At 71.2% G+C, this 115,343-nt stretch carries 84 protein-coding genes and 4 pseudogenes (1 of these 88 running past the window's edge); 47 read left to right on the top strand and 41 right to left on the bottom strand.

The window, feature by feature from the left end; translation table 11 throughout:
* The first annotated feature begins 651 nt into the window (after positions 1–651).
* On the top strand, positions 652–1,386 hold the full coding sequence (locus PUR53_RS17545; RefSeq protein WP_329908822.1) for an SDR family NAD(P)-dependent oxidoreductase: 735 nt from the start codon (positions 652–654) through the stop codon (positions 1,384–1,386).
* A gap of 214 nt (positions 1,387–1,600) precedes the next feature.
* Here the strand turns inward: PUR53_RS17545 and PUR53_RS17550 are convergent, their stop codons facing one another.
* Together PUR53_RS17550 and PUR53_RS17555 are read right to left on the bottom strand one after the other, a co-directional pair.
* Positions 1,601–1,747: a hypothetical protein gene (locus tag PUR53_RS17550; protein ID WP_329908823.1), complete on the bottom strand. Its 147-nt coding sequence runs from the start codon at positions 1,745–1,747 to the stop codon at positions 1,601–1,603.
* Positions 1,748–1,951: 204 nt separating this feature from the next.
* Positions 1,952–3,256, bottom strand: coding sequence for an MFS transporter (locus PUR53_RS17555; protein ID WP_329908824.1), 1,305 nt, complete (start codon positions 3,254–3,256; stop codon positions 1,952–1,954).
* 222 nt (positions 3,257–3,478) lie between these two features.
* Here PUR53_RS17555 and PUR53_RS17560 point away from each other — a divergent pair, with 222 nt between their 5' ends.
* On the top strand, positions 3,479–4,477 hold the full coding sequence (locus PUR53_RS17560) for a LacI family DNA-binding transcriptional regulator (protein ID WP_329908825.1): 999 nt from the start codon (positions 3,479–3,481) through the stop codon (positions 4,475–4,477).
* Positions 4,478–4,508: 31 nt separating this feature from the next.
* On the opposite strand, the gene PUR53_RS17565 is transcribed toward PUR53_RS17560, so the two are convergent.
* From PUR53_RS17565 to PUR53_RS17600, 8 genes are all read right to left on the bottom strand, one after another.
* Complete coding sequence (locus PUR53_RS17565; RefSeq protein WP_329908826.1) at positions 4,509–5,177, bottom strand: hypothetical protein; 669 nt, start codon at positions 5,175–5,177, stop codon at positions 4,509–4,511.
* A gap of 626 nt (positions 5,178–5,803) precedes the next feature.
* Positions 5,804–6,643: an ABC transporter ATP-binding protein gene (locus PUR53_RS17570; protein WP_329908827.1), complete on the bottom strand. Its 840-nt coding sequence runs from the start codon at positions 6,641–6,643 to the stop codon at positions 5,804–5,806.
* Positions 6,640–8,406 carry a dipeptide/oligopeptide/nickel ABC transporter permease/ATP-binding protein gene (locus PUR53_RS17575; RefSeq protein WP_329908828.1) on the bottom strand — a complete coding sequence of 589 codons (1,767 nt, stop codon included), beginning with the start codon at positions 8,404–8,406 and terminating at the stop codon, positions 6,640–6,642. The genes PUR53_RS17570 and PUR53_RS17575 overlap by 4 nt, the downstream gene beginning before the upstream one ends.
* The gene (locus PUR53_RS17580; protein WP_329908829.1) at positions 8,403–9,344 is read right to left on the bottom strand and encodes an ABC transporter permease; all 942 of its coding nucleotides are present in this window, start codon (positions 9,342–9,344) and stop codon (positions 8,403–8,405) included. The genes PUR53_RS17575 and PUR53_RS17580 overlap by 4 nt, the downstream gene beginning before the upstream one ends.
* 9 nt (positions 9,345–9,353) lie before the next feature.
* The gene (locus tag PUR53_RS17585; protein ID WP_329908830.1) at positions 9,354–10,913 is read right to left on the bottom strand and encodes an ABC transporter substrate-binding protein; all 1,560 of its coding nucleotides are present in this window, start codon (positions 10,911–10,913) and stop codon (positions 9,354–9,356) included.
* Between the two features lie 867 nt (positions 10,914–11,780).
* Positions 11,781–12,905 carry an AraC family transcriptional regulator gene (locus PUR53_RS17590; protein WP_329908831.1) on the bottom strand — a complete coding sequence of 375 codons (1,125 nt, stop codon included), beginning with the start codon at positions 12,903–12,905 and terminating at the stop codon, positions 11,781–11,783.
* Between the two features lie 574 nt (positions 12,906–13,479).
* Positions 13,480–14,361 carry a hypothetical protein gene (locus tag PUR53_RS17595; protein WP_329908833.1) on the bottom strand — a complete coding sequence of 294 codons (882 nt, stop codon included), beginning with the start codon at positions 14,359–14,361 and terminating at the stop codon, positions 13,480–13,482.
* 685 nt (positions 14,362–15,046) lie between these two features.
* A complete protein-coding gene (locus PUR53_RS17600) occupies positions 15,047–16,054 on the bottom strand; it encodes a LacI family DNA-binding transcriptional regulator (RefSeq protein ID WP_329908834.1) in 1,008 nt (335 codons plus the stop codon).
* A gap of 275 nt (positions 16,055–16,329) precedes the next feature.
* Between PUR53_RS17600 and PUR53_RS17605 the strand changes: the two genes are divergently transcribed.
* The 6 genes and pseudogenes from PUR53_RS17605 to PUR53_RS48200 all read left to right on the top strand — a co-directional run.
* Entirely contained in the window at positions 16,330–17,103 is a 774-nt protein-coding gene (locus PUR53_RS17605) for an alpha/beta hydrolase (protein WP_329908835.1), read from the top strand.
* Positions 17,100–19,769 carry an alpha-L-rhamnosidase gene (locus tag PUR53_RS17610; protein ID WP_329908836.1) on the top strand — a complete coding sequence of 890 codons (2,670 nt, stop codon included), beginning with the start codon at positions 17,100–17,102 and terminating at the stop codon, positions 19,767–19,769. The genes PUR53_RS17605 and PUR53_RS17610 overlap by 4 nt, the downstream gene beginning before the upstream one ends.
* A 77-nt stretch (positions 19,770–19,846) precedes the next feature.
* Positions 19,847–22,117, top strand: a complete 2,271-nt coding sequence (locus tag PUR53_RS17615) for a glycoside hydrolase family 3 C-terminal domain-containing protein (protein WP_329908838.1) — start codon at positions 19,847–19,849, stop codon at positions 22,115–22,117.
* 853 nt (positions 22,118–22,970) lie between these two features.
* Complete coding sequence (locus PUR53_RS17620) at positions 22,971–23,891, top strand: alpha/beta hydrolase (protein WP_329908839.1); 921 nt, start codon at positions 22,971–22,973, stop codon at positions 23,889–23,891.
* A gap of 446 nt (positions 23,892–24,337) precedes the next feature.
* Positions 24,338–24,926 (top strand): annotated as a pseudogene (locus tag PUR53_RS17625) (DUF6192 family protein).
* Positions 24,878–25,094: pseudogene (locus PUR53_RS48200) on the top strand (hypothetical protein); the annotation flags it as partial. The pseudogenes PUR53_RS17625 and PUR53_RS48200, both read left to right, overlap by 49 nt.
* Positions 25,095–25,182: 88 nt before the next feature.
* On the opposite strand, the gene PUR53_RS17640 reads toward PUR53_RS48200, so the two are convergent.
* The gene (locus PUR53_RS17640) at positions 25,183–25,743 is read right to left on the bottom strand and encodes a cysteine hydrolase family protein (protein WP_329908840.1); all 561 of its coding nucleotides are present in this window, start codon (positions 25,741–25,743) and stop codon (positions 25,183–25,185) included.
* A 299-nt stretch (positions 25,744–26,042) separates the two neighbouring features.
* Between PUR53_RS17640 and PUR53_RS17645 the strand changes: the two genes are divergently transcribed.
* Positions 26,043–27,563 carry an ISL3 family transposase gene (locus PUR53_RS17645; RefSeq protein ID WP_329908841.1) on the top strand — a complete coding sequence of 507 codons (1,521 nt, stop codon included), beginning with the start codon at positions 26,043–26,045 and terminating at the stop codon, positions 27,561–27,563.
* Positions 27,564–27,720: 157 nt separating this feature from the next.
* Here PUR53_RS17645 and PUR53_RS17650 read toward each other — a convergent pair.
* From PUR53_RS17650 to PUR53_RS17665, 4 genes and pseudogenes are all read right to left on the bottom strand, one after another.
* Positions 27,721–28,059 (bottom strand): annotated as a pseudogene (locus tag PUR53_RS17650) (LD-carboxypeptidase); the annotation flags it as partial.
* Positions 28,060–28,154: 95 nt separating this feature from the next.
* Positions 28,155–30,827, bottom strand: coding sequence for an alpha-L-rhamnosidase (locus PUR53_RS17655; protein ID WP_329908842.1), 2,673 nt, complete (start codon positions 30,825–30,827; stop codon positions 28,155–28,157).
* On the bottom strand, positions 30,824–31,600 hold the full coding sequence (locus tag PUR53_RS17660; protein WP_329908843.1) for an alpha/beta hydrolase: 777 nt from the start codon (positions 31,598–31,600) through the stop codon (positions 30,824–30,826). Before PUR53_RS17660 ends, PUR53_RS17655 begins: the two co-directional genes overlap by 4 nt.
* Entirely contained in the window at positions 31,597–32,931 is a 1,335-nt protein-coding gene (locus PUR53_RS17665) for an MFS transporter (protein ID WP_329908844.1), read from the bottom strand. Before PUR53_RS17665 ends, PUR53_RS17660 begins: the two co-directional genes overlap by 4 nt.
* 175 nt (positions 32,932–33,106) lie before the next feature.
* On the opposite strand from PUR53_RS17665, the gene PUR53_RS17670 reads away from it, so the two are divergent.
* Both PUR53_RS17670 and PUR53_RS17675 read left to right on the top strand, forming a co-directional pair.
* On the top strand, positions 33,107–34,126 hold the full coding sequence (locus PUR53_RS17670; protein WP_329908845.1) for a LacI family DNA-binding transcriptional regulator: 1,020 nt from the start codon (positions 33,107–33,109) through the stop codon (positions 34,124–34,126).
* 707 nt (positions 34,127–34,833) lie between these two features.
* A complete protein-coding gene (locus tag PUR53_RS17675; RefSeq protein ID WP_329900821.1) occupies positions 34,834–35,802 on the top strand; it encodes an alpha/beta hydrolase in 969 nt (322 codons plus the stop codon).
* 4 nt (positions 35,803–35,806) lie between these two features.
* On the opposite strand, the gene PUR53_RS17680 is transcribed toward PUR53_RS17675, so the two are convergent.
* Positions 35,807–36,265, bottom strand: a complete 459-nt coding sequence (locus PUR53_RS17680) for a hypothetical protein (RefSeq protein WP_329900820.1) — start codon at positions 36,263–36,265, stop codon at positions 35,807–35,809.
* Between the two features lie 121 nt (positions 36,266–36,386).
* Between PUR53_RS17680 and PUR53_RS17685 the strand changes: the two genes are divergently transcribed.
* A complete protein-coding gene (locus PUR53_RS17685) occupies positions 36,387–37,598 on the top strand; it encodes a serine hydrolase domain-containing protein (RefSeq protein ID WP_329908846.1) in 1,212 nt (403 codons plus the stop codon).
* Positions 37,599–37,651: 53 nt separating this feature from the next.
* Here the strand turns inward: PUR53_RS17685 and PUR53_RS17690 are convergent, their stop codons facing one another.
* Together PUR53_RS17690 and PUR53_RS17695 are read right to left on the bottom strand one after the other, a co-directional pair.
* Entirely contained in the window at positions 37,652–38,146 is a 495-nt protein-coding gene (locus tag PUR53_RS17690) for a MarR family winged helix-turn-helix transcriptional regulator (protein ID WP_329908847.1), read from the bottom strand.
* 305 nt (positions 38,147–38,451) lie between these two features.
* Positions 38,452–39,495, bottom strand: a complete 1,044-nt coding sequence (locus tag PUR53_RS17695) for a LacI family DNA-binding transcriptional regulator (protein WP_329900817.1) — start codon at positions 39,493–39,495, stop codon at positions 38,452–38,454.
* Between the two features lie 355 nt (positions 39,496–39,850).
* Here PUR53_RS17695 and PUR53_RS17700 point away from each other — a divergent pair, with 355 nt between their 5' ends.
* The 5 genes from PUR53_RS17700 to PUR53_RS17720 all read left to right on the top strand — a co-directional run bounded on the left by PUR53_RS17700 (position 39,851) and on the right by PUR53_RS17720 (position 49,287).
* Positions 39,851–40,798: a carbohydrate ABC transporter permease gene (locus PUR53_RS17700; protein WP_329900816.1), complete on the top strand. Its 948-nt coding sequence runs from the start codon at positions 39,851–39,853 to the stop codon at positions 40,796–40,798.
* Positions 40,795–41,616 carry a carbohydrate ABC transporter permease gene (locus PUR53_RS17705; RefSeq protein ID WP_329908848.1) on the top strand — a complete coding sequence of 274 codons (822 nt, stop codon included), beginning with the start codon at positions 40,795–40,797 and terminating at the stop codon, positions 41,614–41,616. The genes PUR53_RS17700 and PUR53_RS17705 overlap by 4 nt, the downstream gene beginning before the upstream one ends.
* A 55-nt stretch (positions 41,617–41,671) precedes the next feature.
* Positions 41,672–42,943, top strand: a complete 1,272-nt coding sequence (locus PUR53_RS17710; RefSeq protein WP_329908849.1) for an ABC transporter substrate-binding protein — start codon at positions 41,672–41,674, stop codon at positions 42,941–42,943.
* 97 nt (positions 42,944–43,040) lie between these two features.
* A complete protein-coding gene (locus tag PUR53_RS17715; RefSeq protein ID WP_329908850.1) occupies positions 43,041–46,187 on the top strand; it encodes a family 78 glycoside hydrolase catalytic domain in 3,147 nt (1,048 codons plus the stop codon).
* A 52-nt stretch (positions 46,188–46,239) separates the two neighbouring features.
* Complete coding sequence (locus PUR53_RS17720) at positions 46,240–49,287, top strand: alpha-L-rhamnosidase (RefSeq protein WP_329908851.1); 3,048 nt, start codon at positions 46,240–46,242, stop codon at positions 49,285–49,287.
* Between the two features lie 205 nt (positions 49,288–49,492).
* On the opposite strand, the gene PUR53_RS17725 is transcribed toward PUR53_RS17720, so the two are convergent.
* The 3 genes and pseudogenes from PUR53_RS17725 to PUR53_RS17735 all read right to left on the bottom strand — a co-directional run bounded on the left by PUR53_RS17725 (position 49,493) and on the right by PUR53_RS17735 (position 52,180).
* Positions 49,493–50,329 (bottom strand): hypothetical protein, encoded by an 837-nt coding sequence (locus PUR53_RS17725; protein WP_329908852.1) that lies wholly within the window; start codon positions 50,327–50,329, stop codon positions 49,493–49,495.
* Between the two features lie 157 nt (positions 50,330–50,486).
* Positions 50,487–50,926 (bottom strand): annotated as a pseudogene (locus PUR53_RS17730) (class I SAM-dependent methyltransferase); the annotation flags it as partial.
* 111 nt (positions 50,927–51,037) lie between these two features.
* Positions 51,038–52,180: a hypothetical protein gene (locus PUR53_RS17735; RefSeq protein ID WP_329908853.1), complete on the bottom strand. Its 1,143-nt coding sequence runs from the start codon at positions 52,178–52,180 to the stop codon at positions 51,038–51,040.
* 234 nt (positions 52,181–52,414) lie between these two features.
* Between PUR53_RS17735 and PUR53_RS17740 the strand changes: the two genes are divergently transcribed.
* Positions 52,415–53,956, top strand: a complete 1,542-nt coding sequence (locus tag PUR53_RS17740) for an AMP-binding protein (RefSeq protein ID WP_329908854.1) — start codon at positions 52,415–52,417, stop codon at positions 53,954–53,956.
* A gap of 114 nt (positions 53,957–54,070) precedes the next feature.
* On the opposite strand, the gene PUR53_RS17745 is transcribed toward PUR53_RS17740, so the two are convergent.
* The 7 genes from PUR53_RS17745 to PUR53_RS17775 are packed head-to-tail and all read right to left on the bottom strand — an operon-like array spanning position 54,071 to position 64,067.
* A complete protein-coding gene (locus PUR53_RS17745; RefSeq protein ID WP_329908855.1) occupies positions 54,071–54,925 on the bottom strand; it encodes a family 3 encapsulin nanocompartment shell protein in 855 nt (284 codons plus the stop codon).
* Positions 54,926–54,984: 59 nt separating this feature from the next.
* Positions 54,985–55,761, bottom strand: coding sequence for a sulfotransferase family protein (locus PUR53_RS17750; RefSeq protein WP_329900806.1), 777 nt, complete (start codon positions 55,759–55,761; stop codon positions 54,985–54,987).
* Positions 55,749–56,750, bottom strand: a complete 1,002-nt coding sequence (locus PUR53_RS17755; RefSeq protein WP_329900805.1) for an aldo/keto reductase — start codon at positions 56,748–56,750, stop codon at positions 55,749–55,751. The genes PUR53_RS17750 and PUR53_RS17755 overlap by 13 nt, the downstream gene beginning before the upstream one ends.
* Positions 56,747–59,860, bottom strand: coding sequence for a non-ribosomal peptide synthetase (locus PUR53_RS17760; RefSeq protein WP_329900804.1), 3,114 nt, complete (start codon positions 59,858–59,860; stop codon positions 56,747–56,749). Before PUR53_RS17760 ends, PUR53_RS17755 begins: the two co-directional genes overlap by 4 nt.
* Positions 59,861–59,917: 57 nt before the next feature.
* A complete protein-coding gene (locus PUR53_RS17765; RefSeq protein WP_329908856.1) occupies positions 59,918–61,078 on the bottom strand; it encodes an NAD(P)/FAD-dependent oxidoreductase in 1,161 nt (386 codons plus the stop codon).
* Positions 61,075–62,514: an MFS transporter gene (locus PUR53_RS17770; RefSeq protein ID WP_329900802.1), complete on the bottom strand. Its 1,440-nt coding sequence runs from the start codon at positions 62,512–62,514 to the stop codon at positions 61,075–61,077. Before PUR53_RS17770 ends, PUR53_RS17765 begins: the two co-directional genes overlap by 4 nt.
* Complete coding sequence (locus PUR53_RS17775; protein ID WP_329908857.1) at positions 62,511–64,067, bottom strand: AMP-binding protein; 1,557 nt, start codon at positions 64,065–64,067, stop codon at positions 62,511–62,513. Before PUR53_RS17775 ends, PUR53_RS17770 begins: the two co-directional genes overlap by 4 nt.
* A gap of 386 nt (positions 64,068–64,453) precedes the next feature.
* Here PUR53_RS17775 and PUR53_RS17780 point away from each other — a divergent pair, with 386 nt between their 5' ends.
* Complete coding sequence (locus PUR53_RS17780) at positions 64,454–65,341, top strand: ATP-grasp domain-containing protein (protein WP_329908858.1); 888 nt, start codon at positions 64,454–64,456, stop codon at positions 65,339–65,341.
* Between the two features lie 72 nt (positions 65,342–65,413).
* Entirely contained in the window at positions 65,414–66,511 is a 1,098-nt protein-coding gene (locus PUR53_RS17785) for an aldo/keto reductase (RefSeq protein WP_329900799.1), read from the top strand.
* Positions 66,512–66,570: 59 nt separating this feature from the next.
* Here the strand turns inward: PUR53_RS17785 and PUR53_RS17790 are convergent, their stop codons facing one another.
* The 6 genes from PUR53_RS17790 to PUR53_RS17815 all read right to left on the bottom strand — a co-directional run bounded on the left by PUR53_RS17790 (position 66,571) and on the right by PUR53_RS17815 (position 75,688).
* A complete protein-coding gene (locus tag PUR53_RS17790; RefSeq protein ID WP_329900798.1) occupies positions 66,571–67,497 on the bottom strand; it encodes a GNAT family N-acetyltransferase in 927 nt (308 codons plus the stop codon).
* 12 nt (positions 67,498–67,509) lie between these two features.
* A complete protein-coding gene (locus PUR53_RS17795) occupies positions 67,510–68,379 on the bottom strand; it encodes a DUF6202 family protein (RefSeq protein WP_329900797.1) in 870 nt (289 codons plus the stop codon).
* 59 nt (positions 68,380–68,438) lie between these two features.
* A complete protein-coding gene (locus PUR53_RS17800; RefSeq protein ID WP_329900796.1) occupies positions 68,439–69,557 on the bottom strand; it encodes a DUF6421 family protein in 1,119 nt (372 codons plus the stop codon).
* 93 nt (positions 69,558–69,650) lie between these two features.
* The gene (locus tag PUR53_RS17805; RefSeq protein ID WP_329908859.1) at positions 69,651–70,388 is read right to left on the bottom strand and encodes a thioesterase II family protein; all 738 of its coding nucleotides are present in this window, start codon (positions 70,386–70,388) and stop codon (positions 69,651–69,653) included.
* On the bottom strand, positions 70,385–72,307 hold the full coding sequence (locus PUR53_RS17810; RefSeq protein ID WP_329900794.1) for a non-ribosomal peptide synthetase: 1,923 nt from the start codon (positions 72,305–72,307) through the stop codon (positions 70,385–70,387). Before PUR53_RS17810 ends, PUR53_RS17805 begins: the two co-directional genes overlap by 4 nt.
* Before the next feature lie 111 nt (positions 72,308–72,418).
* A complete protein-coding gene (locus PUR53_RS17815) occupies positions 72,419–75,688 on the bottom strand; it encodes a beta-ketoacyl synthase N-terminal-like domain-containing protein (protein ID WP_443080318.1) in 3,270 nt (1,089 codons plus the stop codon).
* A 275-nt stretch (positions 75,689–75,963) separates the two neighbouring features.
* Between PUR53_RS17815 and PUR53_RS17820 the strand changes: the two genes are divergently transcribed.
* Positions 75,964–79,086: an amino acid adenylation domain-containing protein gene (locus PUR53_RS17820; RefSeq protein ID WP_329908861.1), complete on the top strand. Its 3,123-nt coding sequence runs from the start codon at positions 75,964–75,966 to the stop codon at positions 79,084–79,086.
* Positions 79,083–80,306: a cytochrome P450 gene (locus PUR53_RS17825; RefSeq protein ID WP_329900793.1), complete on the top strand. Its 1,224-nt coding sequence runs from the start codon at positions 79,083–79,085 to the stop codon at positions 80,304–80,306. Before PUR53_RS17820 ends, PUR53_RS17825 begins: the two co-directional genes overlap by 4 nt.
* A gap of 41 nt (positions 80,307–80,347) precedes the next feature.
* Here the strand turns inward: PUR53_RS17825 and PUR53_RS17830 are convergent, their stop codons facing one another.
* From PUR53_RS17830 to PUR53_RS17840, 3 genes are all read right to left on the bottom strand, one after another.
* Positions 80,348–81,598: an MFS transporter gene (locus PUR53_RS17830; protein ID WP_329908862.1), complete on the bottom strand. Its 1,251-nt coding sequence runs from the start codon at positions 81,596–81,598 to the stop codon at positions 80,348–80,350.
* A 308-nt stretch (positions 81,599–81,906) separates the two neighbouring features.
* A complete protein-coding gene (locus PUR53_RS17835) occupies positions 81,907–82,368 on the bottom strand; it encodes a pyridoxamine 5'-phosphate oxidase family protein (protein WP_329908863.1) in 462 nt (153 codons plus the stop codon).
* An 84-nt stretch (positions 82,369–82,452) separates the two neighbouring features.
* Positions 82,453–83,655, bottom strand: a complete 1,203-nt coding sequence (locus tag PUR53_RS17840) for an MFS transporter (RefSeq protein ID WP_329908864.1) — start codon at positions 83,653–83,655, stop codon at positions 82,453–82,455.
* A 156-nt stretch (positions 83,656–83,811) separates the two neighbouring features.
* Between PUR53_RS17840 and PUR53_RS17845 the strand changes: the two genes are divergently transcribed.
* Positions 83,812–84,786, top strand: a complete 975-nt coding sequence (locus PUR53_RS17845) for a D-2-hydroxyacid dehydrogenase family protein (protein ID WP_329900789.1) — start codon at positions 83,812–83,814, stop codon at positions 84,784–84,786.
* Between the two features lie 35 nt (positions 84,787–84,821).
* Here the strand turns inward: PUR53_RS17845 and PUR53_RS17850 are convergent, their stop codons facing one another.
* Entirely contained in the window at positions 84,822–86,672 is a 1,851-nt protein-coding gene (locus PUR53_RS17850) for a rhamnogalacturonan lyase family protein (RefSeq protein ID WP_329908865.1), read from the bottom strand.
* Positions 86,673–86,926: 254 nt separating this feature from the next.
* Between PUR53_RS17850 and PUR53_RS17855 the strand changes: the two genes are divergently transcribed.
* Both PUR53_RS17855 and PUR53_RS17860 read left to right on the top strand, forming a co-directional pair.
* Positions 86,927–87,616 (top strand): M24 family metallopeptidase, encoded by a 690-nt coding sequence (locus PUR53_RS17855; protein WP_329908866.1) that lies wholly within the window; start codon positions 86,927–86,929, stop codon positions 87,614–87,616.
* Between the two features lie 115 nt (positions 87,617–87,731).
* Positions 87,732–88,181 carry a spore-associated protein gene (locus PUR53_RS17860; protein ID WP_329900786.1) on the top strand — a complete coding sequence of 150 codons (450 nt, stop codon included), beginning with the start codon at positions 87,732–87,734 and terminating at the stop codon, positions 88,179–88,181.
* Between the two features lie 92 nt (positions 88,182–88,273).
* Here PUR53_RS17860 and PUR53_RS17865 read toward each other — a convergent pair whose 3' ends face one another.
* Entirely contained in the window at positions 88,274–88,708 is a 435-nt protein-coding gene (locus tag PUR53_RS17865; protein WP_329908930.1) for a hypothetical protein, read from the bottom strand.
* A 269-nt stretch (positions 88,709–88,977) separates the two neighbouring features.
* On the opposite strand from PUR53_RS17865, the gene PUR53_RS17870 reads away from it, so the two are divergent.
* From PUR53_RS17870 to hypE, 18 genes are all read left to right on the top strand, one after another.
* The gene (locus tag PUR53_RS17870) at positions 88,978–89,595 is read left to right on the top strand and encodes a TOPRIM nucleotidyl transferase/hydrolase domain-containing protein (protein ID WP_329900785.1); all 618 of its coding nucleotides are present in this window, start codon (positions 88,978–88,980) and stop codon (positions 89,593–89,595) included.
* 116 nt (positions 89,596–89,711) lie between these two features.
* Positions 89,712–90,026: a DUF6400 family protein gene (locus PUR53_RS17875; RefSeq protein ID WP_329908867.1), complete on the top strand. Its 315-nt coding sequence runs from the start codon at positions 89,712–89,714 to the stop codon at positions 90,024–90,026.
* On the top strand, positions 90,013–90,270 hold the full coding sequence (locus tag PUR53_RS17880) for a hypothetical protein (RefSeq protein ID WP_329908868.1): 258 nt from the start codon (positions 90,013–90,015) through the stop codon (positions 90,268–90,270). Before PUR53_RS17875 ends, PUR53_RS17880 begins: the two co-directional genes overlap by 14 nt.
* A gap of 204 nt (positions 90,271–90,474) precedes the next feature.
* On the top strand, positions 90,475–92,328 hold the full coding sequence (locus PUR53_RS17885) for an enoyl-CoA hydratase-related protein (protein ID WP_329908869.1): 1,854 nt from the start codon (positions 90,475–90,477) through the stop codon (positions 92,326–92,328).
* A 63-nt stretch (positions 92,329–92,391) separates the two neighbouring features.
* Positions 92,392–93,480: a hydrogenase expression protein HypE gene (locus PUR53_RS17890; protein ID WP_329900782.1), complete on the top strand. Its 1,089-nt coding sequence runs from the start codon at positions 92,392–92,394 to the stop codon at positions 93,478–93,480.
* A gap of 90 nt (positions 93,481–93,570) precedes the next feature.
* Positions 93,571–95,355, top strand: coding sequence for a nickel-dependent hydrogenase large subunit (locus PUR53_RS17895; protein WP_329900781.1), 1,785 nt, complete (start codon positions 93,571–93,573; stop codon positions 95,353–95,355).
* Complete coding sequence (locus PUR53_RS17900; RefSeq protein ID WP_329908870.1) at positions 95,352–95,885, top strand: hypothetical protein; 534 nt, start codon at positions 95,352–95,354, stop codon at positions 95,883–95,885. Before PUR53_RS17895 ends, PUR53_RS17900 begins: the two co-directional genes overlap by 4 nt.
* Complete coding sequence (locus tag PUR53_RS17905; protein ID WP_329908871.1) at positions 95,882–96,538, top strand: DUF5947 family protein; 657 nt, start codon at positions 95,882–95,884, stop codon at positions 96,536–96,538. The genes PUR53_RS17900 and PUR53_RS17905 overlap by 4 nt, the downstream gene beginning before the upstream one ends.
* Positions 96,535–97,227 (top strand): DUF6084 family protein, encoded by a 693-nt coding sequence (locus tag PUR53_RS17910; RefSeq protein WP_329900778.1) that lies wholly within the window; start codon positions 96,535–96,537, stop codon positions 97,225–97,227. Before PUR53_RS17905 ends, PUR53_RS17910 begins: the two co-directional genes overlap by 4 nt.
* Entirely contained in the window at positions 97,224–98,717 is a 1,494-nt protein-coding gene (locus tag PUR53_RS17915; RefSeq protein WP_329900777.1) for a hypothetical protein, read from the top strand. Before PUR53_RS17910 ends, PUR53_RS17915 begins: the two co-directional genes overlap by 4 nt.
* Positions 98,714–99,259: a hydrogenase maturation protease gene (locus PUR53_RS17920; protein WP_329900776.1), complete on the top strand. Its 546-nt coding sequence runs from the start codon at positions 98,714–98,716 to the stop codon at positions 99,257–99,259. The genes PUR53_RS17915 and PUR53_RS17920 overlap by 4 nt, the downstream gene beginning before the upstream one ends.
* A gap of 11 nt (positions 99,260–99,270) precedes the next feature.
* Positions 99,271–99,375 (top strand): DUF6893 family small protein, encoded by a 105-nt coding sequence (locus PUR53_RS48205; RefSeq protein WP_443078284.1) that lies wholly within the window; start codon positions 99,271–99,273, stop codon positions 99,373–99,375.
* Between the two features lie 149 nt (positions 99,376–99,524).
* Positions 99,525–99,923 carry a hydrogenase maturation nickel metallochaperone HypA gene (gene hypA, locus PUR53_RS17925; RefSeq protein WP_329908872.1) on the top strand — a complete coding sequence of 133 codons (399 nt, stop codon included), beginning with the start codon at positions 99,525–99,527 and terminating at the stop codon, positions 99,921–99,923.
* Between the two features lie 3 nt (positions 99,924–99,926).
* Entirely contained in the window at positions 99,927–100,748 is an 822-nt protein-coding gene (gene hypB / locus PUR53_RS17930; protein ID WP_329908873.1) for a hydrogenase nickel incorporation protein HypB, read from the top strand.
* Complete coding sequence (hypF, locus tag PUR53_RS17935; RefSeq protein ID WP_329908874.1) at positions 100,745–103,135, top strand: carbamoyltransferase HypF; 2,391 nt, start codon at positions 100,745–100,747, stop codon at positions 103,133–103,135. Before hypB ends, hypF begins: the two co-directional genes overlap by 4 nt.
* A gap of 31 nt (positions 103,136–103,166) precedes the next feature.
* Positions 103,167–103,472 carry a HypC/HybG/HupF family hydrogenase formation chaperone gene (locus PUR53_RS17940; protein WP_329900772.1) on the top strand — a complete coding sequence of 102 codons (306 nt, stop codon included), beginning with the start codon at positions 103,167–103,169 and terminating at the stop codon, positions 103,470–103,472.
* Complete coding sequence (gene hypD, locus PUR53_RS17945; protein WP_329908875.1) at positions 103,469–104,596, top strand: hydrogenase formation protein HypD; 1,128 nt, start codon at positions 103,469–103,471, stop codon at positions 104,594–104,596. Before PUR53_RS17940 ends, hypD begins: the two co-directional genes overlap by 4 nt.
* Positions 104,589–105,671, top strand: coding sequence for a hydrogenase expression/formation protein HypE (gene hypE / locus PUR53_RS17950; protein ID WP_329908876.1), 1,083 nt, complete (start codon positions 104,589–104,591; stop codon positions 105,669–105,671). Before hypD ends, hypE begins: the two co-directional genes overlap by 8 nt.
* A 151-nt stretch (positions 105,672–105,822) precedes the next feature.
* On the opposite strand, the gene PUR53_RS17955 is transcribed toward hypE, so the two are convergent.
* Both PUR53_RS17955 and PUR53_RS17960 read right to left on the bottom strand, forming a co-directional pair.
* Positions 105,823–106,188 carry a hypothetical protein gene (locus PUR53_RS17955; protein ID WP_329908877.1) on the bottom strand — a complete coding sequence of 122 codons (366 nt, stop codon included), beginning with the start codon at positions 106,186–106,188 and terminating at the stop codon, positions 105,823–105,825.
* A gap of 105 nt (positions 106,189–106,293) precedes the next feature.
* Positions 106,294–106,989 (bottom strand): hypothetical protein, encoded by a 696-nt coding sequence (locus PUR53_RS17960; RefSeq protein WP_329908878.1) that lies wholly within the window; start codon positions 106,987–106,989, stop codon positions 106,294–106,296.
* Positions 106,990–107,626: 637 nt separating this feature from the next.
* On the opposite strand from PUR53_RS17960, the gene PUR53_RS17965 reads away from it, so the two are divergent.
* From PUR53_RS17965 to PUR53_RS17980, 4 genes are all read left to right on the top strand, one after another.
* A complete protein-coding gene (locus PUR53_RS17965) occupies positions 107,627–111,895 on the top strand; it encodes a HAMP domain-containing protein (protein WP_329900767.1) in 4,269 nt (1,422 codons plus the stop codon).
* A gap of 76 nt (positions 111,896–111,971) precedes the next feature.
* Positions 111,972–114,530, top strand: coding sequence for a SpoIIE family protein phosphatase (locus PUR53_RS17970; protein WP_329908879.1), 2,559 nt, complete (start codon positions 111,972–111,974; stop codon positions 114,528–114,530).
* 141 nt (positions 114,531–114,671) lie between these two features.
* Complete coding sequence (locus PUR53_RS17975) at positions 114,672–115,097, top strand: ATP-binding protein (RefSeq protein ID WP_329908922.1); 426 nt, start codon at positions 114,672–114,674, stop codon at positions 115,095–115,097.
* A gap of 117 nt (positions 115,098–115,214) precedes the next feature.
* Positions 115,215–115,343: the 5' portion of a hypothetical protein gene (locus tag PUR53_RS17980; RefSeq protein WP_329900764.1), read on the top strand. 231 nt of this gene lie beyond the right edge of the window; the window shows 129 of its 360 coding nt (coding positions 1–129); its start codon is at positions 115,215–115,217; the stop codon falls past the right edge of the window.

Below are 115,343 nucleotides of genomic sequence, written 5' to 3' on the forward strand. Positions count from 1 at the left end.
AAGGCGTTCTTCATCGTCAAGGGACCGCTGATCTGGCTGGACGAGAACGGCGAGCCCGACGGGTACTTCGACGTCCACGACTACATCGAGCTGTGCCGCACGCACTACGAGAAGGTCGGCATCGGCGCCGACTACGTCAACACGCTCTTCCGGTGACGTCACGCCTTGCGCTCAGCCTGGGGCTCGACGTCGCGAGGCGGGGTTTCACCGTCGCCGGTGGCGCCCACTACGGCACGCCGGGCACACCTGGGACCGGTCGGCCCGCTGACCGTCCTGCTCGCCGCGGAACGCGGGGTGCGGCGGATCGTCGCTGTCGATGTGTCCCAGGCCGGGCCCGGGACACGCGGCCGGCCTCAACGCCACCGACCTGATCGTGGTATCCCTGGACGCCTTCGCACTGGTCAGCAACGAGCAGTCGATCGCCGCCGCGTCGGCTACCGCGACACCTACCCGGAACTCACCCGGCTCTTTGCGGAGCGCCACCTGGACCTGACACCGGTCCTCACCTCGATCATTGTCTTCGACGACCCGGTCCCCCACGGATTGGGCCGTGCCGAAAGACCTGTGAACCAGGTGAGGTCCTGGCAGCGCAGCCGCAACACGCCCGGACACCAGCCCCCACCCACCCACCCACCGAACGGAACCTCGAAGATGACCACCGGACTAGCCTCTGACACGTTCGCCGGCCAGTGCATCCTGGTGACCGGGGGCACCTCCGGTATCGGCGCTGCCACCGCCGACCTGCTCGCGGAACTGGGAGCCCAGGTGCACGCCCTCGGACTGCCGCCGGCCGATGCCGACGAGCTGCCCGGCCACGAGCGCGTCGACATCGTGGAGCAGGACGTCACGGACCGGGACGGCCTCGTCGGTCGGATCGAGGCGTACGACCGCATCGACCACCTCGTCGCCTGCGCCGGCGTCAGCCGGGACCGCGACGAATACGACCTCAGATGGTGGGACCAGGTGCTGGAGGTCAACCTCACCTCGGCCATGGTCTCGTGTCAGGCGGCACGCCCGCTGCTCGCCCGCCGGGGCGGCTGCATCGTCACCGTCTCGTCGATGTTCGGTTTCTTCGGCAGCCGCGACAGGCCGGCCTACAGCGCCAGTAAGGGCGCCATCTCGCAGCTGACCCGGTCCCTGGCGGCCGAGTACGCCGCGGACGGCATCCGAGTGAACGCGGTGGCACCTGGCTTCGTCGCTACTCCGCTGGCCCGCGGCGTACTCGACGACCGCGACGCCGCGCAGGCGGTGCTCGCGCGCGTACCGCTCGGACGGTTCGGCCGGCCGCAGGAGATCGCGTCGGTGATCGCCTTCCTGTGCTCGCCCGCCGCCTCCTACGTCAGCGGCGCGGTCCTCCCGGTCGACGGCGGCTACCTGACCGTCTGATCCGACCGGAGCCACCGGGCTACGGCGCACCCGCCCCCGGACTCCCCACCGGTGGGTACCCGTCGCCATGCTCCCGCCGTGAACGCCGTAGACGATGGGACGTGGATCGGTCACGCCGGTGGGCCGACAGATCAGCAGCGCGACATCCGGCGCGCCGGGCAGCCTTGGCACCGCCCGCTCCTCGACCTCGAAGAGACCGTCACAGGCCGGCTGCTCATTCGTCGGAAGGGCGAAGAAGCCGCCGTTTCGTCAGCCGTCCGGCCGGAATCATCTCCGGAGTGATCGTCGGTGGCAGCACCTCATGGATCGCGTCGAGACGCGCGGCGAGTTCCGGGTCGAAGGGCGGGGGAGCCATGGTCATCGGGTGTGAACGGTCACCGGGCATGGGTCGATGCGTGAGGGGCCCCGGTCCGCGGTCCCGCCTCGGGCGGCAGCCGCGGGTCTTGCCGACTGCCGCCCGAGGCGGTCTCCTCCGGGGGACGGCCGAAGACGTCGCCGCCACTGTCGCCGTGCCCGAGAGGTCCAACCGGACCGCCGCGATGTCGTTGGCCTCACCAGCGGCGTATCACTCGGTTGCCTTTCCGGTGGTCTGGAGTACGGGGTTGTTCGCCGTGGTGGGTTGTCCGGACTGGGGGGCTTCGGACAGGCGGGGCACCCAGGCCAGGCCGATGACGGCTGCGGTCAGCATCAACGCGAGCAGCAGGCCGAACATCAGGCGGGCATGGCCGAGAGCCAGGGCGGGCGTGGCCAGGGCGGCCAGGCCGGCGATGGCGCGGGTGAAGGCCATGGTCACGCCTTGGGCGGTGGCCCGCAGCAGGGTGGGAAACAGTTCCTGGGACCACACCTTGTAGATGGACTCGCCGGCGAAGGAATTACCCAGGCCGGAGATGAGCATGACGGCGACCAGAGTGAACTTGGTCGGGCCGAGCAGGGCGGGCAGGGCCCAGGCGGTGACGAGGAGGGCGGAGCCGGCGGCGAACCAGGCGTGCCGGGCGGGCGTGTCCACCACCCGCATGAACAACAGGCCGGCCAGGAAACCGATGGGCAGTCCGAGGAGGCTGAGCTGGGAGAAGTGCTCGACTTCCCCCTTGGCCAGGTTGGTCCACAGGAAGGTGCCGAACTGGCCGAGCGTGTTCGCGCCGAGGTTCCAGGTGGCGTAGTACAGCCCCGTCGCGAGCAGGGCGTAGAGGGCCGGGGCCCTGAACAGCTGCCTGATGCGGGTGAACTCGATGCTCTGGTGACCGTCGGCGGTGTGCGCGTCGGCCGCGCGTCGAGCCGCGGCCCACTCGGCCGACTCACTGAGGGTCAGGCGCAACAGCAGCACCACGATGGCCACGATCAGCAGGTGAGCGAAGAGGATCCGGCCTCCTGCCATACCCCGCACGCCCATGAAGGAGCTCAGAGCGAGGACTGCCACAATGCCGGCGAGCCAGAGCATGCCCGAGAACACCACCATGGTGCCCTTCTTGCCCTCCGGTGCCTCCTCGTTGGCGAGGGCGAGCGAGACGGGCAGGTCCGCGCCGATGGCCACACCGGTCGCGACCACACCCGCGTACAGCAGAGCGGGACCGGCCGCTGCAAGGAGCAGCAGGATGCCGACGGAATAGAGCATCAGGGAGAGAGTGAAGATCTTCCGACGGCCGTACCGGTCGCCCAGCCGACCGCCGAACAGCGCGCCGGCCGCGAACGCCAGGGTCTGCAGCCCCAGCAGAGATCCGATCGTCCCGGCGCCGAGCTGCAGTGGGCCGGCGTAGTATCCACCGATCGCGATTCCCGACGTCACGAGGGCTCCGGCATCCAGGTAGGAGGCCATCCCCGCCAGCACCGCCGTCTTCCACGAGCGTCTCGCGGTGTCCTGCAGCTCGGACATGGGTCCTCCTCATCGAGCACCGGGAAGGGTGGGAAGGAAGATGCGAAGAGTGCTGGCCTGGCCACGATCCGTCCGGCCGAGTGCACGCAGGGCACGGGCATGCAGTGACAGACCCGCGTACTCGTTTCACTTACGCGTGCCAGTGGCGTGGTCCGGCAGGTAAGCTAACCGCGGCCGTGGGCTTTGACAAGAGGTGCGACCGAGGGCGGGCGGGTGACCGGGGTGTCCAGCGGCAGGCGGGTGACCAGCGCGGATGTGGCGCGGGAGGCCGGAGTCTCCCGCGCGACGGTGAGCTACGTCCTCAACGACGTCCCCCATCAGAAGATCCCCGAGGCCACGCGGCAGCGGGTGTGGGAAGCGGCGGCCCGGCTCGGCTACGCGCCCTCGGCCGCGGCACGCTCACTGCGGATGGGACGCTCGGAGATCGTCCTCGGCCTGCTGCCGGACTGGCCGATCGAACAGGTCCTCGGACGACTCATCCAGCAGCTGACCAACGCCTTCGCCGAGCACGGACTGACCTTCGTCGTGCACTCGTCGGCTCGTCCCGCGCGCCCCCTGCGGGAGATCTGGAAAGCCATGACGCCCGCAGCGGTGCTGTCCCTGCACGAGTTCGCCGACCTGGAAGCCGAGGCGATGCAAGCCGCAGGTGTCGAGGTGGTCATGGCGATGAACGGGTCGATACACGGTGAGCCCCGGCCTCCTCTGGTGTCCGAGCAACCGATCGGCGCACTGCAAGCACGACACCTCGCCGGACCCCACCGCCGGCTCGGCTATGCCTACCCCGATCTGGCGGGCCTTGACGTCCTTGCCCAGCCGCGCCTGGACGGCGTCCGCAAGGTATGCGCCGAACTCGGCCTCCCGGAGCCGGATGTCCGAACGGTGCCCCTCGATGCCCGTGGTGCCGCCGAAGCGGTGAAGGCATGGCTTGCCGCCGACCCGTCGGTGACCGGTGTCTGCGCCTTCAACGACGACGTCGCCCTGGCTGTGCTGGCCGGGCTGAGCCACCTCGGACTGCGTGCTCCGCATGACCTGGCCGTGATCGGCGTCGACGACATCTCCACCGCGGCGCTGGCAGTCCCGCCCCTCACCACGGTCGTCCGCGACACCGACGCCCTCGCGCGGGGCGTAGCCCGCCGCGTCGTTGACACGCTCAACGGAAGGGAGATCCCTGCCGAGCCCCTCCAGGACGAGTTCCTGATCCGTGTCCGGGAATCCGCCTGACCGGTGCACGGAGGCCTTGGGAAGCCGGTGATCATGCCTCTGATGCGAAGGGGCTCTTGTGCTTTCCCGCCGGGGCCATGTCGCAGAAGGCTGCTGTCACTTCCGGCCGCAGCACGTCAGTCACCGCTCTCGAAAGGAAAAGGCCGAGCACGGTGCCGTAGATGAGGTGTCCGAGGAGGCTGAGGCAGAAACTCTCCGGTGTCAGGGCAAAGAGCAGGTCGGAGCCATGGGGTGGGAGGACGACCGTGGCCAGGAGGCCGCACCAGATGAAGACACCGTAGCCGACGGACAGCAGTGCGGGCCGAGCGGTGATCAGTGAGGGGCGGAACGACGCCACCGCCCGGCAGAAGACGAAGAAGGCCATCCCGATGCCGCCGCCGTCACCGAGGTAGCGCCACAGGTAGCCGACGAACGGCTGGTCTTCGTCGCTGCCGACCACCCACGCGCCGAGGCGCGGAATGAAGTCCGGCCAGATGCCCGCCACGACCATGGGTATCCTCACCGTGTCATAGACGGCCACCCCTGCCACTCCGGCGATCAGCCCCTTGAGCGCCCACATCGCTTCCGTCGAACCGTGCAGCACGAGAGCCACGGTCAGCAGCGCCAGGGGGATCACCAGGTAGAGCGCCTCTGCCGTCAGAGGCATCACACCCATGACGAACAGAGGTATGGCCAGGACCGGCATGGCTCCGGCAGCCATGAGAACCGCGCTCCGGAGCAGTTGTGCCTTCGACACGATGATCCTTTCCGTGCTGAGGTGTGAGCGCCGTATGTGCTCGTGCGTCCAGACCTGAGCGGGGTTGCGTGGCGTGCCGGTAGGGCACCAGGACGCGGGACGTAGCGGTACGCGCATGGCGCACCGCTACGAGAGCGAGAGCTGACTTCCTGACGTGTGAGTGCGGCGGCTGCACCCTTGTCCGCTGCGAAGGAAGTGCCCTCGGAACACCTGCTGAGGAGAGTGAAAGCTCACGTCAACGGTCGCCCGGCCAGGCTGTTGGCCAGGGGCGGGCGCTTGCAGGTTCGTGGAGGGTGGACGGCGAGCAGGTCGCCGGATGGCTCGCCGTCCTTCTGGCCGACGCACCGTGACTGCGCGGCGGACGACCGGGACCGGTACCGTCCTGCTGCTGAGCCTGAGTGGCGAGGACTCCGCCGCCACGGAATCACGCCGATGCGGGGCCGTCGGCCGTCATGCCGCGGGCTCCGAGCTGTCCCGGCGGATCGCTGGAGGGACTCTCCGGCTCTGTGCAGCACAGAGGTGCGGCTGGGGAGCCGGGGGGAGGCGGAGGCCGTCCCTCTGAACGGCCTCGTCGGTCTGGGCCGGCCGGCTCATCGAGCGGTTGCTTCCACCTCCATCCGCTGCTGACGGCGGCTGCGTTGCAGGACCGGGTCGGGGACGGGCGCGGCCGCCACAAGTCGCCGGGTGTACTCGTGCTGCGGCCGGTCGCACACGTCGACGCTGGGCCCCTCTTCGACGATGCGTCCGTGCTGCAACACCAAGGTGCGCGCCGCGAACTCCTTGACGACCGCGAGGTCGTGGGTGATGAACAGGAACGCACACCCGAGCGTGTTCTGGAGCTCGGAGAGGAGATCCAGGGCGGCGGCCTGGGTGGTGACGTCCAGGGCGCTGGTCGGTTCGTCGCAGATGATGATCCTGGGTTGCCGGGCCACCGCCCTGGCGATGGCGATGCGCTGGCGCTGACCTCCGCTGAACTGGGCCGGGTACCGGTCGGCAGCGTCCTCGGGCAGGCCGACGCGGCGGAGCAGGTCGGCGATGTGAGCGCGGACTTCGTGGCGTGAGCGGGTGGAATCGGCGAGCAGGGGCTCGGCCAGCGTCCGGCCGACGGGCAGCGCCGGGTTGAGAGACCCGTACGGATTCTGGAAGATCGCCTGCATGTCGGTGGACAGTGCGCGGCGGGCACGGCCGGTGAGACGGGTGATGTCCCGCCCGTCGAGCAGTACGCGCCCGCCGCTGACCGGGGTCAGGCCCAGGACGGCCCTGCCGATGGTGGTCTTGCCCGAACCGGACTCGCCCACGAGCGCGACCGTCTCGCCGGGACCGACGTCGAACGACACGTCCTCGATGACCGTGGTCGGAGGCTTGCGGAAGCCACGGGACGGGTAGCGGACCGCAAGGCCGTCCAGCTGAAGTACGGGTGTGCCGGTCACGCGACCCTCCCCTCGATAGGTGCGATGCTGGGTGTGCTCTGGATGAGTTTCTTCGTGTACGAGTGCTGGGGCCTGTAGAAGAGGTCCTCGACCGAGCCGTCTTCCACGATCCGGCCCCTCTCCATCACGATCGCGCGGTCGCAGATGTCGGCCACGACTCCCAGGTCGTGGGTGATCAGGATGATGGCCATGCCGCGCTCGTCGCGCAGTGACCGGAGGAGATCCAGGATGCCGGCCTGCACCGTGACGTCCAGTGCCGTGGTGGGTTCGTCGGCGATCAGTACCGTCGGTGCCCCGGCCAGCGCCATGGCGATGGCGATCCGCTGGAGCATGCCGCCGGACAGCTCGTGCGGGTGCCGGCGTGCGACATCGTCCGGATCGCGGAGCTGGACGCTGGTCAGCAGCTCGCGAATCCGTTGCCGCACGGCTTCCTTCCCGCCCGACACGGTGCCGGTGCGGCGGATGACCTCGCCCAACTGGGAGCCGATGGTGAAATAGGGGTCGAGTGCCACCATGGGTTCCTGCGACACCAGGGCTATCTCGCGGCCCCGGATGCGCCGCAGCTCCCGCTCCGGCATACCGCTGATCCGGTTCCCGGCCAGCCAGGCCGAGCCGCCCGTCACTCTGCCGGCTGGGGCGAGCAGCCCCAGCAGTGACAGGCCGGTCACTGTCTTGCCACTGCCGGACTCACCGACCAGGCCGAAGATCTCACCGGCGTTCACCGTGAAGCTGACGGAGTCGACGACGGTACGCGGCCCCTGCGCGGTGTCGAAGGCGATGGAGTAGTCGCGCACGGCGAGCACGCCCGTGTCCGGAGCTGTGTCCGACGGCGGTTCGGTGGTGTCCTTGGTGACCGCCACGGGAACCGGTCGCCGCGGCCGACCGCCGCTGTTCCCTCGCCTCCGGTCCTGGTCGAGGTCGCGCAGCCCGTCGCCGAGCAGCCCGAAGGAGATGGACATGAGGCCGATCAGTCCGCCGGTGACGAGCAGCAGGTAAGGGTTCTGCTCCATGACCTGCGCGGCCTCTCCGACCATGCCGCCCCAGCTGGGAGCCGGCGGCGGGGTGGCCAGACCGAGGAACCCGAGGCCGGTCTGCACCATGAGGGCGATGCCCGAGAAGAGGCACACCTGGACCAGCAGCAATCCCACCAGGCCGGGGAAGATGTGCCGTCCCATGATCCGTACGGAGCTGAGCCCGGACACTTTGGCTGCGTCCACGAACAGTTCCTCCCGCAGCGCGATGCACGAGCCGCGGATGATCCGTGCGAGGCTCGCCGAGGAGAGGACGCCGAGTGTGAACATGGCGGCGACGTTGCTCTGGCTGAAGATCGCCAGGACGGCGAGCATGAGGATGACTGCGGGAACGGAGAGCAGGACGTCCAGCACGGGCACGATGACCCGGTCGGTCCAGCCGCGCAGGTAGCCGGCGAGGATGCCGAGTGACATGCCGAGGACGATGTAGACGCTCACGGCGACACCCACCCCCAACAGGGCCGGCCGCCCGCCGTAGAGCAGTCGGCTCAGCACGTCGCGCCCCAAGTCGTCGGTGCCCAGCGGGTGGCTTGCCGACGGACCGCCGCGTGCCTGGAGCAGGTCCTGCGCCAGCGGCGGGTGCGGTGCCAGAAGGGGAGCGAGGATCACGGCGGCGCTGACCGCCAGGACCACGGCGAGGGCTGCCGCGGTGAGCGGCCGGCGCGAGATCCCGGCGAAGGGGTTGGTCCACTTGCGTGATGGCGCGCTCATGCGCGGATCTGCAGTGGTCATGCCACACGCACCTTCGGGTTCAGGAGGCTGTAGAGAACATCGACGAGAAGGTTGATCAGGATCACCATGACCGTGAAGGTGATGGTGAGGCCCTGCACTACCGGCAGGTCGTGCTGGTTGGTCGCATCCACGACCGTGGTGCCCAGCCCGGGCAGGGTGAAGATGTTCTCGACGAGAATCGTGCCGGGGATGTACGAGATCATCGTGATGCCGATCGCGGTCGCCACCGGTATCCCGCAACTGCGCAAGGCGTGCTTCCAGACGATGGATGCGGGACCGACGCCGGACGCTCGCAGTGTTCTGATGTAGTCGAGGCCCAGGGTGGAGAGCATCGCGTCGCGGGTCATCTTGGAGATCAGGGCGACACCCCCGATCGAGAGAGCGACCACAGGCAGCACGAGGCCGGCCGCCCACTGTCCCGGTGACTGGGCGAACGGGGTGTACCCGGTGGCCGGGAAGATCGGGAACTTGACGGCGAAAAGGGAGACGAGCATCAGCGCGACCCAGAAGTTGGGCAGGGCGCTGCCCATCAGGGACATCACGTCGGTCACTCGACGGGTGACCGGGCCACGCGTCGCGCTGTACACGCCGAGCAGAACGCCGACCAGGGTCGACAGCACGGTGGCCCCGATCACCAGGGTCAGCGTGACCGGCAGGCGTTGCCCGATCACCGTCAGCACGGACTCGCCGCTGAAGAGCGAGATGCCGAAGTCGCCGTGCAGGACGTCGCGCAGGTACAGCCAGTACTGCTCGGCGAACGGTTTGTCGAGATGGAGCGCGGCCCTCAGCGCGTCGTACTGCTCCTCGCTCGCGTTGATTCCCAGGATCGTTCGTGCCGGGTCCCCCGGCACGAACGACTCCAGGAGCGAGGTGATCGCCGAGACGGCCACCAGGAGCGGGATGGACAGCGCCAGCCTGCGGAGAATGAGGGGAAACATCGGTCCTCGTCAGCCAGTGGTCCACAGAGTGTTCGAGATCAGCTGACCGGTGCCCTTGGGGAACTGCACACCCCGCAGCTTGCTGTTGTACAGGACGATCGTGTCGGTACCGGACACCGGCAGCGCGAGCGCCTTCCGCACGATCACATCGGTCAGGTCCTTCGACGCCGTGACCCTGGACTGCGGGCCCGACTCGGCGAGCTGCTCGTACGCGGCGTTGAAGTCCGGGTCGTCCACACCGAAGACGTTCATGATGCCCGTCTTGGTGAACGCCGGCTGCTGTGCGTAGAAGTTGGAGTCACCGCCCGTGCCGGGTGAGAGGACGGTTGCCGCGTTCTTCCTCGACACCAGGTCGTTGATCCAGCCACCGAAGTTCGCGGCGGCCTTCAGCTTCAGCGTCACGCCCACCTTGGCGAGCTGGTCCTGCACGGCCTGCAGCATCTTGGTCGTCACGGGGTCGAACGACCCGTAGTTCACCGGGATGGTCAGCTTCTTGTATCCCGCCGCCTTCAGCAGTTGCTTGGCCTTGGCCGGGTCGTAGGGGTACATCTTCTCGGCCTCGGTGCTGTAGCCCTCGTAACCGGGCATCGTCGGCTGGGAGACCGGTGTCCCGTAGTCGCCGTAGACCGCCTTCGTGATCGCGGAGCGGTCGATGGCGTGGTTCAGCGCCTGCCGTACACGCACATCGGCCAGTCCCTTGACGACGGTGCCGTCGCGGTCCAGGAGGAACAGGCCCGCCCAGGTGGTGGGCTTCTGGAGCGTGGTGATCGCCTTGTTGCCCTTGACGGTCGGCGCCACGTCAGGCGTGCCGAACATGAGGTCGATCTGCCCGGACTTCAGGGCCTGCACCTGCGAGTTGACGTTCGGCATCACCTTGACGGTGATCTTCTTGAAGTGGATGGCGGACTTGTCGTAGAAGTTCTTGTTCGGAACGTAGACGTAGTGATCGCCGGAGACCGACTGCTTGGCGCTGTACACGTACGGCCCGGCGCCGAAGGTCGCGGAGGCGAGCTTCTTCGGGTCCTTCAGCCCCGCCGGGCTGATGATGGCGCCGCCCAGGTATGCGGGCGTGAACAGCGTCCCCATGTCGGGGTTGGGCGTCGGGCTGGTGATCACCACGGTCGAGCTGTCCGGCGTGGAGAACTTCAGGGGTCGAAACCAGGCGCCGCCGGGTCCGCTGCCCTTCTGGAAGTACTTGATCGAGTTGACGACATCGGTTGCGGTGACCGGTGTGCCGTCGGCGAACTTCACGCCCTTGCGGAGGCGGAGCTTGAACTTGGTGTTCCCCTTGCCGACGTAGCCCCACTTGTCGGCCAGTCCGGCCCCCAGGTTGCCGTCGGCCTTCCGGGTCAGCAGGGACGCATAGGCCGGATCCACGTAGTTGAGGAAGGGGCCGACAGCAATCTGGGCGGGGTCCAGGCTGTTGGGCGCCGAGGACAGGGCAATGGTCACCGTGGCCGGACCGGCGTTGCCGGTGCTCTCGCCGTCGCTGTTTTCACCGCCGCACGCGGCGAGTGCGAGGGCCGTGACCACGCCGATCGAGGCCTGGAGTGCGGTTCTTCTCTTCATTGAGGGTCTCCGTCGTGTCGGGAGGGGGATGGGGAGGGCTGGAACGGTGATGTGGGTGGATAGGGGCGCCATCGAGGTGGATGGTCCGGAAGGCGGGCCGCTGGTCAGCCGGGTTTCGGGAGAGCTCGCCGGTGTCCAGAGGTGGGATCGCGGTCTGGAAGGCCGCTGAGCCGGCATCCGTGCCGATCCGCCCGTGAGGCTGGTACGAGGCGGCGGAATTTCGTGGTCGTGGGGGACTCGCCCGGATGATGCCGCCAGTCATCGTGATCGACCGACCGTCGCCGGGGCAGACGCCCCACAGTCGCACAATGAACCGGCGGCCGGAGCGTCGGTGGACGCGTGCGGTGTGAGGTCAGGTGGCCCACGGTCAGTGGCTCGTCGAGCGGATCACTGACGAGCGACAGTACGTCCGCACGGTTGTGCGGTACGCGACGGTTCGGCTCGTCGGTGCGTGAGCGGCGGACGTTCGCCCGGAGGACTGCCCCGCCCCACATGTGGTGTGCGGCGCCCATCTCGATGTCGATGACCGGATGACCGGACCGGTCGGCATGATGTCCAACTTCGTCGCCTCCATCCGGGCTGGCCACGCTGACTTACACGAATCGCTTATACGTTTAAGTGCGGTGCGCGTAAACTAACTGTGTCGTCTCCGCAGCGCAAGGGGTTGGCAGCGGATGGTCTTGGACCGCGGGTTGCGCAGAAGGGCGACCAGAGCGGATGTGGCCTCTGTGGCGACATGAGCCCACGGTCGCGCATGGGCAGTGCGTCGGCCCTTAGCACCCGCGACAGGGGCACGGTGCTCGCCGACCCGTCCGAACGGTTAGGGCCCTGTGCCGGCCTTCTGGGGGGTATGGGGAGGGGGACGCTTCATGTTCCGGCCCGTTCGCCGGGGGCGCTGCGGGACCTGGTGCGCATGCGGTACTGCCGCGGAGTCTCGGCTGTGTGTCTGCGGAACACCTTGCTGAAGTGGCTTTGGTCGTAGAAGTTGAGCTGCGCACAGATCTCCGGGACGGGCAGCGTGGTGTGGGTGAGCATGGTTCGGGCCTGCTCGACCTTCCGGCGTTGGACGTATGTGTCGATGGACATCCCTGTCTCCCGTCGGAACTGCGCGGCGAGGTAGTCGGTACTGACGTCGAGTGCGAGGGCGATGGCGGAGGGCCGCAGGTTCTCGTCGAGGTGGACGAAGATCCATTCTTCAGCCGCGCGTACGAGTGTGGACCGCCCGAGCTGACGGGACATGGCGACGGATTCGGCGAGCGCGGTGATCGCACGCAGCAGGAGCGGCACCAACTCGCCCGACTCCTTGACCTGTTCTATCTCCTGGATGAAGTGATCGCTGATACCGAAGGCCATCGGCACGCTGGTCCCCGCATCGACGGCGCTGCGCGTAGCGACGGTGAGGAGGCTGATGACCAGGTTCTGGAGCCCGCGCAGTGCGTTCCCTTTGGCCAGGCGCCCCGCGCTTCGACCGAGTGGCTCGGTGGCGAGCTGCCGTGAGAGGGCGTCCATGTCGTTTTCCCGGATGCAGCGGTCGATCGCGCGCTCGAGGGCGAGGGAGTACCGGTGTGCGGACTGGTAGCGCGTGACAGCTTGTTCTGTGAGGAGATCCGACCAGTCGGGAGCTTGTGCGGCAGCCAGCGGAGCGAGGCGGATGGTCGCCCATACGATGCGGACGCGGTCGAGCCAATGGCCATCGATGGTGATCGTCCCGGCATTCCTGGAGATCTCCTCTTCGGGCACGAGAATGTCGATGCCCTGACCGCCCGCTGGGATGACGACGTGCACGACGTCGGCGATCAGTTCGATCCGCGCACGGGTGGGCCCGGGGTCGACCGGGGTGGCGAGCGGGATGGTGAGCGCCCCACGTCGGCCGAGAGGCGCCAGCGCCTGTCCGCCGGATACGCCGCCGGCCCTGATGGCGACGACGGTGCCGAGCAGCGCCGCCAGGGCCTCGACCGCCGAGCTGCCGTGCGGGGGCATATCCTCGTCCAATGGTTCTCCCTGTTCGCCGGCGGTCGTGATGGCTGTCGGAGACGACGGGGAAAGGTCATGTCTCCGGCACATTCGACTGAGCCGCGGACCCGGCGGTGTCTCCTGCCTCGAAGCGGCATGGATGACGCCATCGCGCTTCGTATAGACAGACTACGAACCCGACCGCAGGTCGTGGCCACTCCGCCGCTCAGCACGTCCTTGAGTAACCGTGTGTGGTCGGACGCACGAGTGCCGTGGAGCCTGTCGCACCGGGGAGGCCCAAGGCTGGGCCGCTTGTGTGACCGTCGAGCGGGTGGCCCCCGTCGTCGACCGCCAGGCCCGAAGGCACCTCGACCCGTTCGGCCTGCGCCTTGCGGCCGAGGCGGTGCCCGCCCCGCGCGGCAGCACGGGTCCCAGCTGGCGGCGGCCCCGTCCCCGCCGGGAAGCCGGTGGCGGGAAGGGGCGCGTTCAGGCTGGGGCGATCGGTTCGGTGCGGTGCTTGCCAGGCATGCGGGCCGTGAGCCTGCACGCACCGGCTGCCGGTGCGCTGGATGTCCTTCGTCTCCGGATGGGGGGAGGGCGGGCAGTTCCTCGATCACCATCCCTCGTCATAGATGCGCGCGGCGCCCAGCAAACCGTCGTCGCCCAGCTCGTACGCCGCGACGCCCGCCTGCTCGGGGGCGTTCGGATCATTCGGACGGAGGATGCAGAACTCCATGATGGTGGTCATGCCGTCGTGGAAGACGTTGCGGCGATCGATGATCTCGCCGACGCTGACGTGGTCCTGGGCCTCCTCGTCGCCGTGGCCTTCGATGTCGAACATCTGCTTGAAGCAGTAGAGGACGTCGTCGCGGCCTTCGTACAGCCCCATGCCGACCTTGTCGTAGAGGACCCGACTTTGGCCATGGCCGTCCAGATAGGCGTCCGGGCTGAACACGGCGGCCATCTCGGCCAGATCACCGCTGTGCAGGGCGTTCTGGTAACGCTGGATCACCGGATTGCTGAAAGTGATCTCGCCGATGGTGTTCTCCTTGATCGACAGGCGCACGTGCTGGCGTCCGTCGATCCAGGCCCGGCGGTAGTAGAGACGGCTGCGGAGGAGGCGCCCGGCTTTCTCGTCCAGCTCACTGACGACCACCATCTTGGAGGTCACCCGGGAACCGTCCGGCTTCGTCAGGTCGACGGCGAGCTCGGCGGCGCCGAGGCCGTCCGCCTGCGTGTAGTGCTCTAGACGGATCTCGCCGACCTCCGCGAGCCGCGCCGGCTGCCAGCTCCGGACGATCTCCAGTCCGCTGTCCCCGACCCCGCGCCCGTCGTAGGGGTCGTCGATGTCGACGTGGCCGGAGTAGAGCGAGGCAACCTTCGCCGTGTCTCCTGCCGCCAGTCCCGCGATGAGCTCCACCGCATGGTCGGCCTGTGCCTTCACCTCGGGCTTCTCGAACATCTCGGCGAGCCGCGCCGACGAATCGATCGCCATGTTTCTCCTTCGAAAGATGGGGTTGGTTGAGTGCCGCTACCCCGGCAGCCGGTGTAGCGGGGGCACTGTAAGCGGTGGCGACGGCACCGTAATTGGACGAATCCGAAGGTGCTGTGTACGAATTCCCGCCACAGTGCGAGTGCGCGTTTGCGCCGGCCGTCCGGGCTCGGGCTGATGCGTGCTGAGCTGAGCCGACGCCTTCGGCTGGCGGGCGAAGGCACGCGCCGGCCCTCGGGAGGGCAACTGACCTCGACGCGACCATGGTGCTCGTGGAGCGGGCGGTAGCCACGCGGAGGTCAGGACGGCGGGAGAGCGGCGGGGCAGGGGCGGACGGTAAGCCGCCCTGTCGGCGAGTGTGTCCCTGGGCGGCAGCCGGTCGGCCCGTCAGTGGTGCGTAGGTGCGCCGGGGACGAGGTAGTGGGCGGCGGGGAGTCGTTCATGGTCGGCCCGCGTGCCACGGTGCCGCCGGCGGCCTCGACGAGCGCCCCGGACAATCGGGGTTGACGCGCTCGGCCTCGGTGGCGCTGACCTGCCGCTTCGCAACGCAGCGTCTGCCCCGTCGCCACGGCAGCGACATGCCGTGGCTGGCGTCATACGCGGGACGGTGCGGCTGACCGCCGTCGCGCGGGTCCGTGCCCTCTGCGGGGCGGGTGCCGCCGGTGGACTGCTGTGACAGCGAAGCCGGTCAGGTGGATGCCCGGTCGTGCACCCGGAGCGGAACCCGGATGGGTTCGACGCGTGTCTCCATCCCGCTGAGTGTGTCGACGATGCGGCGGGCCAGGCCGCGTGCGATGGCGTCGGTGTCACGGACGATCGTGGTGAGCGGTGGCTGCGCCAGCGCCGCGCCGGGGATGTCGTCGACACCGATGACGGCGAGGTCCTGTGGGGCCCGCAGCCCCAGGGACCGCAGGGCGACGAGCACAGACATGGCGACATCGTCGTTGAACGCGCAGATCCCCGTCACCGGCGGGTCGGCGGCGAGCCATGCCTTCACCGCTTTCGCGGCAGCGTTCGCGCCGATGGGGACGGTTCGTACATCCGGCTCCGGAAGGCCGAGTTCGGCGCAGACCTTGCGCACGCCGTCCAGTCGCGGCTCTGCCAGGACGCCGAGTTTCGGCAGGTCCGGGTAGGCGTAGCCGATCCGGCGGTGCGAGCCGACGAGGTGGCGGGCCTGCGCTTCTCCCACCGGTTCCTCCGACACGAGAGGAGGCCGGTACCGACCCTGCACCGAGCCGTGCAGCGCCACGGCGACCTCGATTCCCGCGGCACGCATGGCGACGGCCTCAGGCTCGGGTATGTCGTCCAGGGCCAGCACCGCCGCGGGGGTCATGGCTTTCCAGGTATCCCGGAGGGGCCGGGCGGGCCGAGCCGGTGCGTGCACGACAAAGGTCAGCCCGTGTTCGGCGAAGGCGTTGGTCAACTGCTGGACGAACCGCCCGAGGATGTGTTCGACCGGCCAGTCCGGGAGCAGGCCGAGGACGATCTCCGAGCGTCCCATCCGCAGTGAGCGTGCCGCGGCCGAGGGCGCGTAGCCGAGCCGGGCCGCCGCTTCCCACACCCGCTGCCGTGTGGCTTCGGGGATCTTCTGATGGGGGGCGTCGTTGAGGACGTAGCTCACCGTAGCGCGGGAGACGCCGGCCTCCCGCGCGACATCCGCGCCGGTCACACGTCTACGGCCGGATGTACCGGTCATGCGTCCCACCCCACTGACGGTCTTCTTGCCAAAGCTCTCGGCTGCGGCTAGCTTGTCCCGCCTAGTTTACCTAAACGTGTAAGTGGCGCGACTGGGTAAGTCTTCTCGGGTCTTGGCGTTGGCCACCATCGCCTGATGTCCGGCCTGCTCGCCGCCCTGACGGTGGACGCAAGCCGTCATCGGCCCTGCCCCGGTACCTCGCCGGTCAAGCCCCCGGCCACCCGACCCGACGCGCCGAACCCATCCGCCCCCCAGACCACCGGAAAGGCAGCCACGTGATCCGTCATCACGACTTCCGTCACAACGGCCTGACACTGCGTTCCACGGTGCACATCCCCGAAGGTGCGACGGGCACCCGCTGGCCGACCGCGGTCTTCGTCCACGGTTTCACCTCCAACCGGATCGAACTGCCCAACTTCGTCGCCATGTCCCGGCTGTTGCAGGCCAACGGTGTCGCCTCGATCCGGTTCGACCTGTCGGGGCACGGCGAGAGCGACGGCGACTTCTTCGGCGTGACCATGAGCGGCGAAATCGCCGAAACCCGCGCGATACTGCGGTCGGCCCGGACCCTCGACTTCGTCGATCCGGACCGCATCGGCCTGGTGGGTATGAGCATGGGCGGCGTCGTCGCCGGCGTCGTCGCCGCCGAGGAGGCCGGGATCGGCGCGCTGTGCCTGTGGTCCCCGGCGGCGGTCGCCCCCTTCGAGATCGGCAGCGGCTACCTCAAGGGCCGCAGCCTCGCGGCGGAGGTCGAGGTGAAGGGCTACTTCGACGCCGACGGGCACCGGATGAGCCCCGCACTCATCGAGGGCATCGCCGGTCTCGACGTATACGGGCGGTCGAGCGGGTACTCGGGCCCGGTCCACATCCTGCACGGCGACAAGGACGACATCGTCCCCCTGGAGTACGTGCGCCGTTACCTGGACCACTACGGCGGCAACGCCGAACTCGAGATCGTCGAGGGCGCTGACCACGCCTGGGGCAGTGTCCCGCACCGCACCACTCTGCACCAGTCGACCCTGCGCTTCCTGCGGAGGCACCTCCAGTGACCGAGACATCGAGCTTCGTGGGCTCTTCCACGACGGACGCCACGACATCGGTCGTCGGGCTGCGCACCGCGGACGACTCCGGTCTCGTGGCCACCCCGTATCCCGCACCCGAACTGTCGTGGTCGCTGGAGAGCGACCGACCGGGCGTCCTGCAGCAGGCCTACGAGATCCAGGTGTCCGCCGACCCTTCCTTCACCGACGCGCAGTCCAGTGGGGAGGTCGGGTCCGACACGGTGACGGACCACCCGTGGCCCGCCGAGCCGCTGCACAGCCGCGCCGTCCGGCACTGGCGCGTACGGGTTCGCACCGATCTCGGGTGGACGGAATGGAGCGGACCCGCCCGCGTGGAGGCAGCGCTGCTCGACGACATTGACTGGACCGCCCGTCCCGTCCATGTCCCCAGTGACCGGGGCCGTACCTCCCCCGGCCCCGTGCCGCTGCTCCGCCGGGAGTTCGCCCTCCCGGCGGAGCCGGTGTCGGCGCGGCTGTACGTGACCTCACTGGGCGTCCACCGCACCGCGATCAACGGGCGTCCCGTCTCCGACGAACTGCTGGAACCGGGCTGGACCAGCTACCTCAACCGGCTGCTCTACGCCACCTACGACGTCACCGCCCTCCTCCGCCCCGGCCACAACGCTCTCTCCGCCGCGATCGGCGACGGCTGGCACCGAGGCCACCTGACCTGGCACAAGAACCGCAACGTCTACGGAGACACCTCCGCGCTGCTCGCCCAGCTCGAAGTCACCCTGGCCGACGGCACCACCGTCACGGTGGCCACCGACGACCGGTGGCGGGGCGGTTACGGCGACCTGTTGGCGGCGGATCTGTACGACGGCTGCGAGCGCGATCTGCGCCTGGAGCCGCACGGCTGGCGACTGCCGGGTTTCGACGACCGCGACTGGGAGCGGGCCGCCGTCCTGTCGCTGCCCTCGGGGCTGACGCAGCGGGCCCACCCACCCGTACGCGTCGTGCAGGTCATCCAGCCGGAGCAACGGGTACTGCCCGACGGCATGATCGCGCTCGACGCGGGCGAGAACGTCACCGGCTGGCTGAGAGTGCGCGCCGCCGGCCCGGCGGGAAGCACGGTCACCGTCCGGCACGCCGAGGTGCTCGACGGCGACGGCCGCTTGCTGACCAGCATCCTGCGCGGCGCACGAGCGACCGACCAGTACACCCTGGCCGGTGGGGCAGTCGATCTGGAGCCGGAGTTCACCTTCCACGGCTTCCGGTACGCCGAGATCGACGCCTCCCCGGGGGTCACCATCGAGGCGGTGGAGGTCCAGGTGGTGGTCAGCGACCTGCGCCGCATCGGCGAGTTCCACTGCTCCGACGAGCGCGTGAACACGCTGTACGGCAACGTGGTCCGCTCCCAGCGCGGAAACTTCCTCGCCGTACCCACGGACTGCCCCCAACGCGACGAGCGGCTCGGCTGGACCGGAGACCTCATGGCCTTCGCCCCGACGGCGTGCACCACGTTCGACAGCGGCTCCTTCCTCGACAGCTGGCTCACCGACCTCGCCATCGAGCAGCGGCCCGATGGCGCGGTCCCGATGGTGGTCCCCGAGGTGGACCTCGGCGATCCGCCGCCGAGCGACCTGCCGTTCACCGGCTCCGCCGCCGGCTGGGGCGACGCCGCCACCGTCGTACCCGCCGCCCTCTTCGACGCCTACGGCCGACGCAGCCTGCTGGGCCGCCACTACGTGGCGATGCGCGCCTGGGTCGAGTTCACCCACGCCCACCTGGACGAGGACGGAACCTGGAGCGGCAACGCGCAACTCGGTGACTGGCTCGACCCGGCCGCACCACCGGAGGACCCGGCGCGCGCCACCACCGACTCCGCTTACGTCGCCACCGCCTTCGTCGCGCACAGCGCCCGGCTGCTCGCCGACGCCGCCCGTGAACTGGGCCGCGCCGACGACGCCGATCGGTACGCGGACCTGCACCGGCGCACCGCCGAAGCCGCCTGGCGGAAGTGGGGCGACCACGCCCGCACCACCCAGACCGGATGTGCGCTCGCCCTCCAGTTCGGCATCGTGCCGACGGCGGAGCGAGCCGCAGTGGGCGAGGCGCTCGCCGCCCTGGTGCGCGCCAACGGAGGCCGTATCGCCACCGGCTTCCTCGGCACCCCCTTCGTGCTGCCCGCCCTGACCGACACCGGGCACACGGCCGAGGCGTATCAACTCCTGCTCAACACCGAGTGCCCGGGCTGGCTCTACCAGGTCGAGCGTGGTGCCACCACCATGTGGGAGCGGTGGGACGCGATCCGCCCCGACGGCACCATGGACCTCGAGAACGCCGGCACGATGCTGTCGTTCAACCACTACGCCTACGGCGCCGTCGCCGCCTGGCTCTACCGGTGCGTCGCCGGCCTGCGGCCCTTGACTCCCGGCTACCGCACCCTCGACATCGCCCCCCGGCCCGGGGACGGCCTCACCTCGGCCGCCGCCTCCCTCACCACTCCCTACGGCAGGGCATCCGTCGCCTGGTCGGTCAGCGGAACCGAACTGACCGTCGACGTCTCGCTTCCACCCGGCACCACCGGACGGTTCAGCGCACCCGAAGGCTGGCTCGGCACCGGCGAAGTCAGCCGACTCGGAGCCGGGAACCATCGCCTGATCCTGCGACCCGACCCGGCCGGTGGCGCAGTCACCCGGCCAGGACCGTGACGTACACCGCCCTTGAGCGTCCGTCGGGGCTCCGGCATCCGCTGACCTCACTCCCCTTGCACCCCTAGGAACAGAACATGGCGACCAACCACGACCACGACGCCGCCGAGCTGAGTCTCGATGAGAAGACCGCGCTGCTCTCGGGCCAGGACTTCTGGACCACCAAGCCCTCCGAACAGGCAGGCATCCCGGCGCTCGTGCTGAGCGACGGCCCGCACGGCCTCCGCCGCCAGCGCCAGGAGGCCGACCACCTCGGCCTGTACAACAGCGAGCCGGCGACCTGTTTCCCACCCGCGGTCGCGCTTGCCTCCAGCTGGGATCCGGAGCTGGTCGGCCGGGTCGGGGAGGCACTCGGCCGTGAGGCGAGGGCTCTGGGCGTGGACGTACTGCTCGGTCCCGGCGTCAACATCAAGCGCTCGCCGCTGTGCGGCCGCAACTTCGAGTACTTCTCCGAAGACCCGCTCCTCAGTGGCGTACTGGGCGCGGCGCATGTGACGGGCGTGCAGAGCCAGGGTGTGGGCGCGTCGGTCAAGCACTTCGCGGCCAACAACCAGGAGACCGACCGGATGAGGGTCAGCGCCGACGTCGACGAGCGCACCCTGCGGGAGATCTACTTCCCCGCCTTCGAGCGGATCGTGACGCAGGCACGCCCGGCGACCGTCATGTGCTCCTACAACAGGGTCAACGGCACTTACGCGGCCGAGAGCCGCCGGCTGCTCACCCAGGTGCTGCGCGAGGAGTGGGGCTTCGACGGGCTGGTCGTCTCCGACTGGGGCGCCGTGGGCGACCGCGTCGCCGCGCTGCTGGCCGGTACCGACCTGGAGATGCCCGGCAACACTCGTGGCACCGATGCCGACGTCGCCGCCGCGGTGCGGTCGGGTGAACTGGAGGAAGCAGTCGTCGACACCGCCGTCGCACGGCTGCGCGAGCTGGCCGGACGGGTCCGCGCCGAGACGGGCGCACCCGCGGTGGACTTCGAGGCGCACCACCGGCTGGCCCGCGAGGCCGCCGCCGACTGCCTGGTGCTGCTGAAGAACGAGAACCGGACGCTGCCGCTGGCTCCGGCCGGCCGGATCGCCGTCATCGGCGAGTTCGCCGCTTCCCCCCGCTACCAGGGCGGCGGCAGCTCACACGTCAACGCCACCCGGGTCGACAGCCCCGTGGACGAACTGCGGGCCCTGTTGCCCCGTGTCCAGGTCGACTTCGCCCAGGGCTACGACACCACCAGCCGCTCCGACGCGGCACGGCTGCGCGAGGAGGCCGTCGCGCTGGCCGCACAGGCCGACACCGCCGTCCTGGTCATCGGGCTGCGCGAGGCCGATGAGTCGGAGGGTTACGACAGGGAGCACCTCCTGCTCCCGCAGGAACACGTCGAGTTGGTCCACGCTGTGACGCGAGCCGCCCGCCGCACCGCCGTGGTCCTGCTCAACGGCGGAACGGTGTCACTGGAGGGCTGGCACGACGAGGTGGACGCGGTGGTGGAGGCCTGGCTCCCCGGCCAGGCCGCCGGCGGCGCCATCGCCGACGTGCTCACCGGCCGGGTCAACCCCTCCGGCAGACTCGCCGAGACCATCCCGCTCCGCCTGAACGACACCCCCTCCTTCCTCAACTTCCCCGGCGAGCAGGGACACGTCCGCTACGGCGAGGGCGTCATGGTCGGGTACCGGTACTACGAGACCGCCGACATCGCCGTCCGCCATCCGTTCGGCCACGGACTGAGCTACACCACCTTCGAGCAGACCGGGTTTCGCGTCACCGCCACCGGCCCGGACACCGCCAGGGTCAGCGTCACGGTCACCAACACCGGCGACCGGTTCGGCAAGCACGTGGTGCAGATCTACGTGACCGCGCCCCGGCGCCCGGTCAGCAGTCCGACCCGGGAACTTCGCGGCTTCACCAAGGTGGCGCTCGCACCGGGGGAGAGCACCACCGCCGAGATCGCTCTCGACCGCCGTGCCTTCGCCTACTGGGACATCAGCCGCGACGACTGGACCGTGGCGCCCGGGCAGTACCAGGTGCACCTGGCCGAGAACGCGCACGACGTCGTCGACACCGCCGCCCTCGACCTGCCCGGGGACACGTTCGTGCGGCCGCTCACCCTCGACTCGACCGTCAGCGACTGGTTCGGTCACCCGACTGTCGGCCCCGCCCTGAACTCGGCGATCACGTTCGGACTGACCGAGGAGCAGGCCACCGCCGCCCTGGAGGGAAACGCCGACGCACTGCGCATGCTGCCCTCCATGGCGATGCGTCGGTTCCTCAGCTTCCTCCCCACACAGCTTCCGCATGAGCAGCTGGAACAACTCATGGAAACGAGCACGGCGCCTTCCGATCCGGTCGGCGCCTGATCCCGGCGCCGTGCCTCCTGGGCCGGCGCCCACTGGCCGCGGCCCGCTGTGCCCTGACACACAGCGGGCCGCCTACATGTCCGGCACCTCATCCTCCCCGTGCTTCCCCTGGGCGGGATGAGGCCGTCCAACCTCTGCGGCGGCGAACCGCTGCCGTGCGCCCGAACTTCCGGGTCACCGACACCAACCGGGCGGCGGTGACCCGGCTGTGCGACATGTCGGACCGGTTCGCGCTGCTCACCTGCCGTAGCCGGAAATCGCCGAGGTGTACGCGGACTCGGTGCGGGCCGCGCTCGACGGGACCCCGGCCGCGGGCCTCCAGGTGAGCCGCGCATCAGGCTGGAGATACGCGGGTCGGCCTGACGGACGGCCGTCGCCGGGCGGCCGCCGGTCGTGATGGGGCTGGTCAGAAGCCGGTCAAGAGGCCGGTCGGGGGGCCGGTCAAGAGCGGTCAGGCGGACACCGAGCGCGGTGAGGTCGATCGTGGGAAGGCTGGCCGCGGAGAAGCCGGTCACGAGAGGGTCGGGAGTCGTGAGCGCGGGGAGTCGCAAGAGGAGGGAAGCGCGAGGGGAGGGGAGGCACGGAAAAAGGGAGGCGCGAGGGCGGGAGGCGCCAAGGCGGCTGGACCGGCCTTGTCCGACGTCCGGCGCCCTTCCCCGGTGTCGACCCCGGCCCCCTTCCCCAGGTTTCCCGGCTCCCTTTCCCAGGTGTCCTGGCCCCCTTCCCCAAGCGTCCCCGCACCCTTCCCCAGGCGTCCCGACACCCCTCCCGAAGAGTTCCCGGGCCGTCCTTTCCCGGCGTGCGAGCCACGTCGAGCCCCATGCCCACCCTGACACCACCGAAAGAGGCCACCATGCCGCTGGACCCCTATCTCGCGGAGCGAATCCACCTGATCGCCGGCCTCACCTTCCCCGATCTCGCCGAGGCGGACGCGCGGGCCAGGTTCGGCGCGTTCATGCGGGATCCGGTGGAGTGGACCGAGCCCGACGTCGTCGTCGAGGACCATGAGATACCCGGACCGCACGGGCCCGTGCCGGTACGGACGTACACGCCGGCGAACCCCGCCTCCAGGGCCGTCCTGTGGGCGCACGGCGGCGGCTTCCTCGGCGGCGACCTCGACATGCCCGAGGCGCACGTCGTCGCGGCCGAACTGGCCGCGCGGGCCGGGGCCGTGGTCGCCTCCGTCGACTACCGGCTGGCGACGGGCGGGGTCCGTCACCCCGTCCCGCCGGACGACGTCCACGCCGCATGGCGCTGGCTGCGGACCGAACAGGCCGCCGACGCCGACCTGGTGGCCCTCGGCGGGGCGAGCGCGGGCGCGGCGCTGGCGCTGTCCGCCGCGCTGCGGGACCGCGACGCGTCGCTGCGTCCGGCCGATCTCCTGCTGCTCGCCTACCCGTTCGCGCACTTCCCCGTCCCGGCCCTGGACGGCGCCACGGCCGCCGAGATGGCGGACTTCCCGCCGACGATGAGGTTCACCACGGCGGACATCGAGTTCATGGTGGAGAACTACGTCGGCCGGCTCACCGACCTCCCGCGTGAAGCGCTGCCGGGCGCCGCCCCGCTGCACGGCCTCCCGCCCGTCCGCGTCCTGATCGCCGAGTACGACGACCTGCGGCCCTCGGCCGAGCTCCTGGCACGGCAGTTGACCGCGTCCGAGGTCGACGTCACGACCTACCTGGCCGCGGGCATGCCGCACGGTCACCTCAACCGGACCCCGGCGCTCGCCGAGGTCGACCGTTCGCTCGACTTCTTCGCCGACGCCCTGCGCTGAGTGCGTGTTCTTGGTCCCTCCCGGAAGCAGTGGCATGAGCCGTAGCCTCGTGGGATGGCCGGAGTGTGCGGTCGACCAGTCGGGCGGATCTGCCCGGCGTGTGGTGGCCGGCTGAAGCCAGATGCTCAGCCGGGCGCCGTGTACTGCTCGTCGGTATGTCGTTCCAGGCACTGGCGCATGGTGCGCAGGACCAAGAACCGGGTTGCCGCGCTTCGGGACGGGGGCAACCGGGCGGTGTGTCCGGAGTGCGGTGCGGAGTGGTTCGCCGGGTCGGGGCCCCGTAGGGACGCGATGTACCGCTCTCCGCGGTGTCGCACGAGGGCCTGGAAAAGGAGGAGGTCAGCGTTCGCGGAAGCGTCACCGTGACGGCTACGCGAACGGACTACACGCAGGATCCTGTGTCCCACGGAGTGCACCGGATCCTCGCGGACATCTCAGATGAGACGGTGCGGTGGGAAAAGATCCTGCACCCTCCAGGGCACGACCGGTCGGGGACGAACCGGTGGACGCTGGACGCAGCCCGGCGGGAGGTCGGGCACCAGGTGTCCAGGCCAGTGACCCCGCAGGAGAAGATGTGTGCCATCCGCACCTGGCCCGTGACGAAGAGGTCGCCGCCGCGGTGACCACGGACCTCTTGCGCCGTCCGGCGGTAGCCTCCCAGGTCCCGGTGGAGGACAAGGTGCGGGCGGTGGAGGAGCTGTCCCGGGATGAGGAGGTCGCCTCGGCGGTGACCAGGAGCATGCTGCACCGTCCGGAGGTCGCCTTCCGGGCGATGACCGATGACACCGCCCGCCACCAGGTCGACCAGGCTCAGGTCGAACGCTCCCGGCAGGCCGGGGAAGCCTTCCGCCGCGAGTCACGGTGGCCCCGGCGGTCAACCGGATCGAGCACGCCATCGAGTACCTCGACCTCGTCGGGGCCTGCCAGCGGTTCGTCACCACCACGGGCCGGATCGTCCCACAGCTGCGGGACCGTCGACTGTCTTCGTCCTGCCGCGGCGCTGGCGCGTCGAACGCACCCTGGGATGGATCATGAACGCTCGTCGCAATGCGAGGAACTACGAACGCCTCCCCAGCACAGCGAAGCGCACCTGAACCAGGCACTCATCACCTCATGCCCGGGCGGCTGACCCGCAAAGGCCGGACCGACGGCTGGTCGAAGAAGTCCCCGGCTGCTTGGGGACGATGCCATACGAGCCTATAGCGCCAGAACAGCCGTGGTCGCAACCGCACACCGGGGAGGATGCTTCTGGTTACACGGACAATGTCGCCAAGAGCCCTCTCTACTGCTGTTACGGTGCGATGGCTTTGAGCCAGTCCTCGACGGCGAGGACATCGGCCCACTGCGGGAACAGCTTCTCGGTGAGGATCCGGTGCACCTCGGGGTCGGTGTCGAGGCAGGCATCCGCCAGGACGGTGAGGCCGAAGTCCAGGTCGATGGCGTGCCACAGGGTGGACAGCACTACAGCGCTGGTGGCGATGCCGGTGAGAACGAGGCTGTCGATATCGCGAGCCCTGAGTACCAAGTCGAGGTCGCTGCCCGAGAACGCGCTCCCCCGCCTCTTGGTGACCACGACGTCGCCCTGCTGGGGCGCGACGTCGTGATGGATCTCGGTGCCAGGGGCACCCTCGGTGAAAAGACCGGCCTGCACGACGTTCGTCATCACCTTGTTGCGAGGGCTGACTTCTGGGTCGCCCGGCCGTAACCCCATCACCACGTAGATCACGGGGATGCCGGCAGCCCGGGCACCGTCGATCGCCCTGCGCAGGCGCGGAAGATATCCAGAACCGTCGTCGGCGATGGCCACGACGTCCCGTTGGACGTCCATCACCAGAAGTGCGCTGTTCGCCATGCTTGCCGTCCCTTCTCCGTTCGTGAACACGAGCAAGTCTGGTGGATCAACCGAGCTGTGGTGGAGGTTTCGGAGATCATCGTCAGCGTCGCGCCGCAGTGCGCCCATGACCGGTGTCAGTTCTCAGGCTCTGGCGCACTTTCCGGGCTCTGTCTCTGATTTGGGGGTGGGTGATGATCAAGAGTGCATGGGCATCACCTTGGCGTGGGGGATGTGGTTTGCCTCGCTGACCTCCTCTTTCCGGGGGGCGGACTCGAGGTGGAAGAAGTGCTTCTGGGGACGCTGAGGTCCGTCTTGCTGTGCGGTCCACCGTAGGGTCGGCCGCCTGTCCGGGATGCGGATGGAGATCCTCGCGCGTGCACTGCTACTACCAGCGATGTCTGGCGGACCGTCCCGTCGCCGGTCGGCGAGCACGCCTCGATCTGCGGGCACGTCGTCTCGTCTGCGACAACGGCAGTTGCGGGCGTCGGACCTTCGCCGAGCAAATCCCGGACCTGACCCGTCGACACGCACGCCGTACGAACGCTCTCACCGCCCAGCTCACGGACATCGCCCTGTTCCTGGGCGGACGTGCTGGAGCCAATCTGTGCGGACGCATGGCCGTCACCACCTGCAAGGACACACTGCTCCGACTCATTCGCGCACTGCCCGTCCCGGCGGCAGAGTCTGTCCCGTGTCTGGGCGTGGACGAGTTTGCCGTGCGGCGCGGTCGTACCTACGCGACGATCCTCGTCGACATGACCACCCGCCGCCCTGTCGACGTCCTCGCGGACCGCACTGCGCACACCTTCGCCGCCTGGCTGCGCGAACACCCCGAGGTGAGCGTTGTCTGTCGCGACCGTGCCGGCTCCTTCCGCGATGGCGCCCACGCCGGTGCGCCACAGGCCCGCCAAGTTGCCGATACCTGGCACCTGCTGCACAACCTCGCCGAGGCCGTCGAGCGAGTCGTCGGACGACACCGCGCCGATCTGCGCGAACCCCTCACCGTGCGGGCCAATCAGGACGACACCCGTCCACCAGCAGGCGTCCGCCACGCCGCCCTGGGCGAACTTGACGTGCACGGACGGCAGCGGCCGCTGGTCGCCCGCACCCGCGAACGCCACCAGCCGATCCACGAACGCATCGAACGTGGCGACAGCCTGCGAGCCATCGCCCGTGAACTCCGCCTCAGCCGCGGCACCGTCCTGCGCTTCGCGCGGGCCGCCGATGTCGAGCAGCTTCTCGTCGCGGCAACCAACCGCCCGAGCGTGATCGACGACTATCGGCTCTTGCATCACCGGTGGATGGAGGGCTGCACCAACGCTGCCGCACTCACCCGGGAGATCCAGCAGCTGGGCTATCGCGGCGACATCGACACCGTCCGCCACCGCCTGCGGCCCTACCGCACCGGGACGATCCCCACGGATGCTCCGCTGCCCCATCTGACCGTCCGCCGGGTCACCGACTGGATCATGCGCCGACCCGAACACCTCACCGAGACCGAGCGCAAGTGCCTCGGCGAGCTGTGCGAACGCAGTCCCGCCCTGACCACGACCACCGAATACGCCCGGCGCCTGGCCGCGATGGTGCGCGAACGCCGCAGCGAGCATCTCGCCCTCGACGTCCGGCTCGCCGACGTCCGCCTCGACGGACAACGAGAACTCCGCACCCTGGCCGCCGGCATACGGCGCGATCGGGCAGCAGTACTCGCTGCCTTGACCACCCCCTTCACCTCGGGAGCGGTCGAGGGCAACGTCACCAGAATCAAGCTGCTGAAGAGACAGATGTACGGCCGGGCCAACTTCGACCTCCTACGACGCCGCATTCTTCTCTCACCTTGATCAACCGGCTGACACCCCCAAATCAGAGACAGAGCCCGGAAGTTGAGCCAGAACCAGTTCTCATCGACGCCTTCTCGCCCTGTGAGCATCAAGTGCTGTCCAGACTCGGTGACAAGCGGTGTCGCCCGTCGGTTACGAAGCCAGACCGGCTGGAGCGTCAACCCAAGGTCTGCGTCAGCTCGCTACGGCTCGATGAGTGGACGATCCGGCCATGTGCCCCGTTGACGATCGGCATGGACGGCGGAATGTGGCCGCACTCCACGTACACGAGAAGCCCGCCCGGGGACTCGTCGCGGGCGAAGAAGGCGACATCGAGGTAGCTCGTTCCCGTGAGGTTGCACAGCGCCTCGATACAGCCCCCGATCAGCCTTCCCTCGGCTTCCACGTCCCCGGTGCCGTCGAGCCGGGTCCACGTGCCGACTGCGTCAAGCGTGTACTCACGTACCTCGGGATGGCCGACGAGGTCGTCGAAGCCCGTGGTCCGGTGGCGACGAGGGCACCCACTGAGGCAGGGAAGAGCGGCCCGCCGCGTGTCAGGGAGCAGCGGGCCGCTCGTGCGGGGGCCCGGTCGTGGAACCGGGCGGGCGGGAGCTAGGCCGACGGGCTCCCGGGGTGCGTGGCTCGACGGGCCGAGGCCGGCCGCAGGGACAACTGATGGCTTCCTGAGGCGAGTTCACCGACGGCCTCGGCCGGATGCCAGCCCTCCGGAGCGCTGAACCGTCCGGTGGTGCCGGGCGGCAGCACGGCCCGCACGGTGAGGGTGTCGTCGCTGATGGACCAGGCGACGGACGCGATGCCGTACGGGGTGGTGATCGAGGCCTCGGCGGAGGTGAGCGTGGCCCCGGGGCGCGGGGCGAACTCCAGCGTGCGGTAGCCGGGGGAGACGGGCCGCAGCCCCGCCACGGACCGGTAGAGCCAGGCGGCGACGGCGCCGTACGCGTAGTGGTTGAACGACAGCATCGTGCCCGCCTTCTCGACGTCGATGGTGCCGTCGGGACGGATCGCGTCCCACCGCTCCCACATGGTCGTCGCGCCACGGTCGACCTGGTAGAGCCAGCCCGGACACTCGGGGTTGAGCAACAGTTCGTAGGCCTCGGCCACATGACCGGTGTCGTCGAGGGCGGGCAGCACGAACGGCGTGCCCAGGAACCCGGTGGCGATCCGGCCGCCGTGGGCGCGCACCAGGGCGGCCAGTGCCTTGCCCACGTCGGCGCGCTCGCTGTCGGGCGCTATGCCGAAGCAGAGGGCGAGCGCGCAGCCCGTCTGGGTGGTGCGGGCGTGGTCGCCCCACTTGCGCCAGGCGGCCTCGGCGGTACGCCGGTGCAGGTCCGCGTACCGTTCGACATCGTCCTGGCGGTCCAGTACACGGGCCGCGTCGGCGAGCAGCCGGGCGCTGTGCGCGACGAACGCGGTGGCGACGTACCCGGGGTCGGTGGTGGCGCGCGCCGGGTCCTCCGGCGGCGCGGCCGGGTCGAGCCAGTCACCGAGCTGCGCGTTGCCGCTCCAGGTCCCGTCGTCGTCGAGGTGGGCGACGGTGAACTCGACCCAGGCGCGCATCGCCGGGTAGTGGCGCTCCAGCATGCCGGACCGGCCGTACGCCTCGAAGAGGGCGGTCGGCACGACCGTGGCGGCGTCTCCCCAACCGGCGGCGGCTCCCGCGAACGGCAGCTCGGCGGGCGGCAGTTCACCGAGGGGGACGTCGGGGACCACCAGCGGGACCGCGCCGTCCGGCCGCTGCTCGATACGGAGGTCGGTGAGCCAGCTGTCGAGGAAGGCGGCGCTGTCGTACGTGGCGCAGGCCGTCGGGGCGAAGGCCATGATGTCGCCGGTCCAGCCGAGCCGTTCGTCCCGCTGCGGGCAGTCCGTGGGCACGGCGAGGAAGTTGCCGCGCTGGGAGCGTACGACGTTGGCGTACAGGGTGTTCACCCGTGCGTCGGAGCAGCGGAACTCGCCGATGCGCCGTAGGTCGCTGGCGACGGTCTCGACCTCGACCGCCTCGACCCGGACACCCGGGGAGGCGACGATCTCGGCGTACCGGAAGCCGTGGAAGGTGAAGTCCGGGACCAGTTCGGCGCTGCCGCCGGCCAGCGTGTACTGGTCGGTGGCGCGGGCGCCGCGCAGGATGCTCGTCAGCAGGCGGCCGTCGGCGTCGAGGACCTCGGCGTGCCGGACGGTGACGGTGCCGCCGCGGGGGCCGTCGACGCGCAGCCGCAGCCAGCCGGTCAGGTTCTCGCCCGCGTCGACGGCGATCGTGCCGTCGGGCAGGGTCCGCCGCTCGGGCCGGAGGACCTGGACGACGCGCACGGGCGGATGGGTCCGTTGGGCCAGACCTTTCGGCAGGGGCAGGACGGCGACCGGTTCCCAGTCGGCGTCGACGAAGCCCGGCAGGCGCCAGCCGTCGGGTTCGTGGCGCAGGTCGCGTTCGCAGCCGTCGTACAGGTCCGCCGCGAGCAGGTCGCCGTAACCGCCCCTCCAGTGGCGGTCGGTGGTGATCGTGACCCTGGTGCCGTCGGCCAGGTCCACCTCGAGCTGGGCGAGCAGTGCCGTGGTGTCGCCGTAGACGTCGCGGTTCTTGTGCCAGGTGAGGTGGCCGCGGACCCAGCCGTCGCCGACCGTGGCCGACAGCGCGTTCGCGCCGGGGCGGAGCAGGGCGGTGACGTCGTAGGTGGCGTAGAGCAGCCGGTCGGGGTAGCTGGTCCAGCCCGGTTCCAGCAGGTCGTCGGAGACGGTACGGCCGTTGACGGCGGTGCGGTGCACGCCGAGCGAGGTGACGTACAGCCGTGCGGAGACCGGCTCCGCCGGGAGGTGGAACTCCCGGCGGAGCAACGGCACGGGGCCGGGGGAGGTGCGGCCCCGGTCTTCGGGCAGGTGGACGGGGCGGGCCGCCCAGTCCACGTCGTCGAGCAGCGCGGCCTCCAGCCGGGCGGGGTCGCTCCACCGCGTCCATCCGAGGTCGGTGCGGACGCGGACGCGCCAGTACCGGACCTCGCGACTGGCCAGCGGTTGGGCCGGCCACGGGTGGTCGGTCACCGTGTCGGCCCCGATCTCCCCACTGGACGTGGCCTCGTCGAAGGACGCGTCGGTCGACACCTCGATCTCGTAGGCGTGCTGGAGGATGCCCGGCCGTTCGCCGGTGAGCGACCAGGACAGGCGCGGCATGGAGTACGCGGTGGCGACCAGACCTGAGTCGTCCGCCGTGCGCAGGCCGGTCACCGAGGTCGTGGAGTCCGTCGGGGGCGGTGCCGTGGGACCGGGCGTCTTCATGGCTGGAGGTGCCTCCGGAAGAAACTGAGCGTGGAGCCGTGCAGGGCGGCGCGGTGGGGGACGCTTCCCCAGCCGTGGTCCGCGCCCTCGACGATCTCCAGCTCGGCGTTCGCGCCGTAGTGATCCAGATAGCGGCGCGCGTACTCCAGGGGCGCGATGACGTCCTTGTCGCCGTGCAGGATGTGGACCGGTCCGGTGTACGCGCCCGACCGTCCGTAGACGTCGAGGCCGGCGATGTCCTCGACGAGCGCGGCGCTCATCCGGTGCCCGTCGGCGTCGACGTAGCCCTTCTCCGCTATCTCGGGGGCGAGTTCGCGGCCCTTGAGGTATCCGCTGCCGATCTCGAACGGGGCGACCGCGGCCGGCGACCACAGGCACAGGGCGGTGATCCCGGGCTCCTCGCCGGCCGTGATCGAGGCGACCACGCCGCCCATGCTCATGCCGACCAGGCCGATGCGCTCCGGGTCCACGAAGTCGAGGGTGCGGACGGTGCTCAGGACCGACCGGGTCTCGGCGATCTCGCCCGTGATGGTCACGTCGAAGAAGTCGCCGTCGCTCTCCCCGTGGCCGGAGAGGTCGAACCGCACCGACGCGATGCCCTCGGCCGCCAACAGCCGCGACATGGCGACGAAGTTCGGCAGTTCGATCCGGTTGGAGGTGAAGCCGTGGACGAACACCACGGTGGGGTGGCGGGCCTCCGGCGGGCCTGCGGGGATGTGCAGCGTGGAGCGCAGTGTCAGGCCTGCGTGGCGGAAATCGTGGTGACGGATCAAGGCGCGGCCTTTTCGGTCGTGTCGGGAGTGGGAGCGCCGCTGGGGGCAGCGGGTTCCTCGGACGGAGCGGTGTCGGCGGGCTCATCGGACCGGGCGGCCCGGGCCAGGCGTGGCACCCAGACCAGACCGATGACCGCGGAGAGCACGGCGGTGCCGAGGAGCAGGCCGAAGAACAGCCCGGTGTGGCCCAGCGCGAGGGCGGGTGTGCCCAGGGCGGCCAGTCCGGCGAGAGCGCGGGTGAAGGCCATGGTCACACCGGTCGCGGTGGCCCGCAGCAGGGTGGGGAAGAGCTCCTGGGACCAGATCTTGTAGATGGACTCACCGGCGAAGGCGTTGCCCAGGCCGGAGACGAGCATGACGGCGACCAGGGTGAATTCGCCGGGTCCGAACAGCGCGGGCAGGGCCCAGGCGATGACGATCAGTGCGGTCCCGGCGGCGAACCAGGCATGCCGGGCGGGCCGGTCTACCACGCGCATGAACACCAGCCCCGCGACGAAGCCCACCGGGAGTCCGAGGAGCGTCAGTTGCGAGTACCGCGCGACCTCCCCTCCGGCCAGCGTGGTCCACAGGAAGGTGCCGAACTGACCGAGCGTGTTCGCGCCGAGATTCCAGGTGGCGTAGTAGAGGCCCGTCGCGAGCAGGGCGTACCCGGTCGGGGCCCGGAAAAGATCCCGGACGCGGCCGAACTCGACGTCCGCGGAAGGGGAATCGGGGCGGGTGTCGGCGGCCCGGCGCGCGGCGGCCCACTCGGCCGACTCGCTGAGGGTGAGCCGCAGGAGCAGGACGACGACGGCCACGACCAGCAGATGGGCGAAGAGGATACGGCCCCTGAGCATGCCCTGCGCTCCCATGAAGGAGCTGAGCAGCAGGACGGCCACGATGCCGGCGAGCCAGAGCATGCCGGAGAACACCACCATGGTGCCCTTCCTGCCCTCGGGCGCCTCCTCGTTGACGAGCGCGAGCGACACGGGCAGGTCCGCGCCGATGGCGAGGCCGGTGGCGATCACACCCGCGAACAGCAGCGCGGGACTCGCCGCCACCAACAGCAGCAGGACACCGATCGCGTACAGGACGAGCGAGCAGGTGAAGACCGTGCGGCGGCCGAACCGGTCGCCGAGCCGGCCGCCGAACAGCGCACCGGCGGCGAACGCCAGGGTCTGCAGTCCCAGCAGCGATCCGATGGCCCCGGGCGCGAGTTGCAGCGGTGCGGCGTAGTAGCCGCCGATGGCGATGCCCGACGTCACCAGAGCGGCGGAGTCCAGATAGGAGGCCATGCCGGCGAGCGTCGCCGTCTTCCAGGGATTGCTCGTGCTGAGTGTCGGGCCAGACATGGGTCCTCTTCGCTGAGTACCGGGGACTGCGCGTGTGGGGGAGTGCCGAGTACGGCTACGGAAAATGGCTACGCAGTGTTACTTAAACGCGCCACTTAAACGTGTATGTTGACTGAGCGGGTAAGCTAGCCCGCGATCGCGGGGTTTGGCAAGGGGTATGTCAGAGGGGGAACGCATGGCCGGGACGTCCAGAGGCAGACGGGTGACGAGCGGCGACGTCGCGAAGGAGGCAGGAGTCTCACGGGCGACGGTCAGCTACGTCCTCAACGACTCCCCCCACCAGAAGATCGCCGAGGCGACCCGCAAACGGGTGTGGGAGGCTGCGGCCCGCCTCGGCTACGCGCCCTCGGCGGCGGCCCGCGCGCTGCGCACGGGCCGGTCCGACATCGTGCTCGGCGTGCTGCCGGACTGGCCCATCCACCATGTGCTCGGACAGCTCATCCAGCAGCTGACCAACGCCTTCGCCCAACACGAACTCACCTTCCTCGTGCACTCCTCGGCGCAGCCCGCCCGCCCCCTGCGGGACGTCTGGAAGGCCCTGACGCCCGCCGCGGTCCTCGCTCTGAACGAGTTCCCCCAGAGCGAGGCCGAGGCCATGCGCGCGGTCGGCATCGAGGTCGTCATGGCGGTGCACGGCTCGCCCACGGAGGAAGCCGACCCCCCGCTGGGGACCCCGCTGGTGTCCGAGGAGCCGATCGGTGCGCTCCAGGCCCGCCATCTCGCCACCTCGCACCGTCGCCTCGGCTACGCGTACCCGGACCTGCCGCGCCTCGACGTCCTCGCCCAGCCCCGGCTGGACGGCGTCCGGCAGGTCTGTGAGGAGCGCGGCCTTCCCGAACCCGTCGTCCGCAGTGTCCCGCTGGAGCTGGACGGGGCCACGGAAGCGGTGAAGGCCTGGCTGGCCGCCGACCCGCCGGTGACGGGCATCTGCGCCTTCAACGACGACATCGCCATGGCCGTGCTGCTGGGCGCGCAGGCCCTCGGGCTGAACGTCCCACGGGACCTCGCGGTGGTCGGCGTCGACGACATCCCCAGCTCCGCCCTCCTGCAACCGTCCCTGACCACGGTCGTCCGCGACACCGACACCCTCGCGCGGGGCCTGGCCCGCCGCGTGGTCGACGCGCTCGACCGGAAGGAGCCGCACACCGGACGGATCGAGGACCCGCTCAGGATCGAGCAACGGGAGTCGGCCTGAGGGGTGCCCGCAGCGGCGGAAGCCGAGTTCGGGGGGCCGGGGCCGGGGCCGGGGCCGGGGCCGGGGCCGGGGCCGGGGCCGGGGCCGGGGGCGTTGGTCGGGACCGGGATCGGGGGCGGGGTCGAGGTCGAGGTCGGGAATGAGGGCCGGGATCGGGATGAGGTGGGACTGGGGCCGGGGTCGGGACGGGCGTGGGGCTTGTGGGGACCCAGTTCGGCGTCGGCGTCGGCGTCTGGGACGGCGTCGGTAGCGGCGTCGGTCTAGGTCGGATGCGAGGACAGCGGCTGTGCGACACCGACACCGACACCGACACCGACGTCGGTGGTCGGCGAGGTTCGGGGTTCGTCGCGCTCCGTGAGGGGGGTGGACGGCGGACGGCGCGGGCGGTTACGGTTCCGCCCGTCCTGCTGCGGCGCCCGGTGTTCGTGCCGGGACGGAACGGAACGGCCGGGGTGCGCGCGGCTGTTCGGCCGGAGGGACACATACGTACGGCCCTGGTGGGAACGAGCCCACGAGCGTCGGGCCGCACCCCCACCACTCGGCGCTACCGGCGCGCGGAACCCACCTCTCCGGGGGCTCGGCGGAGGAACCCACATCTCGGGGGGCTCGGCGGGACCCGCCACTCCGGGGACTGGGGTCGCCACATGTCGGTGCCCTTGCCGACGGAGGGCGTGTGCACGTCGACGATCAACTTCCAGGAGGTTCAGATGACCACACCCCCTCCGCCCTTCGACCCGGAGCTGGCCGCCGCTCTCGTGGAACTCGGCGACCAGGTGCCGACGAGCGCGACCCCGGAGGACATCCCCGCGGCGAGGGAGCGGCTCAACGGCGACGTCCCCCTCCTGTCGAACGAGGAACTGAGCTGTGGCGGGCTCTTCGACGTCCACGAGCGGTCCGTGGCCGGCCCCCCGGGCGCGCCGGACGTCTCGTTGCTCATCTGCCGGCCCACCTCCGTGCCCGGCCCGCGCCCGATCGTCTACTTCACCCACCCCGGCGGCATGATCGTGGGCAACAACCGGCTGGGCCTGCCGCTGGACTGGGCCGAGGAACTGGGCCTGGTCGTGGTGTCGGTGGAGTACCGGCTCGCCCCCGAACACCCGCACCCGGCACCCGTCGAGGACTGCTACGCGGGTCTGCTGTGGACGGCGGCCCACGCCGAGGAGATCGGCGGCGACCCGGACCGCATCGTGCTGGCCGGCGGCAGCGCCGGCGGTGGACTCGCCGCGGCCCTCGCCCTCCTCGCGCGGGACCTCAAGGGCCCCCGCGCCATAGGGCAGTTGCTGATGTGCCCCATGCTCGACGACCGCAACGACACGGGGTCCGCCCACCAGATGGCCGGGCTCGGCGTATGGGACCGGACCGCCAACGAGACCGGCTGGAACGCCCTGCTGGGCGACGCGCGCGGCACCGACGACGTGTCGCCGTACGCCTCTCCCGCCCGCGCGGTCGACCTCTCGGACCTCCCGCCGGCCTTCATCGACGTCGGGTCCGCCGAGACCTTCCGGGACGAGGACGTCACGTACGCCTCCAGGATCTGGCAGGCCGGAGGCCGCGCCGAACTGCATGTGTGGCCGGGCGGTTTCCACGGCTTCGACGGCCTCGTGCCGCAGGCCGCGCTCTCGGTCGACGCCCGCGAGGCCCGACTGCGCTGGCTTCGGCGGCTCCTGGGGGAGTGACGGCTCAGGAGCGCGCCTGACGAAGCGACGTCCCCGTCTGTTCGACCTCCACGTCGTCGCTGAAGGCGCCGGCCGCCGACACGCCCCCGAGGAGCGCGGTGGCGAGTGCCACCGCCATCGCGAACGTCCGACGGCGCGGCCACGAGGACCGCCTGCTCCCCGGCTTCGGCGTGGGCTCGGCGGGCGGCCCGCACGCGATGGCCACGCGCGCGTCCAGCCACGCCTCCGCCTCGGCGCCCCGCACTCCGCAGGCCGCCACGAACGCGGCGACCAGCTCCTCTCGCGGCAGGCTGTCCCGGCCGAGCATGGTCGCCGCCGTGGAGTAGGGCAGGGCGTGGCCCGCTTCCGTCGCACGTTGTTCCAGCCGGCGGTAGCTGAGACCTGACCACGCCTTGAGGCGGCGCAGCGCCGCCACGAAGGCGGCCGCGTCGGTGGCCGGTGGTGTGGGCGGTGCTGTGGTCATCGTGGTTCCCCCTGTTGACCTGGACGTACACGGGCTCGCACAAGCTCGAACACCATCATGGCTTGAGTAGCGGCGGGAGCGATGGCCAACCTCGGGACGGATTCCCGATGTTGGAGGTCACATGAGGACGACTCCGTCTCGTCACAGCCACAGCCACCGCACCCGAGATCGCGACCGCCACGGCCACAGCCGCCGTACGGCCCTCGGCACCGTCTTCGCCGCCCTGCTGATGCTCGGCGGGTGCGCCGAAGGGCCCGGTGCCGAGGGGTCGGCGCCACGCGCCCCGAAACCCCGGCACCGCGCCGGAGAGTCGGTCGCCGACTTCCTCCGCCGTACGCTGCCCGCCGGGCCGGGTGGCTCCGTGGTCGCCGCCCGAGGCGACCGGCTGGTGCACTGCGGGGGATTCGGAGCGGCGGACCGCGCCGCGGGCACTCCCGCGAGCTGCCGGACCGTGTACGACGTCATGTCGATCACCAAGCAGTTCACCGCGGCCGCGATCGTGAAACTGGAGGTGATGGGCCGGCTCCGGGTGAGGGATCCCATCAGCCGGTTCCTCGGACGCGGGCAGGCCGTGCCCGAGGACAAGCGCGGCATCACGGTCGAGCAGCTCCTCACGCACACCTCGGGTCTGGTCGAAGGTCTCGGCGACGACTACGACCCCGTGTCACGCGAGGAGTTGGTGCGCGGGGCCCTGTCGTCCGAGCTGCGGTCCGCCCCCGGCAAGGCGTTCCACTACTCCAACACCGGCTACAGCCTGCTCGCGGCGATCGTCGAGGAGGCGTCCGGGGAGACGTACGAACGGTTCCTGCACCGGCACCTGTTCGCGCCGGCCGGGATGGAACAGACCGGGTACGTTCTGCCCCGCTGGCCCCGGCACCTGGTCGCGGTGGAGTACGACAGCGAGGGACGCGCCCAGGGCAGGCCCTTCGACCATCCCTGGGCCGCCGACGGACCGTACTGGAACCTGCGCGGCAACGGCGGCATGCTCTCCACCGCCCACGACATGTTCCGGTGGCACCGCGCGCTGCTCGGGGACGAGATCCTGCCGGCGTGGGCCAGGGACAAGCTCTTCGAACCTCGCACGGCGGAGCCGGAGTCGGAGAACTCGTACGGATACGGCTGGAGCCTGCGCGACACCCCGGCCGGCCGGCTCGCCTGGCACGACGGCGGCAACGACTGGTCCCTGGGGCTCCTGAGCCGGTCGCTGCGCGACGGCGTCCTCGTGTTCTGGATCAGCAACCACGCCTACCGCGATGGGAAATGGAACCTGGAGGACCAAGCGGAGGCACTGACCGTCGGCATCGCTGACCGCGTCCGCGCGGAGGGCGACTGACCGGTCGCCCCGTCCGCGTCGCGCCGTCCCGCATCCCCGTCGCGTCGTGGCGCTCAGGGCAGTCGGGGGAGCACGTCCCTGGCCGTGTGGCTGAGGATGCGCAGGTCCTCCGCGAACCGCGCGCGATCCGCCTCCGGCAGCGGGCTCAGGAAGTACCTCTTGATGTTCTCGACGTGGACCTGCGCGGCGCGCACCGTCGTCTCCTCGCCCAGCGGAGTCAGCCGTACCAGCTTTCCGCGCCGGTCGGCGGGGGACTCCGCCCGGGTCACCAGCCCCGCCGCCTCCATACGGTCCACCAGGCGGGTGGCGCCGCCGGTGGTGAGGACCTGCTCCTGGGCGACGGCCCGCATGGACAGCCCCGGCTCACCCGCTCGCCCGAGGATCAGCAACACCTCGAACATCAGATGGCTGATGCCGCACTCGACCTCGAGTGCCCGCCCGAGGATGTACTCCAGCCGGTTGGCTGCCCCCTGCAGCCGCCCGAACGCGAGGACGAGTTCGTGGTCGGCGGCCTCCTTCGCCGTACTGATGCCTGCTTGTTCACTCACGGCCGCGCCGCCCCTCTCCCGTTTCCGTCCCGATTCCGATCCGATTCCGATCCGGATCCCGGTCCCGACAGCCACCGTACCGATCATGCCGGGCTGAGGAGGACGGCGGAGACCCGGCGCCCGGCCCGGCCGACGGCCGTCGCACCTCCTCCGCCCCGCCGTCGTCGTCCCGGTCTCGCCTCAACGATTGGGTAACGTTTCCCATGGCGAGCGGCGAGCGGCGAGCGGCAAACGGCGAGGGGCAAGCGGCGACGGTGACCGGCGATCAGCGACCTACGACCTGCGACCTCCGACGGCCTCCCCGGTCACTCCGCGGAGCGGGCCGTGGACCGGCGCGCCACCAGCCTGGGGGAGAGGACGACCTTGGTCGACGGGCGGGCGCGGTCGGCGATCCGTTCCAGCAGCAGACGTACGGCGTTCCGGCCCATCTCCTGGCCCCGCTGGTCGACACTGGTGAGCGAGATCGGGCCGTAGGCGGCGAACGTGGTGTTGTCGTACCCGGCCACCGAGAGGTCGCCGGGCACGGACAGACCGGCCTCGGCCATCGCGTCGAGGACGCCCATCGCGGCGATGTCCGCGCCGGCGAAGAGGGCCGTGGGCCGGGCCGGGGCGGGGCGGGCCAGCAGCTCCCGCGCCGCCCGGTGGCCGCCCTCCTGGCTGTAGCTGGTGGAGATCACGTCGATGAACTCCTCCAGCCCCTGCACCCGCATGGCCTGCCGGTATCCGTCCGCGCGCCGGGCGTTGGGCATCTCGGCGAGACGGGTCGGATCGGTCTCGTGGTGCTCGATGTGTGCGATCCGGCGATGGCCGAGACCGACGAGATGGCGGACGACCAGGGCCGCGCCCTCGGTGTCGTCGTCGGCCACGGTGTCGTAGGCGGGCGAGGAGCCGTGACGGCCGACGACGACGGTGGGGACCACGCCGGCGACATGTTCCAGGTGGGCGCGTGAGGAGACCGGGGCGACCAGCACGAGACCGTCCATGCCGCGGTCGATCATCGCCTCCGTGACCCGGGCCTCGGCCTTCTCGCCGTTGCAGCCCGGCCCCAGGAAGACCTGGTAGTCGGTCTCCTCCAGCGAGTCGGTGATGCCGTCGAGGATCTCGGGGAAGAACGGGTTGCGAATGTCGGGCAGCATCACACCGATCGTGTACGTCTGCCCCCGCAGGCCCCGGGCGCCCGCGTGCGGCCGGTAGCCCAACTCCTCGATGGCCCGGCGCACTTTGGTCTGCATCTCGGGGCTGGCCCCGTAGGCGTTGCGCAGCACCTTGGACACGGAGGTGACGGACACCCGGGCGTGACGCGCGACGTCGACGATGGTGACCCTGCGCTGCGGTGCTGTCGGCTCCATCCGGTCCTTGCCTCTCGGGAGATCGTCCGGCCGAAGTGTAGGCCGGAACGCGCAGGTCGAACGAGGGTCCGGGTCTCGTGAGCCGAGAGTGCCGGGAGGTGCGGGCGGCCCGGGCCGTGTGACGCCGCCGCAGTGTGCGCGACATCTTGACGTCACGCGGGAGGCTCCTTAAGGTCTGGCACACCCTTTGGGAAACGTTACCCAAAGCCGTAGCGCTTTCTCGTGGCCCGACAGCGGGCCGCTTCTCCATTCAGCTCCGCACACAGTCGGGAGAGCCGGACGCGTCCCACGCGGCGCGGATCGGCGGATCGGCACAGCAAGTGATGTGAATCGTTTCAAGAAAGGGGGTTCGTCGGTGGCTCTGGCCCCGCACAAGCGGCTCGTCGACAAGGACCGGCCTCCGGTCGCGGCACCGGATCCGCGGCCCCGGCCCGCGCGCACGGCCCCGCCGTGGTGGTTCGCCCTGCCGGCGATGTTGCTGTTCGCCTTCGTCGTCCTGGTGCCGAGCGTCCGCGGCGTGTACTACGCCTTCACCGACTGGGACGGACTCGACCCCGACTTCTCCTTCGTCGGCCTGGACAACTTCGCCGACATGCTCGACGACCCGGACGCCAAACAGGCCGTCTGGCACACACTGCTGATCGCGGTGGCGATCACGGTCATCCAGAACGCGGTGGGGCTGCTGCTGGCCCTGGGGGTCAACTCCGCCATCAAGTCCCGGAACGTCCTGCGGGTGTTCCTGTTCGCGCCGGCCGTGATCACCCCGATCGTGACCGCCTACCTCTGGCGGAACCTGCTCGGCCCGGACGGCGCCGTCAACAGCCTGCTCGGCGCGGTGGGCCTCGGCGGATGGCGGCAGGACTGGCTCGGCGACCCGGAGCTGGCCCTGTGGTCGGTGGTCGGGGTGACCGTGTGGCAGTACGCGGGCTACTCCATGGTCATCTTCCTGGCCGGGCTCCAGTCGGTGCCCAAGGAGATCCACGAGGCCGCGTCCATGGACGGGGCGGGCCCGGTGCGCCGCTTCTGGTCGGTGACCAGGCCGCTGCTCGCCCCGGCCCTCACCATCAACCTGATGCTGTCGATCATCGGCGGGATCAAACTCTTCGACCAGGTCTACGCGTTGACGGGCGGTGGGCCCGGCCACGCCACCGACACCATCTCGACCCTCATCTACAAGGACGCCTTCACCCTCGGCGAGTTCGGCTACAGCATCGCGCTCGCCGTCGTCCTCACGATCATCGTGGCGGTCGTCTCGGCCGGTCAGTACGCCGCCCTGTCCCGCAACGAGAGGGCCGCGTCATGAAGCGCTACGGCCGCCGCACCCTGGCGCTGGAACTGACGATGATCGCCGCCGCCCTGTTCGTCGGCTTCCCGGTGTACGTCCTGGTCAACCTCGCCGTGCGCCCCACCTCGGACACGTCCTCGCCGATCAGCCCGACCACCTCACCCACCCTCGACAACTTCACCCAGGCCTGGCAGCAGGGAGCACTGGGCGGGGCGTTGGCCAACAGCCTGCTGGTGACGGTGTGCAGCGTCGTCGTCGTGCTGGCCGTGTCGTCGCTCGCCGCGTATCCGCTAGCCCGGATCACCGCCCGCTGGTCCCGGGGGACCTATCTGACGATCCTGCTCGGTCTCGCCCTCCCCTTCCAGCTCGCCTCCCTGCCGCTGTACCAGACCATGCGCGACCTGGGCCTGCTCGGCACCCCCTGGGCACTGGTCCTCTTCTACGCCGGCCTCCAGGTGCCGTTCACCGTCTTCCTCTACGTCGGCTTCCTGCGCGCCCTGCCCGGCGACTTCGAGGACGCCGCCCTGATCGACGGCTGCACACCCCTGCAGAGCTTCTGGTACGTGGTCCTGCCGATGCTCAAACCCATCACCGTCACGGCCCTCGTGCTCAACACGGTCGCCGTGTGGAACGACTTCTTCACCCCGTTGCTGTACCTCAGCGGCAGCGCCCAGCAGACGCTGCCGGTCGCGATCGCGGGTTTCGTCGGCCAGTACGTCACCGACTGGAACCTCATCTTCGCCGCGCTGGTGATCAGCATCCTGCCCGTCCTGCTCGTCTACTTCCTGCTGCAGCGCAGCATCATCAACGGCTTCGCGGGAGGGCTGAAGGGATGACCCCGACGCCCGCCCGTCCCTCAAGTCCGGTGGCACTTTCCCCGAGGGGGACCTCATGAAGACACGCACACTCCCGGTCGTGGTCGCCGCGGTCACGTCCACGGCGGTGCTCGCCGCCTGCAGCGGCGGGACCAAGGCCGGCTCCGACAGCGGCTCCGGCGGCTCGAAGACGCTGACCGTCGCCTCGGTCGACCAGGGCTCGATCGAGGACGTCGTCAAGGCGTTCGAGAAGGCCAACCCGGGCGTCAAGGTCCGGTACACCACCAGCGGCGCCGACCAGTACCAGCAGCAGATCCGCACCCAGCTGTCCTCGGGCACCGCGCCCGACGTGCTGTCGGTCTGGCCCGGCAACGGCAATCCGGCCGCCACGTACGTGCTGGCCAAGCCCGGCTATCTGCGCGACCTGTCGGACCGGCCGTGGGCGGCGAAGCTGCCGGACGCGATGAAGTCCGTCGCCCAGTACGAGGGCAAGACCTACAACGCGGTCTTCGGACAGAACGGCATCGGCGCCGTCTACAACGAGCAGGCCCTGAAGAAGGCCGGGCTCACCGCGCCCGACACCTGGAAGGACCTGCTGGCCTTCTGCAAGGCCGCCAAGGCTAAGGGCACCCCCGCCTTCGCGCTCGGCAACCAGGACAACTGGGTCACCCAGCTCGTCCTGTACGCCCTCGTCGCCACGACCGTCTACGGCGAGGACCGGGACTTCGACAAGAAGATGCAGGCCGACGAGGTCACCTTCGCGAAGTCGGCGTGGGCCACCGCCCTGGACAAGTACATGACGATGGAGAAGACCGGCTGCTTCCAGAAGAACCCGCTGGGCACCAACTACGAGGCCAGCCAGCAGCTCGCGGCCACCGGCAAGACCCTCGGCATCGTGCAGGGCAACTGGGTGATCGCCCTCCTCCAGCAGAAGAACCCGAAGGGCACGTTCACGCTCAAGGCGCTCCCGGCCACCGACGACCCGGCCCAGACCCTGATACCCGCCGCCGCGGGAGCCGGGTACGGCGTCAACGCGAAGGCGAAGAACGAGGAACTGGCCCTGAAGTTCGTGGACTTCGTGATGTCGGCCAAGGGCATGAACACCTTCGTCAAGAAGCAGGGCGGTCTGCCGTCCCTGTCCGACACCGGCTTCGCGGCGGACCCCTCGCTCGCCGAACTGTCGGAATTCATCGAGTCGGACCGCACGGTCCCCTTCATGGACCAGCTCTGGCCCAACCCCAAGGTCCAGCAGACCATGCTGAGCGGCCTCCAGGAGATCTTCAGCGGACAGTCCACGCCCGAGAAGCTCCTCGACGAGATGGATGCCGACTACAAGTCCGGCAGCTGACCGACGCGCCGTCGGCCGCGCCCCGCGGCCGACGGCTCTCTCCGCCGACTGAATGAAACGTTCAAACCGACAGCGAACAACCGATCGGAGGTTCGGCATGCCCGACGTCCCGAGTGAGGCGTTGAGCCGTAGACAGGTGGTGGGCACGATGGCCGTCTCCGCGGCGGGGCTGGCCTCGCCCGTCGTTCCCGGGCTGCCCGTGGCGGCCGCCCGCGCCGACGGGGAGGACGACCGCCGTGGGGCGAGAGTCACCGGGCTCGCCGTCGACGGCCGTGAGGACAGCCCGCTCGGCGTCGACGACCCCGCCCCCCGGCTGAGCTGGCGCGTGACCGGAGCCCACGCCGGCTGGACCCAGGCCGCCTACCGCATCCGCGCGGCACGCTCGGAGAAGGACCTGGACCGGGGCCGCCTGCTCTGGGACAGCGGCAAGGTCCGCTCCCCGGACCAGACCGACATCGCCTGGCACGGACCCGCGCCCGCCTCTCGCGAGCGGCTGGTGTGGCAGGTGCGGGTCTGGAGCACCGACGGCCACGCGACCCGGTGGAGCCGGCCCGGCACCTGGGAGACGGGCCTCCTCAAGCGCTCCGACTGGGGCGACGCCCGCTGGATCGAGTACCCGGGCCGCACCCTCGACCAGCCCCTGCCCGTCTTCGCGCGCGCCTTCCGGGTGAGCCCGCGAGGAGGCAAGGTCGTCCGGGCGCGGTTGTACCTGTCCGGCATCGGACTGCACGTGGCCTGCCTCAACGACGAACCCGTCACCGACGAGGTGCTCGCCCCCGGCAACTCCAACTACCAGCTCTCCACCGAATACCGGGCGTACGACGTCACCCGCCTCGTCCGCTCCGGGGACAACACCCTCGGTGTCGAACTGGGCCACGGCACCGCCCTGGTGACCCGGTCCATCACCAACCCCACCACCGGCCGCACCGCCCCGTACAGCTGGTGGCAGAGCCAGACCAAGGGCGCCGGCACCCTCGCCGCGCCCGCCGCGCGGGGCGCCACCACGGTCAAGGTGAGCAGCGTCGCCAACTTCCACGTCGGCGGCACCGTCAGCATCGACACCGGCGACGGCGGCGAGCGTCTGGAGTCCCGGACGATCACCGCGATCGGCACGGCGGGCGCCGACGGCACCGGCATCACCTTCGAGCCCGGTCTCGACGCCGGGCACGACAGCGGCGCGGGCGTCGTCGGCTCCGGCAACTCCCTGGCGAGCACCGACCCGAGCGCGGGTGCCGCCGTCCCGCCCCGGCTGATCGCCCGCCTGGAACTCACGAAGGCCGACGGCACCGTCGAGACCGTCGTCAGCGACCGCTCGTGGCGGGCGGCGCTCGGCCCGACCGTCACCGCCAACTGGTACTCCGGCTCGGACTACGACGCCCGCCGCGAACAGCCCGGCTGGACCGAGCCCGGAGCGGACCTCGGCGCGTCGGCGCGACGGCGCGACGGCACGGCCATGGGCTGGGCCGACGCGGGCATCGCGCCGCCGCCCAACCTCACCACCGAACTGGTCTGGCGGGCCGCCGAGCCGCTCAAAATCGTCGACAGGATCCGTCCGGTCGCTGTCACCCAAGCGCGTTCCGGCGTCTGGGTCTTCGACTTCGGACAGAACTTCGCCGGCTGGCCGCTGCTCGACCTCGAAGGCCCGCTCCCGGCCGGGACCACGGTCAAGCTGTACCCCGGCGAGTCGCTGAAGGCCGACGGCACCGTCGACCAGGCGTCGCTCATGGGCGGCGGCCCCGCCCGCGGCACCGATCTGTTCGCCGCCTACACGACGTACGGCGACGAGCGGGGTGAGCGCTGGCATCCGCAGTTCCACTACTTCGGCATGCAGTGGCTCCAGGTGACCGGGCTGCCGGAGGGCTACGTTCCCACCCTGGACACGGTGACCGGCCTGCAGATCCACGCGGACGTCCCGCACGCCGGCTCGCTGCGCACCTCCGACGACCGGATCAACCGCGTCCACCGCATGTCCCGTTACTCGATCATGAGCAACGTCATGTCCACCTTCACGGACTGCCCCGGCCGGGAGAAGCTCTCCTACCCCGCCGACTACGTCCAGCCTTTCGGAGCCGTGCACCGCACCTTCGGATACGCGGCCTATCTGCGCACCATGCAACGCCACCTGGTCGAGGGCCAGTCCCGGGCCGGGGACGACATCGGCAACGTGGCGCTGAAGACCCCCGTGTACGACTGGGGGTACACCGGCCGGTTCGGCGACGAGATCAACTGGGGCAACGGCATCGTCCTGGTGCCCTGGCTGGCGTACGAGACGTACGGCGACACCCAGACGATGCGCCGCCACTACCCCCGGATGCAGGAGTTCCTGAACTACATCCGGACCAGGAAGGCGGGCACCGGCGCCGATGCCCACCTCGTGGACGCGGCCCTCGCCGACTGGATCGCCGACGAGAACACCTCGGGCCGCATCACCGGCACCTGGGGCTACCACCAGGTCGCCGACCGCATGGCCCGGATGGCCGCCCTGATCGGGCGCGACGCCGACGCGGCCGAGTACCGCAACCTCGCCGCCAACATCAAGGACGCGTTCAACGACGCCTTCTACAACACGGCGCTCGGCCGGTACACCGCCGAGGGCGACCGCGGCACCGCCGGAGCCACCCAGGCCGCGCAGGCGCTCGCGCTCGACGAGGGCCTCGTACCCGACGGCGAGCGCGGCAGGGTCCTTCAGGCACTGGTCGAACTGGTCCACGCCCACCGTCCGTTCGGCGGCGGACCGCACTTCAGCGGGGGCACCATCGGGCTCGCCCCCACCATCAGGGCCCTGCACGCGGGCGGTCACGACGACCTCCTGTGGGACGTCCTTCAGGAGGACACCGGCCCGAGCTACGGCCACTTCATGGCGCCCACCACCGCCAACCCCCGGGGCCTGACCACCATTCCGGAGGACTGGGACATCGGCGCCTCCAAGAACCACATGATCCTGCTGCAGATCGAGGAGTGGTTCCACAGCGGTGTCGTCGGCATCCGCCAGGCGCGCGGCGGCGCCGGATACCGCGAACTGGTCATCGACCCCCGCCCGGTCGGCGACCTCACCCACGCCGAGGGCAGCTATCGCACCCCGTACGGCGTGGTGTCCGCCCGCTGGACCCGCGAGGACGGACGCTTCCGACTCGACGTGGAGCTCCCGCCGAACACCACGGCCGAGATCCGGTTGCCCGCCCCGGGCCACCCCGCCCGTGTCGTCGGCTCGGGGCGGCACACGTTCACCACCCGCGAGCCGTGACCACAACCCGAGAGACCGAACCGCCGGTGCCATGTCGATAGGAGTCAATGTCATGGCCGAAGGAACGAGCGCGGCGGCGGAAGCGCCCTCCGCCCGCCCGCACGAGGGCCCCGTACGGGGGCTCACCGTGGAACACCGCACCGAACCCCTCGGTGTGGACGCCGAGCACCCGCGTTTCGGCTGGCACACGCGATGCGCCACCCGGGGCTGGCGGCAGGGGTCGTACCAGATCCTCGTCGCCGGCTCCGAGGCCCGGCTGACCGCCGGCAACGCCGACGTCTGGAACAGCGGACAGGTCCACTCCGCCGACTCCGTCGCCGTCCCCTACGCGGGCGAGCCGCTGCGGCCCTCGACCCGCTACCACTGGTCCGTCGCCGTATGGGACGCCGAGGGCCGCCGGGCGGGCAGCGCGACCTCCGTGTTCGAGACCGGCCTGATGAGCACCGACGGCGTGACCGGATGGGACGGCGCCCAGTGGATCGGGATGCGGGGGAAGATCCCCGGCTCGGCCGGCGCGCCCATGCTCCGCAAGGAGGCACCCCTCGACGTCGGTGGCCACCGGCGGGTGCGCGAGGCGCGGCTGTACCTCTCGGCCCTCGGCGTGTACGAGGCCCACGTCAACGGGGAGCGGGTGAGCGTCGACCACGACGGCGCCCCCACCCTCGAACTCCTGCCGCCGGGCTGGACGAACTACGACACCCGCGTCGACTACCTGACCTACGACGTCACCCGCCACCTGCGCCACGCGTCCGACGTCACGCTCGCGGTCGTCCTGGGCAACGGCTGGTACAACGGCCGGGTCTCTGACGGCAGCACCTACTACGCGCAGGACGGCAACGCCCTCGCCGTCAAGGCGAAGCTGCTGGTCGAGTACACCGACGGCACGACGCAGACCGTCGTCACCCGCCCGGACGACGGCTGGCGGGCCACCGACACCGGCCCCCACCGGGCCGACGACATCTACGACGGCCAGACCTACGACGCCCGCCGCGAGCTGACGGGCTGGACCGCGCCCGGATTCGACGACAGCACGTGGGCGGACGTGGAACGCGTCGCCTTCGAGGACAGGTACCCGGACGTACGGCTGATCGCCTACCCCGGGGAGAGCGCGCGCTTCGTCGACCGCTGGGACCAACGGCCGGGGTCCGTCACCGTCGCCACCGGAGTGACCGGCGAGGACGACAGCCCGGGCGGCCGGGGGCGCGTCGTCGTGGACCCGGACCGCACGGTGACCGACCCCGCGCGGGCAGCCACCGCCGAAGTCACCCTCTCCGCCGGTGAGACCGCCGTCTTCGACCTCGGCCAGAACATGGTCGGCGTGGCCCGCTACGGCGTGCGCGGACCGGTCGGTGCCCGGGTCGAGTTCCGGTTCGGCGAGATGCTCAACGACGACAGCGCCGGCGCGGACGGCCCCGAGGGCTCGCTCTACCGGGCCAACCTCCGCAGCGCCGAAGCCACCAGCACGTACATCCTCAAGGGGGACCCGGAGGGCGAGACCCATCAGGACACACTGACCTTCTACGGCTTCCGCTACGTGTCCGTCACGACGTCGGAGACCGTCACCATCACCGGGCTGACCGGCAAGGTCGCCACCTCCGCCCTCCGCGAGACCGGGACCGTCACGACGAACGATCCGGATGTCAACCAGCTGGCGAACAACGTCCGTTGGGGGCAGCGCGGCAACTACTTCTGGGTGCCCACCGACTGCCCACAGCGCGACGAACGCCTCGGCTGGACCGGCGACACCCAGGTCTTCGCCACCACCGGCCTCTACAACGCCGACGCGAGTGTCTTCCTCAGCCACTTCCAGGACACCGTCGTGGACTCCCAGACCATCTACGGCGTGGACAAGGCGCAGTACACCGGTGTCGCCCCCGGCGGACGCTACAACTTTCCCGGCGGCGGCAGCGGTTGGGCGGACTGCGGGGTCGTCCTGCCGTGGACCGTGTGGCAGATGACCGGTGACACCACCGTCGTGGAGCGCAACTGGCCCTCGATGACGCGCTACCTGGACTGGATCCGGCAGCAGACCGGCGACACCTACGCCGGCCAGGGTTCCCTCACCGGCGACTGGCTCGCCCCCCAGAAGACCAGCGCCCAGCTGATGAGCGACGTCTACTACGGCTACTCCGCCCAGCTGATGGCGAGGATGGCCCGCGCGACCGGCAGGGCGGCGGAGGCCGAGGAGTACGAGCGGCTCTTCGGGAACATCAAGCGGGCGTTCGTCGCCAAGTACCTGAGCACCGACGGCGAACGCGTCACCGTGCGGTCCGGCCTGGGCAAGGCCTCCCCGATCGAACCCGGCTCCGACCCGGACGAGAGGACCGAGGACAACAGCCAGAGCGCGCTGCTGTGGGTCCTCAAGCTCGGCTTCTACGAGACCGAGGCCCAACGCCGAGCCCTCGTCGGCCACTTGGCGGACAACATCGGCAACGACACGGCCTACAAGGAGGCGCACCCGGACAGCATCCGCGTCCACCACGCCGAGAACACGCTCTCCGTCGGCTTCCTCGGCGTCAACGTCCTCGCCCCCGTCCTCACCGACGAGGGCCGTGCCGACCTGGCGTACGCGCTGCTGTACCAGGACGCGCTGCCGTCCTGGCTGTTCTCGGTGCGGAACGGCGCCACCACGGTCTGGGAGCGCTGGAACTCCTACTCCGAGGAGGCCGGCTTCGGCCCGGTCGGGATGAACTCCTTCAACCACTACGCCTACGGCGCGATCATGGAGTGGATGTACGCGTACATGGCCGGCATCGCCCCCGACCCGGAAGGCCCCGGCTTCCGGCCCTTCCTCCTGCGACCCCATCTCGACCCCACCGGGCGGATCACCCGGGTCTCGGCCGCGTACGAGTCGCCGTACGGCGAGATCCGCAGCGCCTGGGAGGTCGAGGACGGGGGCCGCACCCTGGCGTACGAGGCGGTCGTGCCCGCGAACAGCGAGGCCACCCTGCGCCTCCCGGCCGCCTCGGCGGACGCCGTCCGCGAGGGGCGCACCCCGCTGGCGCGCGTGGACGGCGTGCGGTTCCTCGGCCACGCGGACGGCGTGTCCTCGTACCGCCTGCCGTCGGGCCGCTACCGGCTCACCACAGACCTGCGCTGAGGGGCGGAGGACAGGAGGCCCGGCACCACGCTCCACGGCGCCGGGCCTCCGACAATCCACCGCCGCGTCCACACCGACGTGGGAGCGGTCCGACCAGGTCTGGAAGATCGTCCGCGTCAACTGAGGGGAGAGCGAATCACTCTTCGGTGGGAGGCTCGAGCGGTGGAGACGGGCTCCGAGGAACCTCGGCGAGAGGGGACCGGCCTCAGTCGGCCGCCTGCGCGGGCTCGGAGGAGGACTGCGGCGGGACGGCCGGCTCCGGGGCGTCGGGACCCGTGTAGTACACGGAGGATCCCTGCTTGACCCGCTGTGCGTTGCTCTTGGCCACGAGCCCTTCGAGGGTCGTGCGCACGACGTTGGTCTGGATACGGCGGTCCGGGTGGGCCTGGGTGAGCGCGGTGGCGACCTCGGCCGCGGAGCGTGGTTCGCTCTGCTCGGTGAGGTGTCGGCGGATGAGTTCGACGAGGGTGGGCTGCGCCTTCTCGGCGGCCGCGCTCTTGGTGGCCGCCGTCTTGGCCGCCGTCTTGGTGGCCGCCGTCTTGGCGGTCGTGGCCTTGCCTTCTCCGGACTTGGCGGTCGTGGCCTTGGCGGTCCCGCCCTTGGTGGTTGTGGCCTTCGCGTCCGTCGGGGCCTTCGCGGTCGCGGTCGCGGTCTTCGTGGTCGTGGAAGCGGCCGCGCTCTTGGCGGTGGTGGGCTTCGTGGCGGTCGACTTCTTCGTCCGCTTGCCGTCCTGCGGGGGCTCGGCCTTCTTCGCCCGGGTGCGCTTGCCGGCTCCCGGGGTGGAGACGGTCTTCTGTCGGGGCACGGAGGGCGACGCGACCTCCTCGGCCACGGGCGCGGCGGCCGATGCCGCGACGCCCAGAGCCTGCTGCATGTTCACCAGCACGGCGTGGTCCTGCCGCAGACTGAGGAGTTGCTCCTGCAGAGCGTCGATCTCCCCGATGAGCCGCTCCTGTTCCTTGGCGTTGCGCTCGAGGTCGGCGGCGACCTGGGCGGTGTACTGCGTCTTGAGGTCGGTCGACTCGGACGGAGTCTCGGTCATGGCGGTTCCCTTCCCGACAACGAACGTGCTGTGTGCGGATGTTACTCACCGATCCGCGAAACGTCGGCGGTAGGCACATTCCCGGTACCGCTCACTGCCGGCACATGATGGTCGCGAGAGTCGGGCCGACGGCACTGCCGGCCGACACCGCCGCGCAGACATCCGTGCCGATGCTGTCCCGCAGCCTCTCCCACATCGCCCGCATCGCCACGCTGTACGGCGTGTCGGGCGTCCAGTCGCTCGTCAGTTCGCTCGTCAGTTCGCTCGTCAGGTCGATCGCGTCGCTGAGCACCAACACCCCACCGGGTGCGACGAGTTCGGCCAGAGCTGCGATCAGTCTGTCGTGCTCGGCGAGGTGCATCAGCACGAAGCGCGCGTGGACGAGCCGGAACCGGCCGGGGGCGAACGACGGGGCGGAGATGTCGGTCTCCGGGACGTCAGGGTGATGTCGTCGTAGGCGAGGGCACCGAAGTCGATCCGCTCGCCCTCGTCGGCCTGTTCCGGACGGAAGACGGCCTCGCCGTACCGCCCGCTGTACCTCCCGCGGTGGCGCCCGCCATCGTGCCCACCGCCCGGCGAGTCGTCGAACGCGGTCATGGCGAACCTCCGCACACGAGGGACAGGTGGCGGGCGGCTCCCCACGAGGTCGCCGCCCCACCCGATCCTCCCCGGCGTCGCCGCGAGGCGCGATCCGGAGTCCGCCGCCGCTCAGGCCCCGAGGTGCTCGCTGTATGCCTCGGTCGGCGGATACGGGGCGGATCGCGTCATGCCCACCGACCAGAACCCCCGGGTGCCCGGAACGGACGTCACGTCATTGAGGTAGGGCCCCGAGGCCGGGCCCGCCGGGCCCCGGGCGAGCGTCCAGGTGTCGCCGTCCCGGCGCAGATACGTACTGCGGCTCTGGTCCGAGAAGTTCCAGCCCGAGATCCATGCTGCGCGGCCCCGCGCGTCGCCCGCTATCCCGGTGAGCGACCCGAGGGTGAAGCCGGGTTCCAGCCGGGTCCAGGCCGTGCCGTCCCAGTGGCTCAGCGCGGGGTTGCCGGGACGGCCGATCGGCCCGCCGACACCGGCCTCGGTGCCCACCGCCCACACGTCGTCCGGACCGGCGGCGTGCACGTCGGCGATGCCGAGCCGTAGGCCCGCGATCGGGGGGAGCGTCGTCCACGCACCGTCCCAGCGGGCCACGAGGCCCGACCAGCCGCCGCCGTTCGACCGGTCTCCGCAGACCCACACCTCGCCCGGCCGGCGCACGACGACCCGCCAGAGGTTCACACTCTCGACGGGCAGCGGGTCCAGCCAGCGCCACCGCCGCCCCTGGCCGTGCAGCAGACGGGCGGCGCCGTCCCGGGTCCCACAGACCCACACCTGCCGGTCGCGGCCGACCGCCACCGAGGTGAGCCGGACGTCCGGCTCGCCCCGGCCGGGGAAGTCGGCCTCGCGCCACGTGGTGCCGTCCCAGCGCAGCAGGGGGCTGCCGTCGCCGGTGGGATGGCCCACGGCCCACGCCGCGGACGAGCGGACACCGGCGACATCGACGATCCTCGTGTGCGTGAGGTGCGACAGGTCGGACTTCGTCCAGACGCTCCCGTTCCACACCATGGACAGCGCCTGCTGCTGGGTCTGCGCGCCCAGGTTCTCCTCGCCCACGGCCCAGGCCAGGCGCGGGCCGGCGGCGGCGACGCGCCGCAGTTGCGCGGCGGGGACACTGCCGGATGTCGGCACGGCCTGCCAGTCCCGCGCCCAGGGCGCCGGTACGGTCCGTCGGTCCCCTGTGCGGGCCGCCGGTACGTCGGCCCGGGACGCGGAGGGGCCGAGCGCCGTCCCTGACAGGACTCCGATGGTCCCTGCCACAAATCGCCTTCGTCTCACTGCTGGATCCCTCCGGGCGGATCGGGCGGCCAGGAGGAACCACCGTGAACCAGCGCGCCCCAGAGTTCTAGCCACCCACATGACAAAACGCGCGGAGCGGCCCTACTCGATCGGGTGACCGGCCAGTGGCGCACGCGCTCGGTAGGGGAGTAACAACTCGTAGGAGACATGAGGCATGGCGTATGCGGCGTGCGGACAGGGCGAGTGGGGAGACACATGCGTGTTCCGATGACGGTGGCCGACTTCCTGGACCGGGCGGAGGCGGGTTTCGCCGACAGTCCCGGGGTGATCGACGAACCGAGTCAGCCCGCGGCGCCGGTGGCGCCGTCGACGTACGGACGACTCGGCGAACGGGTACGGGCCTGGCAGGCGGGACTGGACGCGCTCGGGGTGGGGGAGGGCGAGCGGGTGGCGGTGGTCAGCCACAACTCGGCCCGCCTGCTGGAGTTGCTGTTCGCGGTGCCGATGAGTGGGCGGATCTGCGTGCCGGTCAACTTCCGGCTGAAGGCGGAGGAGATCGAGTACGTGGTGCGCCAGAGCGGCGCCTCCGTGCTGCTGGTCGACCCCGAGGTGCGGGACACGGTCGCCGACGTCAAGGTGGCGCACCGGTTCACCCTGGGGGAGGAGACGGACACCGGGCTGATGCGGTTCGGGGTGGCGCCGAGGCCCTGGTCGCACCCGGACGAGGACGCCACCGCGACGATCAACTACACCTCGGGAACGACCGCGCGCCCCAAGGGAGTTCAGCTCACGCACCGCAACATCTGGGTGAACGGGCTGACCTTCGGCCTGCACACGCGGGCCTGGGAGCGGGACGTGTATCTGCACACGTTGCCGATGTTCCACTGCAACGGGTGGGGGATGCCGTTCGTGATGGCCGGGCTCGGCGCCCGGCAGGTGGTGCTGCGCAAGGTCGACGGCACCGAGATCCTGCGCCGGGTGGACGAACACGGGGTGACGCTGATGTGCGGCGCGCCGGCGGTGTGGAACGCGGTCCTCGACGCGGCGACCGGCTGGGAAGGGCCGGTGCCGGGGCGCGACCGGGTGCGGATCGTGTGCGCGGGAGCGCCGCCGCCGAGCCGGATGATCCAGCGCGTCGAGGAGGAACTGGGCTGGGAGTTCACCCAGATCTACGGCCTGACGGAGACCTCGCCCCTGCTGACGTTCAACCGTGCGCGGCCCGGGGACGACGCCCTGCGGGGTGAGGAGCGGGCGCGGAAGCTGTCGCGCGCGGGTCTGCCGGCGCTCGGGGTGAAGCTCCAAGTCGCGGACTCCGGTGAGGTGTTGGCGCGCTCGAACGTGGTCCTGGACGGGTACTGGGAGAAGCCCGAGGAGACCGCCGCCGTGCTGGAGGACGGCTGGTTCCACACGGGCGACGGCGGGACCCTGGACCCCGTCGACGGACATCTGACGATCTCGGACCGGAAGAAGGACGTCATCATCACCGGCGGCGAGAACGTGTCGTCCATCGAGGTGGAGGACACGATCTTCAGCCACCCGGGGGTCGCCGAGGTCGCGGTCATCGGGGTGCCGGACACGAAATGGGGCGAGACGATCAAGGCGCTGGTCGTGCGGGCCGGGGGAGCGGCCGTGAGCGAGGCCGAGATCATCGCGTACTGCAAGGAACGCCTCGCCGGGTACAAGGCCCCGACGAGTGTGGAGTTCCGGGAGACCATTCCTCGGACGGCGACCGGAAAGGTCCAGAAGTTCAAACTGCGCGAGCCGTACTGGGCCGGACGGCCCCGGGAGGTCAACTGACGGGGCGCGGCGGACGAGGGCTCACGTCCGCCGCACCCCACAGGTGCGTCAGGTGTACGGGCGCGGGCCGGGCCCGCGCGCCTCGGCGACCTCGACTCCCGTGCGGTGCCCCGCTCAGGCGCGTACCGCGTGGAAGAAGTGGGTCGGCTGCTGCACGGCCACGCTCTCGTGGACCTCGGCGCACACGGCCGTGCCCGGTCGCTCGAAGAGGCCGGGCGGGGCTTCCGCGACCTTGATCACCGAGCGGCCGGCGTCCAGCAGGCGGGCGGCCATGGCGAAGTCGCCGACCAGCGCGGAGCCGGGAGCGACATGGCGGTGGCGGCAGACCATCACCTGCTCACGGGCGAGGTCGGCCAGCAGACTGCCGGCGCCCACCAACTCCCCGTAGTAGTCCTGGGGGTTGATCATCAGGGCGTGGCCGGTGCCGCCCTGCTGCTCTATCTCGTTGAACGCGGCGAGGACCCCGGCGGCATAGGAACCGGTGTACGGCAGGGTCGCGACGTCCGGGTGGTCCACCACGTCGAGGGTCAGGGCGCGGTTCTCCGCCGTGCCGAGCCGGACCATGAGCCGGTGGTCGATGAACTGGGCCAGCGCGTCGGGCTGTTCACCGAGAGCGTCGGGGATCTGCACCCACGCCGTGATCGGCCGGACTCCGTAGGTGGCCGCCTCGAACCGGTACGCGCTCTCCCGCAGCCCGCCGGACGCGCTCGGCGTAGCCGGCCGGGTCTCGAACCACGACCGGACGGTCTCACTCGTGACGCGCTGCTTCTTGAACAGATTGCGTGCGGTCAGCCGCGGCCGGTCCTTCCCCGGCTGGAAGGAGTCGGTGATCGTGTGGTCGAACCGGACCTCGGCCTTCTCCGGGTCCTCGGCGAAGGCCCGGGCGAACCGCTCGCCCGGGGAGGCGGTGGCCGTCGTACCGATGGCGGCCGTCGTGCCGGTGGTCGTCGTATCAGCGGTCGTCGTCATCCGGGTGTACGTCCTCGGGATCGTGGAGCCGATGGGGTGGGTGGCATCCGGTGCGCACGTCAGAGCGCGTGCTCGACCAGACGCTCGTAGTACGGGAGATGGTGCTCGTAGTAGCCGCGCAGCCGTGCGTCGTTGTCGACCGTGGCGGTGTACTCCTTCTCCGGGGCGTGGAACCCGGCGCTGGCGATGGCGTCGAGGTGCCAACGGCGGTTCTGGCGCCACTCGGACCGTTCGCCGGGCCGCCAGTTCAACGACTCGGGCAGGAACGGCAGACCCACCCGCTCGCAGTAGGCCGCGACGACCTCCGCCGGGTCGGCGAGCAGGCGTTCGGCGGTGATGACCACCGGACGCCGGCCGGTGATCTTCCAGGCCAGCTCGAACAGGGCGTGCTGATGCTCGTAACCGATCTCCCGGCAGGCCAGCTCGGGCTTGATCGCGTGGTGCGAGGCGATGGTGCGGGCCGGATGGCGGACGATGAAGGTGTGCTCGAAGTCGGCGATCAGCTCCGGTCGGTCGAAGAGATGCTGGTGGTGGTACTCCAGGGTGTCCTTGAAGAACACGGTCCGCCGGGCGCCGAGACGTGCGAGGTGGGCCAGCAGCGCACCGGGGTCGCGCAGCGTCGCCGTACCCCCGTCCGGGTCCGGGACGGACACCTCGCCGTGGTCGGTGAGCAGGACCAGGGGCTCGTGCACGACGGTCACGTCACCGCGCTCGATCATCATGCGGAGGAAGGCCGTGGAGACCGCTCTCGGGTGCGCCCACAGCGCGATGACGGTGGGGCGTGGGACGGGTCCGGGGGCCTGGCGCGAGGGCGGGGCCCCGGTCACATCGACCATGCCGTGGGCCGCCGGTCCCAGCGGTGTGCGCGCAACTCCGCCAGCAGCGCCGGGTCGAGCGGTGGGGCGCCGGAGACGGCGAGGTTGGCGCGCGTGTGCTCGGGTGTGCGCATGCCGGGGATGACCGTGCTCACGGCGGGGTGGTGCAGGATGAAGCGGAGCGCGAGTTCGGGCAGCGTGACGCCCTCGGGGAGGACCTTCTTGAGGAGTTCGGCGCGCTCGACGGTCGGGCCGAGGTTCTCCGGGCCGAAGTAGACGGCACGCCAGTCCTCCTCGGGGAACGTCGTGTCCCGGGTCAGCCGGCCGGTGAGGCCGCCCTCGTCGAAGGGGACGCGGGCGATGATGCCGATGTCGTCGCGCAACGCCCGCTCGAACAGCTCGTCCTCCGGGGCCTGGTCGAAGATGTTGTAGATGACCTGGACGACGTCGACGAGCCCGGTGTCGATCGCCCGCAGGCAGTTGGCCGGCTCCCAGCGGTTGACGCTGAGGCCGAAGCCTTCGATCACACCCTCGGCCTTGAGGTCGGAGATCACCCGCTGCCAGCGCTCGTCGTCGCTCCAGCGGTCCTCCCAGACATGGAACTGGAGCAGGTCGATGCGGTCGGTGCCGAGGTTCTCCAGACTGCGGTGGACGTACTCGCGGACGTGGTCGGGCGGGAAGACGTCGTCGAGGGTGTCCTGCGGGCGCGGCGGCCACTCGCGGTTGAGCGGCGGGACCTTGGTGGCGACGTACAGGCGACGGTCGGGGTGCCGGCGCAGCAGGGCGCCGAGCATGCGTTCGCTGACGCCCCGGCCGTAGACCCAGGCGGTGTCGAAGAAGGTGCAGCCCTCCTCCACCGCCAGGTCCAGACAGTGGGGCGCCGTGTCGTAGTCCCAGCCGGTGAAGCCGCCGGGGCCGCCGCCGATGCCCCACATGCCGTAGCCGATCTCGCTGATCCGCCAGCCGAGCCGGCCCATGGTGCGCTGGTGCATGTAGTCCTCTCGAATCACTGGGTGAGGGTGGTGCGGTAGGCCGCGAGGGCCGCTTCCAGCGGCCCTTCCCGTAGGCCGTGCCGGGCGTCGAGCGCCGTACACGCCTCACGGGTGAACAGGACGGGGTTGTCGGTCAGCAGCCGCCCGAAATCCGGTGTGCCGTCGGGCCCGGACGTTGGCAGCAGGGTCAGCACGGCGTCCAGCACGGCCGCCTCCGAGCCCACGTCCTCGGCTGCGGCGGCGCGCAGTGCCGCCATGAACTCCCTTACGGGAACGGTCCGTTCGCCCTCCGTGAGAGCGAACGAGGTGAAGTCCGCGCCGCCGTCCCGGAACACATGGTGGACCGCGCCCCCGGCCGGCTCCGCGAGCCCGGCGACCAGCCGCGCGACCGCCTCGTCCACCGGCGTGTAGTCCGACCGCATCGGTACGTCCGGGCGCAGACCCAGCCGTCGGAACGCCGACAGCAGCAGATGCGTGAGCGCCTTCGGGTTCGGTACGCCGTTGTCGGCGGCCGGCATGATCTCACCGAGCCGGTAGAGAGTGACCGGCGCGCCGAGCCGCCGGGCCGCGAGCACCAGCCGCTCCGCGACCCACTTGGAACGGCTGTAGCCGCTCGTGGGCGTCGCCGCCCGCGCGGGATCGACGTCCTCGCCGAGCCGGCCCCGCCCACGCTCCCGGGCACAGGACGCCTCCCGGTCGAGCACACCGAGGGTCGACACGTGATGCAGCGCCTTGGTCCGGCCGGACAGCGCGAACCGCACCACCTCCGTCGTGCCGGACACATTGGCGGGACGATGGGCCCGGTAGTCCAGCAGGAAGTTCACGAGCGCGCCGATGTGCAGGACGGCGTCGCACCGGGCGGCGTACGCCTCCCACGTCTCGCGCGTCCAGCCGAACCTGTCCCGGGCGAGGTCGCCGCGCCGGGCGTCGAGCCGCCCGGCCAGGGACTCGTCCCACAGCCCCTGCGCGCCCAGGGCCTCGCGGAGCCGGAGCCGGGCGTGTGCGTCGTCGCGGGCCCGCACCACGCACACCACCCGGGCCTCGGTGGCCGCCAGCAGCGCGTGCACGGCCCTGGCGCCCACGAAGCCGGTGGCCCCCGTGACCAGCACCGTGCGCGGCGGCACGACCGGGCGGGTGCCGGCGGCCCGGCGGGCCAGCGCCGCCAGTTCCTCCGGCAGATCGGCGTCGCGCTCCATCAGCTCCGCCTCGTCCCCGGCGGAGAGGACCGTGGCGCCGCCACCGGGCACGGCGGCGGCGAGCGCCGCCGGGGTGCGGTACGCGTAGAGGTCGGAGATGCCGACGCGCGCACCCAGCGTCTCCCGGAGGCGCAGCGCCGCGGTGAGCGCGGTCAGGGAGTCCCCGCCGTGGTCGAGGAAGTCGTCACGCACACCGAAGCCGGGCCGGTCGAGCACCACGCCCATGACCTCGGCGACGCGTTCGGCAGGGGTGAGCCCGGCGTCGCCACCGGCGCTGGCACCCGTCGTGGCGCCGGCACCCGTCGTCGCGTCGGGCTCCGCCCCCGTACCGGCGCCGGCCCCTGTCCCGGGGCCCGTCTCCGAGCCGGTGCCGGTCCCCGTGCCGGACCCGAGTTTCTCCTCCACGATGGTCCGCAGCGCCCGCAGGTCGACCTTGCCGTTGTCGGTGAGCGGCAGCGCCTGGAGGACGAAACAGTGCCGCGGCACCTGCACGCGCGGCAGCAAGGACGCCAGATGCCCGCGCAGGGCGGCCGGGGTCGTACCCTCCTCGGCCGCCGCGGCGACCACCAGACGGGTTCGGCCGGACCGCCGTAGCGTCAGCGCCTTGGCCTGGATGACGCCGGGACAGGACTCGGCGGTCGTCTCGATCTCCCGGAGCTCGATCCGTACGCCGTCGACCTGGGCCTGCCGGTCCCGGCGGCCGACGAAGCGCAGCAGCCCCGAGTCGTCGAACCGTCCGAGGTCGCCGGTGCGGTACAGCCGCTCGCCGGGGACGCCGGGGAAGGGGTGGGGGACGAACGCCTCGGCGGTGAGCTCCGGTTCGCCGAGGTATCCGGCGCCCAGACACGCGCCTCCGACGAGGATCTCCCCGACGCCGTCGGCATCCGCTCCGTCGATGAGGGCGTAGCAGTTGTCGATGGGCCGCCCGAGCGGGATGTGGTCGCCCTCCGTGCCGTCGACGCGGTGGAAGACCATCCCGATGCTGGCCTCGGACGGCCCGTAGCCGTTCGTGATCCCGAGTCCCGGCACCAGTTCCCTGAGCCGGTGCACGGCGTGCGGGATGATCTCCTCGCCGCCGACCACCAGATCGCGCAGTGAGGCGATCCGTGCGACGTGCTCCGGTTCGGCCTCCAGCAGGGCGACCAGCATGCCGAGGATCGCCGGTACGAAGTCGGTGACGGTCACCCCGTACCGGGCGATGGTGTCCACGGTCCGTTCCAGATCGAGGAACTCGCCCTGCTCCGGGACGATCGTGCGGCCGCCCGTCGTCAGGGGCCACAGCAACTGCCAGATGGCGGAGTCGAAGGTGTGGCGGCTGTTCTGCAGCACCACCTCGTCCCCGGTGGCGGCGAAATAGCGGGACATGAAGCGGAACCGGTTGGTCAGCCCGCCGTGCAGATTGACGGCGCACTTCGGGACGCCGGTGGTGCCGGAGGTGAAGACGCCGTACACCGGACGGTCCGGAGCGGGCCGCAGTGTGGGGCGCACGGTGCTCGGGACGACGGTCCGATGGGAGACGACACGGGACCTCCCGTCCGTGGGGACGAGGGAACCCGTGGTCAGGGACAGCGGGGGATCGAGCACCTTCAGGACCGTGCGCAGCCGCTCCTCCGGCCAGGCCGGGTCACAGGGCACGAACACCGCGCCCAGTTTCATCAGGGCCACCATGCACAGCGGGAGTTCGACACTGTTGCCGATCATCAGCGGGACGAGGTCGCCCTCGCGCACACCGGCCGACGTCAGCTCCGTGGCCAGCCCGTTGGCGAGCGCGTCGAACTCCGCGTAGGTCAGGGCCGTCTCGGTCTCGCCCCGGTGGACGAGGGCGGTACGCTCCGGGGTGCGGTCGGCCTGCTCCTCGATGAGGGTCGCCACCGGACGGTACGGTCCGTGGTCGACCTCCGCGCCGGCGACCTGCCAGTTCGTTTCCGACATATCCTCCGAGCTCTCTGCTGATGCTGATGTGGGTGGGGGCGCCAGAGAGATGGCTGTTCACGACCGGCCGACGCGGGCGGGGGTGGTGCCCGCGACGGCCCCGGTGAGGCCGGGCGGCGGCTCGTTCCCGGCGATGAGCGCGGCGAGCAGGGCGCCCGCCGCGGGAGCTGTCTGGATCCCGTGGCCGCCGAGCCCGGCGAGCCAGCAGAAGCCGGGCGCCTCCGGGTCGGGGCCGATCACGGGGGTGTCGTCGGGTGCCGAGCTGCGCAGCCCGGCCCAGGCACGGCGGACGTGCCGGACCGGCAGGTCCACCACCGCCCGGAACCGGTCGAGGGCCAGCGCCACGTCACCCTCGTCGGGCCGCACGTCACCGGGCGGGACGGGCGTGGCATCGGCGGGCGAGATCAGAAGCCCCCCGGACTCGGGACGGGCGTAGAACGTCTCCGCCACATCGGCGACCATCGGCCAGCCCGCCACACTGACCGCCGAGCTGCCCGTCGACGCCAGCTCCCTCGGCAGGGAGACGAGCGCCGCCGTGCGGCGGTATGCCACCAGGCCCTGGGGGGTGACGCCCGCCGACTTCGCGACCTGGTCGGCCCAGGCGCCCGCCGCGTCGACCACGACCGGCGCGGAGAACTCCCCGGCCGACGTCGCCGCGTGCCACCGTCCCGTGCGCCGGGTCAGCGCGTGCACCCGCGCGCCCGTCACGACGGTCCCGCCGGTTACCTTCAGACCGCGCAGAAAGCCCTGGAGCACGGCGTCCGTGTCGATGTCGCGGGCCCCCGGCTTGTACAGCGCACGGGCGAAGGCGTCGGGCCGCAGTGCCGGGCACAGGGCGAGCGCCCGGTCGCGGTTCAGCTCGACCACGGGCTGCGGGGCGCCCGCGCCGGAGGCCTTCGCGGCGTCGAACTCCCGCCCGGTGCCCGGCGTCCCGAGAGCGAGGACACCGCGCGGGCGCAGCAGCTCCGCGACGGGCGAGAACCCCGCCGGGGGAGTCTCGTAGAAGGCGCGGGAGGCCCTGGTCAACTCCCGTACGACGGCGTTCCCGTAGTACTCGGAGAAGAGCGCCGCCGACCGGCCGGTGGCGTGCGTGCCCGGAGCGCTCTCCGCCTCCAGCAGGGTCACCCGGCCACCGGCCCGGCCCAGGAAGTAGCCGGCCGAGGCGCCCGCGATCCCTCCCCCGACGATCAGGACGTCCGACTCCCGCACGCCGCTCACCGGCCCTTCCGGGGCAGGGTGACGGCCGCCACGCACAGCGCCAGCAGGGTGAGGCAGCCCGCCACGGCGAAGCCCCGGGCGACCCCCGCGGACAGTCCCGCCCCTGACCCGCCGGACGCCCCGGCCCCGGACGACCAAGCGACCGCCCCGAGCACGGCGAGACCGGTCGCACCGCCGATCTGCCGGGCCATGTTGACCAGTCCGGACGCCGCGCCCGAGTCCTCGTCGGCGACCTTCGAGAGCGCGGCCAGGGTCAGCGGCACCCCGGTCACGCCCAGCCCCGCGTAGGTCAGCACCGTCGGCACGAGCATTCCGGTGGTGTAGCCGCCGGAGTCGCCGATCCTCGACAGCCACAGGATCCCGGTGGTGGCCACCAGCAGACCGCCGCAGACCACGGCCCGGGTGCCGAAGAGCGCGAGGAGCGGGGAGCCGGCCCTGGCCCCGACGATCAGCAGACACGTCAGCGGCAGATAGACGAGCGCCGTGCGCAACGGGCTGTAGTCCCAGACCTGTTGGAGGAAGAGAGTGAGGAAGAAGAAGATGCCGAAGACGGCCGTGCTGATGAGCGCCGTCACGACATAGGTGCCCAGCCGGGTCCGATCGGCGAACAACCGTAAGGGAACCAGGGGTTGGGCGCTGCGCCGCTCGACGACAACGAACACGGGCAGCAGGACTGCCGCCGCGCCGAGCGCGCCCAGCACCACCGGCGAGGACCAGTTGCCGCCGCCCGAGGCGCCGTCGATCAGTCCGAAGCACAGCAGCAGCGCGGCGAGGGTGCCCGTCACCGCCCCGAGGACGTCGAACGCGCCGCGTGTGCGGGGCGTCTCGCGCAGCACCCCGGCGCCGACGGCGAGGATCACCGCGCCGAGCGGCACGTTGACGAACATCACCCAGCGCCAGGACAGATGGACGGTGATCAGCCCGCCGGCCAGCAGCCCCACACCCCCGCCCGCCGTCGCCACCGCCGTGTACCAGCCCACGGCCCGGTTGCGTCCCGGACCCTCCGGGAAGGTCACCGCGATCAGCGACAGCGCGGCGGGCGAGGCCGCGGCGGCGCCCACCCCCTGCGCCGTGCGGCAGACGGTCAGCAGCCAGGCCTCGGAGGCGAATCCGCCGAGCAGCGAGGCGACGGTGAAGAGCGCCACGCCGGTCATGAACACGCGCCGTCTGCCGAGGATGTCCCCGGCCCGTCCGCCCAGCATCAGCAGGCCGCCGAAGGCGATCGAGTACGAGGCCACGACCCACTCCAGGTCCGATCCGTCCAGGCGCAACGACCTCTGGATGTCGGGCAGCGCCACGTTGACGATGGTCGCGTCCAACAGGAACATCAGCTGCGCCGAGGAGATCACCGCGAGCGCGACCGACCGCCGCCGGTTGCCGTGGTCCTCCCCCGGGGACTTCGAGGCGTCGGCGGCGGTCCGCGCGGACGCCGTCATCGGCGGACGGCGTATTCGATCTCGAGACGTTCGCGCAGCGGGTGCCGCAACACCTTGCCCAGCGAGTTCTTGGGCAGCTCCCAGACGAACTGCACCCGGTCGGGCCAGAGGACCTCCGCCATCCGCTGGTCCGCGAGGTGTCCGTGCAGTGTGGCCAGGGTGGGCGGCTCGCCCTCGGGCACGATCACGGCGCACACCAACTCGCCGCCGGGGACCCGCGGATCGGGGTAGCCGACGAGCGCGACCTCCTTGACGGCCGGGTGCCGGGTCAGTACGGCCTCGACCTCCAGGGTGGAGACCTTCTGGCCGCTGCCCCGGGTGATCTGGTCGACACTGCGGCCGACGATACGGATGCCGCCCCGGCCGTCGTCCCGGGCCAGATCGCTGGTGTCGAACCAGCCGTCCTCGTCGAGGCACGCCTCGTAGGCCTCGCGCCGGCCCAGGTAGCCGAGGCACTGCGAGGCGCCGCGCACCAGCAGCCGTCCGGAGCCGCCGTCCTCCTCGACGGCGATCCGCAGTTCCATCCACGGCTCCGCGCGGCCGTCGCTGTGTCCCGCCCAGCCCTCCGGGTCGTCGTCCCGGGTCACGGTGACGGCCCCGTTCTCGGTCATGCCCCACAGCGCGCGCACCGGGATGTCGAAGACCTCGCGGACCTGGGCGATCAGCCCCGGGTCGATGGGGGCGGAGCCGGACACGATCTGTACGACGCTGGAGGTGTCGCGGGGCTCCTTGCGCTGCGCGTCCAGCAGGTCCACGAGGTACGCCGGTGACGCGTAGGCCCAGGTGACACGGTGGGCGGCGACGATGTCGAGCAGCAGCTCCATGTCCCGGTTGGCCTCCTGCATCACGCAGGTCCCGTGCAGCAGCAGCGGCATGTAGCAGGCGTAGGTCAGCCCGGCCATGTGCGTGGCGAAGTTGGGGATGGAGATGACGTCGTCCCGGGTGAGCCGGTGCGGCTCGGACACCGCGAGTACCGCCGCGTGCAGGGTGTTCTGGCTGTGCACGACGCCCTTCATCCGGCCGGTGGTGCCGGAGGTGTAGAGCAGCAGGGCCGGATCGTCGGGGCCCGAGCGCCGCGCCGTGTCGACGTCGTGCCGCTCCTCCCACGGCGTGCGGACGAAGAACGCGTCGAAGTCGACCGCGCCCGTGGCGGCGGCGTCGCCCACCACGACCCGGTGGGCGAGGGACGGGGGAGCGGCCTCGGCGAGTCGCGCGCCGTAGTCGATGTCGTTGAAGCGGTCGACGGTGACACAGACCCGCGCGGCACTCTCCTCGAGCACCTGGGCCAGTTCACGTACGTCCAGTGCGGGGATCACCGGGCAGGCGACGGCCCCCACCCGGTGGCAGGCCAGGTACAGGGGGGTCAGGATCCAGCGGTTCGGCAGGTAGAGCGCGACCACGTCGCCCGTGGTGACGCCGAGTTCGGTGAGCGCGGCGGCGAACCGCTCGACCAGCTCGGCCAGTTCGGCGTAGGTCACCAGCTTGGTGAGGTCGCGGCCCTCGTAGGCGATGACGGCGGGATGCCCGGGTCTGGTGCGAACAGCTTCGGCCAAGTCGGCCAGAAACGTTTCCTCTCGCCACCAGCCGGCCGCCCGGTATTTCGCGGCCGTCTCCGGTCCGGGAATAACCAGCGTGTCCCATTTACCCACTGAAGCGCCCCCGCTCTTCGTACTTCGACATTGATGCTTGAGCACGAATCCGGTGGCCGAGCCTAGAGGATGACGGAAGGCCACGGTAGGCGGAACGGGGAAATCCGATTCTGTTTATCAAACACACGGCGTCCTCACTGTTCGTTCAGAAGCGTGCCGTGTCCACGATTGCGGCGATCCGCGTTCAATGGGCCTCGGAGATAAAGCACTTGACAGGCGGCTGCGGCGAGAGTGAGGCTGCGACGGCGTCCGCTCTGTCCACGGCAATGCACGCGCGCACTGGAGGCACGGTGAAGATAGGCCTGCTCGGCTGGGACTATTCGGGAATCGATCCCGATGGCATAAGCCTGGTGGAGTACGGTCGGGAGCGCGGGCATGAAATGTCGTTCTTCACCCTGGAGGAACTCGCCTATCGCCCCGGGCCGTCCGGTGTGACGCTCACCCTGGGCGGGGAGCCCGCCGAGGCCTTCGACGCCGTCATCAACCGCTCCAAGCTGTACGGGGACGACTGGCAGGACCGCGTCGAGCGGCTGACGATGCTCAGCAACGTCCCCGGTCTGCGGCTCTTCGACCCGGCGGACGTGTGGGTCACGGGATACAGCAAGTTCCTGATGGCCCAGCGCCTGGCCGCGGCGGGCCTGCCCGTACCGCCCACCCGCTCGGCCACCTCGCTCGCGGACGTCGAGGAGGCCTGGGAGGAGTGGGGCGCGGTCATCCTCAAGCCCTCCTTCGGCTATCGCGGCACCGACGTGGAGCGCGTCGCCGACTTCGCGGCCGACAAGGCCGTCGCCGAGGAACTGCTCTCCCGCTACCCGACCCTGGTGTGCCAGCGCTTCTACCCGACGTCGGGCGGCGAGTACCGGATCACCGTCGCGGGGGAGGCCACCCCCATCAACATGCTCAAGCTGCCGGCGCCGGGCTCCTGGCGCTGCAAGACCATGGAGGGCGCCACCTTCGAGCGCTTCGACGCCCCCGACGACCTCGTCGAGCTGTCGCTCAGCGCCACCCGCGCCATGGGCATCACCCTGGCCGGCCTCGACATCCTCCCCGCCCCGGACGGCTATGTGGTCCTGGAGGTCAATCCGGTCCCGGGCTATCTCTCCATGCTGGGCAGGGAGCAGCACCGCCAGGTCCTCGGCGGCGTCTTCGACTGGGTCGAGGCGAAGACCACCGCCTGACTCCGGGCACACCGTGCCCCGGCCCCCTCCTCCCGCCCACAGCTCCGTACCCCGCCAGCACTCAGGAGAGCCATGCGCTACACGACCTTCGGCCGGAACACCGGGCTGCGCGTGTCGGAGTTCGCCCTCGGCACGGCCAACTTCGGCACGGGCGTCGGCGCGCACCCCGAGGCCGCCGGGCTGATGTGGGCCCGCCGGGGTGACGGTGCGGGACGGGAGGAGGCGCGCAAGGTCTTCGACCGGTTCGCCGAGGCCGGCGGCACCCTCATCGACACCGCCGACTGCTACCAGTTCGGCGAGTCGGAGAAGCTGCTGGGCGAGTTCCTCGCCGCCGACCGCGACCACTTCGTCCTGTCGTCGAAGTACACCAACAGCGACTCCGTCCGTCCCGGCGTCTCCGACACCGGCAACAGCCGCAAGAACATGATCCGGTCCGTCGAGTCCAGCCTGCGGCGCCTGCGGACCGACCACATCGACCTGTACTGGGCCCACTTCCCCGACACGCTCACGCCGACCGAGGAGATCCTCACCGCCGTCGACCAGCTCGTGCGCGCCGGCAAGATCCTCTACGCCGGTCTCTCCAACTTCCCCGCCTGGCGCGTCTCCCGGGGCGTGACGATCGCGGAACTGCGCGGCTGGGCCCCCGTCATCGGCATCCAGACCGAGTACAACCTGGTCAACCGCACCGGCGAGCGGGAACTGCTGCCCATGGCCGAGGCGCTCGGGCTCGGCGCGGCCCTGTGGTCACCGCTGGGCGGCGGACTCCTCACCGGCAAGTACCGGCGTACGGAGGCCGGCTGGGTCAGCGACGAGAACCGCCGTCACCCGCGCAACGACACCGACCGGATCGAGGCGGTCGTGAACACCGTCCTCGCGGTGGCCGAGGAGACGGGGCTCTCGGCGCCGCAGGTGGCGCTCGCCTGGCTGCGCGACCGTGCGGCACGGTCGACTACCGCGTTCGTGCCCGTGATCGGCCCGCGCGGCGTGGACCAGCTGGAGGAGTACCTCACCTCGCTCGACGTCACGCTCACGGAGGAGCACCGGGCCCGGCTGGACACGGTGAGCGCCGTCGAGCTGGGCAGCCCGCACGAGATCGGCCGTCTCGTACGGGACTCCCTGATCGGCGGGGACCCCGACCGGATGGCCGCACCCGTCGTGCCCGTCGCCTGAGCCCCGGGGCCACCAGGGCTCAGGCTGTCGGGACTGAACCGTGCGCGTGGGCCGGTGGTTCAGTCCGGCCACGCCGGTCGGTGCTGGACGGTCCCCGGGTCCAGGAACGGCGCGGTGTAGAGCTGGGCCTCGGCCGTCTCCATCGGCTTCTCGCTGATCAGATGCGCCGCGAGGCGCCGCCCGGCGTACCCGAGGATGAGCGTCGGATCATTGAGGGCCGTCAGCCGCAGTACGAGGTCGGCCTCGTCGGAGGGCTGGGGGTCGGCGCACTCGTGCGAGGGAACCGCGCGGAATCCCAGCCCGGTCTTGAAGCGGAGCAGCCCCGGCTGCGTCAGATGCCCCATCAGATTCGGCTCGTTGCCCAGCGTCGCCCGGCCGTAGCCCCGGGCGCGCGCCGCCCGCAGCACGGAGAAGTAGACGACGCGGGGCAGGCTGGAGCGCCGGTACGCCGCGCTCACCGCGGAGAACCGGAGCACCAGCGTGTTCACCGCCGGGCATTCGAGGGCGAGACAGCCGCCGACCAGCTCCTCCCCGTCGTACGCGAAGACCCCGAAGAACTTGCGCGGCCCGTGCAGGACGGCGTCCCGGTGGTCGAGCGCGAACGGGACGCCGAACCGCATGTCGGCCACCCGGTCCTGGTAGAGCGTGAGGAACCGGTCGAGGGTGGCCGGTGTCACCGGGTCCTCGACCGTCTCGCGCACGCCGGCGGCGGCCGCCTGGCGCTGGGCGCGCCGGACGGTCTGACGGGACGAGCGGTCCAGGCCCGCGAGGAAGCCGTCCTCGTCCGGGCCCAGTTCGGCCACCCAGGTCAGGAGCGACGGCTTGCGGACGAAACCCCGGCGCGCGAGGTCGTCCCAGGTCGCGGCCGGGGGGTTGGGCAGCCGGACGACGTCGATGTGCCGGTCCGTCCTCGTCCAGGGTTCCTCGGCCAGCTCCGAGGGGTCGATCAGAGCGAGCGCCAGGCCGTAGCGGTCCACGATCTCCATGCGCCGGGCGGGTCAGGCACCCGCGGCGACGGAGTCCGTGGCACCGGGGGCCCCGGCGGACGCCGACGCGCCGGTCAGACAGTCGGCGAAACACGCGAGGGCCCGGGACCAGTTCTCCGAGTACTCCCTGGCCAGGGTGAGGAACTCGGCGGCCTGCGCCGCGTCCGTGACCACCCACGTCATACCGGTCTCGTCGTCGCTGACCTGCGCCGCGTGCACCGTCTCCGCCTTGATGTGGGAATCGATCCAGGCGAACTGGTCGGTCTCGCCGAAGACCCGCTCCCCGTCCACCGAGACCTTCGCGTACAGCCGTCGGAAGGCCACGGCGATGTCCAGCGCGATGGTCTCCACGACCCGCAACTGGATCGCCGCCCCGAGGGGCGAACGCCCGAGCCGGTCCATGTTGGCCAGCAACTCCCTGATTCCGTCGGGCAGTTGCTCAGCCTCCCGCAGCTCGTCCTCGCCCAGCCCGGCCGCCAGCGGGGCGACGATGGTGTCGTCCCACCACACGTAGTGGATGCCGGCCGGACCGCGCGGGGCCACGGCCCGGAACTCCGGGGCGGCGTTGTCCAGGTCGTCGCCGATCACCCGGTAGACGGTCTGGAAGGCGCCGAGCACGTCGTGCGTCGGCGCGTCCTGCGCCGAGAACACCCGCGCCATCTCGCCCATACCGGCGATGGTGCTGAACATGAAGCTCTTCGTCATGGTCCGCCACCACACCCCCAGGGTGAGCGCGGCCCGGGGGGAGACGGACACGGCGGAGCGTGCGTTTCCGAAGAAGGCGTTGTCCGCCCGTCGCAGTCCCGCGCGGTCGATCTCCTGGTCCACCCGCTCGTCGAGTTCGGTCCGGTCGGCGAGGGAGAACTCGGTTGCAGCAGTCACGATCACTCCAGAGAAGTGTGAGGACGAGAGTCGCTGAAGAGGCCGGTGTGCGGCCGACGTCATACGCCGAGTCGTTCTTTCACCTCGGCGAAGAACGGGAGGTAGCGGTAGTCGCGGGCCACCGGGTCGTAGTCCGTGTACCGGTTGGTGAACTCCAGCAGCCGCCGACGGACGGCTTCGACGGGTTCCTCGTGGATCCTTCGCTCGATGTCCTGGATCGCGCCGAGGAACCGGGCCAGCACGAGGGGGATGTCCGGGCTCAGCTCGATCCTGCCGCCGGCCACCCGTACGCCGTCGTGCTCGCTGAGGTATCCGAAGAGCAACTGGGAGGCCACGGCGTCGTAGTTGGGCCGTGGGATGCCTTCGACGGCGTAGCGCAGGAGGCGCTCGGCGAGGATGTACTCGTACGCGGTCCGCGCCTGCTCGGCCGGGAGTTCGGGGTCGTTCAGCAGGACCAGCATGGCGGAGACGTCCACGCGCAGCTCTTCGAGTCCCGCGAGGGGCTTGTACTTCTTCGCCGAGAGGAACGCGGGGATCGGCATGTCGCCCTGACGGTGGTGGTACTCGTGCAGTCGCACCCACCAGGACGAGGCCTGCCGCACCTGTTCGTCCGTCGCTCCCTGGATGAGCGGGAAGCTTCCCCCGACCATCACCGCGTCGATCATCTTGCGGGTGATCCGGTTGTGCCGTTCGACGAACTTGTCGATGAAGTAGAAGATGAGGTCGTCCGGGTCCTGGATTCCGTCGAAGTGGTTCTCGGGGAAGAGCGCCACCACCACGCGTGAGCGGAATCCGTCGGACTGCCCCGTGACCGTGACCGGAGCCGTCGGGCTGGCGTACCGCTCCGCGAGGTGCGAATCGGTCGGCAGCATCTCGTACGTGAGGTAGTCGAGGGTCAGGGACGGAAAGTACGAGGCGTCGAACAACGAGAAGATGTGGTTGTCCCGGCGGCTGTTGATGTGTGCCTTCGTGGCCCGCAGTCTGGAACCCGGAGTGAAAGTGCGCAGGTCCTCCAGAAAGGCCTGGACTATCGGCTGCCGCCGGAGATGCGTGGATCCTTCGAGTCGACGGGCCAACTCCTTCTGGGTGGCCGCCTCATGGAACGAGGAACGGTCGTCGAACTCTCCCCGTAATTCATTGACTTCCGCGAACACCGAGCCCATGTCGATGTCGATCAACAAATGCTCCTCCCCGTCAACTCCGGTGCACGCTACCACGCCCGGATGTTCGAATCTTTGCGTTTTCGGAATGACCGCAATCGGTCCCGCAATTCAGTGGACGTCGTGCCGTGGGGTCGTGAGGGTCGTGCGCAGGACCGCGTACGGCGGGTCGGCGATGAGGTAGAAGTGATCGCCCAAGACGCCGACCTCCCGGACGGGCGGCGTGCTCAACGCGCTCCACGGACGACGGTCCGCGTCGTCGTCGCGGTCGCCGACGATCGTGGTGACCGGACAGGTGAGCAGCGGCTCGGGAAGCATGACGTAGTCGTGGAACATCCGGCCGTCGGCGATCAGATAGGGCAGGACCACCTCCTGGAAGATGGGGTCGGCGGCCATCTCCGCGTCGGTGCCGCCCATCCTGACCAGATCGTCGAGCAGTCGGTCGGGGTCCTCCTCGGCGACGAGGCCGGTGGGCAGCGGAGCGTCACGGGAACCCGAAGCGAACAGGTGCTCGATGTGGATGTTCCGGCGTTGCAGCGCGCGGGCCGTCTCCAGCGCTATGGGCGCGCCCAGGCTGTGCCCGAAGAAGGCGAGGGGGCGATCCGTGAGCGGTTCGAGCGCGTCGGCGATGTCGCCGGCGAGCCGGACGAGGTCGTGCGGGGGCTCCTCGTCGAACCGTCCGGCGCGCCCCGGGTACTGGACGGCGTGCACCTCCACCTCGGTCAGCGCACCGCCCCACGCGCGGTAGAAGGAGGCCGACCCGCCGGCGTGCGGGAAGCACACCAGACGGATCCGTGCTTCCGGGCGCGCGGTGTCGCACACCAGCCAGCGGGAGCCGTTCCCGGTCATCGGCGGGCCCCCTTCCGGGCACGCTGCTGCCGCAGCCTGGCTGTACGGGCCCGGCGCGCGGCCTCGGCGGATGAGCCGGCCGCGGTCTCCTCCCCCTGCTCACGGTCGGCGCGGATGAGCGCGACCTGTGCCGTCACGGTGGTCTCCTGGAACAGGGCGACGATCGACGGCCGCAGGCCGCAGTGCCGCTCCAGCGCGTCCTGCAGCTTGAACATGGTCAGCGAATGTCCGCCGAGATCGAAGAAGTTGACGTCCGGCGGCACCGTGGGCGTGCCCAGCACCTCCGCCCACGCGGCGGTGACCTGGGCGGTGAGCGAAGCGTCGGAGAGCGGCGCGGCCGGGGCCCGTTCGACGGCTGCCGGGTCGACGGGTGACTGCGGGGCGAGCGCCTCGGCGGCGAGCGTCCGCAGCCTCGCGCGGTCGAGCTTGCCGTTGAGATTGCGCGGCAGCTCCGGCAGCACCCGGAGCTCGCCGGGGACCATCACCGAGGGCAACTCCTCCGCGAGGGCACGCCGCAGCGCGACCTGGTCGGCACCCTCCCGCGAGGCGACGAAGCCGATCAGGCCCGTGCCCCGTGCGTCGGGCAGTACGGCCGCCTCCTGGACGCCGCCCAGCGCGCGGAGCGCCGACTCGACCGCGCCGGGCTCCACCCGGTGGCCCCGGACCTTGATCTGGTCGTCCCTGCGGCCGACGAAGTCCAGCCCGTGGGCCGGGTCCTGGCGCACGAGGTCGCCGGTGCGGTACATGCGCGCGCCCGGCTCGTCGACGAAGGGATCGTCGAGGAAGACCGCCGCCGTGGCCTCCGGCCGGCCGAAGTAGCCACGGGCCACCCCCGGCCCGCCGATGAACAACTCCCCTTCCGTGCCCGGGGGTACGGGCCGGAGCTCGTCGTCGAGGACGTGGAGCCGGACCCCGGGGATCGGTCCGCCGATGCCCACCGGTGCGACACCGGTGAAGCGTCGGTAGGTGGCCCACACGGTCGCCTCGGTCGGGCCGTACTCGTTGACGAGGTCGACCCCGGGGGAGTGGACCGCGAAGTGCCGGTCGACCAGGGACTGCGGCAGGGCCTCGCCCGCCACGATCACCTGCCGGAGGGACGCCAGGCCTCCGGAGTCGGTGCGCTCGGCGGCGTCGAGCAGCAGCCCGTACAGCGCGGGCACGCACAGGGTGCGGTCCACCCGGTGGCGGCGGACGAGCGAGACCAGCCGCTCGGGGTCGCGCAGTTCGTCCTCGGACGCGACGACCAGGCAGCCGCCCGCCTGGAGCGTCCCCCATATCCCGGCGACCGACGAGTCGAACGCCAGCGGTGACACCAGGAGGAACGTCGGACTTCCTGGATGGACCATGAGACGCGCCCGGGTCGAGGCGGCGAGGTTCCGGTGCTCGACGACGACGCCCTTGGGCTCACCGGTGCTGCCCGAGGTGTAGATGAGATAGGCCGGGTCCGTCGGACCGACCCCGGCGGCGAAGGAGCCGGGAGTCCCGTGGCCCTCCTCGCCGGGGACGTCCGCGACCGTGACGACGGGCACCCGGGCGACCGTGCCCGCCCGGGTCCCCGTGCGTGCCGTCGCCACGACGGCCTTCACCCGGGCGTCGTCGAGGATCGTGGCGATACGGGCGTCGGGCTGGGCCGGGTCGACGGGCACATGGGCGGCGCCCGCACCGAGGATGCCGAGCACGGCCGCGATCATCGTGACCGAGGGTTCGGCGAGGACGGCGACCCGGTCGCCGGAGCCCACCCCGGCCGCCGCCAGTCGGTGGGACAACCGCCGGGACCAGGAGATCAGTTCGCCGTAGGTGACCGCGAGGTCACCGCACCGCACGGCGACCTCCGCCGGCCGGTCGGCGGCCACCTGGGCCACCGCTTCGTGCGCGGGAACGAACGGGACATCCGGTAGTGGTTCGCCGGTCGCTTTCATGGGGTGCAATGCCGACAACAGAGAAACTCCCCCGTGCAATAAGCGGAATTTGGTGATCCGTGGTGTGGGGCAACCGAATTGTGTTCGCCTGCCCCATGGTCGGGAACGTGATTAGCGGTCGGATTCGTCCTGGATTCGGTGAACCACCGCGATATGACCGTTCAGTGTCCGCCGGGCCAGCATCTCGCGTACGGGGACACGGATCTCGAAGTCGTTGTTCACCCTGCGGATGAGCCGTGTGATCAGCAGGGAGTCACCGCCTTCGGCGAAGAAGTCGGCGTCCGCCGGGAAATCGTCCCGACCGAGCAGTTCCGCCCAGATCCGGGTCACTCCTTCGGTGGGGTCGAGGGGCGCCGGGTGCTCGGGTTCCGGTGGTCGCAGTGGTTGGCTCGGCGCCCTCGTCGGTGGTGCGGATGCTCCGGCCGGTTCCTCTTCTGGTGCTCTGGTCGGTTGCTCTCCCGGCGCTCCGGTCGGTGGTCCCAGAGGCGCGGTGCGGGGTGGGTTCTCGGTCGGGGCGAGTGCTTCCGGGGCGACCGAGCGCGGCCCCGAGAAGGGATAGCCGGGCAGCCTGGCCCTGCGGCCCTCGCCGGTCAGCCCGCCCACCGTGATCGGCTGGCCCAGGGCCCACAGAGCGCCCACACCGGCGAGCGCCGTCGACCCCGGTGTGTCCCTGGCCCGGTCCAGGGCGACGACGGGCAGTCCGGCAGCCTCGGCCGAGGGCGACAGGGGGCGCCCCGGACCGATCTCCACGGCCAGGGCACCCGACAGGTGCTCGGCCAGCGAGTCGAGGGCGGCGCCGAACAGCACGGACCGCCGGACCTGCGTGACGAACGTGTCGGGCGGGAGGACCGTACCGGCCGGGACGACCCGTCCGGACTCGTTGAGCGCGATCGGAAGGGCCGACGGCCGGAGTTCGATGCCCGACATGGCCCGGGTGAGAGCGGGCAGCGCAGGCTCGATCAGACGGGAGTGGCCGGCGTGGGAGTAGCGCAGGCGCCGTACGAAGCAGGTGTCGCCGACGCGCCGCAGATACTCGTCGACCTGCTCGGCGGGCCCTCCCAGCACGCAGGAGTCCGGTCCGTTGACCGCGGCCACGTCGAGTTCCAGGCCCCATTCCTCGGCGAGTGCGAGCGCCTGCTTCACGTCCGCGCCGATGGCCACCATCGCGCCTTCCGGACATTCCTGCATGGCCCGGCCGCGCGCCGTGATGAACGCGGCCGCCTCCTCGAGCCCGAAGACGCCGGCGACCGTGGCGGCGGTGATCTCGCCGGAACTGTGCCCGCAGACCGCGGCGGGCCGGACCCCCAGCTCCATGAGCGCGGTCGCCGCCGCGTGGCCGACGGCGAAGAGCGCCGGCTGCGCCAGTGCGGGCCGGTTCAGCTCGTCGGCGGGGAAGTCCGGGTCGTGCACGGCCCGGCGGATCGTCGCGGACAACGAGGTGGGGAAGGCGGCGAGGCAGCGGTCGAGCGCCGGGCGGAATCCAGGGAGAGCGGTGAACGGCTCGGCCATGCCCGGGCGTTGGGTGCCGCCGCCGGGGAAGAGGAGGACCACCGGCGCGGGGCCCGTGACCGGCGCGGTGCCCCGGGAGGTCCCGGACCGGGCGGCGAGTCGCTCGGCGACCTCGGCACTCGTACGACCCGTGACGGTCAGGCGTTCGCCCAGGGCCGCGCGCCCCTTGGCCAGCGTGCGGCAGACCTCACCGAGATCCGGGTCGTGCTCCACGAGATGAACGGCGAGACCGTCCACCACACGCTCAAGCGCCCCGGAATCGGCCGCCGACACCAACACCAGCCGCTCCGGCGGCTCCGGCACGGGGGAGCGGAGACCCGCCTGGAGCGACGTCCGCGTCTCGGCCACGGCCGACGGGTGCGACGCCCCGGCCTCCGCACGGGCCCACGCACGCGGGACCGCAGCCTCGGGGCTGGCTGTCTCCTGCAGGGCCGCAGCCCCGAGCCCGGCTGCCTCGTGCGGCGCCGCCTCTCCGAACCCGGCAGTGTCGCCCGAAGCCGCAGCCGTGAGGGCGCTCGGTACGCGCGTCGGCCCTGGCTCGTCGGCGGTCGACGCGTGCTCGGCGGTCCACGCGTCCTCCGGGGCCGGCATGCGCGCCGCGGTCGACGTGTGCGGGGCCCCGGCCCCCGGGGCGGTCGGCTTGCGTGGCGGTGGTTGTTCGATCACGACGTGCGCGTTGGTGCCTCCGATGCCGAACGCGCTCACCCCGGCGCGTCGCGGGCCCTCGCCGGGCCACGGGACGGCCTCGGTGGGTATGTACAGGGGGCAGTCCCCGGTCTCCAGCAGGGGGTTGGGCTCGGTGAACCCCGCGACCGGCGGGATCACACCGCTGCGCACCACGAGCAGCGCCCTGATCAGCGCGGCAACCCCCGCGGCGGCGTCCAGGTGGCCGACGCCCGCCTTCAGCGCGCCCACCGCCACGCTCCCCGGCCGGGCCCCACCGGCGCGCAGCGCGGCGTTGGCCGCCGTCCACTCGATCGGGTCCCCGATCCGCGTGCCCGTGCCGTGGGCCTCCAGATACCCGAGGGAGCCGCCGTCCACCTCGGCCGCGTCCAGCGCCGCGCCGATGACCCGCTCCTGCCCCGCCGAGGAGGGCGCGTAGTAACCGGCCTTCGCGTGCCCGTCGTTGTTGATCGCGCTGCCCAGGATGACCCCGTACGGCTCGGGATCGTCGTCGGTGACGTCCGACAGCCGCCGCAGCACCACGGCACCCGCACCCGACCCGGCGATCACCCCGTCCGCGTGCCGGTCGAACGGACGGCAGGCCCCCGTCGCGGACAGCACACCCCCCGGCTGGTGCAGATGGCCCGCTTGGGGATAACCGAACCCGGCCCCCACCACCAGGGCCTGGTCGCAGTCACCGCCGAGCAGCGCCTGCACCGCCAGGTGCACGGCCACGAGGGAGGAGGAACAGGCCGTCTGCACGGCGAACGCGGGCCCGGTCAGGCCGAGCCTGTAGGCCACGCGGCTCGCCATGAAGTCCGGCTCGGTCCCGTGGATCACATCGTCCAGCAGGCCCGGATCGAGGTCGCCGCCACGGACCATGGCGCGCATGTAGCCGCTGCCCGTCATCGACGCGTAGACGCTGGTCACCAGGGTGTCGTCCCGGGGCGCGACCCCCGCGTCCGCGAGGGCGTTGTGGGCCACCTCCAGCATCCAGCGATGCTGGGGGTCCATCAGTTCCGCCTCGCGCCCGCGGATCTGGAAGAAGTCGTGGTCGAACCGGTCCCAGTCGTCGAGATGACCGCGTACGGGCACGTAGTCCGGGTCGTCGGCCAGCGCGGCGGGCACCCCGGCCGCGAGCAACTCCTCCCGCGTGTAGCGCCGGCTGTGCACAGTGCCCCGGAGTTGCGAGTCCCACCACTCGTCCATTCCCCTGGGACCCGGTAACCGCGCCGCGATACCCGTGACCGCGATGTCCAGGGAACGATCCCGACTCGTCACAACGTCCCCCATCATGCCGTTGGAAATCGGATATTCCATCAGATGCCGCGCCGGTGCCGTGTCGCCCAGTGATCATATTCATGCGGCAGACAGTCTCAACCCTTTTTTAAGAAAAGGGGGTTGGCGGGAGGTTGGCAGGAAACGATCAGACATGGCAACGTCGTACGCTCCTGATTGCGAAGGGAGTCGACGAGTTGCAGTCGATGGAATCACCGGGGGAAGGACTGCACGATGTCTTCGCCGCACAGGCGGCCGCTGAGCCGCGACGCATCGCCCTCATTGCGGGGAACATCCAGGTCTCCTACGGTGAATTGGACGCCCGCGCCGAGCGATTAGCCGACCGGCTCGCCGCCGCCGGTGTCGAACAGGGTCATCTCGTGCCGATCCTGATGCCGCGCTCCGTGGATCTGGTCGTCGCTCTGCTCGCCGTTCTCAAATGCGGTGCCGCCTACGCGTTGCTCGATCCCGACTGGCCGCCGACCCGTCTCGACGCCGTGGTCGACCAGCTCCACCCGCCCCTCGTGGTCGCCCGCCCGGGCACGCCGGCGCGGCTGTCCGCACCGCTGTGGGACCCGTCCGACGACGACCCGGAACACCGCCCCGCCCGACGCGCCGCCGTGACGGTGCGGGACACCGACGCGTGCTGTGTGTTCTTCACGTCCGGCACCACGGGACGGCCCAAGGGAGTGGTGACTCCGCACCGGGCCACGGCCCGGCTCTTCGGGCCCGGCACCTTCGCGCGCTTCGACCGGGACACGGTCGTCCCCCTCGCGGCGGCACTGCCGTGGGACGCGTTCTCCCTGGAACTGTGGGCCGCGCTCCACAACGGCGGGACCGGTGTCCTGATCGACGAGCCGTTCCTGACGGCCGAGGCCCTGCGCGCGCTGGTCACCGGCCACGGGGTGAACACGGTGTGGCTGACCAGCAGCCTGTTCAACCTGATCGTCGACGAGGACCTGTCCGCGATGAGCGGCCTGTCCCAGCTGATGATCGGCGGCGAACGCCTGTCCGCCCGCCACGTCGGCCGCTTCCTCGACCGGTTCCCGGACACGGCCCTCGTCAACGGCTACGGCCCGGTCGAGAGCACGGTGTTCACCACCACCCACCGCATCACCGTCGCGGACTGTGCCCGGCCCGGCGGTATCCCGCTCGGGCGTGCGGTGCCCGGCACGTCCGTCTTCGTCCTCGACGGCGACCGCCCCTGCGCCGCCGGGGAACCGGGGGAGATCTGCGTCGCGGGCGACGGTCTGGCCCACGGCTACCTCGGTGAACCGGCCCTCACGGCCGAGAAGTTCACGGCCGTCGACATTCTCGGTGAGCGGGTCCGGCTGTACCGCACCGGAGATCTGGGCGTCCGCGACGAGAACGGGATCATCGAGTTCCGCGGGCGGCTCGACCGGCAGGTCAAGGTCCGCGGCCATCGCGTCGAACCGGCCGAGGTGGAGCGGCAGATCGTCCGCCTGGTCCGGTCCGTCGCCGACTGCCGGGTGGTCCCGCGCTGGAACGAACTCGGCGGCGCCCACGAACTGGTCGCCTTCTGCGTACCGGGACGGCCCGGCGACACACCGCCGGACGCCTCGACGGACGTACCGGCTGACTTCACGGACGTACCGTCTGTTCTCACCGACGTACCCACTGTTCCTACCGACGTACCGGCCGTCCTCGCGGACGTGTCGGCGACGCTAGCCCGTCATCTGCCCGCACACCAACGCCCCGTCGCCGTCGCCGTCGTGGACGCCTTCCCGCTGACCGGCACCGGCAAGCTGGACGACCGGGCCCTGTTGGCGAGCCTGCCCGACGAGCCGGACGAGACCCACCACGGCCCCGTCGACGACCCGCTCGTGCGGCTCGTGGCCCAGACCTTCACCGCCGTACTGGGGAGACGTTCCGTGCCGCCGCTCGCCTCGTTCTTCGAGCTGGGCGGCTCCTCGCTCCAGGCTGCCCGCGCCTGCACCCGGATCGGCAAGCGCGTGGGACGTCCGGTTCCGCTGTCGAGCCTGTACGAGCATCCCTCGGCCGAACGCCTCGGCACCTGGCTCCGGACGGTGCCGGCTGTCGGCGTCCCCGCGCCACCACCGCACGGTGACGTCCCGCTGACCCCCATGGAACTGGTCTTCCTCACCCGCCATCTGACGGCGCCGCAGGACCTCTCCCAGTACTGCGTCATGACCTGGCACCTGGACGACCGGCTGGACCCGGACACCCTGGAGGCGGCCGTCGCCGCCGTCCACGAGCGGCACCAGACCCTGCGCATTGCCTTCCGCGCGGACCCCCGGCCCCATGCCGAGGTCACCGACATCCCGGCCCCGCCCCTGGAACTGCTGGACGCCCGGCCGACCGTCGACGAGGCGGTCCTCGCGCTGCGGGCACTCTTCGAGGAGCCCCTCGAACCGCGGGACGCCGACCTGTGGCGCACCGCGCTGGTGCCGCTGACCGACCACGGCGGCTGGCTCTTCGGACTCCTGGTCCACCACATCGTCTTCGACGGACGGTCGGAATCCGTCCTGGCACGCGACCTGTCGGACGCCTACGCCGGACGCGAGCCGGGCCCCCTCCCGCCCACCCCGGCCGAACGGACGGCACTCACGGCGGCCGCCACCGCCGTGACGGACCCGGCGGCCCGCACGGCGCGGGTACGGCAGGAGTTCCGCGACGTGCCCGAACTCCGCTGGCCCGAACCGGCCGACCCCGGCGACAGCGGGACACGCCACCTGGACAGGCCCGTACCCGCCCCCCTCGCGGCGGGCCTCGACGCGCGGGGCACGGCACTCGGGGCGAGCCGGTTCGTGGTGCTCCTGTCGGCCTGGGCGGACACCGTGGCCGAGATCTGCGGGCAGCGGGACTTCGCGGTGGGCGTCCCCGTCGCCGAACGCGCGCTCCCGGAGCTGGAGCGTGCCGTCGGCTGCCTGATCGACATGGTGCCGGTACGCCTGCGCGGCGCGGCCGTGGCCGGCGGCGAGGACGGCATCCGCGAGACCCGCAGACTGGTCCACGAGGCCTTCGGCCGGGGCGCCGTCCCCTTCACGGCCGTCGCCGAGGCCTCCGCGACGACACCGGGTCGGCCACCCGTCTTCCAGACCCTCTTCGCCCTCCAGGACAACCCACCACCCCGGCTCGACCTCCCCGGCGTCGTCGCCACCCACATACGCCAGCCGTACCCTGCCCTCCCGTTGGAGCTGCACCTGGAGGTGTGGCCGGACGAGGGCGGCGCGCTCGACGTGGTGCTGTCGTACCGCCGGGACGTCGTCGCCGAGGCCACCGCACGGAAACTGCTGGACGGCTTCCACGACCGTCTCGCCCTCATCGCGACGGGAGCCGCCCGATGACCGCGGTGACACCCGGCCCTACCGGTGCCGTCGATCCCACCGGTGCCGTCGACCCCGGCGGTGTCGTCGACCCGGAGCTGCACGCCTCCGGCGAGGTGTACGAGCTGTGGCGCTGGATGAGACGGCACGCACCGGTCCACTGGCACGAACCGGGGGATCTGCCGGGCTTCTGGTCGCTCACCCGGTACGAGGACATCCGGGACGTGTACCAGAACCCGGCCGTCTTCAGCTCCGAGCGGGGCGTCCTGCTGCGGCCGACGGAACTGGGGGAGGACCCCGGCAGCGGCCTCACCATGGCCCTCACCGATCCGCCCCGGCACCGCGCCCTGCGCGGGCAGGTGGCCGACCGGTTCAGCGAACGGTGCGCCCGCTCCCTGGCGGGCGAGCTGCGCGCCGAGATCCGCGCGGTCGTGACGAGCGCTGTCGCATCGGGCACCTGCGACGTCGTCCACGACATCGGCGCCCGGCTCTCCGGCCTCAACATCGGCCGCCTGCTCGGTGTGCCGCCCGAGGACCGGGAGCGATTGCTGACCTGGACCACAGAGGCGTTCGAATCCGGGAAGCCGCTCACCGGCCACCTCCCGCTCATGCGCTACTTCATCGAGCTGATGTACGCGCGGATGGAGGAACCCGCCGACGACGCGATGGGCATGTTCGTCAACAATGAGGTGCGCGGCGAGCTGTCGACCGAGACGGAGATACTGCTGGGCGTCGAGAACCTCGTCGGGGCGTCGGAGAACGCCGGTCTGTCGATGGCGGCCGGGATCCTCGCTCTCGCCGCGCATCCACGGCAGTGGGAGCGCCTGGTGCGGGAGCGGGACGGCGGGCTCGTCAGGACCGCCGCGGAGGAGGTGCTGCGCTGGACGAGCAGCGCCACGCACAGCATGCGGACAGCCACCGTCGACACGGTCCTCGGGGGCCGGCACATCGCCGCCGGCGACCGCGTCGTGCTGTGGATCCCCTCGGCCAACCGGGACGAGTCGGTGTTCCGGGACCCGGACCGGTTTGACCTCGGCCGGCAGCCCAACCGCCATCTGGCCCTGGGCACGGGCGAACACGTCTGCATCGGCAGCACCATGGCCCGCCACCAGACCCGGATGCTGCTGGAGACGCTCGCGGAGCAGGTCGCCGTCGTCGAGCCGGTCGGCGACCCGGAACCGCTGCGTTCGATCACGGTGAACGGCCCGGCGCACGCCACCGTGCGCCTGATCGCCCGCTGAAGCCACCTGCTGAAGCCGCCGCCTCAGGTTGCCACCTGAGGTCACACGGACCCCGCGGCCGACGCGTTCTCCGTGGGCCCGTGCCCGGGCTCCGTGTGACGAGCGCGCTGCCGACGCTCCGCCCAGCGGACGGCGAGCGGCGCGGCCAGTCCCGTCAGGGCGAACAGGCCCCCGACGACGTACCACCCGGGGCGGCCCCAGGTGATGCAGAGCGAGATGATCAGAGCCGGTCCGAGGGCGTCCGCCAGTCCCGCGCCCAGACCGAACACGCCCAGATACTGGCCGGTGGCGTGCTGCGGGGCGAGGGCGAAGGACACCTCGAAACCCGCGGCGGAGTACCACAGTTCGCCGATCGTGTGGATCACCGCCGCCGTGATGAGCAGGGCCGCGGCGGCCCACGCCGGTATGCCCGCCGCCAGCGAGATCAGCGAGCAGGAGACGAGGAAGGCCACGCCCGCCCGCCGGTAGGCGTCCCCGCCGGCCGCTGGGGAGACGATGCTGCGGCTCGCCCGCACCTGGAAGGCGATGACGATGACCGTGCTGGTGAGGATGGTGCCCGAGATGAGCCAGTCTGGGGCCGTGGTGGCGCCGACGAGCCAGAGCGGGATGCCCACGGTGAGCACCTTGAACTGCACGGCCATGACGCCGTCCAGGCCGGTGAGCAGCAGATAGGGGCGGTCGCGGAGGGCGGTCCAGCGGGGGCCGCCGACGGCGGGCAGCGGCGCGACCGGGGGAAGGAGGACCAGGACCACCGCGGAGAACACGAAGGCGATCGCGTTGCCGACGACCATCAGCTGGTAGGCGGTGAGCGTGCCCACCTGAACCACCCAGCCCGCCAGTACGGCGCCGAGGGAGATGCCCAGGTTGGTCACCGCGCGCAGATAGGCGCGGAACTCCTGCGGCCGTTCCCCTCCGTAGTGCCTGATGAGCGGGGAACGGGCCGCCGTGCCCGCCGTCTTCGCACCCGCCGCCGCGCAGACCGCGAGCACGAACGGCCAGAAGCTGTCCGCCAGGACGAAACCGGCCGTGGCCCCGGCCTGGACCGTGAGGGTCACCGCGTAGACGCCGCGCGCCCCGAACCGGTCCGCCAGGTGACCGACGGTCACACCGAGAGCCAGCGCGACCAGACCCGCCAGTCCGAGACCGAGCCCCACCTGGTCCGCCGGAAGCCGCACCGCCTGCGTGAAGTACAGCACTCCGGCGGTCAGATACAGGCCGTTGCCGACGGTGTAGACGAAGTTCGAGGCCGCGAGTACGCGTTGCGGCCGGGTGTCCGGAATCAGGCGGGGCACGGCGAGGACTCCACATCACGGTCGGCGAACAGGGGCCCGGCAAGCTTTGTTGTGCAGTACCTGCCAAAGCAAGGGCGCCGTGCCACCCACGTCGGCCGTGCCACCCACGTCGGCTGCGCCACCCCCGTCGCCCACGCCGCGGAAACACACTCGCGCCCTCGTCGCCCGCTGACGACAATGCTCTGGCCACCCCATCGTCTGCATCGTCCCGATCTTCCGGAGGAGCCTTCACGAGTCCCGCGAACCCATCCCCACCTGGAGCCACTGGAACCCGCTCCGACAGCCGCGCCGGTGAGGGTCGGCCGTCGTCACTCCAACCACGCGCCGTCGCGCATGACGATTCGCCCGCGTAGTTCCGGCTCGCCGCGCCAAGCGCGCACGGTCGTCGGAACCACGCGGACATACACGAAGGAACCGTCCTCCACGCGCGGATCCCACCCGAACTTCCCGGTGAACGCCTCCGCCGCGTCCCGGGGCACCTCCTGGTCGGGGAAACACACCGCTTCCCCCTGGAGCAGCACCACGTCGAACGTGTCCGGCAGCGACAGGCGCACGCGCGGCTCCGCGCGGACGTTCCGCACGGTCACGGACGCGGCGCCGGTGCACATCCACACCGCCCGCCCGTCCCAAAGGAACCACAACGGCACCTGGTGCGGCCCGTGTTCAGGGTGAGCCGTCGACAGCCAGACGTCCCGCTCGCTGACGAGCCGCTCCAGAGTGTCGCGCACACGCTCAGCCGTACGGCGACGAACGATTTCCGTGGTCTCCATGGGGACGGACCCTAGCCACTCGGGCGCGCACCGCACCTGGGGCGCGGGACCTACTCCCAGCGACCGATGAACCCCTCAGCCCTGTCACTCCGTCTCCGCCGTCGGAGCCGGTACCGGACGTCGCAGCAGATACACGCCCGCGGACGACACCAGCACCGCCATGCACGCGATGAAGACGAGCCCCGCGCCTTCCAGACCCATCGGCTCCGCCAGGAGACCCACGCCGATGACCGGCACCGAGATCCCCGTGTAGGCCACCACGAACAGCGCCGAGATCACGGCCGCCCGGCGGTCCGGCGCCGACGCGGCGGCCACGGCGGACAGCGCTCCACGAAACGCCAGCCCCTGCGCGGCCCCGCCCACCACGGCACTCAGGACCACGAGCGCCAACAGTTCCCAGTGCAGCGCGCCCGCCAGCAGCGCCAGCCCGGCCAGCAGCCCGGCGCAGCCCAGCGGCAGCGACCGGCGCACACCGATGCGTCCGACGGCCAACTGCCCGGCCGTGGAGGCGAAGAAGGCCAGCGCGACGACCAGCCCGCTCACCGCGTGATCGCGCACGTCCAGGGACTGGGCGAGGAAGGCCGGGCTGACCGAGGTGAAGACCCCGAACAGGGCGAACCCCACGAAGGAGGCGGCCGCCGCGGGCCCGAACACCGCCCGCACCGACGGCGGCAGGCTGGGCCGCCGCGGTCGTACGGTGGCCGGCGGCCGTCGCTCCCGCACGGTTTCCGGAAGCCCCAGCAGGACGGCGGCCGCGCAGGCCACCAGGGCGAGATGGACGGCGAACGGCAGATACAGCGGCCACTCGGCGTACTGCGCGAGCACCCCGGCGAGCAGCGGACCGCAGCCGAGCCCGCCCATGTTCGCGGCGGTCGCCACGAACGTGGCCCGCGAGGCACCACCACGCGGCGCCAGCTCCATCACGTACGCCGTGGCGGCCCCGGTGAACAGGCCGGCGGACAGCCCCGACAGCAGCCGCCCCACGTACAGCCAGCCCAGCGCGGTGGCGCACAGGAAGCAGACGGCACTCGCCGCCGCGAACCCCAGGCCCCACCACAGCACCGGGCGCCGGCCCACGGCGTCCGAGGCGTTCCCCGCCAGCAGCAGCACACCGATGACCCCGAAGGCGTAGACGGCGTAGACCACGGTGACCGTGAGCTCGGAGAAACCGAACTTCTCCTGGTAGAGGCCGTACAGCGGAGTCGGCAGCGTCGTGCCGGCCATGCACACGGCGAACACCGCGCCACCGAGCGCGCACCGGCGCCAGCTCCCGAGATCACCGTCCATACCGCCGAAGGTAACCCGCCCACCGCGCCCCACCCACCGCGGCACGCGCCCCGACAACCGCCCGCACGGCCCCGCACCCGCACCCCACCCAGACCCCCTCACACCCCACCCCAACCCGCACCCGAGGCGCCGGTCGATGGACGGCAGACTGTCCGCATGACCCTCCACTGCACCGTGCTGGACGACTATCAGGACGCCGCCCTGACCCTGGCGGACTGGAGCCCCCTCGCCGACCGGGTCGAGGTGCGCACGCTCCGCGAGCACATCACCGACCGGGACCGGCTCGTGGCCGAACTCGCCGACTGCGAGATCGTCGTGGCCATGCGGGAACGCACCCCCTTCGACGCCGATCTCCTGCGCCGACTGCCCCGCCTGCGCCTGCTGATCACCACGGGCATGCGCAACGCCTCCATCGACCTCGCGGCGGCACGGGCCCAGGGCGTGACGGTCTGCGGCACGGCGAGCAGTTCCACCCCGCCCGTCGAGCTGACCTGGGCGCTGCTCCTCGGTCTCGCCCGCCAGGTCACCGTCGAGAACCGGGCCCTGCGCGAGAACGGCCCCTGGCAGTCCACCGTCGGCCAGGACCTGCACGGCCGCACCCTCGGTCTGCTCGGACTCGGCAAGATCGGCAGCCGGGTGGCCCGCGTCGCCACCGCTTTCGGCATGGAGGTCCTGGCCTGGAGCGAGAACCTCACCGCCGAGCGGGCGGCCGAGGCGGGCGCCCGACTGGCCGAGGACAAGAAGGACCTGCTCGGCCGCAGCGACTTCGTCTCCGTCCACCTCGTCCTGTCCGACCGCACCCGGGGCCTGCTGGGCGAGCCGGAACTGCGCGCCATGCGCCCGCACGCATACCTCGTCAACACCTCGCGCGCCGCCATCGTCGACCGGACGGCACTGCTGCGCGCCCTGCGCGAGGGATGGATCGCCGGCGCCGGCCTCGACGTCTTCGACAGCGAGCCCCTCCCCGCCGACGACCCCTTCCGCACCCTCCCCAACGTCCTCGCCACCCCGCACCTCGGCTACGTCACCGAGCACAACTACCGCACCTTCTACGCGGAGGCGGTGGAGGACATCGTCGCCTTCCTCGCGGGCACCCCCGTCCGACACTTGACGGCGGGGACGGGCAGGTAGCCGTCGACGGCGTCGAGCAGGCCCGCGGGGCGGGGCTACGCGAGCGGAGCGCCTCCCGCGTAGGCGATGTTCGGCCGGGGCGGCCGGGTCATGCCGGCGCCGAGGAAGTAGTCGACGTGATGGGACTGCAGATAGCCCTTGAAGGTCATGGCGTTGCGGTAGGCGGGGTTGTGGGCCGGTGTGTAGAGCCGGGTGGCGGTGGGCCGGTCGGTGGTGAAGACGATCAGCTCGTCGTGGGAGGCGTTGGTGTAGACGGCCTCCTCCCGCCAGTCGCCGAGGATGTCACCGACCAGGGTGGGACCGCCCTGCGCGGCGGTGACGGCGCCGTGGTTCCAGGTGCTGACGAGCCGGGGCAGACTGCCGGTCGGGGTCGGGCGGGCCGGATCCCACTTCTCGATCTTCCCGTCGTTGAGCAGTTCCATGGTGAGGTCGCCGTCCCACCACAGCCCCAACTGCGGCCACGGGCGCAGTGAGGTGTTCGGTTCGGTGAGCCTGTCGGAGGGCGCGTTGTAGAGGCCGGAGAAGGACCAGACCTCCATGCCGGGGAAGCGCGGATCCACGTCGCCGGCCATGCCCCGCCCGATGTCGGCGGGGCCGCCGCCGTGCCTCCAGAGGACGGAGCCGGTGGCCGCGTCGTAGTAGTACTCCAGGAGGCCGCTCGGATTGTCCTGCTGCACGCCGTAGCCCTCGAGTCCCGGGCGGGCGGGGTCCATGTCGGCGAGGTGGAAGCGGTCGCCGTGGATGATGCCCTGCGGCGCCATCGAGTAGCGCAGGGAGCCGTCGCCGTTCAGGACGAAGCCGATCTCGGCGACCTCGTCCGTCCCGTTCCCGTCGACGTCCACGGCACGGGTGTTGTGCCCGTCGGGGGCGTTCTGGCCGCCGCGCAGCCACGTCCACTCCTGCCGCAGCGCGCTGCCGTTGAACCGCCAGGCGGCCATCATCAGATTGAACGCCCCGTCGTCACGCCGGTTCTTCATGTATGCCACCAGGCTCGGCGTGGTGCCGTTGAGATACGCGACGCCGAGCCGCGCGCCCATCGGACCGTCGCCGAGGTAGGTGGTCGGCACGGCGGCCCAGTTGCGCAGCGCTCCGGTCCGGCCGTCGAGAATCGCCATGAACTGACGTGCGTCGTCCGCGTGCGTCCAGGTCGTCCCGTCACCGAGTCTGACACCGTCGGCGATCTTCAGGGCGACCTCGGCACGGCCGTCGCTGTCGAAGTCGTACACGGTGATGCCGTCCCAGTGGCCGACGTCGATCGCGGACGACCCGGGTTCGATGTTGTCCTGGTTCACGCTGTTCGGCCCCAGGTCGACGTCCCAGAGGAACTGGCCTCGACCGCTGTACGCCTCCAGCTTCTGCGGGGAGGTCTGCCGGTCCACCACATAGTCGTACTCGCCGTCGCCGTCGAGGTCGCCGACCCAGACGAACTTCACCGGACCACCGGCGCGCAGCGGTACGCGGACCACCGGCTCCGTGGCGTGATCGGCCGTCAAGGTGAAGGCCCCGCTGGGCGTCTGCTCCTGCCCGCCCACCACCGCAGCGACCCGGTAGGTGTTGGAGCGCGTCAGGTCGGCCGTGGAGTCTACGTAGTTGGTCCCGCCCGTCAGGACGCTCGCGTTGAGCCTGACGTAAGCGCCACCGCCGGTGGAGCGGTACACGTGGAAGCCGATGCCGTCCGGGTCGAGCCCCAGCAGCCGCCACGAGACGAGCACCTGGGCGGCGCCGGAGCGCACCGCCACGACCCCGCGCCCCAGGTTCTCCATCACCCGCGCGGCCTGAACCCTCGGCGTCTCGTCGACCACGGCCGTGGCCGCGCCGGGCGAGGTGAGCCCGGCCGCCCCGACGGCCAGCACGGCACAGACGGCCCCCATGAAAGTCATGCGCATGACAACCTCCTGTGCCGGAACGGAACCGTCGACGAGTCGTACCGCGGGGACTTGAACCGTTTACACACCTGTGATGGAAGCACCGCCCGAGATGAGCGTCAAGGCTGACGAAGCGTCAACATTGGCGGAGTTCACGGGTGTTGATGCCTCGGAACGGCCACTCGGGCACACCTGGAAACGCTTCCAGAACGCCCCCCGAAGCCAGTCGGCGAAATCCCGTTGCCGGAAGCGATCTCTCTCACTACGGTCGGCCCATGGCGGACGACGAACCCACGCGCGCGGCACGGCTGCTGGACGCCCAGGCGAAGGCGGTACGGCTCTTCGCGGAGATGGAGGTGCGCGGTCTCGTCGCCCCCGGCGAGAGCGAGCGCGCGGTCAGCGACCGGGTCAGGGATTTGGCCAACGAACTGTTCGGCACGACCCGCCACTGGCACAAGAGGATCGTCCGCTCCGGCCCCAACACGCTGAAGCCCTACCGGGAGAACCCGCCGGACCGGGTGATCGCCACGGACGACATCGTGTTCGCCGACTTCGGCCCGATCTTCGAGGAGTACGAGGCCGACTTCGGCCGGACCTTCGTCCTCGGCGACGACCCCGTCAAGCACCGACTCCGCGGCGACCTGTCACGCGTCTTCGCGGCCGGCCGCAGGTTCTTCGAGGCCGACCCGGACATCACCGGAGCCCGGCTGTACGCCGAAGTGGAGAGGCTGGCCGGGGAGGCGGGGTGGGCGCTGGGCGGCTGGCACGCCGGCCACCTGGTCGGCGAGTTCCCGCACGAGTGGATCGACGGCGCGGACGTGGAGTCGTACATCACCCCCGCCAACACCACCCCACTGCGCCGCACCGACAAGGCCGGGCGCCGCTGCCACTGGATCCTGGAGATCCATCTCATCGACCCCGAGCGCGAGTTCGGCGGCTTCCACGAAGAACTTCTCACCCTCTGACCAGGCCCGCACGCCCCGTCACGCATCTCAAGGGAATACCGGGGCAACCATCCGTGCCCCTCGCGGGTCACATCCTGTGAGAGCAAAGGCGCTCTCATGGCTACAAGGGGGAAATATGAGAAAGGTGCGTAATGTCGTGACGATGGGGGCCTTAGCCGCACTCGCGGTGGGCGCCTCGACCGCCTTCGCCACGACGGCCTCCGCCGCTCCGAACGTCACCCCACAGGGTGTCTGCGGCAAGGCCTACAAGACGGTGAACTCGGCGCCCGTCGGCTCGCTGGGCACCGTCTACCTGACCTACAACTCCGCGAACGGCGAGAACTGCGTCGCGACCATCCGCAAGAACCCGGGCACGCTCAAGCCCATGTCCACGTGGGTCTACATCCCCGCGACGGACGAGTACGCGGGCGACGCCGACGACTACAGCTCGTACGCGGGACCGGCCTACGTCTACGGCAAGAACTTCTGCGTGAGCTGGGGCGGCAGCATCGACAACGTCTACGTGTCGGTGGAGAACTCCAACTGCGGTTCGCTGAAGGAACAACGGGTCACCGAGATCCGCTGATCCGGCTCTCCGTCCAGCCGTGAGTTCCCGCACCACCGCGCCTTCCTGAGTCGCACCTGCAGCGGGAACTCACGGCACCTTGTTGAACACGTTCAAAAAGTGGTGGGTCTGCCGACGCCCCGGGAGATGACCGAGCCGGGCGCGTTCGCCCTGCGCTCGGACACGGAACTGCTGTTCAAGAGCCGCCGCGAGGCCTCATGACGGGCCCGTGGGCCCCGGTCGCGCTCCCGGTGCCCGCCGACCGGACGATGGCGTTCCGGGAGCGGGTCGCCCCGCATGAAAGCGGACAGCACCCCGATGGCCTCCAGGGTCCCGGCGAGGCAACGGTTGACGTGCGTGCGGTGCTCCGCGTCCGTCATGGTCCGTGCCTCCTCCCGTCCGATCATCGCCGTCTCCGCGATCATCGCGGCCGCGTCCGCGACGCGGGACTGCACCTCGGCGGCGTTCGGCATGAGCATCACGGCCAGTTCGGCGTCGTCGATCAAGGTCCGCGCGATGGCACGCCAGGGCTGCCGCTCCTCCGTCACGGGTCTCACCTCGCAGTCCGTCAAGTGCGGCCACCCGCCGACCAGGGCCCCTCCGGCACCCACCACCGCGCCCCCGAAGCCGATCAGCTCCCCACATCTCCGTCCGCACGGCCCTCCCTCGCCCGCGTCACCACCTGATCATCATGCCGACCGGGCCCGCGCTCGGGGGCCGATCCCGTCAACTCCGCGGCGGCCCCGCCCTGATGAAGGCGCTCGCGCCGCCGAATATCGCGTGCGGTGGCATCGGTGGGCGTAGCAGACTCCCAGACATGGTGGACATGAGCATGTTCCGGGACGAGGTCACCCGCTGGGCCGGCGGAGGCGCCGGCGGATCGGCGAGGGGCCTGGCGGAGCCGGTGGGCGTGCACACGGTCGTCCTGCTGGAAGGGCTGAGCGACCTCGCCGCCGTCGAGGCACTGGCCGAGAGGCGGAGCCGTGACCTGGCCGCCGAGGGGGTGTGCGTCCTGTCGATGGGCGGTGCGATGAGCGTCGGCCGCTACGCCGCGCTGCTCGGACCGTCCGGTCTCGGTCTGCGCCTCGTCGGTCTGTGCGACGAGCGCGAGAAGCCGTTCTTCGACCGGAGCCTCGCCCCGTCCTCAACCCAGCGCCACGCCGTCTTCGTCTGCTCGGCGGACCTGGAGGACGAGCTGATCCGCGCCCTGGGCACCGAGCGGGTCGAAGAGATCGTCCACGCCGAGGACGAGTCGCGCCCCTGGCAGACCTTCCTGCAGCAGCCCGCCCAGCACGGCCGCCCCCGGCACCAGCAGCTGCGGCGCTTCATGAGCACCAGGAAGGGCCGCAAGATCCGCTACGGCCGCCTCCTGGTCGAAGCCCTCGCCCCGGAGCAGGTGCCCGCCCCGCTGGACGACCTCTTCGCCCACCTGTAACCCGGGAGCACCACGCCCCCGGGCCGGTCCGAGGCCGCCTCGCACGCTCCGGACCTGCTGTGACTTCGCCCACCTGCCCTTGCCGGAGCGCGCGCCGCTTCCCTACGTTCGGTCGCATGTCCCCCCTTGACCGCGCCCTTCCCGGCGACCCGGACGAGCCCGACACGGCGAGCGCCCCCGCCGCGGGCCGCCCGGACGCCTGCCCGACGGCCGATCTGGACATCGACCTCACCTCGCACGAGATGCTCCGGCGCGCCCACGTCCTGGACGCCCTCGGCGACGACTGGGACCCCGTCGCCGCCCTGCGCGACGAGGAGACGGCGTACCGACTGCTCTACTCCGGCCTCGACGCGGAGCAGCGGCGGGTCTACGACGAACTGGTCGCGGCCGGTGTGCTGCCGCGAGAGGGCGGCGGTCATGCTGCCGCTTGACCCGCAGGCCGACATCGGGCGCCGCGCCTGGGTGGCCTGCCCGAGCTGCGCCGACCACCAGGGATGCGGCAGCTGCGAGGAGGGCCGCACCTGCTCCGCGCACTGGCGCTACCTGCTGTCCAACGTCGGCAGCCTGCTGCACCTGCAATGCCCGTCGTGCACCCACATCTGGACCCACGAAACCCACTTCGGAGCCACCCGCACCCCCTGGGAGCGCATCACCAGCGGCCTGCGACGGCGGTGACCCGCCCCCGTCGCTGAGCCGACGGCGATGACCGGCCCCCGCCACAAGCCGGCGGGGAGGACCGGCCAGGTGAGGCCGGACGGCGGATGGGCGCCCGCTTTCGGATGACCTTCACCGTCTGTCGCCGGGGACGGCGGGCAGCCGTGGTCGACGATCTCGGTCGGCGGTCATCCCTGCCTGCCGTTCGTCCGCCCGGAGGCAGCCGTGCACATCCTGCTCCTAGCCAGCGCGTTCAACAGCCTCACCCAGCGCACCCACGCCGAGCTGCGCGACCGGGGCCACACCGTGGCGGTCGAACTGGCCCTGCCCGGCAGCCACGTGCCGGAGGCCGTACGACGCCACGCGCCGGACCTCATCCTGTCGCCGATGCTCCGAACGGCGATCCCCGAGGAGGTGTGGTCGGCGTACACCTGTCTCGTCGTCCACCCCGGCCCGGTGGGCGACCGGGGGCCGTCCTCCCTGGACTGGGCGATCCACGAGGGCGCCGACCGGTGGGGCGTCACCGTTCTCCAGGCCGACGCGGAGATGGACGCCGGCGACGTGTGGGCCTCCGTGCCCTGCCGGGTTCCTCCGGTGCCCAAGAGCGAGCTGTACCGGGGCGAGATCGCCGACGCCGCGATCGAGGCCGTGCTGCTCGCGGTGGAACGCTTCGCGGGCGGCACCTACGCACCGCTGAAGCAGGACCGGACAGCCCCCTCCGCCGCCGATGCCGAGGCGCATGCGGATGCGGATGCCGATGCCTATGCCGCCGCGGACGTCGGCGCCGTGCCGCGCCCTGGTCCCCGCACCCGTCCCTACCTCGACCAGAGCGTCCGCCGCATCGACTGGGCCGAGGACTCCACCCAGGACGTCCTGCGCAAGCTGAGGGCGGCGGACTCGCAGCCCGGAGTACTGGACGTGCTGCTCGGCGGGGAGTGGTACCTGCACGGCGGCCACGCCGAGGGCGTGCTGCGCGGGCGGCCGGGGGAACTGCTGGCCACCCGCGCCGGAGCGATCTGCCGGGCCACCAGGGACGGCGCCGTGTGGATCCCCGAACTGCGGCCCCGGCGGATGCCCGGACAGCCGCCCACCTTCAAGCTCCCCGCCGTACCGGCCCTGGGCGACCGGCTGCCCCCGCTGCCCGAGCACCCCCTGCCCCGCCTGCCCGAGAACACGCACGGGACCTGGTCGGACATCCGCTACCGGGAGGACGGGAACGTCGGGCACCTCGCCTTCTCCTTCCCCGGCGGCGCCATGAGCACGGAACGGTGCCGCCGTCTTCTGGACGCCTACCGGGAGGCCTGCGCACGGCCCACCACGGTGCTGGTGCTGGGCGGCGAGCGGGACTTCTTCTCCAACGGCATCCACCTGGGCGTCATCGAGGCCGCCGCCGACCCCGCCGCCGAGTCCTGGGCGAACATCAACGCCATCGACGACCTGGTCGAGGCGGTCCTGACGACGACCGACCGGCTCGTGGTCTCGGCGGTCGCCGGCAACGCCGCCGCGGGCGGTGTGATGCTCGCCCTGGCCGCCGACGAGGTGTGGTGCCGCTCGGGCGCCGTCCTGAACCCGCACTACCGCCTCATGGGCCTGTACGGCTCGGAGTACTGGACCCACACCCTGCCGCGCCGGGTGGGGCCCGCGACGGCCGAACGGTTCATGGACGAGGCGCTGCCGGTGAGCTCGGCGACCGCGCTCCGGCTCGGGCTCGTCGACCGGGTCGTGGACAGCGGCCCGGACGCCTTCGCGGGGCAGGTCGGCGACCTGGCCGCACGGCTGGCCTCCCTTCCGGCGACGGCGTCACGGATCTCCGCCAAGAAGACGGAGCTGGACCGGCTGGAGAGCACGACCCCGCTGGCCGGCTTCCGCGAGCGGGAGCTGGCCCGTATGCGCCGGACCTTCGACGACCCGGACGCCCCGTACCACGCGCTGCGCCGTGCCTTCGTCCGCAAGGAACGGCCGTCGCACACCCCGCCGCACCTCGGTCCGACCCGGGTTGCGCGCACCGCCCCGATGTCCTCAGCCGCCGCCGTCACCGGAACGGCCCCCGCTGGCGTCCCGTCGCGGCCCAACCGCTGATACGAAGAAGAGCGACGGTCGAAATACAGGCTTTCATCCCTTACCTCCCCAGGAGGCGGTCCCATGACTGAGGCGACGCCGGGCACGCTCGATGCCGCAGACGCGGGCGGCACGCCCGCCGAAGAAACGCCCACGATCCACATCCTCTGGATCAACGCGGGCCTGAGCTGCGACGGCGACTCGGTCGCGTTGACGGCGGCCATGCAGCCCAGCATCGAGGAGATCGTGCTCGGTGTGCTGCCAGGGCTTCCCAAGATCGCGGTGCACTGGCCGCTCATCGACTTCGAATGCGGCCCCGTCGGCGGCTCCGACACGTTCATCGAGTGGTTCTTCAAGGGCGAGCGGGGCGAGATCGACCCGTTCGTGCTGGTCGTCGAAGGCTCCATCCCCAACGAGGCGATCAAGCCCGAGGGCTACTGGTGCGGCTTCGGGGACAACCCGGAGACCGGTCAGCCGATCACCACCAGCGAGTGGATCGACCGGCTCGCCCCCAAGGCCCTCGCGGTCGTCGCCATCGGCACCTGCGCCACCTACGGCGGCATCCACGCCATGGCGGGCAACCCGACCGGCGCCATGGGTGTGCCGGACTACCTCGGCTGGGACTGGAAGTCCCACGCCGGCATCCCCATCGTCTGTGTCCCGGGCTGTCCGATCCAGCCGGACAACTTCTCCGAGACGCTCACCTACCTGCTCTACCAGGCGGCCGGCGCCGCCCCGATGATCCCGCTGGACGACAAGCTGCGCCCCACCTGGCTGTTCGGGGCCACCGTGCACGAGGGTTGCGACCGCGCCGGCTACTACGAGCAGGGCCAGTTCGCGATGTCGTACGACTCGCCGACCTGTCTGGTCAAACTCGGCTGCTGGGGCCCGGTCGTCAAGTGCAACGTGCCCAAGCGCGGCTGGATGAACGGCATCGGCGGCTGCCCCAACGTCGGCGGCATCTGCATCGCCTGCACCATGCCCGGCTTCCCCGACAAGTTCATGCCGTTCATGGACGAGCCTCCCGGCGCCAAGGTGTCCAGCGGCGCCAGCGGGGCGTACGGCGCCGTGGTCCGCAAACTGCGGTCGATCACCGCCAGGACCGTGGACAAGGAACCCAAGTGGCGCCGTACCGGAGAAAAGATCACCACCGGGTACCGGCCCCCTTGGTGAGCGACGCCCACGCATAGCCGGCTCCCCGCCTCGCGCACCCCACCCACCCCAACCTCCCGCGCAATGACGCAACGAAGGGCACGCACCCAGATGGCACCGAAGACGAAGACGGCCGGCGACGGCAACGGCCTGGTGGAGATGGCCTGGGACCCGATCACCCGGATCGTGGGCTCCCTGGGCATCCACACGAAGATCGACTTCAAGCAGAAGCGGGTCGCCGAGTGCTACAGCACGTCGTCGGTCTTCCGCGGCTACAGCGTCTTCATGCGCGGCAAGGACCCCCGCGACGCCCACTTCATCACCAGCCGCATCTGCGGCATCTGCGGCGACAACCACGCCACCTGCTCGGTGTACGCGCAGAACATGGCGTACGGCGTGAAGCCCCCGCACCTCGGCGAGTGGATCATCAACCTCGGTGAGTCGGCGGAGTACATGTTCGACCACAACATCTTCCAGGAGAACCTGGTCGGGGTCGACTACTGCGAAAAGATGGTCAAGGAGACCAACCCCGGGGTCCTCGAACTCGCCGAGCGCACCGAGGCCCCGCACGCCGCCGAGCACGGCTACCGCACCATCGCCGACATCATGCGCTCGCTCAACCCCCTGGAGGGCGAGTTCTACCGCGAGGCGCTCCAAGTGAGCCGCTACACCCGCGAGATGTTCTGCCTGATGGAAGGCCGCCATGTGCACCCTTCCACGCTCTACCCGGGCGGTGTCGGCACCATCGCCTCCGTGCAGCTCTTCACGGACTACATGAGCCGCCTCATGCGGTACGTCGAGTTCATGAAGCGCGTCGTGCCCCTGCACGACGACCTGTTCGACTTCTTCTACGAGGCCCTGCCCGGCTACGAGGAGGTCGGCCGCCGCCGCGTCATGCTCGGCTGCTGGGGCGCGCTCAACGACCCCGAGTACTGCGACTTCACCTACGCCAACATGACCGACTGGGGACGGAAGATGTTCGTCACCCCCGGCATCGTCGTGGACGGCAAGCTCGTCACCAACGACCTCACCGAGATCAACCTCGGCATCCGCATCCTGCTGGGCAGCTCCTACTACGAGGACTGGCAGGGCCAGGAGCAGTTCGTCACCCACGACCCGCTCGGCAACCCGGTCGACCCGCGCCACCCGTGGAACCAGCACACCATCCCGGCCCCGCAGAAGCGGAACTTCGACGACAAGTACAGCTGGGTCATGTCCCCGCGCTGGTACGACGGCAAGGACCACCTCGCCCTGGACACCGGCGGCGGCCCCATCGCCCGCCTGTGGTCCACCGCCCTGTCCGGGCTCGTCGACATCGGCTACATCAAGGCCACCGGCCACAGCGTGGTCATCAACCTGCCCCGCACCATGACCAAGCCGGAGACCACCTTCGAGTGGAAGATCCCGCAGTGGTCCAACGCCCTGGAACGCAACCGCGCCCGCACCTACTTCCAGGCCTACGCCGCCGCCGTCGCCCTGCACTGCGCGGAGAAGGGCCTCGCGGAGGTCCGCGCCGGACGCACGCAGACCTGGGAGAAGTTCGAGGTCCCGGACGAGGGCATCGGCGTCGGCTTCACCGAGGCCGTCCGCGGCGTCCTCTCCCACCACATGGTGATCCGCGACGGCAAGATCGCCAACTACCACCCGTACCCGCCGACCCCCTGGAACGCCAGCACCAGGGACACCTTCGGCACACCCGGCCCGTACGAGGACGCCGTGCAGAACACGCCCATCTTCGAGGAGAACACCCCGGAGAACTTCAAGGGCATCGACATCATGCGCGCCGTCCGCAGCTTCGACCCCTGTCTGCCCTGCGGCGTCCACATGTACGTCGGCGGCGGCAAGACGGTGAAGTCGATGCACGTGCCCACCGGCCTGAGCGGACTGGGCGGATGAGCGCGCCGACGGCGACGGCGCCGGTGACCGCGGAGCAGACCGGACGCAGGGTCGAGGAGGTGCTCGACCGACTGGCCGCGAGCGGCGACCCGGCCGTCACCGCCGCGGCCGAGGAACTCGTCCGTTCCCTCATGGACTTCTACGGTGCCGGGCTGGCCCGCATCCTCCAGCTGCTCTCCGCCGCGCCCGGCGACCCGTCGGCGCGGCTGCTCGGCGACGACCTCGTCGCGAGCCTCCTCGTCCTGCACGACCTGCACCCCGAGGACCGCGACACCCGCATCGCCCGCGCCCTCGACACCGTCCGGGAACACGCCCTCGACGTCATGGACCTCGACGAGCCGAGCGGCACGCTGCGGGTGCGCGCCCGGGCGTCCGGCGGCTGCGGCTGCGGCTCCGACGCGGACGCCCGGCAGGCGGCGGAGGCGGCACTGGCCTGCTTCGCGCCCGAGGTCAGGGCCGTCCACGTCGAGACCGCCCCCGTGGAACCCCCGCTCCTCCAGATCGGCTCGGCGCCGACGGGGGCCCGATGACCGCGACGAACGCGCCCACGCGGACCACCGGGCCCGGCGTGGGCCTGCGGCGGTTCCTCGCCGAGCGTCCACCGCGGCAGGAGCGCTGCGAACTGTGCGCGGTGGTGGTGCCCGAGGACCACCGCCACCTCGTCGACACCGAGAAACGCGCCCTCGTCTGCGCCTGCGGCGCCTGCGCCCTGCTGATGGAACAGCCGGGCGCCGCCGCGGGCCGCTTCCGCGCCGTCCCGGCCCGCTACCTCACCGACCCCGCACACCACCTGGACGACAGCGCCTGGGAGGCGCTGCAGATCCCGGTCGGCGTCGCCTTCCTCTTCCGCAACGCCGCGCTCGACCGACTGGTCGCCCAGTACCCGAGCCCGGCCGGAGCCACCGAGAGCGAACTCGACCCGGCGACCTGGGCGGACGTCCTCGCCGGCAGCCGTCTCGCCGAACTCCTCGAACCCGACGTCGAGGCACTGCTGCTGCACCGCACGGACGGCCGCTGCGAGTGCCACCTCGTCCCCATCGACATCTGTTACGAACTCGTCGGCCGCATGCGCCTGCTGTGGCAGGGCTTCGACGGCGGGGCCGAGGCCCGCGCCGCCCTGGACGCGTTCTTCGCGGACGTCGCACGACGAGCCCGTCCCGTGGACCAGGCGGTGCGCCCATGACCGAGTTCTCCTTCGCCTGCACCGGCGTCCGCGCCGACCGGTTCGCCGCCGGACCCACGCTCGTCTTCCGGCTGCGCGTCACCGCCGCCGACAACGCGCACGTGCACGCCGTCGCGCTGCGCTGCCAGATCCGTATCGAGCCGGCCCGCCGGGCGTACGAGCCCGCCGAGGCCGACGGGCTGACCGACCTCTTCGGCGAACGCTCACGCTGGGGCAGCACCCTCCAACCGGTGCAGTTCGCGCAGGTCGCGCTCATGGTGCCCAGCTTCACGGGAGAGACCGACGTCGACCTCGTCGTGCCCTGCACCTACGACATGGACATCGCCGCCACCCGCTACCTCACCGCCCTCACGGACGGCGAGGTCCCGCTGCTGATGCTGTTCTCCGGTACGGCGTTCACCGGCACCGGCGGTTTCCGGGTCGAGCCCGTCCCGTGGGACCGCGAGGCCGCCTTCCGCATGCCGGTCGCCACCTGGCGGGAGATGGTCGAGCAGCACTTCCCCGGCTGCGGCTGGATCCGGCTGCCCCGCGACACCATGGACGCCCTCCTCGCCTACCGCTCCCGGCACGCGCTCTCCTCCTGGGAGGCCACCCTCGAGGCCCTGCTCGACGAGAGCCGCGCCACGCACGTGCCCGCGAGGGACCCGTTGAGCGCCCTCACCGGCACCACCGGAAGGACCGACACGTGACCCTGACCGCGTTCGCCGCCGAGACCGAGGAGCGGTTCGCCCTCGCCCGGCAGGTGGCCGACGCCGTCCTCTTCGAGGGCTACGTCCTCTACCCGTACCGTGCCTCGGCGGCCAAGAACCGGCTGCGCTGGCAGTTCGGGGTGCTCGTGCCGCCCGCCTGGGGCGCCGAGTGCGACGAACACGACTTCCAGCACACCGAGTGCCTGATGGAGCCGAAGGCGGGCGCCACCCTCTCGGTCGAGGTGCGCTTCCTGCACGCCCGGCGGCGCACCGTGCAGCGGGCGCTCCCGGACGGAGGCTTCGACACGGTCGCCGAACTCGACCTCGACGACCGGGTGCTGGTGCCCTGGGACGAGGGCGTCGAGGAACGCGTCGAGGTGATCGCACCGGTCGACCAACTCCTCGGCGACGGCGTCACCCACCCCTTCCACCGCCCCGCCCGGGAGGACACCGCACCGGTCCTGGACGCGGCGGGCCGCACCGTCGGCCGGCTGCTGCGGCGCCGCGAGGAGATCAACGGGACGGTGCGGCTGTCCGCGCGTGAACTCGACGGCCCCTACCGGGTGTTGCGCCTGACCGCCGTCGTCGAGAACACCAGCGGCTGGTCACCGCCGGAGGGACACGGCGCGGACCGGGACGCGGCGCTGCCGCACTCCCTGGTGGCCACCCACCTGCTCATGGCCCTGGACGCCGGATCGTTCCTGTCGATGACCGATCCGCCCGAGTGGGCGAGGGACGCGGTCGCCGCCTGCCGCAACCTGCACACCTGGCCCGTACTCGCCGGGGAACCCGGCCGTGCCGATCTCGTGCTGTCCTCGCCGATCATCCTGGAGGACCATCCGGCCATCGCGCCGGAGAGCCCCGGCGCGCTCTACGACGCCACCGAGATCGACGAGATCCTCGCGCTGCGCACGGCGGCCCTCACCGACGAGGAGAAGCGTGAGGCCCGGGGCACCGACGAACGGGCCGCCGCCGTCATCGAGTTGGCCGACTCGATGCCGGCCGAGGTCCTGGAGCGGCTGCACGGCGCGGTACGGAGCCTGCGCGAGGTGACCGGCCCCGACCCCGGCTCCCCAGGCCCCGACCCCGCCGCCCCGGGCCCCGGCTTCGTGGCCCCCGATCTCGGTTTCGCGGCCCCGGGCGGTGGCTTCCCCGACGAGTACGGGGTGCAGCGGCCCGACACGCCCTGGTGGGACCCCGCGAGCGACGCGGGCTTCGACCCGACACGGGACCGTGTGGTCGTCGACGGCCGGTCGGTCGGCAAGGGCAGCCGCGTCGAACTGCACCCGGGGCTGCGCCGCACCGACGCACAGGACATCTTCCTGCGCGGGCGCACCGCCGTGGTCGAGGCGGTGCTGCACGACGTCGACGGCGGGGTGCACCTTGCCGTCACGGTCGAGGGCGACCCGGGCGCCGACATCCGCCGCGAGCAGGGACGCTACCTGTACTTCCAGCCCGACGAGGTCACTCCGCTGGAGGACGACGCATGACCCCCTCCGCGCGGTCGGAACCCAGAACCCTGGTCGCCGGCATCGGCAACATCTTCCTCGGCGACGACGGCTTCGGCGTGGAGACCGTGCGCCGCCTCACCGAGCGCGACCTGCCCGGCCACGTCGAGGTCGTCGACATCGGCGTACGGGGGGTGCACCTCGCCTACCAGCTCCTGGACGGCTACGACACCCTCGTCCTCGTCGACGCCACGGCACGCGGCGGAGCACCCGGCACGCTGTACGTGATCGAGCACGCCGACGCGGCCTCGGACCCGACGCCGGGCGCCCCCGCCCTCGACGGCCACCGGATGACCCCCGACACCGTCCTGGCGCTGCTGCACACCCTCTGCGCGGGGACCGGGGGCGAGCCACCACGCCGCGTCCTGGTCGTCGGATGCGAACCGGCCTCGGTGGACGAGCGCGTCGGACTCAGCACACCGGTGTCCACCGCCGTGCCGGACGCCGTCCGGCTGATCGAAGAGCTGCTGCGGAACGGCGAGCCGTCCGTGGTGCAGGCCTCAACCGCTGAGGCTTCGACATGAGGAGAGACGGAATGAAGAAGATCGTCATCGGAGGAGCGGCCACGGTCGCCTTGGTCGCCGTCGCCGCCGGCGTCCTGCCGGACCTCAGGCGCTACCTGCGCATCCGACGGATGTGAAACCCGCCGCCGACCGGTGTGCCGTGCGGTTGCTCGTTGCGTCGAACGGCGTACCCGCCGAGCCGTGACGGCGCGCCGGGCCGGGGGACCCGGACGCGCACGCCTGTAATGAACCCCGGCAAAAGAGGCGGCGGGAGGACCACAGACCCATGCACGAGATGTCCGTCGCGCTGGCCGTCGTCGACCAGGTCGCGGAGGCCGCAGACCGGGTCGGAGACGTCACGGCGGTCCGTTCGGTACGGCTCCAGGTGGGCGAACTGGCCGGGGTCGTACCGGACTCCCTCACCTTCTGCTTCGAACTGGCCTGCGCCGGAACCCTGTTGGAAGGCGCCGAACTGGTCACCGAAGCGGTGCCCGGCCGGGCCCGCTGCACTCCCTGCGCACACGAGTGGGCCGTCGGTATGCCGCCCCGGCTCACCTGCCCCGCGTGCGGCGGCACGCGAACCGATCTGCTCGCGGGCCGGGAGCTGAGAATCGTCGACGTGCGCTGGGAGGACGGCGGCCCCGCGCGTCCCTCCACCCGCGAACCGATCTCCGAGGAGAGCTGAACCATGTGCCGTGTCGCCGACCTGCGCCAGGCCGTACTCGCGAAGAACGACGCGAGCGCCCACGAACTGCGCGCCGCCCTCACGGCCCGGGGCACCGCGGTCGTCAACCTGTTGTCCAGCCCGGGCAGCGGCAAGACCGCGCTGCTGGAGCAGGAACTGCTGCGGGCGCGTGAGCGGTCCGTTCCGGTGGCGGCGCTGAGCGCCGATCTCGCCACCGAGAACGACGCGATCCGCTTGGCGCGTTCGGGCGTCCCGGTGAAGCAGGTACTCACCGACGGACTGTGCCATCTGGAGGCCGGCATGCTCGCCGGCCACCTGGAGGGCTGGCTGCCCGACGACGTGCGGCTGCTGTTCGTCGAGAACGTCGGCAACCTCGTCTGCCCCGCCTCCTACGACCTGGGGGAGACGCTGCGGGTCGCCCTCGCCTCCGTGACGGAGGGCGAGGACAAGCCGCTCAAGTACCCCACCGCCTTCGGCCTCGCCCAGCTGGTCGTCGTCACCAAGACGGACCTCGCGGAGGCCGTCGAGTTCGACGAGTTCGCGTTCCGCAAGAACCTGGAACAGGTCAACCCCGGCGTCGAGGTGATCCTGACCTCGGCACGCCGGGGATGGGGGGTGGGCGCGCTGCTCGACCGGGCGTTGGCCGGCGCGGACGGCGCACCCGTCCACACGCCGGTCATGGCCCGACAGCCCCACGGCCACCATCACGGTCACGGCCACAGCCATGGTCATGGCCACACCCATGAACACACTCACGGTCACATCGATGGCGCCGCCTCCGCGCATCCGGAGGCCGCCGAAGCCATGGCACACCCCCAGCCGTGACCGTTCCGCAGGCCCCGGCCGCCGTCACCGAGGACACCCGGCTGCGCCGCCGCGTCACCGTGCGGGGAGTCGTCCAGGGCGTGGGCTTCCGGCCCTACCTGTACGGCCTCGCCACCGGACTCGCCCTGACCGGACACGTGACCAACACTCCGGAGGGCGTGGTCGTCGAAGTCGAGGGCACCGCCTCGGCCGTGGCCCGGTTCTGCGCCCGGATCGCCGCCGAGGCGCCCCCGCTGGCCCGCGTCGACTCCGTCGACCACCGGGAGCTGCCCCCCGTCGGCGGTACGACGTTCACCATCCTCGCCTCCCACACCGGCGGACCCGCCCGCACCCTGATCTCCCCGGACTCCGCCACCTGCGCCGACTGCCTCGCCGAACTGGCCGACCCCACGGACCGCCGGTACCGCCACCCGTTCGTCAACTGCACCCACTGCGGCCCGCGTTTCACGATCGTCACGGGTGTGCCCTACGACCGGGCCCACACCACCATGGCCGACTTCCCGATGTGTCTCGACTGCGCCCGCGAGTACGGGGATCCGGCCGACCGGCGCTTCCACGCACAGCCGGTCGCCTGCCCCGCCTGCGGGCCCCGGCTGCGGCTGCTCGTCGGCAAGGAGGGCGGAACGAGGAGTGCCGACGGGACGGACCCGGTCGTCGAGGCGCGCACCCTGCTGGCGCGGGGCGCGATCCTTGCCGTGAAGGGCCTGGGCGGCTACCACCTGGCCTGCGACGCCACGAACCAGGCCGCCGTGGACCTGCTGCGGCGCCGCAAGGCGCGCGGCGACAAGCCGTTCGCCGTCATGGCCAGGACGACCGACGATGTCCGGCACCTCGTACGGTTGGGCCCCGAGGAACAGAGCCTGCTCGAAAGCCGGGCCAGGCCGGTCGTCCTGATGCGACGGCGACCACGGCCGTCGTACGCCAGCGGGGACGTCCGGCCCGCCGAGGCCGTCGCGCCCGGCAGCCCCGACCTCGGCGTGATGCTGCCGTACACACCCCTGCACCATCTGCTGCTCGGTCTGCCCGGGGATCCGGACGGCCCTCGACTGCTCGTCATGACCAGCGGCAACGTGTCCGGGGAACCGATCGTCACCGACGACACCGAGGCACGGGAGCGGCTCGCGCACCTGGCCGATGCCTGGCTCACCCACGACCGGCCGATCCACGTCCCGTGCGACGACTCCGTGGTCCGGGTCTGCGACGGGGAGCCGCTCGTGCTCCGCCGCTCCCGTGGCTATGCCCCGCTGCCGCTGACCCTCCCGCTGCCCGTGCGGCCCGCCCTCGCCGTCGGTGGCGACCTGAAGAACACTTTCTGTCTGGGCTCGGGCCGCCACGCCTGGCTCTCGGCGCACATCGGCGACATGGACGACCTCGGCACGCAGCGGGCCTTCGAGCACGCCACGGCACAACTGCGGTCGCTCACGGGGGTGCGGCCCGAGGCCCTGGTCTCCGACCGTCACCCCGGCTACCGCTCCGCCCGGTGGGCCGACCGCGACCCGGCTCGGCGACCCGTCGTACGCGTCCAGCACCATCACGCACACATCGCCGCCGCGATGGCCGAGCACGGGCTCGACGGCACCCGGCCGGTCATCGGCGTCGCCTTCGACGGCACAGGCCACGGCGACGACGGCGCCGTGTGGGGCGGGGAGTTCCTGCTCGCCGACTACGACCGGTTCACCCGGTTCGGGCACCTCGCCTATGTTCCCCTGCCCGGCGGCGACGCTGCCGTGCGGCGGCCGTACCGCATGGCACTGGCCCACCTGAGGGCGGCCGGGATCGGCTGGGCCGAGGACCTCGCCTGCACGGCGGCCTGCCCGTCCGATGAACTGCCGCTGCTGGACAGGCAGTTGGAGCGCTCCCTGAACTGCGTCCCCACGTCCAGCATGGGCCGCCTCTTCGACGCCGTGTCCTCCCTCGCCGGGGTCTGCCACCAGGCCGGCTACGAGGCGCAGGCCGCCGTCGAGTGGGAGGCCGCCGCCCTGCGCGCACCGGCCGGGGACACCACGGCGTACGCCTTCGCCCTCCATGACCCGGAGGACGGCGAGGACGGTGCCGTACGGGCCGATCCGGCGCCCGTGATCGCGGCGATCGTCGACGACCTGCGCGCGGGCGTCGAATCCGCCCTGATCGCGGCACGCTTCCACCGGGGCGTGGCCGCGCTGGTGCACGCCATGTGCCGACGGGCGCGGGAGTGGCACCGACTGGACACGGTCGTCCTCACGGGAGGCGTGTTCGCCAACACGCTGCTCTCGTCGGCCTGCGCCTCCGCCCTGCGCGGGGACGGCTTCACGGTCCTGCGGCACCACCTGGTCCCGCCGGGCGACGGCGGTCTGGCGCTGGGCCAGCTGATGGTGGCCGCCCGGACCGCATCCACCCCCACCGACTGAAGCACGCGCGACCCACAGCGAGGAGAGGCTCATGTGCCTGGCGGTACCCGGCAGAGTGCTGGACATCGAGGAACGGGACGGCACGCGGATGGCCACCGTCGACTTCGGCGGCGTGGTCAAGGAGGTGTGCCTGGAGTATCTGCCCGACCTGAGGGTCGGCGAGTACGCCATCGTCCACGTCGGGTTCGCCCTGCAACGACTGGACGAGGAGTCGGCCCGGCAGACGCTCGAACTCTTCGCCGAACTCGGCATGTTGCAGGAGGAGTTCGGTGACGCCTGGGAAATGGCGGCGGCGGAGGCGGGCGTGGACCCGGTGGAAGAGGTGCACAACCAGTGAAGTACATCGACGAGTTCCAGGACCCGGAGCTGGCGCGACGGCTCCTCGACGACATCCGTGCCACGGTGACCAGACCGTGGGCCCTGATGGAGGTGTGCGGAGGCCAGACGCACAGCATCATCCGGCACGGCCTCGACCAACTCCTCCCCGACGAGGTCGAGTTGATCCACGGGCCGGGCTGCCCCGTGTGCGTGACCCCGTTGGAGGTCATCGACAAGGCACTGGAGATCGCCTCACGGCCGGAGGTCATCTTCTGCTCCTTCGGCGACATGCTGCGGGTGCCCGGCACCGGCCGGGACCTGTTCCAGGTCCGAGGGGAGGGCGGCGACGTACGGGTCGTCTACTCGCCGCTCGACGCGCTGCGGATCGCCCAGCGGAACCCGGACCGTCAGGTGGTGTTCTTCGGCATCGGCTTTGAGACCACCGCACCGCCCAACGCCATGACGGTCCATCAGGCCCGGAGGCTGGGCATCGAAAACTTCAGCATGCTGGTGTCCCACGTCCGCGTACCTCCCGCCATCGAGGCGATCATGTCCTCGCCGAGCTGCCGGGTGCAGGGCTTCCTCGCCGCCGGGCACGTCTGCAGCGTGATGGGCGTGGGGGAGTACCCGGAACTCGCCGAGCGCTTCCGCGTCCCCATCGTCGTGACGGGCTTCGAGCCGCTGGACATCCTCGAAGGCGTACGCCGGGCCGTGCGTCAGCTGGAACGCGGCGAGCACACCGTCGACAACGCCTACGCCCGAGCCGTCCGCCCGGAGGGCAACCAGGCCGCCCGGGCCATGCTGGAGGACGTCTTCGAGGTCACCGACCGGGCCTGGCGCGGCATCGGGGTGATCCCCGACAGCGGTTGGCGGCTGGCGCCGAAGTACCGCGACCACGACGCCGAGCACCGCTTCCAGGTCGGCGGGATCCGTACGGTCGAGCCCGCCGAGTGCCGCAGCGGGGAGGTCCTCCAGGGGCTGCTCAAGCCGCACGAGTGCGAGGCCTTCGGCACGCTGTGCACACCGCGTACGCCCCTGGGAGCCACGATGGTCTCCAGCGAGGGAGCCTGCGCCGCGTACTACCTCTACCGGCGGCTGGACATGCCCACCGCCAAGGCCCGGGAGGCGAGCCCCGTTGTCTGACACCACCGAACTCCGCGCCCCCGCCCCCCTCGACGTCGAGGCGTGGACGTGCCCGGCCCCCGTCCGCGACAGGCCCCGCGTCGTCATGGGCCACGGCGGCGGGGGAGCCCTCTCCGCCGAACTCGTCGAGCAGATCTTCGCACCGGCCTACGGCGGTGAGGTGCTCGCCCAGATGGGTGACGCGGCCGTCCTCGCGCTGGGCGGGGCCCGGCTCGCGTTCTCCACCGACTCGTACGTGGTGCGGCCGCTGTTCTTCCCCGGCGGCAGCATCGGCGACCTCGCCGTGAACGGCACCGTCAACGACCTCGCCATGCGCGGCGCCCGCGCCGCCTACCTCTCCTGCGGATTCATCCTGGAGGAGGGCGTCGAGCTGGACGTGGTCGGCCGGGTCGCCCGGGCGATGGGCGCGGCCGCGCGCACGGCCGGGGTGGAGGTGGCCACCGGCGACACCAAGGTGGTGGAGGCCGGCCACGGCGACGGGGTCTTCGTCAACACGGCCGGCATCGGTCTGGTCCCGGCCGGCGTGGATCTGCGGCCCCAGCGCGTCGTGCCCGGCGACGTCGTGATCGTCAGCGGCGCCATCGGCGTCCACGGGGTGGCGATCATGAGCGTGCGGGAAGGGCTGGAGTTCGGCGTCGAGATCGAGAGCGACTGCGCGGCCCTCGGTGGTCTGGTCGACGCGATGCTCGCCGTCACCCCTGATCTGCACGTCCTGCGTGATCCCACCCGGGGCGGCCTGGCGGCGGCGCTCAACGAGATCGCGGCGGCCTCGGGCGCCGGGGTCGTCGTCCGGGAGCGCGCTGTCCCGGTCCCGTCCGCGGTGGCCAACGCCTGCGCCATTCTCGGGCTGGACCCCATGTACATCGCCAACGAGGGCAAGCTCGTGGCCTTCGTCCCGCGCGAGCACGCCGACGCGGTGCTGGAGGCGATGCGTGCCCACCCCCTGGGCGCCGACTCCGTGATCATCGGCGAGGCCGTCGAGGACCATCCCGGCATGGTCGTGGCCAGGACCGGGCTCGGCGGTACACGGGTGGTCGACCTGCCGATCGGGGAGCAGCTACCGAGAATCTGCTGACACCGCTGAGGCGGGCCGGCGCGGTGAGGCTGGCTGAGGAGGACCCGACGCGGGCTGGGGACGACTGGCGCGGGCTGGCCGCGCCGAGGCGGCTCCACGGGCCCCAGGACCCGCGGAGCCGCCTCGGCTCCGATCGTCCGATCCCGCGGCTCTAGGGATCCTGCGGGTCCACGCCGGTCTTGCTGGCGGCGTCCTTGGTGCCGCTGGGGCGCTGGGAGCGGCCCTTGCGCCCGGTGTCGCGGCGGCCCTTCTCGTCGGCGTCGCCGTACTCCTCGCCGCGCGCCCCGTCACTCTTCACCGTGTCGCCCGGGACGGATTTCGTCTCCTCCGCGGACTTCTTCCGGCCACGGCCCGCAGCTTCGGCGTGCTCGGCCGTGCGGAAGGAGCGCGGGGCGCTCGGGTTGTCCTGCTGACGGGTCTCGTCCACATCGGGCGACCAGCCGTGCTGCTCGGTGCCCCGGTGACGGCTGGGACCCTTGCCGTGCGGCGGCTCGGACGAACGTGGTTTCTTGGACATGGTCCGACCTGTCTGTTCGTGGGCGATGGGGGCGGCGCTCATGCGACGCCGCAATGGGTAAATTATCCCTCCTTGTCCCGGTTCGGGCGCGGTGAGAGTGCTCGATCAGGGTGTGAAGACCTCGTCGAGGCGGTCGATGGCCCCGTCGTCGCCGAGGTGGTAGGTGAAGACGAGTCCGGAGTTCGGGTGGGCCTCGAGCCAGTCCAGGAACTCCTGGACGCCGATGGGCTGGTTCGTCGTGCTCTCCACGATGGGCGTGGTCACGGTGATGGCCGCGGCCTGGTCCAGCGGGATGTACGTCTCCTTGCCGACCGTCTCGAAGGGGGCGCCGTCCGAGTCGGGGGTGCCGCACCCCCAGTTGCCGTGCTTGACGATCAGGCTCAGGGACCCGCCTTCGGGCGTGTAGCGGTAGACGGCGATCTCGTCGGGGGAGATGGGCATCTTGTGGTCGCAGTCGTCACCGGCGCCGCCGCCACCGTCCGAGCCCGTGGAGTCCGCCGCCTCCGAGGCGGGCGGCTCCGAAGAGGTGTCCGCGTCGGCTCCGGACTTCTCGGCATCGTCGTCCGGGCCCGCGGACGTCTTAGCGTCGGGCGTCCCGGCCGTACCCCCGCTCTTGCTGTCGGCCTTGTCCTGGGGTCCGCTCGTCGCCGTCGCGCTCGCCTTCACGTCCCCGTCGGCGGTCTCCGTGCCGTCGTCCCCCGAGCAGCCGCTGAGTGCCAGTGCTCCGGCGGCGCAGACGCCCAGCACCATCGCCCGGACGGCGCCGGGTCTGCGGCGGGTCCTCCTCGGCGTCACGTTCATGGTTCGTCCCCCTCCTGCTGTCAGCGAACTCCGTGAGCCCCGTCGGCTCGGGAGAAAGGGACGTTTTCGGCCGTAGGCAGTCGCGTCCTGGCCGAATTCTGCACATCGGCTTCGGCGGTAGCGTCAGCGGGGCGGGTGAGCGTGCCGCCGAACGGGCTGCCGTCGACGATCTCCACGTCCGTGAGCACGTTGTCGCCCTCGCCGCCGATGCCGTCGTCTGCGGCGTTGTCGATGTCGCATGGGGAAGGGCCCCATATACGGCTCGCGCGGCGGGCTCGTCGTACCTTCTTCGCGAAGGTGGTGTCCTCGGTGAAGGACCGGACAGCGGGTCGGAAAGCGGCTGAAAGTGCCCTTGGCAAGGTGCCCTCGGGGGAGCCTCGGGCGGCGGCGTGAAACCGTCCCGAGTGCCCCCGGTACGGCCGTGTATTCCGCCCGGGGAGGTATCTTTTCGGGGCGGCCGGGATCTCCGAGACCGGCTTTGGTTGTCGGACGACAACTGCGTTAACCTTCACCGGATTTTCTCATCCGGCCGTTCCGTGAACTGCGGAGATTCGGCCGGTGAGCGGGCCCTTCACGGCCCGGCGCGGGTTCCGAGTCCTCGGCGCGAGGGCTCTTGGGGAGCGGAACGAGGGTGCGCATGAGCGGCAAGACGACCGAGACCGTCGAACGGGCTCCGGGAGAGCAGGAGCTACGGCAGCTCCTGGCCGGACTGACCGCCGTACGGGACGGCGACTTCGGCACCCGGCTGCCGTCCGACGGCGAGGGGCTGCTCGGCGACATCGCCACCGTCTTCAACGGCATGGTGGACCAGCTGTCCGTTTTCACCTCGGAGGTCACCCGCGTGGCCCGCGAGGTGGGCACCGAGGGCACGCTCGGCGGCCAGGCCGAGGTGCCGGGCGTCTCGGGCACCTGGGCCGATCTCACCGACTCGGTCAACGCCATGGCGGGGAACCTGACCACACAGGTGCGTGACATCGCGCAGGTGGCGACCGCGGTCGCCAAGGGGGACCTGTCGCAGAAGATCGACGTGCCCGCGCGCGGCGAGATCCTGCAGCTCAAGGAGACCGTCAACACGATGGTCGACCAGCTCTCCGCGTTCGCCGACGAGGTCACCCGTGTCGCCCGCGAGGTGGGCAGCGAGGGCCGGCTCGGCGGTCAGGCCCAGGTGCCGGGAGTCGGCGGCGTCTGGCGCGACCTGACCGATTCGGTCAACTTCATGGCGGGCAACCTCACTTCCCAGGTCCGCAACATCGCCCAGGTGACCACGGCGGTGGCCGAGGGCGATCTGTCGCAGAAGATCACGGTCGACGCCCGTGGAGAGATCCTGGAGTTGAAGAACACCATCAACACGATGGTGGATCAGCTCTCCGCGTTCGCCGACGAGGTCACCCGCGTCGCCCGCGAGGTCGGCACCGAGGGACGCCTCGGCGGGCAGGCGGACGTCAAGGGCGTGAAGGGCACCTGGCGGGACCTCACGGACTCCGTGAACTTCATGGGGGCCAACCTCACCTCCCAGGTCCGCAACATCGCCCAGGTGGCCACGGCGGTGGCCCAGGGCGACCTTTCCCAGAAGATCACCGTGGACGCCCGCGGAGAGATCCTCGAGCTCAAGGACACCATCAACACGATGGTGGATCAGCTGTCCGGTTTCGCCGACGAGGTGACCCGTGTGGCCCGCGAGGTCGGCACCGAGGGCAACCTGGGCGGACAGGCCATCGTCCGGGGCGCGTCGGGGACCTGGAAGGACCTGACGGACAACGTCAACGTGATGGCGTCGAACCTGACCGGGCAGGTCCGCTCGATCGCCCAGGTCGCCACCGCCGTCGCACGCGGCGACCTCTCCCAGAAGATCACCGTCGAGGCCAAGGGCGAGGTCGCGGCCCTCGCGGACGTCATCAACACGATGGTCGACACGCTCTCCGCGTTCGCCGACGAGGTCACCCGCGTCGCCCGCGAGGTCGGCACCGAGGGACGCCTCGGCGGCCAGGCCCACGTCCCGAACGTCGCGGGCACGTGGAAGGACCTCACCGACAACGTCAACTCGATGGCCAACAACCTCACCGGCCAGGTCCGCAACATCGCCCTGGTGACGACGGCGGTCGCCAACGGCGACCTGTCGAAGAAGATCGACGTCGACGCCCGCGGCGAGATCCTGGAGCTGAAGACGACCATCAACACGATGGTCGACCAGCTGTCGTCGTTCGCCGCCGAGGTCACCCGCGTCGCCCGTGAGGTCGGCAGCGAGGGCCGGCTCGGCGGACAGGCCGAGGTGGAGGGCGTCGAGGGCACCTGGAAGCGGCTCACCGAGAACGTCAACGAACTGGCCGGGAACCTCACCCGGCAGGTCCGCGCCATCGCCGAGGTGACCAGCGCCGTCGCCGAGGGCGACCTGACCCGCTCCATCACCGTCGAGGCCTCCGGCGAGGTCGCCGACCTCAAGGACAACATCAACTCCATGGTGGAGTCCCTGCGCGAGACCACCCGCGCCAACCAGGAGCAGGACTGGCTCAAGACCAACCTCGCCCGGATCTCCGGCCTGATGCAGGGCCACCGCGACCTGCCCGTCGTCGCCGAACTCATCATGGACGAGCTCGCGCCGCTGGCCTCCGCCCAGTACGGCGCCTTCTACCTCGCCGAGGACACCGAGCGCGGACCCGAACTGCGGCTGGTGGGCTCGTACGGCTACCCCGACGACACCGACCGGCCCGAGCGCATCCCCGTGGGCCGCTCGCTGGTCGGGCAGGCCGCGCGCAACCGCCGTCCCATCAGCGTCGAGGAACTGCCACCGGGCTATGTGACCATCTCCTCCGGCCTCGGACAGGCCGTGCCCAGCGCCCTGGTGGTGCTGCCCATCGTGGTGGAGGACCAGGTCCTCGGCGTCATCGAACTGGGCTCCGTCACCCCCTTCACCCAGATCCACCAGGACTTCCTCAGCCAGCTGATGCCGACCATCGGCGTCAACCTCAACACCATCGTGGCCAACGCCCGCACCGACGAACTGCTGGGGGAGTCCCAGCGACTGACCGCCGAACTCCAGGCACGCTCCGAGGAGTTGCAGGTCCAGCAGGACGAACTGCAGCGTTCCAACGCCGAACTGGAGGAGAAGGCCTCCCTGCTCGCCTCGCAGAACAGCGACATCGAGGCCAAGAACCTGGAGATCGAACAGGCGCGGCAGGAGCTGGAGACCCGCGCACAGCAGCTGGCTCTGGCGTCCAAGTACAAGTCGGAGTTCCTGGCGAACATGAGCCACGAACTGCGCACCCCGCTCAACAGCCTGCTGATCCTCGCCCAGTTGCTCGCCCAGAACCCCTCACGCAACCTCACACCCAAGCAGGTCGAGTACGCGGGCATCATCCACTCGGCGGGCTCGGACCTGCTGCAGCTGATCAACGACATCCTCGACCTGTCGAAGGTCGAGGCGGGCAAGATGGACGTCGCTCCCGAGCGGGTACCGCTGCGCAAGCTCCTCGAGTACGTCGAGGCCACGTTCCGCCCGATGACGTCACAGAAGAACCTGGACTTCACGGTGGCCACCGCACCGGGCACGCCCGCCGACCTCCTCACCGACGACTCCCGGCTGCGGCAGATCCTGCGCAACCTGCTGTCGAACGCGGTGAAGTTCACCGAGGAGGGCAGCGTCACCCTGCGCATCGAACCCGCCCTGGACCGCGAGGTACCCGTGGGCGTCCTGCGCGGCGGACCCGTCGTGGCGTTCCGGGTCGAGGACACCGGCATCGGCATCCCCCAGCAGCAACTGGAGACGATCTTCGGGGCGTTCCAGCAGGCCGACGGCACCACCAGCCGCAAGTACGGCGGCACCGGACTCGGCCTGTCGATCACCCGGGAGATCGCCCATCTGCTCGGCGGCGCCGTCACGGTCGACAGCACACCCGGTCAGGGCAGCACCTTCACCCTCTACCTGCCCGTGGCCCGCGACGACTTCGAGGAACAGCTCGACGCCGACGGCCGGCCCACGGAACACCCGCACCCCACCGGCCGGGAACTCCCGTCGGCGTCCCGGCCGGACACCGCGTCCCCCGCCGTGCCCGAGCAGCGCCGCCGCCGTCTGCTGGTGGTCGAGGACCGCCCGCGCGGACTGCTGACCCTCGTCGCCGAACGCGCCGTCGCGGACCTCGCCTCCGACGGCGACCCCCTCGGCGCGATCGACATCATCACGGCGGTCGGTGCCCAGGAGGCCGCGAGCACCCTGGCCGCCGAACCCTGCCACTGCGTCGTCCTCGAACTCGCCCTGTCCGACGACGAGGGCGCGCGTCTGCTGGAGGCCATGGAAGGCGACTCGGCGCTCGCCAGCGTGCCCGTCCTCGTGCACACCGGCCACCGGGTGGACCTGGCGCACGAGCAGGCGCTGCGCTCCCGTGCGGACGGCCGCCCGCTGGACTTCCTCTCCAGCCTGGACGAGCTGCGCGAACGCATCACCCTGCACCTGTCCGCCGAGGAACCGGGGGACGTGCTGTCCCTGGTGCGTGCCGAGGAGACACAGCGCCCGGCCGCGCAGGTCGTCGACGGCGCCTTCCTCGGCCGCAAGGTCCTCGTGGTCGACGACGACGCCCGCAACCTCTTCGCCCTGAGCGGGATGCTGGAACTCCACGGCTTCCACGTCCTGCACGCCGACAACGGCCGCCGGGGCATCGAGATGCTGCTCGCCCACCCGGACGTCTCGCTGGTGCTGATGGACGTGATGATGCCCGAGATGGACGGATACACCGCCACCTCGGAGATCCGCGCGATGCCCCAGTACGCCGACCTGCCCATCATCGCCGTCACCGCGAAGGCCATGCCCGGCGACCAGGAGAAGAGCCTGGCTGCGGGTGCGAACGACTACGTCACCAAGCCCGTCGACACGGGTGACCTCATCGGTCGCGTCCGACGGTGGCTGACCGTATGACGGGGCGTCACACCGCCGCGCGCACCAGCCCATCGCGTGGCCTCCCGCGACGCCCGAGCCGAGGAACAGGTCAACCGTGAGCAACTCCCACCAGCCGGCCGAGCCGCAGCACGCCGACGCCGCGCCGGACCAGCCGTCGGCGGACGTGGCGCCGGACGCGCCGACTGCTGACGACCCGGCCGCGGTCGACGACTCGCCCGCGGCCGACCACCAGCGCGCGGTCGACGAGCCGGTCGCGGTCGGTTCGGACGTGAACGTCCTGGACGCCAAGGCGCAGTCCTCGCCCGTCGGTCGGCTCGCCGCGACCGTGGAGCGGTTGCGGCGTGAGGTGCAGGCGGCCCAGGCGGAGGCCGACGGTCGTGCCGTGATCGAACTGGCCAAGGGCATCCTCGTGGAGCGGCTCGGGTGCGGGCCGGCCCAGGCGGCCCTGCAACTCGCCGAACTGACCGAACAAGCGGGTGTGACACCCCTGGAGTTCGCCGTCGAGGTCATCAACCAGGCCGCCCGCGACCGGCTCTCCGAGATGACGACCGCCCTCCTCGCGACCACCGCGAGCGGGGACGACGTCGCCGACCCACTGGGCGGCTGCTCCTTCGCCGTACGGCTGCGGACTGCGGAGAGTGCCGCACTGGCCGCCCACGACGCCCAGGCCGTCGCCGACTCCCTCCTCGAACACGCCCTGACGCCGCTCGGCGCCGAAGCCGTGGCGATCTGGGCGCTGGGCGCCGACGGCTCCCTCACCCTCGCCGGCAGCGCCGGTTTCTCGGCCGCCGAGGCGACCCGCTGGCGGTACGTCCCGCCCGGCGTCGTCACCGTCGCCCGTCGCGGACTCGGCGACCGGGCCGGCCAGTGGATCGGCAGCCTGTCCCAGACCGGCCTGCCCTCCATCGGCCGGCACCACCATCCCGACGGCGGCCGGGTCGCCGTACCCGCGGGCACCGGCGGCCGCATCCACGGAGTGCTGGAGATCGTCTGGCCCACACCGCTGGAGGCACAGCCCCCGCAGATCGTCCGCCAGGTCGAGGCCCTGGCCGAGCTGTGCGCCCACACGCTGGGGACCTTCGCCCCGCACCACGGTGACGGCGACACGCGCACCGGGAACCTGCCCGATGTCGCCGAACTGATGGACCTCGCCGACGGACTCCACGACCCCGCGCTGGTGCTCGTCCCCCACCTGGACGCCACCGGGGAACTGGTCGACTTCCGCATCCACCACGTCAACAGCCGCTTCCTCGACCCGGCCGGCCGGCCCCGGGGCGTCGTCAACGGCAGCCTGCTCCTTGAGACGTATCCCATGGCCGCCGGCGACAGCGAACTGTTCGAGCAGGTCGAACGGGTCTACGCCACCGGCGAGCCGTTCCGTGCCCGCCGCATGCGGCTCACCTCCCTCGTGGAGGACGTCCCGCTGTCGGCGGTCGCCGACATCAACATCACCCGGCACGGCGGCAGCGTCCTGCTCATCTGGCGCATAGAGGACGAGACCGCACGGCTGGCGAGCCTGCTCCAGCACGCGCAACGCCTCGGCCGCATCGGCGGGTTCGAGGAGAACCTCCTCACCGGCGAGATCACCTGGAACGGTCAGCTCTACAGCCTCTACGGCAAGCCCTCCATCAGCGGCCCCGTCCCGCTGGAGGACCTGCCCGCCCACGCCCACCCCGACGACGCCGTCGCCATCGGCCGATTCCTGCGCACCCTGCTGCACCACCGCCGCTCCGCGTCCGCGGCCTTCCGGCTCCAGCGGCCCGACGGCGTCACCCGGCACATCCGTGTGGTGGCCGAGCCGGTCCTCGACTCCGACGGCCGGCTCTTCGTCGTCCGGGGCGCCTACCAGGACATCTCCGCCCACCACTGGACGGAGGTCGCCCTCGCCGCCACCCGCGACCAACTCGCCCACTCCGAACAGCAGGCGAGCGAACGCGACCGGCTCACCCTCCAGCTCCAGCACGCGATCATGCCCCCCGCCCAGGCCCCCCTGGAGGCCCCCGGACTGCGCGTGGCCGTCCGCTACCGGCCCGCCGAGACCCAGCACCTGGTGGGCGGCGACTGGTACGACGCGGTCGTGCTGCCCTCCGGGCTGGTGCTGTTGTGCGTAGGGGACGTCGCCGGACACGGCATAGAGGCGGCCACCAGCATGGTCGTCCTGCGCAACGCCCTGCGCGGTCTCGCCGTGACGGGCGCCGGGCCCGGCCAGTTGCTGGCCTGGCTCAACATGGTGGCCCACCACCTGACCGGAGCCGTCACCGCGACCGCCGTCTGCGGCCTCTACGACCCCCACCGTCACACCCTGCGCTGGGCCAGGGCGGGCCATCTGCCGCCCGTCCTGGTCCGCGCGGCCGAGGCGACGCCGCTGCCCCTGGTCAAGGGCCTGCTGCTCGGCGCCCTGCCCGAGGCGACGTACGAGGAACACGAACTGCAACTGGCCGTCGACGACACCCTGTTGATGTACACCGACGGCCTGATCGAACGCCGTGACCGTTCCGTGGAGGAATCCCTGGCCCAACTGCTCACCGCCGCCCGCACCGTGCCCCCCACCCTCGACCAGCAGTTGGACCGCCTCCTCACCTACAGCAGGTCCGACACGGACGACGACACCTGCCTCGTGGGCGTCCGGGTGGCACAGGTACCGCAGGACTGATCACCGCCGTCCGACACGAACGCCGTACGAGGGCACGTCTGCCGGCGCGGTTGGCGGGCACTCGGTCTGTACGAGACCGCGTCGGACGGGAGAACGGGGAAGCCGGTGACGAGCAAGAGGACGGGCTCCGGAGCGACGGGCATCAAGGCGAAGGGATGGGCGCATTCGTTTCCCGTGTCGGGAGGAGTGCACGCCGGACGGCGATGGACACGACGGCAGTTGGAGTCCCTCCCGTGGACCGCGGACGAGCCCGAGACGGTGGACGCCGTCGTGCTGGCCGTGTCCGAGCTGCTCACCAACGCGCACATCCACGCGCACAGCGACGCGCGTCTGATCCTCACCTGGGACGGCGAATGTCTGCAGGTGAGCGTCCACGACGAGGACCCGACACTGCCGCTCCAACGCAGCCCCAAGCCGGGGGAGACCTCCGGCCGCGGCGTGGGGATCGTACGGATGCTCGCGGACACGTTGGAGATGCGGTGCCAGCGGCACGGCAAGACGGTGTCGGCGTGCTTCCGTCCGGCGCGCGCCGCACGGCCGGACGGCGATCGGCCGGACGCCGGCTGAGCGTCCCCGCACCGGCGGGCTATAGGATGACGTGTCCGTTGCCCGCCGTCACCCCAGGTACGGTGGGCGTGGAGTCGGGGAGCGCCGTACAGCGGCGCACGGGGCAGGGGAGAGAACATGGACGCCTCCCACGACGTGCACGGGCCGGGGGCGGCACGAACGCACGGGGGCACCGCGCTGGAGATCCGCTCTCTGCCGGGCCGCCCGGGAATCCGAGCCGCAGGAGAGATCAACGTGATCACCCGC

This window comes from Streptomyces sp. SP18BB07 (assembly GCF_036322545.1).
GTDB lineage: Bacteria > Actinomycetota > Actinomycetes > Streptomycetales > Streptomycetaceae > Streptomyces > Streptomyces deccanensis.

What these genes read in the sequence shown, in the direction of transcription:
- PUR53_RS17545 (WP_329908822.1), top strand. Translation starts at nt 652, where the DNA reads ATGACCACCGGACTAGCCTCTGACACGTTCGCCGGCCAGTGCATCCTG.
- PUR53_RS17550 (WP_329908823.1), bottom strand. Translation starts at nt 1,747, where the DNA reads ATGACCATGGCTCCCCCGCCCTTCGACCCGGAACTCGCCGCGCGTCTC.
- PUR53_RS17555 (WP_329908824.1), bottom strand. Translation starts at nt 3,256, where the DNA reads ATGTCCGAGCTGCAGGACACCGCGAGACGCTCGTGGAAGACGGCGGTG.
- PUR53_RS17565 (WP_329908826.1), bottom strand. Translation starts at nt 5,177, where the DNA reads ATGGCTGCCGGAGCCATGCCGGTCCTGGCCATACCTCTGTTCGTCATG.
- PUR53_RS17575 (WP_329908828.1), bottom strand. Translation starts at nt 8,406, where the DNA reads ATGACCACTGCAGATCCGCGCATGAGCGCGCCATCACGCAAGTGGACC.
- PUR53_RS17580 (WP_329908829.1), bottom strand. Translation starts at nt 9,344, where the DNA reads ATGTTTCCCCTCATTCTCCGCAGGCTGGCGCTGTCCATCCCGCTCCTG.
- PUR53_RS17585 (WP_329908830.1), bottom strand. Translation starts at nt 10,913, where the DNA reads ATGAAGAGAAGAACCGCACTCCAGGCCTCGATCGGCGTGGTCACGGCC.
- PUR53_RS17595 (WP_329908833.1), bottom strand. Translation starts at nt 14,361, where the DNA reads ATGGCGATCGATTCGTCGGCGCGGCTCGCCGAGATGTTCGAGAAGCCC.
- PUR53_RS17600 (WP_329908834.1), bottom strand. Translation starts at nt 16,054, where the DNA reads ATGACCGGTACATCCGGCCGTAGACGTGTGACCGGCGCGGATGTCGCG.
- PUR53_RS17615 (WP_329908838.1), top strand. Translation starts at nt 19,847, where the DNA reads ATGGCGACCAACCACGACCACGACGCCGCCGAGCTGAGTCTCGATGAG.
- PUR53_RS17620 (WP_329908839.1), top strand. Translation starts at nt 22,971, where the DNA reads ATGCCGCTGGACCCCTATCTCGCGGAGCGAATCCACCTGATCGCCGGC.
- PUR53_RS17640 (WP_329908840.1), bottom strand. Translation starts at nt 25,743, where the DNA reads ATGGCGAACAGCGCACTTCTGGTGATGGACGTCCAACGGGACGTCGTG.
- PUR53_RS17655 (WP_329908842.1), bottom strand. Translation starts at nt 30,827, where the DNA reads ATGAAGACGCCCGGTCCCACGGCACCGCCCCCGACGGACTCCACGACC.
- PUR53_RS17665 (WP_329908844.1), bottom strand. Translation starts at nt 32,931, where the DNA reads ATGTCTGGCCCGACACTCAGCACGAGCAATCCCTGGAAGACGGCGACG.
- PUR53_RS17670 (WP_329908845.1), top strand. Translation starts at nt 33,107, where the DNA reads ATGGCCGGGACGTCCAGAGGCAGACGGGTGACGAGCGGCGACGTCGCG.
- PUR53_RS17675 (WP_329900821.1), top strand. Translation starts at nt 34,834, where the DNA reads ATGACCACACCCCCTCCGCCCTTCGACCCGGAGCTGGCCGCCGCTCTC.
- PUR53_RS17680 (WP_329900820.1), bottom strand. Translation starts at nt 36,265, where the DNA reads ATGACCACAGCACCGCCCACACCACCGGCCACCGACGCGGCCGCCTTC.
- PUR53_RS17685 (WP_329908846.1), top strand. Translation starts at nt 36,387, where the DNA reads ATGAGGACGACTCCGTCTCGTCACAGCCACAGCCACCGCACCCGAGAT.
- PUR53_RS17695 (WP_329900817.1), bottom strand. Translation starts at nt 39,495, where the DNA reads ATGGAGCCGACAGCACCGCAGCGCAGGGTCACCATCGTCGACGTCGCG.
- PUR53_RS17705 (WP_329908848.1), top strand. Translation starts at nt 40,795, where the DNA reads ATGAAGCGCTACGGCCGCCGCACCCTGGCGCTGGAACTGACGATGATC.
- PUR53_RS17710 (WP_329908849.1), top strand. Translation starts at nt 41,672, where the DNA reads ATGAAGACACGCACACTCCCGGTCGTGGTCGCCGCGGTCACGTCCACG.
- PUR53_RS17715 (WP_329908850.1), top strand. Translation starts at nt 43,041, where the DNA reads ATGCCCGACGTCCCGAGTGAGGCGTTGAGCCGTAGACAGGTGGTGGGC.
- PUR53_RS17720 (WP_329908851.1), top strand. Translation starts at nt 46,240, where the DNA reads ATGGCCGAAGGAACGAGCGCGGCGGCGGAAGCGCCCTCCGCCCGCCCG.
- PUR53_RS17725 (WP_329908852.1), bottom strand. Translation starts at nt 50,329, where the DNA reads ATGACCGAGACTCCGTCCGAGTCGACCGACCTCAAGACGCAGTACACC.
- PUR53_RS17740 (WP_329908854.1), top strand. Translation starts at nt 52,415, where the DNA reads ATGCGTGTTCCGATGACGGTGGCCGACTTCCTGGACCGGGCGGAGGCG.
- PUR53_RS17745 (WP_329908855.1), bottom strand. Translation starts at nt 54,925, where the DNA reads ATGACGACGACCGCTGATACGACGACCACCGGCACGACGGCCGCCATC.
- PUR53_RS17750 (WP_329900806.1), bottom strand. Translation starts at nt 55,761, where the DNA reads ATGGTCGATGTGACCGGGGCCCCGCCCTCGCGCCAGGCCCCCGGACCC.
- PUR53_RS17760 (WP_329900804.1), bottom strand. Translation starts at nt 59,860, where the DNA reads ATGTCGGAAACGAACTGGCAGGTCGCCGGCGCGGAGGTCGACCACGGA.
- PUR53_RS17770 (WP_329900802.1), bottom strand. Translation starts at nt 62,514, where the DNA reads ATGACGGCGTCCGCGCGGACCGCCGCCGACGCCTCGAAGTCCCCGGGG.
- PUR53_RS17785 (WP_329900799.1), top strand. Translation starts at nt 65,414, where the DNA reads ATGCGCTACACGACCTTCGGCCGGAACACCGGGCTGCGCGTGTCGGAG.
- PUR53_RS17790 (WP_329900798.1), bottom strand. Translation starts at nt 67,497, where the DNA reads ATGGAGATCGTGGACCGCTACGGCCTGGCGCTCGCTCTGATCGACCCC.
- PUR53_RS17805 (WP_329908859.1), bottom strand. Translation starts at nt 70,388, where the DNA reads ATGACCGGGAACGGCTCCCGCTGGCTGGTGTGCGACACCGCGCGCCCG.
- PUR53_RS17810 (WP_329900794.1), bottom strand. Translation starts at nt 72,307, where the DNA reads ATGAAAGCGACCGGCGAACCACTACCGGATGTCCCGTTCGTTCCCGCG.
- PUR53_RS17815 (WP_443080318.1), bottom strand. Translation starts at nt 75,688, where the DNA reads ATGGACGAGTGGTGGGACTCGCAACTCCGGGGCACTGTGCACAGCCGG.
- PUR53_RS17820 (WP_329908861.1), top strand. Translation starts at nt 75,964, where the DNA reads ATGGAATCACCGGGGGAAGGACTGCACGATGTCTTCGCCGCACAGGCG.
- PUR53_RS17825 (WP_329900793.1), top strand. Translation starts at nt 79,083, where the DNA reads ATGACCGCGGTGACACCCGGCCCTACCGGTGCCGTCGATCCCACCGGT.
- PUR53_RS17835 (WP_329908863.1), bottom strand. Translation starts at nt 82,368, where the DNA reads ATGGAGACCACGGAAATCGTTCGTCGCCGTACGGCTGAGCGTGTGCGC.
- PUR53_RS17840 (WP_329908864.1), bottom strand. Translation starts at nt 83,655, where the DNA reads ATGGACGGTGATCTCGGGAGCTGGCGCCGGTGCGCGCTCGGTGGCGCG.
- PUR53_RS17845 (WP_329900789.1), top strand. Translation starts at nt 83,812, where the DNA reads ATGACCCTCCACTGCACCGTGCTGGACGACTATCAGGACGCCGCCCTG.
- PUR53_RS17850 (WP_329908865.1), bottom strand. Translation starts at nt 86,672, where the DNA reads ATGCGCATGACTTTCATGGGGGCCGTCTGTGCCGTGCTGGCCGTCGGG.
- PUR53_RS17855 (WP_329908866.1), top strand. Translation starts at nt 86,927, where the DNA reads ATGGCGGACGACGAACCCACGCGCGCGGCACGGCTGCTGGACGCCCAG.
- PUR53_RS17860 (WP_329900786.1), top strand. Translation starts at nt 87,732, where the DNA reads ATGAGAAAGGTGCGTAATGTCGTGACGATGGGGGCCTTAGCCGCACTC.
- PUR53_RS17870 (WP_329900785.1), top strand. Translation starts at nt 88,978, where the DNA reads ATGGTGGACATGAGCATGTTCCGGGACGAGGTCACCCGCTGGGCCGGC.
- PUR53_RS17875 (WP_329908867.1), top strand. Translation starts at nt 89,712, where the DNA reads ATGTCCCCCCTTGACCGCGCCCTTCCCGGCGACCCGGACGAGCCCGAC.
- PUR53_RS17880 (WP_329908868.1), top strand. Translation starts at nt 90,013, where the DNA reads ATGCTGCCGCTTGACCCGCAGGCCGACATCGGGCGCCGCGCCTGGGTG.
- PUR53_RS17890 (WP_329900782.1), top strand. Translation starts at nt 92,392, where the DNA reads ATGACTGAGGCGACGCCGGGCACGCTCGATGCCGCAGACGCGGGCGGC.
- PUR53_RS17895 (WP_329900781.1), top strand. Translation starts at nt 93,571, where the DNA reads ATGGCACCGAAGACGAAGACGGCCGGCGACGGCAACGGCCTGGTGGAG.
- PUR53_RS17900 (WP_329908870.1), top strand. Translation starts at nt 95,352, where the DNA reads ATGAGCGCGCCGACGGCGACGGCGCCGGTGACCGCGGAGCAGACCGGA.
- PUR53_RS17905 (WP_329908871.1), top strand. Translation starts at nt 95,882, where the DNA reads ATGACCGCGACGAACGCGCCCACGCGGACCACCGGGCCCGGCGTGGGC.
- PUR53_RS17910 (WP_329900778.1), top strand. Translation starts at nt 96,535, where the DNA reads ATGACCGAGTTCTCCTTCGCCTGCACCGGCGTCCGCGCCGACCGGTTC.
- PUR53_RS17920 (WP_329900776.1), top strand. Translation starts at nt 98,714, where the DNA reads ATGACCCCCTCCGCGCGGTCGGAACCCAGAACCCTGGTCGCCGGCATC.
- PUR53_RS48205 (WP_443078284.1), top strand. Translation starts at nt 99,271, where the DNA reads ATGAAGAAGATCGTCATCGGAGGAGCGGCCACGGTCGCCTTGGTCGCC.
- hypA (WP_329908872.1), top strand. Translation starts at nt 99,525, where the DNA reads ATGCACGAGATGTCCGTCGCGCTGGCCGTCGTCGACCAGGTCGCGGAG.
- hypB (WP_329908873.1), top strand. Translation starts at nt 99,927, where the DNA reads ATGTGCCGTGTCGCCGACCTGCGCCAGGCCGTACTCGCGAAGAACGAC.
- PUR53_RS17940 (WP_329900772.1), top strand. Translation starts at nt 103,167, where the DNA reads ATGTGCCTGGCGGTACCCGGCAGAGTGCTGGACATCGAGGAACGGGAC.
- PUR53_RS17955 (WP_329908877.1), bottom strand. Translation starts at nt 106,188, where the DNA reads ATGTCCAAGAAACCACGTTCGTCCGAGCCGCCGCACGGCAAGGGTCCC.
- PUR53_RS17960 (WP_329908878.1), bottom strand. Translation starts at nt 106,989, where the DNA reads ATGAACGTGACGCCGAGGAGGACCCGCCGCAGACCCGGCGCCGTCCGG.
- PUR53_RS17965 (WP_329900767.1), top strand. Translation starts at nt 107,627, where the DNA reads ATGAGCGGCAAGACGACCGAGACCGTCGAACGGGCTCCGGGAGAGCAG.